The organism is Streptomyces sp. NBC_00239 (genome assembly GCF_036194065.1).
GTDB lineage: Bacteria > Actinomycetota > Actinomycetes > Streptomycetales > Streptomycetaceae > Streptomyces.
This window is the reverse complement of the sequence record NZ_CP108095.1, coordinates 3,549,364-3,664,706: the sequence shown is the minus strand read 5'-3', so window position 1 is coordinate 3,664,706 and position 115,343 is coordinate 3,549,364. Positions and strand designations below refer to the sequence as shown.

General features: G+C 72.1%; 102 protein-coding genes, 1 tRNA gene and 1 pseudogene (1 of these 104 running past the window's edge). 69 read left to right on the top strand and 35 right to left on the bottom strand.

From position 1 onward, the window contains the following. Positions 1-589 carry the 5' portion of a polymorphic toxin-type HINT domain-containing protein gene (locus OG764_RS16035; protein WP_328969091.1) on the bottom strand. It extends 3,530 nt beyond the left edge of the window, so 589 of the gene's 4,119 nt are visible here — the first part of the coding sequence; the start codon lies at positions 587-589; its stop codon lies beyond the left edge, outside the window. A gap of 325 nt (positions 590-914) precedes the next feature. On the opposite strand from OG764_RS16035, the gene OG764_RS16030 reads away from it, so the two are divergent. Together OG764_RS16030 and OG764_RS16025 are read left to right on the top strand one after the other, a co-directional pair. Beyond that, a complete protein-coding gene (locus OG764_RS16030; protein WP_328969090.1) occupies positions 915-1,418 on the top strand; it encodes a hypothetical protein in 504 nt (167 codons plus the stop codon). A gap of 95 nt (positions 1,419-1,513) precedes the next feature. Beyond that, positions 1,514-3,055, top strand: coding sequence for an FG-GAP-like repeat-containing protein (locus tag OG764_RS16025; RefSeq protein ID WP_328969089.1), 1,542 nt, complete (start codon positions 1,514-1,516; stop codon positions 3,053-3,055). A gap of 520 nt (positions 3,056-3,575) precedes the next feature. Here OG764_RS16025 and OG764_RS16020 read toward each other — a convergent pair. Then, positions 3,576-3,908, bottom strand: a complete 333-nt coding sequence (locus OG764_RS16020; protein WP_328969088.1) for a hypothetical protein — start codon at positions 3,906-3,908, stop codon at positions 3,576-3,578. Positions 3,909-4,250: 342 nt separating this feature from the next. Further along, positions 4,251-4,427 carry a helix-turn-helix transcriptional regulator gene (locus tag OG764_RS16015; RefSeq protein ID WP_443055945.1) on the bottom strand — a complete coding sequence of 59 codons (177 nt, stop codon included), beginning with the start codon at positions 4,425-4,427 and terminating at the stop codon, positions 4,251-4,253. Between the two features lie 456 nt (positions 4,428-4,883). Between OG764_RS16015 and OG764_RS16010 the strand changes: the two genes are divergently transcribed. After that, on the top strand, positions 4,884-5,201 hold the full coding sequence (locus tag OG764_RS16010) for a helix-turn-helix domain-containing protein (RefSeq protein WP_328969086.1): 318 nt from the start codon (positions 4,884-4,886) through the stop codon (positions 5,199-5,201). A 1-nt stretch (position 5,202) separates the two neighbouring features. Continuing rightward, entirely contained in the window at positions 5,203-6,519 is a 1,317-nt protein-coding gene (locus OG764_RS16005) for a tyrosine-type recombinase/integrase (protein WP_328973033.1), read from the top strand. Positions 6,520-6,586: 67 nt separating this feature from the next. Here the strand turns inward: OG764_RS16005 and OG764_RS16000 are convergent, their stop codons facing one another. After that, positions 6,587-7,171: a hypothetical protein gene (locus tag OG764_RS16000; RefSeq protein ID WP_328969085.1), complete on the bottom strand. Its 585-nt coding sequence runs from the start codon at positions 7,169-7,171 to the stop codon at positions 6,587-6,589. 126 nt (positions 7,172-7,297) lie between these two features. Between OG764_RS16000 and hemL the strand changes: the two genes are divergently transcribed. From hemL to OG764_RS15960, 8 genes are all read left to right on the top strand, one after another. Next, positions 7,298-8,623 carry a glutamate-1-semialdehyde 2,1-aminomutase gene (gene hemL, locus OG764_RS15995; protein ID WP_328969084.1) on the top strand — a complete coding sequence of 442 codons (1,326 nt, stop codon included), beginning with the start codon at positions 7,298-7,300 and terminating at the stop codon, positions 8,621-8,623. Beyond that, a complete protein-coding gene (locus OG764_RS15990) occupies positions 8,620-9,294 on the top strand; it encodes a histidine phosphatase family protein (protein ID WP_328969083.1) in 675 nt (224 codons plus the stop codon). Before hemL ends, OG764_RS15990 begins: the two co-directional genes overlap by 4 nt. A gap of 130 nt (positions 9,295-9,424) precedes the next feature. Further along, positions 9,425-10,669, top strand: coding sequence for a hypothetical protein (locus OG764_RS15985; RefSeq protein WP_328969082.1), 1,245 nt, complete (start codon positions 9,425-9,427; stop codon positions 10,667-10,669). 77 nt (positions 10,670-10,746) lie between these two features. Further along, complete coding sequence (locus tag OG764_RS15980) at positions 10,747-11,373, top strand: TlpA family protein disulfide reductase (protein ID WP_328969081.1); 627 nt, start codon at positions 10,747-10,749, stop codon at positions 11,371-11,373. Between the two features lie 40 nt (positions 11,374-11,413). Next, positions 11,414-12,136 carry a cytochrome c biogenesis CcdA family protein gene (locus tag OG764_RS15975; RefSeq protein WP_328973032.1) on the top strand — a complete coding sequence of 241 codons (723 nt, stop codon included), beginning with the start codon at positions 11,414-11,416 and terminating at the stop codon, positions 12,134-12,136. A gap of 18 nt (positions 12,137-12,154) precedes the next feature. Further along, on the top strand, positions 12,155-13,984 hold the full coding sequence (resB, locus tag OG764_RS15970) for a cytochrome c biogenesis protein ResB (RefSeq protein WP_443055944.1): 1,830 nt from the start codon (positions 12,155-12,157) through the stop codon (positions 13,982-13,984). Next, the gene (ccsB, locus tag OG764_RS15965) at positions 13,981-15,057 is read left to right on the top strand and encodes a c-type cytochrome biogenesis protein CcsB (protein WP_328969080.1); all 1,077 of its coding nucleotides are present in this window, start codon (positions 13,981-13,983) and stop codon (positions 15,055-15,057) included. Before resB ends, ccsB begins: the two co-directional genes overlap by 4 nt. Positions 15,058-15,126: 69 nt before the next feature. After that, positions 15,127-15,636 carry an SRPBCC domain-containing protein gene (locus OG764_RS15960; RefSeq protein WP_328969079.1) on the top strand — a complete coding sequence of 170 codons (510 nt, stop codon included), beginning with the start codon at positions 15,127-15,129 and terminating at the stop codon, positions 15,634-15,636. A gap of 67 nt (positions 15,637-15,703) precedes the next feature. Here the strand turns inward: OG764_RS15960 and OG764_RS15955 are convergent, their stop codons facing one another. Continuing rightward, positions 15,704-16,066 (bottom strand): PLD nuclease N-terminal domain-containing protein, encoded by a 363-nt coding sequence (locus OG764_RS15955; RefSeq protein ID WP_328969078.1) that lies wholly within the window; start codon positions 16,064-16,066, stop codon positions 15,704-15,706. Between the two features lie 100 nt (positions 16,067-16,166). On the opposite strand from OG764_RS15955, the gene OG764_RS15950 reads away from it, so the two are divergent. The 4 genes from OG764_RS15950 (at position 16,167) to OG764_RS15935 (ending at position 19,796) form a co-directional block, all read left to right on the top strand. Beyond that, positions 16,167-17,624 (top strand): menaquinone biosynthesis decarboxylase, encoded by a 1,458-nt coding sequence (locus tag OG764_RS15950; protein WP_328969077.1) that lies wholly within the window; start codon positions 16,167-16,169, stop codon positions 17,622-17,624. Further along, positions 17,621-18,124, top strand: a complete 504-nt coding sequence (locus OG764_RS15945) for a hypothetical protein (RefSeq protein ID WP_328969076.1) — start codon at positions 17,621-17,623, stop codon at positions 18,122-18,124. The genes OG764_RS15950 and OG764_RS15945 overlap by 4 nt, the downstream gene beginning before the upstream one ends. Continuing rightward, entirely contained in the window at positions 18,124-19,044 is a 921-nt protein-coding gene (gene mqnP, locus OG764_RS15940) for a menaquinone biosynthesis prenyltransferase MqnP (protein WP_443056222.1), read from the top strand. Before OG764_RS15945 ends, mqnP begins: the two co-directional genes overlap by 1 nt. Before the next feature lie 80 nt (positions 19,045-19,124). Further along, positions 19,125-19,796, top strand: coding sequence for a UbiX family flavin prenyltransferase (locus tag OG764_RS15935; protein ID WP_328969074.1), 672 nt, complete (start codon positions 19,125-19,127; stop codon positions 19,794-19,796). Here the strand turns inward: OG764_RS15935 and OG764_RS15930 are convergent. Further along, positions 19,793-19,924: a hypothetical protein gene (locus tag OG764_RS15930; protein ID WP_328973301.1), complete on the bottom strand. Its 132-nt coding sequence runs from the start codon at positions 19,922-19,924 to the stop codon at positions 19,793-19,795. The genes OG764_RS15935 and OG764_RS15930 overlap by 4 nt on opposite strands. 123 nt (positions 19,925-20,047) lie before the next feature. Here OG764_RS15930 and OG764_RS15925 point away from each other — a divergent pair, with 123 nt between their 5' ends. From OG764_RS15925 to OG764_RS15905, 5 genes are all read left to right on the top strand, one after another. Next, positions 20,048-20,503: an Lrp/AsnC family transcriptional regulator gene (locus tag OG764_RS15925; RefSeq protein ID WP_328969073.1), complete on the top strand. Its 456-nt coding sequence runs from the start codon at positions 20,048-20,050 to the stop codon at positions 20,501-20,503. A 49-nt stretch (positions 20,504-20,552) separates the two neighbouring features. After that, the gene (gene mqnE, locus OG764_RS15920; protein WP_328969072.1) at positions 20,553-21,716 is read left to right on the top strand and encodes an aminofutalosine synthase MqnE; all 1,164 of its coding nucleotides are present in this window, start codon (positions 20,553-20,555) and stop codon (positions 21,714-21,716) included. A gap of 198 nt (positions 21,717-21,914) precedes the next feature. Beyond that, entirely contained in the window at positions 21,915-22,439 is a 525-nt protein-coding gene (locus tag OG764_RS15915) for a GNAT family N-acetyltransferase (protein WP_328969071.1), read from the top strand. 139 nt (positions 22,440-22,578) lie between these two features. Beyond that, complete coding sequence (locus OG764_RS15910) at positions 22,579-22,890, top strand: DUF4229 domain-containing protein (RefSeq protein WP_443055943.1); 312 nt, start codon at positions 22,579-22,581, stop codon at positions 22,888-22,890. Positions 22,891-23,519: 629 nt separating this feature from the next. Next, entirely contained in the window at positions 23,520-24,857 is a 1,338-nt protein-coding gene (locus tag OG764_RS15905) for a dicarboxylate/amino acid:cation symporter (RefSeq protein WP_328973029.1), read from the top strand. 164 nt (positions 24,858-25,021) lie between these two features. Here the strand turns inward: OG764_RS15905 and OG764_RS15900 are convergent, their stop codons facing one another. Then, positions 25,022-25,492 carry a hypothetical protein gene (locus OG764_RS15900; RefSeq protein ID WP_328969070.1) on the bottom strand — a complete coding sequence of 157 codons (471 nt, stop codon included), beginning with the start codon at positions 25,490-25,492 and terminating at the stop codon, positions 25,022-25,024. Between the two features lie 560 nt (positions 25,493-26,052). On the opposite strand from OG764_RS15900, the gene OG764_RS15895 reads away from it, so the two are divergent. After that, complete coding sequence (locus tag OG764_RS15895) at positions 26,053-27,921, top strand: AMP-dependent synthetase/ligase (RefSeq protein ID WP_443056221.1); 1,869 nt, start codon at positions 26,053-26,055, stop codon at positions 27,919-27,921. Between the two features lie 482 nt (positions 27,922-28,403). Continuing rightward, the gene (locus tag OG764_RS15890; RefSeq protein WP_328969069.1) at positions 28,404-29,765 is read left to right on the top strand and encodes an alpha/beta hydrolase; all 1,362 of its coding nucleotides are present in this window, start codon (positions 28,404-28,406) and stop codon (positions 29,763-29,765) included. A 112-nt stretch (positions 29,766-29,877) separates the two neighbouring features. On the opposite strand, the gene OG764_RS15885 is transcribed toward OG764_RS15890, so the two are convergent. Together OG764_RS15885 and OG764_RS15880 are read right to left on the bottom strand one after the other, a co-directional pair. Further along, complete coding sequence (locus OG764_RS15885) at positions 29,878-31,074, bottom strand: lipase family protein (RefSeq protein ID WP_328969068.1); 1,197 nt, start codon at positions 31,072-31,074, stop codon at positions 29,878-29,880. 117 nt (positions 31,075-31,191) lie between these two features. Next, a complete protein-coding gene (locus OG764_RS15880; protein ID WP_328969067.1) occupies positions 31,192-32,277 on the bottom strand; it encodes an AraC family transcriptional regulator in 1,086 nt (361 codons plus the stop codon). A 131-nt stretch (positions 32,278-32,408) separates the two neighbouring features. Here OG764_RS15880 and OG764_RS15875 point away from each other — a divergent pair, with 131 nt between their 5' ends. The 4 genes from OG764_RS15875 (at position 32,409) to OG764_RS15860 (ending at position 39,529) form a co-directional block, all read left to right on the top strand. Then, on the top strand, positions 32,409-34,142 hold the full coding sequence (locus tag OG764_RS15875; RefSeq protein WP_328969066.1) for an AMP-dependent synthetase/ligase: 1,734 nt from the start codon (positions 32,409-32,411) through the stop codon (positions 34,140-34,142). A 730-nt stretch (positions 34,143-34,872) separates the two neighbouring features. Beyond that, complete coding sequence (locus tag OG764_RS15870) at positions 34,873-36,195, top strand: FG-GAP-like repeat-containing protein (protein WP_328969065.1); 1,323 nt, start codon at positions 34,873-34,875, stop codon at positions 36,193-36,195. 61 nt (positions 36,196-36,256) lie between these two features. Continuing rightward, a complete protein-coding gene (locus OG764_RS15865; protein WP_328969064.1) occupies positions 36,257-37,507 on the top strand; it encodes an FG-GAP-like repeat-containing protein in 1,251 nt (416 codons plus the stop codon). Between the two features lie 357 nt (positions 37,508-37,864). Then, the gene (locus OG764_RS15860; RefSeq protein WP_328969063.1) at positions 37,865-39,529 is read left to right on the top strand and encodes a lytic transglycosylase domain-containing protein; all 1,665 of its coding nucleotides are present in this window, start codon (positions 37,865-37,867) and stop codon (positions 39,527-39,529) included. A 254-nt stretch (positions 39,530-39,783) separates the two neighbouring features. On the opposite strand, the gene OG764_RS15855 is transcribed toward OG764_RS15860, so the two are convergent. Further along, positions 39,784-39,987, bottom strand: a complete 204-nt coding sequence (locus tag OG764_RS15855) for a cold-shock protein (protein WP_007265804.1) — start codon at positions 39,985-39,987, stop codon at positions 39,784-39,786. Positions 39,988-40,223: 236 nt separating this feature from the next. Between OG764_RS15855 and OG764_RS15850 the strand changes: the two genes are divergently transcribed. After that, the gene (locus OG764_RS15850; RefSeq protein ID WP_328969062.1) at positions 40,224-41,072 is read left to right on the top strand and encodes a menaquinone biosynthetic enzyme MqnA/MqnD family protein; all 849 of its coding nucleotides are present in this window, start codon (positions 40,224-40,226) and stop codon (positions 41,070-41,072) included. Here the strand turns inward: OG764_RS15850 and OG764_RS15845 are convergent. Next, the gene (locus tag OG764_RS15845; RefSeq protein WP_328969061.1) at positions 41,047-42,195 is read right to left on the bottom strand and encodes an alpha/beta hydrolase; all 1,149 of its coding nucleotides are present in this window, start codon (positions 42,193-42,195) and stop codon (positions 41,047-41,049) included. The two genes, OG764_RS15850 and OG764_RS15845, sit on opposite strands and share 26 nt — an antisense overlap. Before the next feature lie 101 nt (positions 42,196-42,296). On the opposite strand from OG764_RS15845, the gene OG764_RS15840 reads away from it, so the two are divergent. From OG764_RS15840 to OG764_RS15830, 3 genes are all read left to right on the top strand, one after another. Beyond that, positions 42,297-44,108 (top strand): protein kinase domain-containing protein, encoded by a 1,812-nt coding sequence (locus tag OG764_RS15840; protein WP_328969060.1) that lies wholly within the window; start codon positions 42,297-42,299, stop codon positions 44,106-44,108. Positions 44,109-44,211: 103 nt separating this feature from the next. Further along, entirely contained in the window at positions 44,212-45,411 is a 1,200-nt protein-coding gene (gene mqnC / locus OG764_RS15835; protein ID WP_328969059.1) for a cyclic dehypoxanthinyl futalosine synthase, read from the top strand. A gap of 7 nt (positions 45,412-45,418) precedes the next feature. Next, positions 45,419-46,081, top strand: coding sequence for an imidazolonepropionase-like domain-containing protein (locus OG764_RS15830; RefSeq protein WP_328969058.1), 663 nt, complete (start codon positions 45,419-45,421; stop codon positions 46,079-46,081). On the opposite strand, the gene OG764_RS15825 is transcribed toward OG764_RS15830, so the two are convergent. Together OG764_RS15825 and OG764_RS15820 are read right to left on the bottom strand one after the other, a co-directional pair. Next, positions 46,047-46,400, bottom strand: a complete 354-nt coding sequence (locus OG764_RS15825; RefSeq protein ID WP_328969057.1) for a response regulator transcription factor — start codon at positions 46,398-46,400, stop codon at positions 46,047-46,049. The genes OG764_RS15830 and OG764_RS15825 overlap by 35 nt on opposite strands. 59 nt (positions 46,401-46,459) lie before the next feature. Beyond that, on the bottom strand, positions 46,460-46,861 hold the full coding sequence (locus tag OG764_RS15820) for a hypothetical protein (protein WP_328969056.1): 402 nt from the start codon (positions 46,859-46,861) through the stop codon (positions 46,460-46,462). Positions 46,862-47,357: 496 nt separating this feature from the next. On the opposite strand from OG764_RS15820, the gene OG764_RS15815 reads away from it, so the two are divergent. Further along, a complete protein-coding gene (locus tag OG764_RS15815) occupies positions 47,358-48,074 on the top strand; it encodes a demethylmenaquinone methyltransferase (protein WP_328969055.1) in 717 nt (238 codons plus the stop codon). Between the two features lie 14 nt (positions 48,075-48,088). After that, the gene (locus OG764_RS15810; RefSeq protein ID WP_328969054.1) at positions 48,089-49,000 is read left to right on the top strand and encodes a glutaminase; all 912 of its coding nucleotides are present in this window, start codon (positions 48,089-48,091) and stop codon (positions 48,998-49,000) included. Positions 49,001-49,093: 93 nt separating this feature from the next. On the opposite strand, the gene OG764_RS15805 is transcribed toward OG764_RS15810, so the two are convergent. Continuing rightward, entirely contained in the window at positions 49,094-49,600 is a 507-nt protein-coding gene (locus OG764_RS15805) for a GNAT family N-acetyltransferase (RefSeq protein WP_328969053.1), read from the bottom strand. Positions 49,601-49,698: 98 nt separating this feature from the next. Here OG764_RS15805 and OG764_RS15800 point away from each other — a divergent pair, with 98 nt between their 5' ends. Beyond that, entirely contained in the window at positions 49,699-50,982 is a 1,284-nt protein-coding gene (locus tag OG764_RS15800; RefSeq protein WP_328969052.1) for a geranylgeranyl reductase family protein, read from the top strand. Between the two features lie 29 nt (positions 50,983-51,011). Here the strand turns inward: OG764_RS15800 and OG764_RS15795 are convergent, their stop codons facing one another. Genes OG764_RS15795 through OG764_RS15785 form a run of 3 tightly spaced genes read right to left on the bottom strand, consistent with a single transcriptional unit; the run spans position 51,012 to position 54,900 of the window. Then, positions 51,012-52,193 carry an ABC transporter permease gene (locus tag OG764_RS15795; protein WP_328973027.1) on the bottom strand — a complete coding sequence of 394 codons (1,182 nt, stop codon included), beginning with the start codon at positions 52,191-52,193 and terminating at the stop codon, positions 51,012-51,014. Positions 52,194-52,249: 56 nt separating this feature from the next. Beyond that, complete coding sequence (locus tag OG764_RS15790) at positions 52,250-52,990, bottom strand: ABC transporter ATP-binding protein (RefSeq protein ID WP_328969051.1); 741 nt, start codon at positions 52,988-52,990, stop codon at positions 52,250-52,252. After that, the gene (locus OG764_RS15785) at positions 52,987-54,900 is read right to left on the bottom strand and encodes a hypothetical protein (protein WP_328969050.1); all 1,914 of its coding nucleotides are present in this window, start codon (positions 54,898-54,900) and stop codon (positions 52,987-52,989) included. The genes OG764_RS15790 and OG764_RS15785 overlap by 4 nt, the downstream gene beginning before the upstream one ends. Before the next feature lie 166 nt (positions 54,901-55,066). On the opposite strand from OG764_RS15785, the gene OG764_RS15780 reads away from it, so the two are divergent. Next, complete coding sequence (locus OG764_RS15780) at positions 55,067-56,065, top strand: hypothetical protein (protein ID WP_328969049.1); 999 nt, start codon at positions 55,067-55,069, stop codon at positions 56,063-56,065. 283 nt (positions 56,066-56,348) lie between these two features. On the opposite strand, the gene OG764_RS15775 is transcribed toward OG764_RS15780, so the two are convergent. Beyond that, the gene (locus tag OG764_RS15775) at positions 56,349-57,218 is read right to left on the bottom strand and encodes a C40 family peptidase (protein WP_328969048.1); all 870 of its coding nucleotides are present in this window, start codon (positions 57,216-57,218) and stop codon (positions 56,349-56,351) included. Positions 57,219-58,076: 858 nt separating this feature from the next. Between OG764_RS15775 and OG764_RS15770 the strand changes: the two genes are divergently transcribed. The 14 genes from OG764_RS15770 to nuoN are packed head-to-tail and all read left to right on the top strand — an operon-like array spanning position 58,077 to position 73,979. After that, a complete protein-coding gene (locus OG764_RS15770; protein WP_003992243.1) occupies positions 58,077-58,436 on the top strand; it encodes an NADH-quinone oxidoreductase subunit A in 360 nt (119 codons plus the stop codon). A 13-nt stretch (positions 58,437-58,449) separates the two neighbouring features. After that, a complete protein-coding gene (locus tag OG764_RS15765) occupies positions 58,450-59,004 on the top strand; it encodes a NuoB/complex I 20 kDa subunit family protein (protein WP_328969047.1) in 555 nt (184 codons plus the stop codon). Continuing rightward, positions 59,001-59,720: an NADH-quinone oxidoreductase subunit C gene (locus OG764_RS15760; protein WP_328969046.1), complete on the top strand. Its 720-nt coding sequence runs from the start codon at positions 59,001-59,003 to the stop codon at positions 59,718-59,720. Before OG764_RS15765 ends, OG764_RS15760 begins: the two co-directional genes overlap by 4 nt. Continuing rightward, complete coding sequence (locus OG764_RS15755; protein WP_328969045.1) at positions 59,720-61,045, top strand: NADH-quinone oxidoreductase subunit D; 1,326 nt, start codon at positions 59,720-59,722, stop codon at positions 61,043-61,045. Before OG764_RS15760 ends, OG764_RS15755 begins: the two co-directional genes overlap by 1 nt. After that, positions 61,042-61,806 carry an NADH-quinone oxidoreductase subunit NuoE gene (gene nuoE / locus OG764_RS15750; protein ID WP_328969044.1) on the top strand — a complete coding sequence of 255 codons (765 nt, stop codon included), beginning with the start codon at positions 61,042-61,044 and terminating at the stop codon, positions 61,804-61,806. Before OG764_RS15755 ends, nuoE begins: the two co-directional genes overlap by 4 nt. After that, the gene (gene nuoF, locus OG764_RS15745; protein WP_328969043.1) at positions 61,806-63,191 is read left to right on the top strand and encodes an NADH-quinone oxidoreductase subunit NuoF; all 1,386 of its coding nucleotides are present in this window, start codon (positions 61,806-61,808) and stop codon (positions 63,189-63,191) included. Before nuoE ends, nuoF begins: the two co-directional genes overlap by 1 nt. Further along, positions 63,188-65,722, top strand: a complete 2,535-nt coding sequence (locus OG764_RS15740; RefSeq protein ID WP_328969042.1) for an NADH-quinone oxidoreductase subunit G — start codon at positions 63,188-63,190, stop codon at positions 65,720-65,722. The genes nuoF and OG764_RS15740 overlap by 4 nt, the downstream gene beginning before the upstream one ends. Beyond that, positions 65,719-67,098, top strand: coding sequence for an NADH-quinone oxidoreductase subunit NuoH (gene nuoH / locus OG764_RS15735; RefSeq protein ID WP_328969041.1), 1,380 nt, complete (start codon positions 65,719-65,721; stop codon positions 67,096-67,098). Before OG764_RS15740 ends, nuoH begins: the two co-directional genes overlap by 4 nt. Further along, a complete protein-coding gene (nuoI, locus tag OG764_RS15730) occupies positions 67,091-67,726 on the top strand; it encodes an NADH-quinone oxidoreductase subunit NuoI (RefSeq protein ID WP_328969040.1) in 636 nt (211 codons plus the stop codon). The genes nuoH and nuoI overlap by 8 nt, the downstream gene beginning before the upstream one ends. After that, positions 67,723-68,544: an NADH-quinone oxidoreductase subunit J gene (locus OG764_RS15725; RefSeq protein WP_328969039.1), complete on the top strand. Its 822-nt coding sequence runs from the start codon at positions 67,723-67,725 to the stop codon at positions 68,542-68,544. The genes nuoI and OG764_RS15725 overlap by 4 nt, the downstream gene beginning before the upstream one ends. Next, a complete protein-coding gene (gene nuoK, locus OG764_RS15720) occupies positions 68,541-68,840 on the top strand; it encodes an NADH-quinone oxidoreductase subunit NuoK (protein ID WP_328969038.1) in 300 nt (99 codons plus the stop codon). The genes OG764_RS15725 and nuoK (OG764_RS15720) overlap by 4 nt, the downstream gene beginning before the upstream one ends. A gap of 9 nt (positions 68,841-68,849) precedes the next feature. Further along, entirely contained in the window at positions 68,850-70,745 is a 1,896-nt protein-coding gene (gene nuoL, locus OG764_RS15715; RefSeq protein ID WP_328969037.1) for an NADH-quinone oxidoreductase subunit L, read from the top strand. Position 70,746: 1 nt separating this feature from the next. Further along, on the top strand, positions 70,747-72,321 hold the full coding sequence (locus tag OG764_RS15710; RefSeq protein ID WP_328969036.1) for an NADH-quinone oxidoreductase subunit M: 1,575 nt from the start codon (positions 70,747-70,749) through the stop codon (positions 72,319-72,321). Positions 72,322-72,344: 23 nt separating this feature from the next. Beyond that, positions 72,345-73,979, top strand: coding sequence for an NADH-quinone oxidoreductase subunit NuoN (gene nuoN, locus OG764_RS15705; protein WP_328973026.1), 1,635 nt, complete (start codon positions 72,345-72,347; stop codon positions 73,977-73,979). A 68-nt stretch (positions 73,980-74,047) separates the two neighbouring features. Here the strand turns inward: nuoN and OG764_RS15700 are convergent, their stop codons facing one another. Further along, complete coding sequence (locus OG764_RS15700) at positions 74,048-74,641, bottom strand: Uma2 family endonuclease (protein ID WP_328969035.1); 594 nt, start codon at positions 74,639-74,641, stop codon at positions 74,048-74,050. 172 nt (positions 74,642-74,813) lie between these two features. After that, positions 74,814-76,040 carry a fumarylacetoacetase gene (fahA, locus tag OG764_RS15695; protein ID WP_328969034.1) on the bottom strand — a complete coding sequence of 409 codons (1,227 nt, stop codon included), beginning with the start codon at positions 76,038-76,040 and terminating at the stop codon, positions 74,814-74,816. Between the two features lie 192 nt (positions 76,041-76,232). Between fahA and OG764_RS15690 the strand changes: the two genes are divergently transcribed. After that, positions 76,233-77,027: an HAD family hydrolase gene (locus OG764_RS15690; protein WP_328969033.1), complete on the top strand. Its 795-nt coding sequence runs from the start codon at positions 76,233-76,235 to the stop codon at positions 77,025-77,027. A gap of 70 nt (positions 77,028-77,097) precedes the next feature. Here OG764_RS15690 and OG764_RS15685 read toward each other — a convergent pair whose 3' ends face one another. Beyond that, positions 77,098-79,101, bottom strand: a complete 2,004-nt coding sequence (locus OG764_RS15685) for a CocE/NonD family hydrolase (protein ID WP_328969032.1) — start codon at positions 79,099-79,101, stop codon at positions 77,098-77,100. A gap of 28 nt (positions 79,102-79,129) precedes the next feature. Next, positions 79,130-80,647, bottom strand: coding sequence for a peptide MFS transporter (locus OG764_RS15680; protein WP_443056220.1), 1,518 nt, complete (start codon positions 80,645-80,647; stop codon positions 79,130-79,132). A 187-nt stretch (positions 80,648-80,834) separates the two neighbouring features. On the opposite strand from OG764_RS15680, the gene OG764_RS15675 reads away from it, so the two are divergent. The 4 genes from OG764_RS15675 to OG764_RS15660 all read left to right on the top strand — a co-directional run bounded on the left by OG764_RS15675 (position 80,835) and on the right by OG764_RS15660 (position 84,503). Beyond that, a complete protein-coding gene (locus tag OG764_RS15675) occupies positions 80,835-81,845 on the top strand; it encodes a polyprenyl synthetase family protein (protein ID WP_328969031.1) in 1,011 nt (336 codons plus the stop codon). A 672-nt stretch (positions 81,846-82,517) separates the two neighbouring features. After that, positions 82,518-83,789 (top strand): LolA family protein, encoded by a 1,272-nt coding sequence (locus tag OG764_RS15670; protein ID WP_328969030.1) that lies wholly within the window; start codon positions 82,518-82,520, stop codon positions 83,787-83,789. Between the two features lie 97 nt (positions 83,790-83,886). Next, a complete protein-coding gene (locus OG764_RS15665) occupies positions 83,887-84,090 on the top strand; it encodes a hypothetical protein (protein WP_328969029.1) in 204 nt (67 codons plus the stop codon). Next, positions 84,087-84,503: a hypothetical protein gene (locus OG764_RS15660; RefSeq protein WP_328969028.1), complete on the top strand. Its 417-nt coding sequence runs from the start codon at positions 84,087-84,089 to the stop codon at positions 84,501-84,503. Before OG764_RS15665 ends, OG764_RS15660 begins: the two co-directional genes overlap by 4 nt. Here OG764_RS15660 and OG764_RS15655 read toward each other — a convergent pair. The 3 genes from OG764_RS15655 to OG764_RS15645 all read right to left on the bottom strand — a co-directional run bounded on the left by OG764_RS15655 (position 84,500) and on the right by OG764_RS15645 (position 88,045). Beyond that, positions 84,500-85,816, bottom strand: a complete 1,317-nt coding sequence (locus OG764_RS15655; protein WP_328969027.1) for a M28 family metallopeptidase — start codon at positions 85,814-85,816, stop codon at positions 84,500-84,502. The two genes, OG764_RS15660 and OG764_RS15655, sit on opposite strands and share 4 nt — an antisense overlap. Positions 85,817-86,003: 187 nt before the next feature. Further along, positions 86,004-87,086 (bottom strand): EamA family transporter RarD, encoded by a 1,083-nt coding sequence (rarD, locus tag OG764_RS15650; RefSeq protein ID WP_328969026.1) that lies wholly within the window; start codon positions 87,084-87,086, stop codon positions 86,004-86,006. 92 nt (positions 87,087-87,178) lie between these two features. Next, complete coding sequence (locus OG764_RS15645; protein ID WP_328969025.1) at positions 87,179-88,045, bottom strand: SDR family oxidoreductase; 867 nt, start codon at positions 88,043-88,045, stop codon at positions 87,179-87,181. A 122-nt stretch (positions 88,046-88,167) separates the two neighbouring features. Here OG764_RS15645 and OG764_RS15640 point away from each other — a divergent pair. Then, a pseudogene (locus OG764_RS15640) lies at positions 88,168-88,497 on the top strand (winged helix-turn-helix transcriptional regulator); the annotation flags it as partial. 154 nt (positions 88,498-88,651) lie between these two features. Here OG764_RS15640 and OG764_RS15635 read toward each other — a convergent pair. From OG764_RS15635 to OG764_RS15615, 5 genes are all read right to left on the bottom strand, one after another. Next, a complete protein-coding gene (locus OG764_RS15635; protein WP_328969024.1) occupies positions 88,652-89,731 on the bottom strand; it encodes a 2-oxoacid:ferredoxin oxidoreductase subunit beta in 1,080 nt (359 codons plus the stop codon). After that, a complete protein-coding gene (locus OG764_RS15630) occupies positions 89,724-91,667 on the bottom strand; it encodes a 2-oxoacid:acceptor oxidoreductase subunit alpha (protein WP_328969023.1) in 1,944 nt (647 codons plus the stop codon). Before OG764_RS15630 ends, OG764_RS15635 begins: the two co-directional genes overlap by 8 nt. Positions 91,668-91,872: 205 nt before the next feature. Next, complete coding sequence (locus OG764_RS15625; protein WP_328973024.1) at positions 91,873-92,532, bottom strand: response regulator transcription factor; 660 nt, start codon at positions 92,530-92,532, stop codon at positions 91,873-91,875. Positions 92,533-92,907: 375 nt separating this feature from the next. Continuing rightward, positions 92,908-94,218: a sensor histidine kinase gene (locus tag OG764_RS15620; protein ID WP_328969022.1), complete on the bottom strand. Its 1,311-nt coding sequence runs from the start codon at positions 94,216-94,218 to the stop codon at positions 92,908-92,910. A gap of 571 nt (positions 94,219-94,789) precedes the next feature. Next, complete coding sequence (locus tag OG764_RS15615; protein ID WP_328969021.1) at positions 94,790-95,989, bottom strand: sensor histidine kinase; 1,200 nt, start codon at positions 95,987-95,989, stop codon at positions 94,790-94,792. A gap of 145 nt (positions 95,990-96,134) precedes the next feature. Here OG764_RS15615 and OG764_RS15610 point away from each other — a divergent pair, with 145 nt between their 5' ends. The 12 genes from OG764_RS15610 to OG764_RS15555 all read left to right on the top strand — a co-directional run bounded on the left by OG764_RS15610 (position 96,135) and on the right by OG764_RS15555 (position 108,056). After that, positions 96,135-96,545 carry an NADH-quinone oxidoreductase subunit A gene (locus OG764_RS15610; protein ID WP_328969020.1) on the top strand — a complete coding sequence of 137 codons (411 nt, stop codon included), beginning with the start codon at positions 96,135-96,137 and terminating at the stop codon, positions 96,543-96,545. Continuing rightward, on the top strand, positions 96,536-97,246 hold the full coding sequence (locus tag OG764_RS15605; RefSeq protein ID WP_328969019.1) for an NADH-quinone oxidoreductase subunit B: 711 nt from the start codon (positions 96,536-96,538) through the stop codon (positions 97,244-97,246). The genes OG764_RS15610 and OG764_RS15605 overlap by 10 nt, the downstream gene beginning before the upstream one ends. Further along, the gene (locus OG764_RS15600) at positions 97,243-98,823 is read left to right on the top strand and encodes an NADH-quinone oxidoreductase subunit C (RefSeq protein WP_328969018.1); all 1,581 of its coding nucleotides are present in this window, start codon (positions 97,243-97,245) and stop codon (positions 98,821-98,823) included. The genes OG764_RS15605 and OG764_RS15600 overlap by 4 nt, the downstream gene beginning before the upstream one ends. Next, the gene (locus tag OG764_RS15595) at positions 98,820-99,788 is read left to right on the top strand and encodes a complex I subunit 1/NuoH family protein (protein WP_328969017.1); all 969 of its coding nucleotides are present in this window, start codon (positions 98,820-98,822) and stop codon (positions 99,786-99,788) included. The genes OG764_RS15600 and OG764_RS15595 overlap by 4 nt, the downstream gene beginning before the upstream one ends. Further along, positions 99,785-100,522, top strand: a complete 738-nt coding sequence (locus OG764_RS15590) for a NuoI/complex I 23 kDa subunit family protein (protein WP_328973023.1) — start codon at positions 99,785-99,787, stop codon at positions 100,520-100,522. The genes OG764_RS15595 and OG764_RS15590 overlap by 4 nt, the downstream gene beginning before the upstream one ends. Continuing rightward, positions 100,519-101,097, top strand: a complete 579-nt coding sequence (locus tag OG764_RS15585; protein ID WP_328969016.1) for an NADH-quinone oxidoreductase subunit J family protein — start codon at positions 100,519-100,521, stop codon at positions 101,095-101,097. The genes OG764_RS15590 and OG764_RS15585 overlap by 4 nt, the downstream gene beginning before the upstream one ends. Continuing rightward, positions 101,097-101,477, top strand: a complete 381-nt coding sequence (gene nuoK, locus OG764_RS15580) for an NADH-quinone oxidoreductase subunit NuoK (RefSeq protein ID WP_328969015.1) — start codon at positions 101,097-101,099, stop codon at positions 101,475-101,477. Before OG764_RS15585 ends, nuoK (OG764_RS15580) begins: the two co-directional genes overlap by 1 nt. Continuing rightward, positions 101,474-103,363, top strand: a complete 1,890-nt coding sequence (locus OG764_RS15575; protein WP_328969014.1) for an NADH-quinone oxidoreductase subunit 5 family protein — start codon at positions 101,474-101,476, stop codon at positions 103,361-103,363. Before nuoK (OG764_RS15580) ends, OG764_RS15575 begins: the two co-directional genes overlap by 4 nt. 38 nt (positions 103,364-103,401) lie before the next feature. Further along, positions 103,402-104,991, top strand: a complete 1,590-nt coding sequence (locus OG764_RS15570; protein WP_443056219.1) for a complex I subunit 4 family protein — start codon at positions 103,402-103,404, stop codon at positions 104,989-104,991. After that, a complete protein-coding gene (locus tag OG764_RS15565; protein ID WP_328969012.1) occupies positions 104,988-106,559 on the top strand; it encodes an NADH-quinone oxidoreductase subunit N in 1,572 nt (523 codons plus the stop codon). Before OG764_RS15570 ends, OG764_RS15565 begins: the two co-directional genes overlap by 4 nt. A gap of 182 nt (positions 106,560-106,741) precedes the next feature. Next, positions 106,742-107,605, top strand: coding sequence for a zinc metalloprotease HtpX (htpX, locus tag OG764_RS15560; protein ID WP_328969011.1), 864 nt, complete (start codon positions 106,742-106,744; stop codon positions 107,603-107,605). Between the two features lie 58 nt (positions 107,606-107,663). Further along, positions 107,664-108,056 (top strand): YccF domain-containing protein, encoded by a 393-nt coding sequence (locus OG764_RS15555; RefSeq protein WP_328969010.1) that lies wholly within the window; start codon positions 107,664-107,666, stop codon positions 108,054-108,056. A gap of 132 nt (positions 108,057-108,188) precedes the next feature. On the opposite strand, the gene OG764_RS15550 is transcribed toward OG764_RS15555, so the two are convergent. The 3 genes from OG764_RS15550 to OG764_RS15540 form a co-directional block, all read right to left on the bottom strand. Then, a complete protein-coding gene (locus tag OG764_RS15550; protein WP_328969009.1) occupies positions 108,189-109,427 on the bottom strand; it encodes an APC family permease in 1,239 nt (412 codons plus the stop codon). A 206-nt stretch (positions 109,428-109,633) separates the two neighbouring features. Further along, on the bottom strand, positions 109,634-111,148 hold the full coding sequence (locus OG764_RS15545; protein ID WP_328969008.1) for a SulP family inorganic anion transporter: 1,515 nt from the start codon (positions 111,146-111,148) through the stop codon (positions 109,634-109,636). Between the two features lie 197 nt (positions 111,149-111,345). Next, positions 111,346-111,834 (bottom strand): YajQ family cyclic di-GMP-binding protein, encoded by a 489-nt coding sequence (locus OG764_RS15540; RefSeq protein ID WP_328969007.1) that lies wholly within the window; start codon positions 111,832-111,834, stop codon positions 111,346-111,348. Between the two features lie 202 nt (positions 111,835-112,036). On the opposite strand from OG764_RS15540, the gene OG764_RS15535 reads away from it, so the two are divergent. Both OG764_RS15535 and OG764_RS15530 read left to right on the top strand, forming a co-directional pair. Next, positions 112,037-112,118 (top strand) — tRNA-Tyr (locus tag OG764_RS15535). 174 nt (positions 112,119-112,292) lie between these two features. Then, positions 112,293-112,739 (top strand): DUF3574 domain-containing protein, encoded by a 447-nt coding sequence (locus OG764_RS15530; RefSeq protein WP_328969006.1) that lies wholly within the window; start codon positions 112,293-112,295, stop codon positions 112,737-112,739. Positions 112,740-112,896: 157 nt separating this feature from the next. Here OG764_RS15530 and OG764_RS15525 read toward each other — a convergent pair whose 3' ends face one another. Together OG764_RS15525 and OG764_RS15520 are read right to left on the bottom strand one after the other, a co-directional pair. Next, complete coding sequence (locus OG764_RS15525; protein WP_328969005.1) at positions 112,897-113,553, bottom strand: SDR family oxidoreductase; 657 nt, start codon at positions 113,551-113,553, stop codon at positions 112,897-112,899. Positions 113,554-113,596: 43 nt separating this feature from the next. Next, positions 113,597-114,877, bottom strand: coding sequence for an amidohydrolase family protein (locus OG764_RS15520; protein WP_328969004.1), 1,281 nt, complete (start codon positions 114,875-114,877; stop codon positions 113,597-113,599). Positions 114,878-115,343 lie beyond the last annotated feature (466 nt).

Sequence of the window (115,343 nt, the reverse complement as noted above, 5' to 3'; positions counted from 1 at the left end):
TCTCCACCCGATCATCGTCGGCCTGCGCCTCGTACTGCCCAGTCGCCAAGAACTCCTCGCGGTCAGCGAAGGTCCCTTCCAAGGCTGCCTTGGCAGCGTCGTGGACACCGGGGCTTCCCAAGGTCGCGAGCCTTGCGATCTCGACCTTGCGGTCCTCATCCAAGGGCTCTTCGTAACCGTCCAGGAGGAAGGCTTCGAGCTCCTGCGGGCTCTTGAACAGGGCCTCCTTGGCCGCTGCCCGCGTGGCCGGACCACTGGTTGAGGCGATGCGGGCCGCGTCGATCCGGTTGTCGTCGTACTGGACGGACTCGGCCTCGTCGAGGAACTGACGGATCGCGTCGTCTCCGCCGAGCAGCGCGTTCTCGGCAGCTGCCCTCAAGCCGGCGCCTGCGGTCTTCCAAATTTGGACGATCTGCTTGCGCGTGTCCGGGTCCAGTGCGTTCGGTGTCTCGGCCGCCGTCGCCGCCGGTGCACCCAGGAGGCCTGAGAAGAGCCCGGTGGCCAGCAGCAGGCTAACGGCATTGCGACCGAACTTGAATCTGTCGTGTGCTCCCGACCCGAGGGGCCGGGAAGATATGCGCCGTCTCATACGGCGGGATCCCCCTTGCGTCGTGAATACGACTCGGTCCGCCGAGCGCTGAAAAATTGAGTCAAGCGCGCTGCCGGCATAGGGCGGAGACGCCCATTCGCATGCTGATGGTCAGTCAAAGCATGAGGCGCGGACCGAGATCGAGTGATCCTACAACTACACCATCCCAGCGAAACCAAGCAGGTCGGGGCCACCTCCTGAGGCTGGTCCGGCTTGAGAGGCGGATCACAGAGGAAGCGGACATTCCGCATCGCTACCCATGATTAACTTCTGTGGCTTGCGAGGTCCTGACCAGACCTCTATTCCTGCCCCTGAAAGGCCAATTGTGTCTATCCTTCGCGCGCGGCAGGCTCTGCCCCTCGCACTGGCTTCGGTAATGGCGGTGGCGGCTACGGGGTTTGGCCTCGCCCACGCAGAGCCCCACGCGGCAGCGCCGGCGGCAGTTTCCGAGACGGAAATTCCCAGCCTGCTGGAAAACTTCTCCTACCCCGGTTCCGCGGCCATCAAGGCCGACTCGGGTATCACGCTCAAGCGTGGTGATGGCCGTATCAACCTCATTGCCTGCGAGGGTGTCGCGGACATCAAGATCATTTCGCGTACGGGTGACAAGACCTTTTGTTTCGACGTCAAGGCCAAGCCCGCCTATGTGACGCTCGAGCTGCCCGACGCCTACGGCATCACGACCGCGGCATACCCGGTGCGGACCACGATCAAGGCCGATGGTAAGACGGACGTCATCGAGGCCCCGGCCAACGATTTCACCGGCTACGGCGAGGCCGGCGCGAGCAGGGTCCGCTCGACCCTCATCGAGCTGCGCGTCCTGAACTGAGCTGGGCCCACGCCACCCGGCGCAGCGCGCTCCGTGATCATCATCCGACGTCTCGTCAGCTTGGGCGTCGTCCTGCCTTCATCCTAGGAACCACCATGTCCACTTCCCGTCCTCGCCTCACATGGACGGCAGCCGGTCTTACCGCAGCCCTGGCCACCAGCCTCCTGTGGACCGGCACCACCCAGTCTGCCCGGGCGACCGTCGGCACGACCGCCCCAGACATCTATGCGTTCACCGCCAAGCTCGTCATCGGCGAAGGCGACCCGGCGCGTGCGTGCTCCGGCGTACTCGTCGACCCGTTGTGGGTCCTTACGTCCAAGAGCTGCTTCGCCACCGACGCCACCGGCACTGTGGCCGCCGGCAAGCCGAAGCAGAAGACGACCATCACCGTCGGCCGCACCGACCTGTCCGCCACCGCCGGGCTCGTCACCGAAGCCGTCGAGCTTCTCCCCCGAGCCGAGCGCGACGTCGTCATGGTCAAGCTCGCCAAGCGCGCTTCGAACATCGACACCGTCGACATCGCAACCACCCCGCCCGAGGCGGGCGAGGAACTGCAGATGGCAGGATTCGGCCGCACGAAGACCGAGTGGACACCCAACAAGCTGCGGGTCAGTACGTTCACGGTGTCGGCTGCCTCCCCCACGACGCTCGCCGTCGCGCCCAAGACCACCGGCACCCTGTGCAAGGGAGACATGGGCGGTCCCGCACTCCGCGAACGCGGCGGCAACCTGGAGCTGGCCGGACTGCACACCCGTGCCTGGCAGGGCGGCTGCCTGGGTGAGACGGAGACCCGAACCGACGGCGTCTCCACCCGCACTGACGACATCGCCGACTGGATCCAGCAGATCCGCCTCAGCGACCTCGTACCGAACGTCAGCGACGTCATGACCAGCGCCGACTTCAACGGTGACGGCCGTGCCGACATCGCCGCCGTCACCAACGACGGCAACCTCCACGCCTTCCATGGCCGCACCGACCGCACCTTCGAGTACGGAAGGGCCCTGTGGAAGCAGGACGGAAGCTGGAAGAGCGTCAAGAAGCTCATCGGTGGTGACTTCAACGGCGACGGCCACGCCGACGTCGCCTCCGTCTGGTCCGACGGCAGCCTCCAGCTCTACGCAGGCCAGGCCTCTGGTTCGTTCGCCTCCGCCAAGCGCATGTGGCCGGACGGGACCGACTGGAGCGGCATGCTGGACATCACCCGCTTCAAGCCCGACAAGAGCAGCCGCGACGGGCTGATCACCATCTGGAACAACGGCGGCCTCTACGCCTACTCCGCAGCCCCCGACGGCACCCTCAGCGGCACTAAGCGCAACATGTGGCCGGACAACTCCTGGAAGGGCATGAAGCTCTTCACCGCCGCCGACTTCACTGGCGACCGCCTTGACGATGTCATCGGCCTCACCTCGAGCGGCACCCTCGCCCGGTACGACGGCAACGCCCAAGGAGGCCTCAACAAGGGCGTCTCCATCTGGCCCGACAACACCTGGGGCAAGATGCAGATCCACGCCGCGGACTTCGACGGCGACGGGAAAGCCGACATCCTCGGCCGCTGGGACAACGGCATGAACCTCTACCGAGGCGACGGCGCCGGCAAAATCGCTCCCGGCACCCCTGCCTGGCCCACCCTCCCCTAACCCCTAACCCCCGGGGCCGACCGCGGCGAGGGGCGCAGCATAGACAGGCCCGACGAGCGCTGCACAACACGGCCGTCGACAGTGGGCTGGACAAGGGCAACCCTGTCCAGCCCCCACACCCAACACAGCCAGGCCACCTGGCCTGAGACGAACAGCGCAGAGGGCCCGAGGCTGCGAGGGCGGTCGCTCCGGCCCGTCTGACGTCCATGTCCGCCCACCAGGCCGAGGTGGCGGGTGATCGGGCAAGCGGAGGGCGCGACGCAGCCTGAAAGGTCCAGACGACAAACAAAGCCCCAGGTCGCCGACCTGGGGCTTTGTCCGATTTCAGGAGCGTTGCCGAGTTCCACCGCCGTGGGCGACGTCAGATAGCCCTCCTGCTCCAGCCCGGGCATGGGGGCACCCAACCTGCACCTCGCGCAATGACCCGGGCGCACGAGCATCCGCCCGTGCGCCAGGTTGCCTCGCCGCGCCAGGCTGCGAAGACCTCATGCAGGGGCGCCGGCACGCAAGCACCTGGATCTCACTCATAGAGCACACCGGCCATCAGCCCGTCGACCTCAGGATTGGAAATCTTGGGGCCGGGCTGATTGGGCTTGTACGGCAGGACGTAGATGCAGACCTCGTAGCGCCGCCCCTTCTCTAGCGGCACGCCGATCTTCTGCTTCTTGATGAACCCTGCGGATCCAGTTGTCATGTTGTAGTACCCGATCGCGGGCGGGTCGGCGGGATAGAGAGCCTTGGAACCAGTCGCATCCTTCAGCCAGATCCAGACGTCCAGCCTCTGCGACGCGGCCGACCTCCACTGCGCGACCATGTAGAGCTCATCGCCACGCTGCTCCCAGCCGGGGCGCACCTCGACTCCTGGGATCGATGTCCATGGACGCCAAGAGCAGTTCGGGCAGGTTCGCACCTGAGGAGCCCGCGAGCTGGGTGGTGGCTGGAGCGGTTCATCGATTCCCGGGCGATCCCTATCGCTCGATCGCGCAGGGAGTGACGTGGGCGGGGGCGTGGACGAGTTTTCTTCCGCAGAAGGCGCCGTGCCCTTTCTGCCTTCCACGCCGATCGCGTTGTGGTGGGGCAGGACCAGCCCTGCCGCCACCGGGTCAATTGCTCAGGCTTGGGCGATGCGATGTGGAATCTTCGGCCCTCGGCGTTGGCCCGCCGGGGCCGCTTTGCTGTCCCGTGCTCGTCGGGATTAGGCGGTGAGGTCGTACGCCGCCTGGTTACGCAGCCATACGTCCACGTCCTGCCAGCGGTACCGAAGGCGGCGGCCGACCTTGTGGACGTTGGGACCGATTCCCCGGTACTTCCACTGGTACAGCGTCTTCACCGGTACATCGAGGTAGGAGGCGACCTCCTGGGGAGTGGCCATGGACTCCCGCCCGGCAGTGCCGGAGCGGTGGGAGGACGTGCGGGGCATAGGGCTCCAATTGCGGTTTCGGACGTCGGGCGTGGACAACACAGCCATGCCCCGGATGCAAAAGTCCAGTGGCATTCCGAGGACTTTGCATTCGCCTCGACGGGCGTCGAGTTCCGTAACAGTAGGTGCGGATCCCCGGTTGACTAAATAGCCCCTGGCGGTAGCTCTAGTTTCTCTAAATAGGGCTCAATTCCGACCCTGCTCGCGAGTGTGGGGTGCGTCACCCGATGCTCGCCCTTGGTGGGTCCTGCCTGCCGTGCAATCGCTATTAGTGCAGGTCAACGGCTTGAGGTGAAGGGATCTGAGGTGGTGCGTCTGGACTCTAGTAATGCTCAATAATTCCAACTGTTGAGGAGTTTGTGAGCTATCTATTGCCAGGTGTCGGAAATCGAGTTACGGCTATTCGTCATGGCAACTCGACCTGTAGAAATCGGCCCAGCGGGACTCCAAGTCGCCCGCACCATCGAACGAATACGACTCCTGCGCGGACTTTCCCAGCGGCAGCTCGCCGAGCGCTGCACCGCGTTGGGCAGGCCGCTGACGAACATCGCCGTCAGCCGCACCGAACGCGCGCGTCGGCGCTGCGACATCGACGACCTCGTCGTCATCGCTGCCGCCCTCGGGGTGTCGCCCACCGCCCTGCTGCCGGTGTGGAGCGAGCCGAACCCCGTCGCCCGCTCCGCCTCCTGGACCCTCGACCGCTTCCGGGAGGCCCTTCTTGGCTGACGTGTACGACCGCTGGCACAAGTCCCACCCCAAGCCTGGGGAGGCCGACTGCGCCGAGCACAGGAGCCGTACCAGGCCGATGGTGCCGACCGCCGACCATGGGATCGGCAAGCGCTGGCAGGTCCGCTACCGCGACCTCGACCAACAGCAGCGCAAGGAGAACTTCGAGACGAAGGCGGCGGCCGACAACCGGGCCGCCGAGGTCGACGTCGAACTGCGGCACGGCACCTACGTCGCTCCCAGCGCGACCAAGGAGACGCTCGCCAGTTACGCGCAGAAGTGGCTGGAAGCGAACTCCGCCGGCCCCACGACCGCCCTCCGGTACGAGGCCACGGTCCGCAACCACATCACCGCCCACCTCGGACGGCGCGAGCTGCGCTCGCTCAACCAGCCGTCCACCATCCAGGGCTGGATACGCAAGCTCCAGGACACGGACCTCGGAGCGTCGACCATCGAGGGGATCTTCGACGTCCTCTCCAGCATCCTCGGGGCGGCCGTGGACGACGGCCTGCTGCCCAAGAACCCCTGCAAGGCGAGCTCGGTCAAGCTCCCCACGGTGACCAAGAAGAAGGTCGTCCCGTGGACCCTGGAGCGGGTGCGCGCGGTGATCGCCGGCCTGCCGAAGCGCTTCCAGGGAGGTGGCAAGCTGGCCTTCGGCTGCGGCCTCCGCCAGGGCGAGGTCTTCGGCATCGCCGATACGGACATCGACTTCAAGGGCGGCTGGATCCACGTCAACCGCCAGGTGCGGATCGTGGGCACGAAGGCCGTGTTCGCTCTGCCCAAGGGCAACCGGATCCGCTCGGTGCCGCTGTCCGCGCAGCTCGCCGCAGCCTTGAAGGTCCACATGAAGGAGTTCTCGCCGACCGCGGTCACTTTGCCCTGGGGCAAGCCTGACGGTGAACCGAAGACGTTCCGGCTCCTCTTCGTGGACGAGAAGGGGCGGGCGTACAACCGCAGCGTCTTCAACCAGGGAGTCTGGAAGCTCGCCCTCGCCGCGGCCGGGGTCATCCCGCCCCGCGAGCGCGGTGCGAAGTACCTCCAGTCCGCCCCGGAGGACGGGATGCATGCCCTCCGGCACGCGTACGCGTCCGTCCTCTTGGACGCGGGGGAGAGCATCAAGGCGCTCTCGGAGTACCTCGGGCACTCGGACCCTGGCTTCACCCTGCGCACCTACACGCACCTGCTGCCGACAAGCGAGACGCGGACGCGTAAGGCGATCGACGCGGCCTTCACCGATGAAGGCGATGGCACCGAGGCGGAGGGCACACCCAGGGCGCGTTCCTCAGCCGTGTGCCCTCAATGTGCCCTGGCCGCCTGACGGGCGGCTTCCGGGCGCGGCCGGGCAGCCCCTGCGCAGGGCCGTCCGAGCATGACCAAAGACCAGGTCAGGGCCAGACCAGGCAGTACGGCTGGTGGCCGGCCTCGTGGAGGCGGATGGAGAAGTCCTGCCACTCGTGGAGCAGCTGGTAGACGTTGAAGGCGTCGCGGGGGCCGCCGCGGTCGGGGACCGTGGACCAGATGAAGGCGGCCGCGCCCACCGATTCCTCGGCGATGTCGCGCAGCGGGTCGACGACGGTCATGGGGAGCTTGACCACCGCGTAGTCGGGGTGCAGGACGACGAGCTCCAGCGGGGGGACCTTGTGGAGCGGTATGCCCTCGATGCCGGTCAGGACCATCGCGGCCACGGTTTCCGGCTTGATCTTGGTGAAGAGGCCGCCCATGCCGAGTTCGTCGCCGCCGAGTTCCTCGGGGCGCATGGAGATCGGGACGCGGGCCGCCGTGGCGCCGTCGGGCGCGCCGAAGTACTTGTACGTCACCCCCATGCCGCGGCCCCCATTCCTGCTCGTGGACGGTACCGCTGCCGCGTCGGTCGTCTTGCGCCGGTGCCTGCCGCGGCGGCCGCGGGCGCGCTCAGGACCCAGGCCGTCCAGCCCGTCGGTTCCCTCGCCCGGTCCGCCACCGCGTTGCATATCTCCACCCGACTGCTCTACCGGCCGCCCGGACCCCACCGCGCAGCCTGATCATCATGGCAGTGACCTCCCCCGCGGCACGACGGTGAAACACCTGTCCGCAAGACGGTCCGGGGCTCTGACACCATGGCTGGTGTGAGCTACCCATACCAGGCCCCAGTTTCGCAGACTCTTTTCGACCGGGCGGCAGTCGTGACCCCCGGCGGCGTGAACTCTCCCGTACGCGCGTTCCGCGCCGTGGGCGGAACGCCCCGGTTCATGGTGTCCGGTACCGGTCCGTACCTCACCGACGCCGACGGCCGCGAGTACGTCGACCTCGTCTGCTCGTGGGGGCCGATGATCCTCGGCCATTCCCATCCGCAGGTCATCGAGGCCGTCCAGGCGGCCGTCGCGCGCGGCACGTCGTTCGGTACGCCCGGTGAGGGCGAGGTCGCGCTCGCCGAGGAGATCGTCGCCCGGATCGAGCCGGTGGAGCAGGTGCGGCTGGTGTCGTCGGGCACCGAGGCCACGATGTCGGCGATCCGGCTGGCGCGCGGTTTCACGGGCCGGGCGAAGGTCGTGAAGTTCGCGGGCTGCTACCACGGGCACGTGGACGCGCTGCTGGCCGCGGCCGGCTCGGGCCTGGCGACGTTCGCGCTGCCGGACACCCCGGGTGTCACGGGCGCGCAGGCCGGCGACACCATCGTGCTGCCGTACAACGATCTGGAATCGGTGCGGGCCGCGTTCGCCGCGCACCCCGGCCAGATCGCCTGTGTGATCACGGAGGCGGCGCCCGGCAACATGGGCGTGGTCACGCCGGCGGCGGGCTTCAACCAGGGTCTGTCCGACCTGTGCCGCGAGGACGGCGCGCTGTACATCTCCGACGAGGTCATGACGGGTTTCCGCACCTCGCGCGCCGGCTGGTACGGCGTCGACGGGGTCAAGCCCGACCTGATGACCTTTGGCAAGGTCATGGGCGGCGGCTTCCCGGCTGCGGCCTTCGGCGGCCGCGCGGACGTCATGGGCCACCTGGCCCCGGTCGGCCCGGTCTACCAGGCGGGCACGCTCTCCGGTAACCCGGTGGCGACCGCGGCGGGCCTGGCGCAGCTGCGGCTGCTGGACGAGGCCGCGTACGTGAAGGTCGACGCGGTGTCGAAGGAGATCCAGGGCCTGGTCACGGGCGCGCTCGCCAAGGAGGGCGTGGCGCACCGGCTGCAGACCGCGTCCAACATGTTCTCGGTGTTCTTCACCGCGGACGAGGTGCGCAACTACGACGACGCGAAGAAGCAGGAGTCCTTCCGCTTCAACGCGTTCTTCCACTCGATGCTCGCGGACGGCGTGTACCTGCCGCCGTCGGCGTTCGAGTCCTGGTTCGTTTCCACTGCCCACGACGAGCGGGCGGTCGAGCGCATCGCGGCGGCGCTGCCGGCCGCGGCCCGCGCGGCCGCCGAGGCGACGGAGGCCACGGCATGAGCGAGATCACCGTTGTCCACCTGATGCGGCACGGCGAGGTGCACAACCCGGACGGCGTGCTCTACGGCCGCCGGGCCGGCTACCACCTGTCCGAGCTGGGCCGGCTGATGGCCGACCGGGTGGCCGAGCACCTGGAGGGCCGCGACATCACGTACGTCGTGGCGTCGCCGCTGGAGCGGGCGCAGGAGACCGCGGCGCCGGTGGCCAAGAGCCACGGGCTGGACCTGGCGACCGATTCGCGGCTGCTGGAGGCGGAGAACGTCTTCGAGGGCAAGACCTTCGGTGTCGGCGACGGCGCGCTGCGCAAGCCCGGCAACTGGAAGCACCTGACGAACCCGTTCCGTCCCTCGTGGGGCGAGCCGTACATCGAGCAGGTCGTGCGGATGACCGGCGCGCTGGAGGCGGCGCGGGACGCGGCGCGCGGTCACGAGGCGGTGGCGGTCAGCCATCAGCTGCCGATCTGGATCGTGCGGAGCTTCGCGGAGAAGCGCCGGCTGTGGCACGACCCGCGGCGCCGGCAGTGCACGCTGGCCTCGCTGACGTCGTTCACGTACGAGGGCGACCGGCTGGTGTCGGTCGGGTACAGCGAGCCGGCGCGGGACCTGGTGCCCTCGCACCTGCTGGCGGGTGCGAAGCCGGTGAAGGGGAAGTCGAAGGCGTTCGGCGCCTGATCGTTATCGGCCATCCCCAATAAACGCGTGCTGCGCGGGAACCACCGTGTCGGGTAGACCCCTCTTACCAATTGTCCGTTTATATGGACAGGGTGAGGGCTCGCGAACGACGGGGACGGGAACGGTGCACATGCGCGACTTCGGCGGGATAACCCGGAGGGGAGCACTCGGTCTGGGGCTCGGGGCGGCGGCCGCGGCGGGCATCGCGGGCTGTAGCTCGGGCGGTTCGTCCGGCGCCGGCAAGGGCGCCCTCGGTCCGATCAAGACCGGCTCCCCACGGCCGAGCGGCCCGGCCGCGAAGCCGATCGGCGACGGCTCCACCGCGGACACCGGCCCGCAGCCCCACCAGCCCGGGAAGCCGGTGCCGCTGCAGCCGGGGGAGACCCCGCCGCAGTTCGTCGTGTTCAGCTGGGACGGCGCGGGCGAGGTCGGCAACGGCCTCTTCCCGCGCTTCCTGAAGGTGGCCAAGGACCACGGCGCGGCCATGACGTTCTTCCTCTCGGGCATCTACCTGCTGCCCGAGTCGAAGAAGAACCTCTACCGGCCCCCGAACAACCGGGTCGGCGCGTCCGACATCGGCTACCTCAAGGACGAGAACGTCCGCCTCACCCTGCAGAACGTCCGGCAGGCGTGGCTCGACGGCCACGAGATAGGCACGCACTTCAACGGGCACTTCTGCGGGGGTTCCGGCTCGGTCGGCAACTGGAGCCAGGCCGACTGGCAGGACGAGATCGACCAGGCCAAGTCCTTCGTCAAGAACTGGCGCACGCACACCGGTTTCACCGACCTGGAGCCGCTGCCGTTCGACTACGACAAGGAACTGATCGGCGCCCGCACCCCGTGCCTGCTCGGCCGGGACGCGCTGCTGCCGACGGCGGAGAAGCTGGGCTGGCGCTACGACGCGAGCTCGCCGGGCGGGCTGCAGATGTGGCCGGCGAAGAAGGGCGCGATCTGGGACCTGCCGCTGCAGGGCCTGCCGTTCCCCGGCCACTCCTTCGAGGTGCTGTCCATGGACTACAACATCCTGGCCAACCAGTCGAAGAACGCCACCCGCGGCGTCCCGTCGAACTACCCGGCCTGGCGCCGGCAGGCCACCGGCGCCTACCTCAACGGCTTCAAGCGGGCGTACGAGTCGAACCGCGCGCCGCTGTTCATCGGCAACCACTTCGAGGAGTGGAACGGCGGGATCTACATGGATGCCGTCGAGGAAGCCCTCAAGGCCATGTCGGACAAAAAGGACGTACGCCTCGTATCCTTCCGGCAGTTCGTGGACTGGCTCGACGTCCAGGACCCGAAGGTCCTCGCCAGGCTCCGCGAACTGACCCCCGGCCAGTCCCCGGCCGGCGGCTGGAAATCCTACCTCTCGGCGGCCTGACCTCGCGGTACGGCCTCCTCCCGGAGTCCGCCGGGGGGTGCGCAAGATCCATAAAACGCCCATGCGAAACTTTTCACATGAGCCTTAGCAGCGCCCCCCGACGCAGCCGCTCGACCAGCGGCCGCGCACTCCTGCTGACCGCGGTGACGGCCGCGGGCGCCCTGACCCTGACGGCGTGCGGAGACACGGACGGCGGCGGCAGCACCTCCAACGGATCCGGCATCAACTTCGTGCGCGGCTCCGGCGGCGTCTACAACGTCGCCAAGGCGGACCGCAAGCCCGCCCCCAAGCTCGACGGCGCCACCGTCGACGGCGGCACCCTCGACGTCGCCGACCTCAAGGGCAAGGTCGTCGTCCTCAACGTCTGGGGCTCCTGGTGCGCCCCCTGCCGGGCCGAAGCCCCGCACTTCGCCACGGTGTCCAAGGACCTCAAGTCCAAGGGCGTCGAGTTCGTGGGCATCAACATCCGCAACACCACGCAGGCCGCCCAGGCCTTCGACGAGGAGTTCGGGATCCCCTACCGGAGCCTGCACGACCCGGACAGCAAGCTCCTGCTGCGCTTCCCCAAGGGCACCCTCAGCCTCCAGACCATCCCCTCGACGCTCGTACTCGACCGGGACGGAAAGATCGCCGCCCGCGCGCTCATCGGCCTCGGCGAGGACCAGCTGCGCAAGATGATCGAGCCCATCGCGGCGGAGAAGTGATCCGGTGCTGACCCTCGCCGTCGAGCCCAACGAGACGGTCATGAGCGGGGCCCTGATACTGGCCCTGCCCATCGCAGTCCTCGCCGGGCTCGTCTCCTTCTTCTCGCCCTGCGTCCTGCCGCTCGTCCCCGGCTACCTCTCCTACGTCACCGGCGTCGGCGGCTCCGACCTCGCCGAGGCCCGGCGCGGCCGGATGGTGGCCGGCGCGGGCCTGTTCGTCCTCGGCTTCACCGCCGTGTTCGTCTCCGGCGGCGCGCTCTTCGGCTTCTTCGGCCAGACCCTCCAAGAGCACCGGGAGATCATCTCCAGAGTGCTCGGCGGAGTCGTCATCCTGCTCGGACTCTTCTTCATGGGCCTCATCCCCGGCCTGACGATGCGAGAGTTCCGCTTCCACAAGAAGCCGACCGCAGGACTCCTCGGCGCCCCGGTCCTCGGGGTGCTCTTCGGCATAGGCTGGACCCCCTGCATGGGGCCCACCCTCGGCGCCGTGACCACCCTCGCGCTCGACCAGGCCAGCGCCGGCCGCGCGGCCGTGCTCACCACCGCGTACTGCCTCGGACTGGGTGTGCCGTTCGTGCTCACCGCCGTCGCCTTCCGCAAGGCGCTGGGCGCATTCGGGTGGGTCAAGAAGCACTACGCATGGGTGATGCGCATCGGCGGCGGCATGCTGATCCTCACCGGTCTGCTGCTCGTCACAGGTGTGTGGAACACCATCGTCAGCGAGATGCAGGTGTGGACCAACGGCTTCACGGTGGGGATCTGAGCGAATGAGTACGCGCGTATGAGCACGACCGACAACAAGAGCAGCGCCCCGGCCGCCGAGCCGGACGGGAACGACACCGGCGGCACGCGCCCCGGCGACGAGGCCGCCGCACTCGGCGAAGCCGGCGCCGCCATGTCCACCGCACCCCAGGAGGAGAGCGCGGCCGCCCCCGCGGTCGTCGGCGTCCTCGGCTGGATCCGCTGGACCTGGCACCAGCTCACCTCCATGCGGGTGGCTCTGATCCTCCTGCTGTTGCTCTCCCTCGGCTCCATCCCCGGCTCGCTCGTCCCGCAGACGAACGTCGACGAGCTGAAGGTGGCCGACTGGAAGCGCACCCACGCGTTCTGGGTGCCGCTCTTCGAGAAGCTCCAGCTCTTCGACGTCTACAGCTCGGTGTGGTTCTCCGCGATCTACATCCTGCTGTTCGTCTCCCTCATCGGCTGCATCGTGCCGCGCACCTGGAAGTTCGTCGGCCAGCTCCGCGGCCGCCCGGTGCGCACCCCCCGCCGCCTGGACCGGATGCCGGCCTACGCGACCTGGCGCACGCACACCGCCCCCGACGAGGTGCTCGGCGCCGCGCGCGAGATCCTGCGGGGCCGCCGCTTCCGGGTGGACGCCGACACCGACTCCGTCATCTCCGAGAAGGGCTACCTGCGCGAAGCCGGAAACCTCGTCTTCCACATCGCGCTCATCGTGATGCTGGTGGCGTTCGCGGCCGGCCAGCTGTACAAGTCCGAGGGCGGCAAGCTCGTCGTCCGCGGCACCGGCTTCTCCAACACGATGACGCAGTACGACGACTTCCGCGCCGGCAGCCTCTTCGACCGCGACGGCCTCGTCCCGTTCAGCTTCACGCTGGACCGCTTCGACGCGACGTACGAGCGCACCGGCCCGCAGAAGGGCACGCCCCGCACCTTCAAGGCGCACGTCACCTACAGCGAAGGCGCCTACGGCACCCCGACCAAGGCCGACATCGAGGTCAACAAGCCGCTCGACATCGACGGCTCGAAGGTCTACCTGCTCGGCCACGGGTACGCGCCGGTCCTCTCGGTGACCGACCCGCGCGGCAAGGTGATCTTCAAGGAGGCCGTGCCGCTGCTGCCCATGGACTCCAACATCACCTCGACCGGCGCGGTCAAGGTGACCGACGGCTACCGCGACAAGGACGGAAAGAAGGAGCAGCTCGGCTTCCAGGCCTTCTTCGTCCCGACCTTCGCCGGCGCCGGCAAGGGCCAGATGTTCTCCCAGTTCCCCGCCCTGGACTACCCGGTGCTCGCGCTCAACGCGTACCACGGCAGCCTCGGCATGGACTCCGGTCTGCCGCAGAACGTCTACCGGCTCGACAAGACCAAGATGAAGGAGTTCAAGGGCGCGGACGGCCAGCTGTTCAAGCAGCGGCTGCGGCCCGGCGAGACGATGACCCTGCCGGGCGGCGCGGGCACCGTGAAGTTCGAGGGCGTCGAGCGCTGGGCCACCTTCCAGATCTCCCACCAGCCCGCCAACGGACTCGCCCTCGCGGGCGCGGCCGCCGCCGTGCTGGGCCTGGCCGGCTCCCTCTTCATCCAGCGGCGCCGGGTGTGGGTCCGCGCCGTGACCGGTCCCGACGGCGCCACCGTCGTCGAGATGGCGGGTCTCGGCCGCAGCGAGTCCGCCAAGCTCCCCGAGGAGCTGGCCGACCTGGCCGCCGCGCTGAGCGGACGGGCGCCGATCGCACCGGACGCCGAGCCGGACCCGGCCGCCGAGCCCGAGCCGGACACCGAGCCCGAGCCCGCGTCCGACGAGGCACCCGCCGCGGCGGCTGCCCCCGCACCTGCCGAAAGCCCCGCCGAAGGAGAAGGAGAGCGCGGATGACCCCGCTCGCAGTCGCCGCCAACGAGAACCTGGCGCACATCAGCAATGTGCTGATCTATTCGTCGATGGCGGTCTACACGCTCGCCTTCTTCGCCCACATCGCCGAGTGGGTCTTCGGCAGCCGCAGCAAGGTCGGCCGCACCGCCGCCGCCCTCACCGGCGGCGCCAAGGCGCCCGCCGTCCAGGTCCGCACCAAGGCCGGGGGCACCGCTGTTCTCGACCGCCCGCAGGTCGTCACCCGCGCCGCGGCCGGCACCCGCGACCTGCCCGACGGCCCCGGCGCGGCCGGCGGCACCGAGAAGGGCGACCTCTACGGCCGGATCGCGGTCTCCCTGACCACCCTCGGCTTCCTGATCGAGGCCGTCGGCGTGGCCTGCCGCGCCCTGTCGGTGCAGCGCGCCCCCTGGGGCAACATGTACGAGTTCTCGATCACCTTCTCCACGGTGGCCGTCGGCGCGTACCTGGTACTGCTCGCCCTGAAGAAGAACGTCCGCTGGATGGGCCTGATCCTGGTCACCACCGTCCTGCTGGACCTCGGCGTCGCCACCACCTGGCTCTACACCGACAGCGACCAGCTGGTGCCCGCCCTGGACTCGTACTGGCTGTGGATCCATGTCTCCACCGCGATCATCTGCGGCGCGGTCTTCTACATCGGCGCCACCGGCACCGTCCTGTACCTGTTCCGCGACTCGTACGAGAGCCGCCTGGAGGAGGGCCGCACGCCGGGCCGCTTCTCCAAGTCGGTCATGGAGCGGCTGCCCTCGGCCGCCTCGCTCGACAAGTTCTCGTACCGCATCAACGCGGCCGTCTTCCCGCTGTGGACCTTCACGATCATCGCGGGTGCCATCTGGGCCGGCGACGCCTGGGGCCGCTACTGGGGCTGGGACCCCAAGGAGGTCTGGTCCTTCGTCACCTGGGTCGCGTACGCCTGCTACCTGCACGCCCGCGCGACGGCCGGCTGGAAGGGCCGCAAGGCCGCCTACCTGGCGCTCTTCGCCTTCGCCTGCTGGATCTGGAACTACTACGGCGTGAACATCCTGCTCAGCGGCAAGCACTCGTACGCCGGAGTCTGAGCCGCCCGACCGCACCCGCACCCCGGGCCTGCGGGTGCGCCGCGGCCCGGACGGAGTAACGCTGGTGGCATGACCGCATCGACGACCGCCGTGGGTCGTGTCACCAGCGAGCACCGGGGCCAAGGCCGCTTCCTGCTCCGCTTCGAGCTGCGGCTGCCGCACCCCTACGAGCCGGTCTGGGCGGCGCTCGCCACCGCCGAGGGACTGCGCGGCTGGCTGGCCGCCGCCGACCGGTTCGAACGCCGGATCGGCGGCCAGGTCGCCCTTCGCCTGCGCGGCACCGGCGCCCCCGTCCCGGGCCGGGTCACCGCCTGGGACGTGGAACACGTCGCCGAGTACACCCTCGCCGAGCACGGCCGGATCCGCTTCCTGCTGGAGCCCGCCGGGCCCGGGGCGACCGTGGTCCGCTTCACCAACGAACGCGACGGCACGGACGCCGACCGGCTCGACGCCCTCGCCGACTGGCACGACCACTTCGAGCGCCTCGCCCGGGCCCTCGACGGGCACCCCACGGACTGGGACGCGTGGACGGGGGAGCGCCGGGCCGAGCTGCGCGCCCACTACGCGGGCACGCCCTGAGACCTCGGACCCCTCGCGCGCCGGCCCGTGGGACCGCCGCGGTTCCGCTCTTCGGGGACCCCGCGGTTCAGCTCTTCGGGTCGTCCTTGTCCTTGTTCTCGTCGTTCTTGTCGTCCGCTTCCCGGTCCTTGCCGCCGTCGGCCCGCTCGTCGCGCAGGGACCGCAGGAACTCCGGGTTGTCGTCCGGCGCCACCCAGCGGGTCCGGCCGCCGCCCCCGAAGCCGCCGCCGTAGCCCCCGCCGCCCGCGGCGGCCCGCTTCTTGCCCGCGAACAGCCACACCACCGGGCCGACGATCGAGAACAGCAGGATGATGATCACCCACACCACCTTCGGCAGGTGCTTGACCTCTTCCTCGGGCGTGTGCAGACAGTCGATGAACGCGTAGATCGTCAGCGCGATGACCAGCAGGAAGGGCAGATAGCGCAGCACGGTGTGGGACCGACCCCCAGGCAGTGGGCGAGGCAAGGACGGGGGCCGCGGCGGCCCCCGGTGACCTCTCCAGGGTAGTGCGTGCCCGATACTTGGCCGCATGGCTTACGACGATCTCCGCTCGCTGCTCCGGGCTCTGGAGCGGGAGGGCGACCTCAAGCGCATCAAGGCCGAAGTCGACCCGTACCTGGAGGTCGGGGAGATCGTCGACAGAGTGAACAAGGCCGGCGGCCCGGCCCTGCTCTTCGAGAACGTCAAGGGCTCCGACATGCCTCTGGCGATGAACGTCTTCGGCACCGACCGGCGCCTCCTGAAGGCCCTCGGACTGAAGTCGTACGCCGAGATCAGCGAGAAGATCGGCGGGCTGCTCAAGCCGGAGCTGCCGCAGGGCTTCATCGGGGTCCGCGAGGCCTTCGGCAAGCTCGGCTCGATGGTCCACGTGCCGCCGAAGAAGGTGAAGGGCGACTCCGCCCCCGTCCAGGAGGTCGTCCTCACCGGCGACGACGTGGACCTCGACCGGCTGCCGGCGCTCTTCACCTGGCCCAAGGACGGCGGCTCCTTCTTCAACCTGGGCCTCACCCACACCAAGCATCCGGAGACCGGGGTCCGCAACCTCGGCCTCTACCGCCTCCAGCGCCACGACAAGCGCACCATCGGCATGCACTGGCAGATCCACAAGGACAGCCGCAACCACTACGCGGTCGCCGCCAAACGCGGCGAGCGGCTGCCGGTCGCGATCGCCTTCGGCTGCCCGCCGGCCGTCACGTACGCGTCGACCGCGCCGCTGCCCGGCGACATCGACGAGTACCTGTTCGCGGGCTTCGTCGCGGGCAAGCGGATCGAGATGGTCGACTGCAAGACCGTGCCGCTCCAGGTCCCGGCCAACGCCGAGGTCGTCATCGAGGGCTGGCTGGAGCCGGGCGAGACGCTCCCCGAAGGCCCCTTCGGCGACCACACCGGCTTCTACACCCCGCAGGAGCCCTTCCCGGCCCTGACCATCGACTGCGTCACCATGCGCAAGCGGCCGCTGATTCAGTCGATCGTGGTCGGCCGGCCGCCGACCGAGGACGGCCCGCTGGGCCGCGCGACGGAGCGTTTCTTCCTCCCGCTCCTCAAGATCATCGTGCCGGACATCGTGGACTACCACCTGCCCGAGTCGGGCGGCTTCCACAACTGCGCGATCGTCTCGATCGACAAGAAGTACCCCAAGCACGCGCAGAAGGTCATGCACGCCATCTGGGGCGCCCACATGATGTCGCTGACCAAGCTGATCATCGTGGTGGACGCCGACTGCGACGTGCACGACCTGCACGAGGTGTCGTGGCGGGCCCTGGGCAACACCGACTACGCCCGCGACCTGACCGTGGTCGAGGGCCCGGTGGACCACCTGGACCACGCCTCGTACCAGCAGTTCTGGGGCGGCAAGGCGGGCATCGACGCCACCAAGAAGCTCCCCGAGGAGGGCTACACCCGCGACGGCGGCTGGCCGGACATGGTGGAGTCGGACCCGGCTACGGCGGCCCTCGTGGACCGCCGCTGGAAGGAATACGGACTGTGAGCCCCACCGACGGCGGACCTGCCGACAGCGGCCCCGCCCTGTTCATCGGCACCGACAGCGGCTACGTCGCCCTGGTGCGCCCCGCGCTCGACCCGGCGGATCCGGAGCTCCGGGCCGCCGCCGCCGAGGCGGGCGTCAGCCCCGAGGAGTTCGCGGGACCCGGCGACGTCTGGGCCGTCCTCGTCGAGAGCGACGGCGAGGGCGACGGCTTTGAGCTGCCCGGCGTGCGCGACCGCGAGCCCGCGGACTTCGCGGAACAGCTGCGGGCCGAGCTGGCCGGCGCGGCAGGAGCGGACGCCCGGCCGTTCACCGTGGACGGCGGCAGCGTGCTGCGGCTGGACGCCCACCCCGCCGGGGCCGGCGCGTACCGCTTCACGGCGCACGTCACCCTGCCCGAGGCGGACGGCGACACCGCGGCCGAGCTGACCGTGGAGACGGGCCCGGTGCCCGCCGACGAGCTGCTGGCCGACCTCGACGACTTCCTCCGGAGCCTCGCATGATGACCACCGCCGACGGGGTCGTCGGGCCCGGCCCCGCGCCGCGCGCCGACAACAAGGTGCGGGCCTTCCTGCGGCTGGTGATGATCGAGCACTCGGTCTTCGCGCTGCCCTTCGCCTACATCGCGGCGCTGACCGCGATGTTCCAGCTGGACCGCGAGGTCCACTGGACGAAGCTGCTGCTGGTGACGGTGGCGATGGTGGGCCTGCGGACCTTCGCGATGGCCTGCAACCGGATCATCGACCGCGAGATCGACGCCCGCAATCCGCGTACCGCCTCCCGCGAGCTGGTCACCGGCGCGGTGTCGGTGCGCTCGGCGTGGACCGGTGCGGGTGTCGCCGTCGCCGTCTTCCTGGGGGCCGCGGCCTTGCTGAACCCGCTGTGCCTGGCGCTCGCGCCGGTCGCCGTGGTGCCGATGGTGGTCTACCCGTACGGGAAGCGGTTCACGAACTTCCCGCACGCGATCCTGGGGCTGGCCCAGGCGATGGGCCCGGTGGGCGCCTGGCTCGCGATCACCGGCGAGTGGTCCTGGGACGCGGTGGTCCTGGGCCTGGCGGTCGGCGTGTGGATCGGCGGCTTCGACCTGATCTTCGCCTGCCAGGACGTGCGGGCGGACCGCGCCGAGGGCGTCATGTCGGTGCCGGCCCGCTTCGGCGTCCCGGCCGCCCTGTGGGGGGCGCGCGCCTGCCACGCCGTCACGATGGCGCTGTTCGTCGGGTACGCGCTGGCCACCGACGCCGGTCCGCTGTTCTGGGTGGGCCTGCTGCTCGTCGCGGCAGCCTTCCTCTACGAGCACACGATCGTCACCCCGCACGACCTGTCCCGCCTGAACCGGGCGTTCTTCACGGTGAACGGTTTCATCGGGATGGCCCTGTTCGTCTTCGCGCTGGCCGACCTGGTGGTGCGGGGGCTGGGCCGGTAGCCCGATCGGGCGAGGGTCACACGGTCTGACGGGCACCCGCGTCAAGCTCCGGTCGAGGGTGGCCGGATACCCTCGGACCCATGACTGACGGCAAGCGGACCCCCTGGGTGGTCGGGGTGTCCGGGGCTTCCGGTACGCCGTACGCGGCGGCGGTGCTGCGCGGACTGCTGGCGGCCGGGGAGAGCGTCGACCTCGTGGTCAGCCGCGCCTCGCGGCTCACCCTGCTGGACGAGACCGGGATCGCCTTCCGGGACGCGCACTGGCGTGACGACCTGGCCCGGTGGCTGGCGCGCGGCGCCGACGGAACCGCCGACACCTTCCGCGACGTCCCGTTGGAGGACGTACGGCACTGGGCTGCGGGGGACCTCGCGGCCGGGCCGAGCAGTGGCTCGTACGCGGTGAAGGGGATGCTGATCGTGCCCGCTTCCACCGCGTGTGTGGCCGGGGTGGCGCTGGGGCTGTCGAAGGACCTGCTCCAGCGGGCGGCGAGCGTGATGCTCAAGGAGCGGCGCCGGCTGGTGGTCGCGGTGCGGGAGACCCCGCTGAACGGGCAGACGCTGAAGCATCTGGTGACGCTGGACGAGGCGGGCGCCGTGGTGCTGCCCGCCTCTCCGGCGTTCTACGCGGGGGCGACGCACATCCAGGATCTGGTGGACTTCGTCGCCGGGCGGGTGCTGGACGCGGCAGGGGTGCCGCACCGGCTGTACCGCCGTTGGGAGGGAGAGCTCGGTGGCTCCCGGCCTCGTGGTTAGCGCTTCTTGGCGCCGCGGGCGTGGACCTTGTCGGCACGCTTGGCGGCTGCGGGCTGGTGGGCACGGGATCGGTTGGCCAGCTCCTGCAGCTGTCGCATGTGAGCGTAGGCCATCTCGATCGTGTACACGGTGAACCACTCCTGAAAGATCGTCTTTGATCTGCTAAAAGATTCACAGGGTGTTGACCCTGTGCGCCTTAGATTCTATACGTAAACTTGCGAGATCGCTGAACAATGGAAGGCTCCAGGCATATGGACTCGGTGGACAGGCAGCTCATCCAGGCACTCAGGGAGAACGGGCGTGCGTCGTACGCCGAGCTCGGACGGCTCGTCGGCCTGTCCGGGCCGAGCGTGACCGACCGCATCAACCGGCTGGAGACGGCCGGTGTGATCACCGGCTACCGCGCGACGGTGGCCGCGGCCGAGCTCGGCCTCGGCGTCACCGCGCTGATCGGCATCTCCCTCTCCGACGCCGCGGACCACGAGGACGTGGCGCGGCGGCTGCGCGACCTCGCCGAGATCGAGGACTGCTGGTTCATCGCCGGCGACGACTCGTTCATGCTCAAGGTGCGCGCCAGTGACGTGGACGGCCTGGAGAAGATCATCCGCAAGCTGTCGGGGACCCGCGGCGTCTCGCGCACCCGGACCACCATCGTGCTCTCCACGAAGTGGGAGAACCGGGTCGGGGAACTTCCCGAAGAGGGCTGAGAGTACGGTGGGTCCGGGTTGCAGGACATCTAGAGGAGGCGACCGGCACATGGACGCTGGGCTCAAGCGCGAGCTGGAGGAGAAGGTCCGCTCCGGCGAGCGGCTGACGCGTGAGGACGGCATCGCCCTCTACGAGTCGGACGACCTGGCCTGGCTGGGCGGCCTCGCCCACGAGGTGCGCACGCGCAAGAACGGCGACGTCGTGCACTTCAACGTCAACCGCCACCTCAACATGACCAACGTGTGCACGGCGTCGTGCGCGTACTGCTCGTTCCAGCGCAAGCCGGGCGAGAAGGACGCGTACACGATGCGCATCGAGGAGGCCGTGCGCCTGGCCAAGACGATGGAGGGCGAGAACCTCACCGAGCTGCACATCGTCAACGGTCTGCACCCGAACCTGCCGTGGCGCTACTACCCGCGCTCGCTCAGCGAGCTGAAGAAGGCGCTGCCGAACGTCTCGCTGAAGGCGTTCACCGCCACCGAGATCCACCACTTCGAGACCATCTCGGGGCTCAGCGCGTCGGAGATCCTGGACGAGCTGATCGAGGCCGGCCTGGAGTCGCTGACCGGCGGCGGTGCCGAGATCTTCGACTGGGAGGTCCGCCAGCACATCGTGGACCACCGCACCCACTGGGAAGACTGGTCGCGCATCCACCGCCTCGCGCACGAGAAGGGGCTCAAGACCCCGGCGACGATGCTCTACGGGCACATCGAGGAGCCGCGCCACCGCGTGGACCACGTGCTGCGGCTGCGCGAGCTCCAGGACGAGACCGGCGGCTTCCAGGTCTTCATCCCGCTGCGGTACCAGCACGACTTCGTGGACATGAAGGACGGCAAGGTCCGCAACAAGCTCCAGGCGCGCACCACGATGGCGACGGGCGCCGAGGCGCTGAAGACCTTCGCGGTCTCGCGGCTGCTCTTCGACAACGTGCCGCACGTGAAGGTGTTCTGGGTGATGCACGGCGTGCAGACCGCCCAGCTCGCGCTCCAGCACGGCGCGGACGACATGGACGGCTCGGTCGTCGAGTACAAGATCACGCACGACGCGGACAACTACGGCACGCCGAACAAGCTGACGCGCGACGACCTGCTGGACCTGATCCGTGAGGCCGGCTTCCGCCCGGTCGAGCGGAACACCCGCTACGAGATCATCCGCGAGTACCCCGGGCCGGACGCCGCGCTGCGCGAGTCGCCGCAGCCGATGCGGCTCTGACCTGCCGCCGCGCCGGTCGTTCCGGTCGTTCCGGTCCTCCGGCGCGCGCCGGTCGTTCCGGTCCGGCCGCACCGTCGAAGCCCCGTTTCCCGTTCTCCGCTCCTGGTCTCCAGGGCGGGCGGGGACGGGGCTTCTTCGCGCCCCATTCACGTCTGGGGGCACTGGCGGAAAGTCGACGGTAATAGATAAACTCGCCCCATGACCCTTACGTTCACTCTCGATCCGGTGATGGACCCCGACCTGCGCGACGGGCTCGTCCGGGTGTGGACCGACGCCTCCAACGCCGGCGGAGCCATCGGCTTCGTACCGCCCGTCACCCCCGACGACATCCGGCCGGAACTCGCCCGGCACCTGGCCGAGATGGGCGCCGGCCGGACCCGGCTGGTCGTCGGGCGCGACGCGCGGGGAGGGGTGGCCGCCGCCGCGTTCCTCGTACCCAACCGGCACGCGCTGCAGCGGCACTGGGTCTGGGCGTTCACGGTCATGGTCGACCCGGCCCGCCAGGGCCGCGGCCACGGCCGCGACCTGATGGCCGCGCTCGCCGACGCCGCCCGCGCGATGCCCGGCATCGAGGCGATCCGGCTGGGCTGCCGCGGCGGCCACGGCCTGGAGCGCTTCTACGCGGCCTGCGGCTACAAGGAGGTCGGCCGGGTGCCGGGCGCGATCCGGGTGGGCCCGGGCGACGACCGCGACGACATCACCATGCTGCTGCCGCTGCACTGACCCGCCGGGCCGCCCGGCCCGCCATGCCCACCCGCGGTCTCGGGTCGGGCCGATGCCGTGCCCGCTTCACGGGGGCGGGGGCGCGCGTGCTTCACTGGACGGGCGGGACCGACGTACCAATGAAGAGAGAAGGCGTGCCGTGGCCCTCAAGGCGAGCGCAACCGTCCGCTACACGACCATGCGGCTGGGCATCTTCTTCGGATGCCTGATCGCCGTCCTCGGGCTGGTGCAGCTGGAAGTGCTGCCGGCCGCGATCGGCGACTCCAACTACATCTGGGTCGTCCTGCTGGCGCTCGTGCTCTCCGCCCCGCTCTCCTTCGTCCTCCTGCGCAAGCAGCGCGACGAGATGTCGGTGCAGATCAGCCCCGCGGTCGACGACTTCAAGGGCATGCTGGCCGGCAACCGCAACCAGGAGGACGACGCCGACGACGCGGCGCGCACCCGCTCCTGAGCCGCGTTCCGCCTCCTGGGCCGCGTTCCGCCTCCTGGGTCGGCCGCCCGCGTCGTACGCCCGCCCGCGTCCTTCGCCTGCCGGGCCGTCCCTGCTCCCTGAGTCGCCCTCCGCGCCGCACGGGTGCGTAAGGTTCATCACATCTCACACCGCCCCGATGTCGGACATACCGTCCGCCACCGGGGCGGCGGCGTTTCCGGGGCCGTTTTCCGGTGCCCCCGCACACCATCAGCCCAAAGTCAGACTTTGAGATTCTCAAAGGGAAAGTGTTAGCGTTTCAACATGTTGACCGCCGCCGCGCCCCGCCAAGCCAGGAGCACCCTGCTCGTGGCGCGCCTGCACGTCGACCTCTGCCGCCGTGTGTCCGCGGCCTGCTGCTGTCGCTGAAACCTCAGCCCCGCGCGAGTCTGAGTCCGGACCCGTTCCCTCCGCCGCAAGGCCGTATGGCCGAAAGGCCGTCTGGCCGTAAGGCCGTCCGACCGCAAGGCTGGATGGCCGTGAGGGTCGGACCGAAGCGACTCGGCAGCGGTCCCGGCCGGCCGGCCCCCGGCTGCCGCACCGCAAGAACGCCCCGCAGAACCCCCGTCCCCACCCCCGTGCGTCCACTCCGGAGTGTGTCCGTGTCCGCGATACCGAAGCCCGCAGCCCCCGAGGCGGCCCCCAAGGCCGGAGCCTCGTTCAAGTTCCCGTTCTGGGCCCAGATCGTCGCCGGCCTCGTGCTCGGCGTCCTCCTCGGCTGGCTCGCCCGCAGCCAGGACATCGGCTGGCTCTACACCACCCTCGAAAAGGTCGGCGACATCTTCGTCCAGCTGCTGAAGCTGGCCGTCGCCCCGCTCGTGTTCTTCGCGATCCTGGTGTCGATCACCAACCTCCGCAAGGTCAACAACGCCGCGCGGCTGGCCTCCCGCACGCTCCTGTGGTTCATGATCACTTCGCTGATCGCGGTGGGCATCGGCCTCGCCATCGGCCTGCTGACCGACCCGGGCGCGGGCACCGGCCTCACCCCGAAGGACGGCAAGACCCCGGAGCACACCGGCTCCTGGATCGACTTCCTCACCGGCATCGTCCCCTCGGACGTCATCACGCCCTTCACCGAGCTGAACGTCCTGCAGATCGTCTTCATGGCCGCCGTCGCCGGCATCGCCGCCCTCCAGCTCGGCGAGAAGGCCGCCCCGATCCTGACGCTGTCGGAGTCGGTGCTGGAGCTGCTGCAGAAGGCCCTGTGGTGGGTCATCCGCCTCGCCCCGATCGGCACCGTCGGCCTCATCGGCTACGCCATCGCCGACTACGGCTGGGACCTGATCGGCAAGTACGCGACCTTCACCGCGGACGTCTACATCGGCTGCGCGCTCGTGATGTTCGGCGTCTACCCGCTGCTGCTCGCCACCGTCGCCAAGGTCAGCCCGCTCCAGTTCTTCAAGGGCGCCTGGCCCGCCATCCAGCTGGCCTTCGTCTCCCGCTCCTCGGTCGGCACCATGCCCGTCACCCAGAAGGTCACCGAGCGCCTCGGCGTCCCGAAGGAGTACGCGTCCTTCGCCGTCCCGTTCGGCGCGACCACCAAGATGGACGGCTGCGCCGCGATCTACCCGGCGCTCGCCGCGATCTTCATCGCGCAGATCTTCGACGTCCCGCTGGGCGTCGGCGACTACCTGCTGATCGCCTTCGTCTCGGTCGTCGGCTCCGCCGCCACCGCGGGCCTGACGGGCGCCACGGTCATGCTGACGCTGACCCTGTCCACGCTGGGCCTCCCCCTGGAGGGCGTCGGCCTGCTCCTGGCCATCGACCCCATCCTGGACATGATGCGCACCGCCACCAACGTGGCCGGCCAGGCCCTCGTCCCGGTCGTCGTCGCCGCCCGCGAAGGCATCCTCGACAAGGAGGCCTACGCCACCGCCTCGGCCTCCCCGATCGACGAGCCCACGGCCGCCGACCCCGCCCCGAAGGCCGCGGTCCCGGCCACGGCCTGACCCGAGCGCCCGGCCCGGCCGCACTCCGACCGCCGGCCCGTTCCCCGAAGCCCCTCGCCCCCGTCCGGGCGGGGGGCTTCGGCCCGCCCGGCGCGCGCCTCACCGGCCGGCGCCCGCCGGCTCTCGACGACCGTCGTACCTCACGCCGTTCGGACCCGCCGGTCCTAGTCGCCGGAGAAACCGAAGATGCCCAGGTGGGTCGGTCTGCCTGCGGAATAGAGGACGACGTAGTAGCCGGTCCACCGCATCCGGCACTCGCCCAGCAGGCTCCGCTCGTACTCCTCGCCGCTCGCAGCTCCACGGGCCGCAGCGACGAGCCGCTCGTACTGCCCGACCGACGGGCGGTCCGTACCGAAGTGGTGCACCACGCGGCCGAGCGCCAGCGGGCGCAGGGTTCCGTAGTCGGCGGGGGCGAGGCGGGTCGGCGGGTCGTCCGTGGCGACGACCCTGTCGATGTCGAGGATCGTGTGGGTGCCCTCCGACGCCACGAGCTCGTCCTCGTACAGGTCCTCCAGGCTGCGGAAGCGGGCGCCGTCTCCGTACTCCTCCTGGAACACCCCGGCCCGCAAACGCGCCAAGGCCGCCTCGGCATCGCCGTCATACCCGACGACGTAGTCCCAACCGCTGGCCCCCATCGAGCCCCCTCCCCGAAGATGTGAACGGCCGAACGGTAGCGGTGGGCACCGACAGCACCCCCCCGCGCCCCCGCCCTCGCACCGGACCGCGACGGCTGCCGGGCCCGTCCCTCCGGCGCTCTGGTTCCGCAGGGGCTGCCGCCGTCGTCGCCTCAACCGACGCACGCCACCGGTGATCGAGGCAGTACGCGAGCTGGTACCCGCTTGTCCACGAGCGCGACCGGCACGTCTGAGGACCCGCCGGGGTCGTGGCCCCGGACGTGCGGACCGCATCCAACTCCCACGGGGGCGATCCGGTAAGGCCGCGAATCGGTCAGGTGTGGTGCCGTGGTGCGTGTGGTGCGTGTGGTGTGTGGTCGCCGTGGCCGGGGTGTTCGGGGTGTTCGGATTCCGTGCAAGGGGGTGGTCAGGCGGGGTTACCCGTGCGTAGATTACCGGCGGTAACTTGCTCTCGCGTGAGGAGAGGCCCCTTGTCGCACGATCAGAACGCCGCAGTTGCCGCAGGTGGCACATTCGCCGGAGCCGGCGCAGTCGCCGGACCGCCCCGGGCGGACGAGCCCGTGAAGCGGGTGCTGGGCGGGGTGGTGCGGGAGGTGTACGTGCCGCCGCTCGCGGTGGCGCCGGAGGAGGGGTCGCTCGGGGACATCCCGTACACCAACGCCGAACAGGCCCCCGGCGAGGTGGTGCTGTCCAGGAAGACCCCGGAAGGGGGCTGGGCCGACGTCACCGCAGCCGAGTTCGCCGCCGAGGTGACCGCCGTGGCGAAGGGCCTCATTGCGGAGGGCCTCCAGTGGGGCGACCGGATCGCGATCATGGCGCGTACGAGCTACGAGTGGACCCTGCTGGACTTCGCGAGCTGGGCGGCCGGTCTGATCACCGTACCCATCTACCCCACCTCCTCCGCGCTCCAGACCCGCTGGATCATCCACGACTCCGGGGCCGTGGCCTGCGCCGTCGAGGACACCGCGCAGGCCCGCATGATCAGCGGGGAGCGGACGCAGCTCCCCGGGCTGCTGCACCTGTGGGAGTTCGACACGGGGGCCGTGGACCGGCTCAAGCGGGCCGGCGAGCGGGTGCCGACCGCGGTGGTGACCGCGCGGCGGGCGCACACCGGCCCGCAGAGCGTGGCCACCGTCATCTACACGTCCGGGACGACCGGCCGCCCCAAGGGCTGCGTGCTCACCCACGCCAACTTCTTCGCCGAGGTCGACAACGCCATCGAGCTGCTGCACCCCGTCTTCAAGAGCGCGACCACCGAGCCCGCCGCCACCCTGCTCTTCCTGCCGCTCTCCCACGTGTTCGGCCGCATGGTCGCCGTCGGTTGCCTGCGCGCCCGCGTCCGGATCGGGCACGCGGCCAGCATCCAGACCGACGACCTGCTCCGCGACCTGGCGGGCTTCAAACCCACCTTCCTCCTCGCCATCCCGTACGTCCTGGAGAAGGTCTTCAACACCGGGCGCGCCACCGCCGAGAAGATGGGCCGAGCCTCCTCCTTCGACCGGGCCGCCCGCATCGCCCGGGCGTACGGCAGCGCCGTCGAGGCGCGCGAACACGGCACCGGCAAGGGGCCCGGACTCGCACTGCGGGCGGCCCGCGCGCTGTACGACCCGCTCGTCTACCGGCGGATCCGGGCCGCGCTCGGCGGCAAGGTCCGGTACGTGATCAGCGGCGGCTCGCCGCTGGGCCGCCGGCTCGCCGCCTTCTACGCGGGCGCCGGCATCGACGTGTTCGAGGGGTACGGGCTGACCGAGACCACCGCCGCCGCCACCGTCACCCCGCCGCTGCGGCCGCGCCTGGGAACCGTCGGCTGGCCGCTGCCCGGCACGGGCGTACGCATCGCCGACGACGGCGAGGTGCTGCTGCGCGGCGGAAACGTCTTCGGCGGCTACTGGGACGCGGCCCGCGGCGAGGTGGTGCCCGCGACCGGCCCCGACCAGTGGTTCGCCACCGGGGACATCGGGGAGCTCGACACCGACGGGTACCTGACGATCACCGGGCGCAAGAAGGACATCATCATCACGTCCGGCGGCAAGAACGTCGCCCCGGCCCCGCTGGAGGACTGGCTGCGCGCCCACCCGCTCGTCGGGCAGTGCCTCGTGGTCGGCGAGAACCGCCCGTACGTCACCGCGCTCATCACGCTGGAGCCCGACGGGCTGCGGCACTGGCGGCAGATGCACCGCAAACAGGAGGTACGGCTGGCCGAGCTGGTCCGCGACGAGGAGCTGCGGGCCGAACTCCAGCGGGCCGTGGACGAGGCGAACCAGCTGGTGTCCCGGCCCGAGTCGATCCGGCGGTTCGCGGTGCTCGCGACGGACTTCACCGAGGAGCGCGGGCATCTCACGCCGTCCCTGAAGCTTCGGCGCGCGGCCATCGCGCGGGATTTCGGGGCGGAGATCGAGGAGCTGTACCGGGGGGCCGGCGGGCGGTGAGGGGCCGCCGGCCGCCGGTCGCCTGCGGCGGGCGGTGAACGGGGGTGGCCGGGGGCTTCGGGGGGCGGGGTTTCGAGGGGCCGCCTATCGTGGGGCGGGGGCACATCGAGGAGGGTGCCGTGCACCGGTCCCGTTCCCGCGGCGTCGTCCTCTGCGCCGCCGCCGCCGTGCTGCTGGCCGCACCGACCCCCGGACTGCAACCCGCCGCCTTGTCCGCGCCCGGACTGCGACCCGCTGCCTTGTCGGTGCCCGGGGCGCTTTCAGCCTCGCCGGCGTTTGAGGCGCGGGTCCGGGCGGAGCCCGGTGCCCGGCGGAGCCGGGTTGCTCGGGGCTCCGCCCCAAACCCCGCGCCTCAAACGCCGGCGAGGCTGGATGGTGCCCCGATGTCCGCTGCAAGCGTTGGTGGGGCGGGGCTGGGGGTGGCCCCGGGGGGCGCCTCGAGGGGGATCGACTGGGGGGTGTGTGCGGGTGGGGGGCGGGGGATGGAGTGCGGGACGCTTGATGTGCCGCTCGACTACGCCGGCCAGGCGAAGGGCACGGTCCGCCTCGCCCTCGCCCGCATCCCCGCCACCGGCGGCCACCGCCTCGGCTCGCTCCTGCTGAACTTCGGCGGCCCCGGCGCCCCCGGCATCGACACGCTCGCCGCCTCCGCGAACGCGTTCGCCGACCTCGGCGAGGCCTACGACCTGGTGGTCTTCGACCCGCGAGGGATCGGCGGCAGCCAGCCCGTCAGCTGTGGCGGCGCGCTGTCCGCCGACGCGCCCGCGGGCGCCGACGCGGCGGCGCAGCTGGCGGCCCTGCGCGAAGTCGCCCGGCGTTGCGCGCAGCACTCCGGCCCGGTCTTCCCGTACATCGGCACCGTCAACGTGGCCCGGGACATGGACCGGATCCGGCAGGCGGTCGGCGACCGCAAGCTCAACTACCTCGGCTTCTCCTACGGCACCCGGCTCGGCGCGGTGTACGCCGCCCAGTTCCCGCAGCGCACCGGCCGGATGGTCCTCGACGGGGTGGACACCCTCACCGAACCGCTCGCCCAGCAGGCCCTCGTGTCGGCACAGGGCCAGCAGCAGGCCCTCGACAACTTCCTCACCTGGTGCGCCCACCAGCCCGGCTGCGTGTACGGCACCAACACCCGCACCGCGAAGGAGAAGGTCGCGGCCCTCGTCGCCCGCCTCGACCGGCAGCCGCTGGTCGGCGGGGACGGGTCGTACTTCACCGGGCAGGACGTCGTCGACGCCATCGCGCAGGCCCTGTACAGCCGCCACATGTGGCCGCCGCTGGCCCGCGGCCTCGGCATGGTGGAACGCGACGGCGACCCGGTCGGGCTGCTGGAGCTCGGCGGTCCGCTCACCCCGCCCGAGGACGACGGCCACGAGGGCAGCGGCAGACCCGTGCCCGCCGACAACGAGGAGGCGGCCCTGGCCGCCGTCAACTGCGCCGACGACCCGGACCGCGCCACGGACGACAAGGACCCGGCCGCCGTGGAGAAGGAGATCGACGGCCTGGCGGCGGAGTTCACGGCCGCGTCCCGGATCTTCGGGCCGCGCCAGCTGATGACCGTCCTGTCCTGCTACGGCCGCCCGCCCGGCACCGACTTCATCCGGAGGATCGACCGGCCGGGCGCCCCGGGGATGCTGCTGGTCGGCACCCGCGGCGACCCGGCGACCCCGTACCGCTGGACGCAGGAGACGGCCGCCCGGCTCGGTTCGGCGGTGGTGCTGGACTACAAGGGCGAGGGCCACGGCGCGTACCTGGCCTCGGCCTGCGTACGGGAACGGGTCGACGCGTTCCTGGTGGACGGTCGGCTGCCCGGCGGGACCCGCTCCTGCCCGGCCGACGAGTGACCCCGACGACCGCGGATCGCCCCCCGACCGGGCAGCAGGTCACACCGCCGGCAGCCGTACGGCGACGGCCGGGCGGCAGCGCACAGCAGCGCACCCAACCTGCCGTCAGCGCTCAGCAGTTGCCCGCGGCGGGCCGGCCCGCGAACCGGTCGGCCAGCCAGTCCGCCGCCGCCGACGTGTGCGTGATCACGCCGCTGACGTGCTCGCCCACCCAGATCGTCGACCAGTCCACGGCGGCGCCCCGCGCGCACCAGTCGGCGCGCAGCTGCCGCCCCACCGCGTACGGGATCAGCTCGTCGCCCAGCGCGTGGTACTGGTGCACGGGCGCGGCCGGCGCGGTCCGGCCGAGCTTCGACCGGTTCAGGCGGTCCCGCCAGTCGGGGCGCTCCAGCGGGTTCGTCGTGGTGAGGTCGGAGATCCGTTTGAAGGAGCCGACGGTCGCGTCGACCGCGACGCAGTTCTCCTTGAAGAAGCCGACCAGGGCCTTGCCCGCCGGGTTGAGGTAGGAGTCGAGGTCCAGCTCGGGGTAGGCGGCGTCCTGCCCGGCGGCCGCCATGAAGATCAGACCGGAGCCGTACGAGCCGTTGTTGAAGTCCGCGACCGCCAGCAGGTCGGCCGGGACCCCGCCGGTCGCGGTGCCCTTCACGTTCAGCTCGGGCGCGTACGAGCCCTGGAGTTCGGCGGCCCAGCTCGACGCCTGCCCGCCCTGCGAGTAGCCCATGATGCCCACCGGGCCGGCCGCCGACAGCCCGGTCCCCGGAAGCCGCTGGGCGGCGCGCGCCACGTCGAGCATGGCGCGCCCGGCGGACGGGCCGACCGTGTACGTGTGGACGCCGGGGGTGCCCAGGCCCTCGTAGTCGGTGACGGCCACGGCCCAGCCGCGCAGGGTCAGTTGCTGGATGAGGTTGGCCTCCATGGCCGTGCCGTTCGGCAGGTTGGCGCTCGGCGCGCAGGAATCGCCGAGGCCGACCGTGCCGACGGCGTACGTGACGAGGGGGCGCGGTCCGGTCCGGCCGTCCTGCGGGACGATCACGGTGCCCGACACCACGTTCGGCTTCCCGTCGGCCGTGGTCGAGCGGTAATGGACCTTCCAGGCCCGGGTGTTCGTCCACTGGCCGGGCAGCGGGTGGAAGGCGGAGGGCACGGAACTCACGATGTCGCCGGGCGCGCCGCCGGCGGTGGCGGAGGAGGCGTCGGAGCCAGTGGCGTCGGAAGCGGTGGCGTCGGAAGCGGTGGCGGTGCCGGCGGGCACCGCCGCCGACAGGGCCAGGGCGGCCACGGCGACGAGGGTCTTGCTGCGGATACGCATGGGGCGGCTCTCCCGAGGTACCGGTGGGGGTGTGGGGGTGTGGGGCGCCGGCCGGTGGGTGCGGCCGGTAGACAGAAGGTAGTGACCGGCCGGTGGGCGCGGCGCTGACCGCGCAGCTCAGCTTTCCTGGCCGCGGGGACCACACCGCGTCCGGTACGCACCCGGCGTGGTCCCCGTCCACCGCCGGAACGCCCGGTGGAAGGCGGTGTCCTCGGAGAAGCCCAGCCGGGCGGCGAGTTCCGCGATCGGCTCCCCGCCCTCCGCGAGCCCCGCGATCGCCGCGTCCCGCCGCACCTGGTCCTTGAGTTGCTGGTAGGAGGTCTCCTCCGCCCCGAGCCGGCGGCGCAGCGTCGCCGGGCTCACCGCGAGCCGCCCCGCGACCTCGCCGAGCGCCGGCAGCCGGGGCGAGGCCCGCAGCCCCTGCACCAGGGCCCGGCGCACCTGTTCGGCCACCGTCGTGCCGTACTCGGGCCGCGACAGCAGGTCGAAGGGGGCCCGCCGCAGCATCGCGTCGAGGGCGGCCTCGTCCCGTACGAGCGGTGCGGTCAGCCAGTGCGCGCCGAACGCGGCGCCCGTCCGCGGCTCCCCGAACCGCACCGGGCACCCGAAGAGCACCCCGTACTCGTCCTTGTGGGGCGGCGGCGGATAGGCGAAGGACGCGTAGGAGAGCGGGATGCGGTGCCCGATCAGCCAACTGCACAGCCGGTGCCAGATGATCAGCAGGCACTCGGCGAGGAACCGGTCCTCGTCGGCGGGCAGTTCGCCGCGGACCGTGAACCGGGCCTCCCCGCCCGCCGTGGCCGCCGCGCCCGCCGCGCCCGCCCCGCCCGCCGCGGCCCCCGGGTCTCCCGGGCCCGTGTCGAGCACCAGGTCGGGCCCGCCGGGGAAGAGCCGGTAGAAGGCACTGCCCCGCTCGATGGCCGCGCCCAGGTCCCGGCAGCCCAGCGAGGCGTAACACATCATCGCGAAGGTCCCCGGCCGGCTGGGCGCGCCGCCCAGCCCGAGGAACTCGTCCTGGGTGTTCCGGTACAGGGCCCGGAACAGCCGCGCGAACTGCGCCGGGGTGACCCGTGCCCGGTCGTCCCCCAGCAGCAGCGGCGGAATCTGCGCCTCCTGAAGGAGCGGCACGGTGTCCAGGCCGCTGCGGTGCGCGCCCGCGAGCACGGCCCGCACATGGTGCACGGTGATCGTCCGCCTCCCCATGCTCCGACGGTAGCCCCAATGAGCGCCAGGGTCAGCGGTGGTGACGCTTCCGGTCATGCCGTGCGGTGGGCCGCCCTGTCTAGCGTCGGGATACGCGGGCTCATCCCGCGGCGATCCCCGGGAGGCGAGCGATGGACGTACGGCCTTCGACCCTGGCGGTGTTCACGGCGTGGACGGCGCGCCGGCACGGCCCGCAGACGGCCCTGCGGTACCGGCGGGACGGCGCCTGGCAGACCCGTACGTACGAGGAACTGCACGAACGGGTACGGGCGGTGGGGTGTGCCCTGCTCGGCCTGGGCGTGGCCGCGGGCGAGCGGGTCGCGCTGCTCGCCGAGACCCGCCCGGAGTGGACGTACGCGCACTTCGGGGCGCTGGCGGCGGGCGCGGTGCTGGTGCCGGTGTATCCGACGGCGGGGGAGGAGGAGCTCGGCTGGGTGCTGGGCGACTCCGGGGCGGTGGTGGCGGTCTGCGACGACGCGGAGCAGGCGGGGCGGGTGGAGCGGCTGCGGGCGAGGCTGCCGCTGCTGCGGGAGGTGGTCCTGCTGGACGCCCTCACGGCGACGCCGGCCGGGTCGGGGCCGGTCGTCGGCGAACTCGGCGCGCGGGCCGCGGCCGTGGCGTCCGGAGCGGACGCGGCGATCGTCTACACCTCGGGCACCACCGGCCTGCCGAAGGGCTGCCGCCTCACCCACGGCAACCTGGGCGCGGTCCAGGACGCGACGCTTCCGCTGATCCGTGGGGGGCCGGGGGACTCGACGTACCTGTACCTGCCGCTGGCCCACCTGCTCGCCCAGCTGATCCAGTTCACCACTCTGCTGGAGGGCGGCGAGCTCTGCTACTTCGGCGGCCGGATCGAGGACGTGGTGGGCGAACTGGCCGAGGCCCGGCCCACGCACCTGCCGTCCGTGCCACGGCTGTTCGAGAAGGTGCACGCGGTGGTGCGGTCGCTGGCGGAGGCGCAGGACGGCGGGCGGGCGCGCTTCGAGGAGGCGGTACGGCTCGGGGTGCTCGCCGCCGAGGGCCGCCTGCCCGCCGCGGACCGGGAGGCGCACGCGGCGGCGGAGAAGTCGCTGTACGCGCCGGTCCGGGAGGCCTTCGGGGGCCGGCTGCGGTGGGCCCTCACCGGCGGGGCGCCGATCGACCCGGCCACCCTCGACTTCCTGCGGGCCTGCGGGATCGCCGTGTTCGAGGGGTACGGGATGACCGAGTCGGGCGGGGTGATCAGCCTCAACCACCCGGGCGCGGTCCGCCACGGCTCGGTGGGCCGGCCGGTCGCCGGCTGCGAGGTGCGGATCGCCGACGACGGGGAGGTGCTGGCCCGCGGGCCGATGGTGTTCCCCGGCTACCACGCCAACGAGGCGGCGACCGCGGAGGCGGTGGACGCGGCGGGGTGGCTGCACACGGGCGATCTGGGCGCGCTGGACGCGGACGGCTTCCTGCACGTCACGGGACGCAAGAAGGAACTCGTCATCACCTCCGCGGGCAAGAACCTGTCCCCGGCCGAGACGGAGTACGCCATCCAGCGGTCCCGGTACGTGGCACGGGCCGTCATGGTCGGCGACCGGCGGCCGTATCCGGTGGCGCTGATCACTCTGGACGCGGGGGAGATCGCGGACTGGGCGCGGCGGGAGGGGGTGGACGTGGGGGCCGACGCGGAGCGGTGTCCGCGGGTGCGGGAGCTGATCGGCGGGGTGGTGGCGGAGGCGAACGCGGTGGTGTCGCGGCCGGCGCGGATACGGGCCTTCCGGATACTGCCCGGCGAATTCACGGTCGCCGACGGCACCCTGACCCCCACCCTGAAACTCCGCCGCCACGCCATAGCGACCCGCTACGCCACGGAAATAGCCACCCTGTACACCCCCTGACCCCGCGCCCTTCCCGCCCGCCGGTGCGGGACCCAACCCCCGGCCTCGCCGGCGCCGCGGGGCGCAACCCCCAGCCTCGCCGGCCGCCGGGGCGCAACCTCCAGCCTTGTCGGCGCTGCGGGGTGCGACCTCCAGCCTCGCCGGCGCTGCGTGCGGCAAATCCCAGCCTCGCCGGCCGCCGGGGTGCGACCTCCAGCCTCGCCGGCCGCCGGGGTGCGACCTCCAGCCTCGCGGGCCGCCGGGGTGCGACCTCCAGCCTTGTCGGCGCTGCGGGGTGCGACCTCCAGCCTCGCGGGCGCTGCGTGCGGCAAATCCCAGCCTCGCCGGCGTTTGAGGCGCGGGGTTTGGGGCGGAGCCCCAACGAACAACCCGGCTCCGCCGGGCACCGGGCTCTGCCCGGACCCGCGCCTCAAACGCCGGCGAGGCTGGTAATGCGCCGGGCACCGGCGAGGCTGAGGGTGCGCCGGGTACTGGCGAGGCTGGTAATGCGCCGGGCACCGGCGAGGCTGAGGGTGCGCCGGGTACTGGCGAGGCTGGTAATGCGCCGGGCACTGGCGAGGCTGGGGGTGTGCCGGGCGCCGGCGAGGCCAGGGGCGTTGCGGGGTCAACGGGGCGTATGGGACGGCGGGGTCGGGCAGGAGGGGCGGGGGCCGCCGGGGGCGCAAGGGCGGCCGCTATGATCCGGCGAGCGTCCGACCTCACGTATCGCGCACACCCATGGGGGGACCCCGTGCGTACACCTTCCGTCTCCGCGCCCGCACCGCGCCGCACCCTGACGGCCCTCGCCACAGCCGCCCTCGCCGCCCTCGCCACCGCCGTCCTCTCGGCCCCCGCCCAGGCCGCCGTGGTCGGCGTCCCGACCCAGGCCCGGGCCGCCGCGCCCAGCGGCCCGGCCACCGCCCAGGCCGCCCCCGCGGCCCCCGCGGCCACCGGGTACGACCGCTGCACCTGGGGCAGCCTCTGCGTGTTCAGCGGGCCGGTGGGCCAGGGCGAGATGCTCGTCGTCAAGGGCGGCCGGCTCGACCTCGGGTCGTGGAACAACCGCATCAGCTCGTATGTGAACCACACCTCCCACCCGGTGTGCTTCCACCCCGAGCCGGGCCTCGCCCCCACCGGCGCCGTGCACTTCTACACCGGCCGCGGCTCCTTCGACGAGAGCGCCTCGCCCGAACTCGACAACGCCGTCAGCTCCCTCGACACGGGCCCCGAAGCCGACTGGTTCTGCGGCACGGAGGCGCGCCACCCCGTCTTCCAGTGGGAGGGGCAGCCCAAGCCGCGCCCGAAGCCGGTGCCCGCCGGCGGCGCCTTCGGCGACCTCGACGGCGACGGCTACGGCGACCTGCTGGCGCGCAACAAGTTCGGGCAGCTGTGGACCGCGCACGCCGACCCGGGCACCGCGCGCACCGCGCTCGTCGGCGGCGGCTGGAACTCCATGACCAAGCTGACCCGCCACGGCGACTTCACCTCGGACGGCCGCGAGGACCTGCTGGCCCGCGACACGGCCGGCGTGCTCTGGTGCTACCCCGGCAAGGGCAACGGCGCCTTCGGCACCCGCACCAGGGTCGGCGCCGGCTGGAACGCCATGCGCGACCTGGCCGCCGCGGGCGACCTGACCGGCGACGGCCGGGCCGACCTGCTGGCCGCCGACACCGACGGCACCCTGTGGACGTACCCCGGCAACGGCAAGGGCGCCTTCACCGCCCGCAAGAAGGTCGGCGGCGGCTGGAAGGCCTTCAACGAGCTGGTCGGCGCGGGCGACGTGAACTCCGACAAGCGGGCCGACCTGGTCGCCCGGGACACCGCCGGCCGGCTCTGGCTCTACCCGGGCAACGGCCGCGGTGCCTTCGGCGCCCGCGCGCTCATCGGCAGCGGCGGCTGGAGCGGCCTCACCGAACTCGCCGGCGCCGGCGACCTCACCGGGGACGGCCGCCCCGACCTGATCGCGCACGCCCCCAAGGACAACGGCATCCGCGTCTACCCGGTCGCCGCCGACGGCACCCTGAGGTCCCCGTACCTGCTCGCCGGCTCCCAGGACACCCACCTCGTCTTCTGAGCCCGCCCCGGCTCCCGCCAGAGCCCGCCCTGCCCCTCACTGTCGAATGGAGCCCCGGTTCATGTCCCGAACCGTCCGCCCGCGCGCCCTGGCGCGGCGCGCCCTCGGCGCCGCGGTCGCCCTGACCGCCACGCTGGCCACCCTCGTCACCGCCGCCCCGGCGGTCTCGGCCGCCGAGCCCTCCGACCGTTGTCCGGCGGGCAAGCTGTGCGTCTTCCAGTACCCCGACTACCAGGGCGCGATGAAGATCCTGTCGGCCGGCGCGCCCCGGCTCGGCGCCGACTGGAACGACAAGATCTCCTCGATCGTCAACAAGAGCGGCCTGTGGGCGACCTTCTACACGAAGCCCGACTACAACACCGACCCCGACTACGTGATCGTCTCGCCGTACAACGGGCCCATCGACCTCCACCGGTCCTTCGACGGCCGGTACGACAACGTGACCAGCTCCTACCGGGTCGCGACCACGGAGTACGAAGTCGTCCAGGGCGTCCCCTACATGTCCTGGTACACCTTCCCCGAGGTGCGCCGGCCCGACGCGCTGCCCGCCGCCGGGCAGTTCGGCGACATGGACAACGACCGCCGCCCGGACCTGATGGAGCGCGCCGACGACGGCCGGCTGTGGTTCCTGTCCGGCAACGGCGACGCGAACGGCGTCACCAAGGGCCGCCTGATCGGCGGCGGCTGGAACGCGATGACCCAGATCGTCCGGCACGGCGACCACAACTCCGACGGCCGCGAGGACGTGTTCGCCCGTGACCGGTCCGGCGTCCTGTGGTTCTACCCGGGCACCGGCACCGGCTCCCTCGGCGCGCGCGTGCGCATCGGCGCGGGCTGGAACGGCATGCGCGAGATCAGCGCGGCCGGCGACCTCACCGGCGACGGCCGCCGGGACCTGCTGGCCCGCGACACCGCCGGAGTGCTGTGGACGTACCCGGGCAACGGCAAGGGCGCCTTCACCGCCCGCCGGAAGGTCGGCGCCGGCTGGAACGTCATGAACCAGCTTGCCTCGCCCGGTGACATGACCGGCGACGGGAAGTCCGACCTGCTGGCCCGCGACGGGCAGCGCGCCCTGTGGCTCTACCCCGGCAACGGCAAGGGCGCCTTCGGCGCGCGCAAGAAGCTCCCGTACGCCTGGCCCGCCGACGAGCCGGTCATCGCCACCGGCGACGTGAACGGCGACGGGCACGCGGACTTCATGCGGCCGATCGGCTACCAGGTCTCCCTCTACCTCGGCAACGGCCGTGGCGGGATCAGCCGTCCGCAGCCGGACACCCTGTGGGACAGCGCGGAGCGCGTCCGCGTGTTCTGAGACACAGTGGCCTGAAACACAGGGGCCCGAAACGCGACGGCCGGCTCCCTCGAACGCCAAGTGCGTCCGGGCGAGCCGGCCGCCCGCATCCGGGCGGCGCAGGGGCCGTCAGCAGAGAGCGCCCTGGGGTGCAGAGCGGGGCCATCCGGTCATTCCGGACAACCTCAAGAGGCCCTGTGGGAAAGGGCATTGACCCGGCGCCCGAACAAGGGGTCCCATAACGAGGGGGGACGGCGAGTCGCCGCCTCGGACCTGATAAACAGTGGATATTCACGGCTCGACCGGCCTGGTCCGTCTTGGGGGGAACGCCGCACTGTGAAGCCTCTTCACCGTCATCTGGTCAACACTTCGCGCAAAGTGCTGTGCACCGCCGCGCTCGCGGCCAGCCTGACCACCGCTGCCGTCGTGGGCAACACGCCCACCGCCGACGCCGGCGAGTCCGAGCCGACCGGCGACAGCCCCCAGGCCCAGGACCGCGGCAACGCCCGCCTCGACCTGCCCGACCTGGTCGCCGACCCGCCGCCCGTACAGGGCGCGCCGGAGGGCTCCACCGGCATACCCGCCACCGCCCTCGACGCCTACCAGCGCGCCGCCAGCTCGGTCGCCGCCGCCCTGCCCGGCTGCCACCTGCCCTGGGAACTCCTCGCCGGCATCGGCCGCGTCGAGTCCGTGCACGCCTCCGGCTACGGGCTGAAGGCCGACGGCACCACCGAGAAGCCGATCCGCGGCCCCCGCCTCGACGGCAACGGCTTCGCGAAGATCCTCGACACCGACAAGGGTGCGTGGGACGCGGACACCGAGTTCGACCGCGCGGTCGGCCCGCTCCAGTTCATCCCGTCCACCTGGGCGCAGTGGGGCGCCGACGGCAACGGCGACGGCCAGCGCAACCCCAACAACATGTACGACGCGGCCCTCGGCGCCGGCCTGTACCTGTGCGCCGGCGACCGCGACCTGGCCCAGCCGGCCTTCCTCGACAAGGCCGTCCTGAGCTACAACAACTCGCGCGAGTACGTGAACACGGTGCTCGGCTGGATGCGCCAGTACCAGAAGGGCGGGGCCGCCCAGGTCCCGAACCCGCCGGCCGTCCCCGTCGTGCCGCCGACCACGCCGCCCGTCACGCCCACCCCGCCGGTCACCCCGACCCCGCCGGTCACGCCGCCGGTCACCCCTCCGGTCACCCCGCCGACCAAGCCCCCGACGAAGCCGAACCCGCCGGCGGCGACCGTCTCCGGCCTGGAACGGCTCGGCTCGGGCACCCTCAAGGCCGAGGCCGGCACCGTCTTCACCACGTCCCCGCAGGCCAAGGCCAAGCTGAGCAACGGCAAGCCGGCCGCCCGCGAGGTCGTCGTCTTCGAGATCGAGAACGACACCTCCGGCACGGTCTTCGCGGCCAGCGGCAAGACCCACGTGGTGGTGCGCACCGACGCCTCGGGCATCGCCACCGCGCCGGTCATCAAGGCGGGCGAGAAGGCGGGCGCGATGCCCGGAGTCTTCACCCTGCGCGCCACGCTCTACGGCACCCGCGAGTTCACCGTGAAGTTCGCCGGCACCGTGACGCCGAAGCCGGTCCTCACGGCGGACGCGCTGGAGCGGACCGGCGACACCAAGACGCCGGAGGCGGTCGCGGGCGGCAGCTTCGCCCGGCGCGTCGAGGTCCTGGCCAAGGCCAAGGGCAAGCCGGTCGCGGGCACCGCCGTCACGGCGACCATGGTCCGGCTGGACGCGAAGGGCGCCTGGGTGCCGGCCGAGACCGGCCCGTTCTTCAAGGACGAGGACGGCAAGGAGATCAGGACCCTGACGCTGGCGCCGTCCGGCGCCGACGGCCGGATCATCCTCCCGGAGATCTTCGCCTCGGACGTCGCGGGCACCTACCAGGTGCTGCTGACCACACCCGAGAAGGTCCAGCTCGTCGTCGACCTGGTGGTCAAGGAGAAGCCGGCCACGGAAGAGCCGACGACCGCGCCGAGCGACCCGGCCACCCCGGCGGACCCGGCCCGGCCCACCGGCCCGGCCAAGCCCTGACAGCCGAGTCCCGACCGTCAAGTCCTGAACGCGGCGGAGCCCCGCACCCCTCACCCGGGGTGCGGGGCTCCGCCATGTCCGCGGGCCCTGTCGGCGGGCCGCATTCGCGGACCCTTCCGCGCGCCGTTCCGCCGCGGAAACGGCGCACGAAAAGGCAGGAGCCCCGCCCCCGCTTGCGCGGAAGGGCAGGGCTCCTTGGGTACTGCACTTGAAGTACTACTTGCTTCCGACCGCGATCGGGTCGGCCCGGGCAACTAGGCCGGGGTGACGTTCTCCGCCTGCGGACCCTTCGGGCCCTGCGTGACGTCGAAGTTCACCTGCTGGTTCTCCTCGAGGGAGCGGAAGCCAGAGGCGTTGATCGCGGAGTAGTGAACGAAGACATCCGGGCCGCCGCCGTCCTGGGCGATGAAGCCGAAGCCCTTTTCAGCGTTGAACCACTTCACGGTTCCGGTAGCCATAAGCCCTCCTTGGGCCAAAGGGTTGCCCTGCTCCAGAACCTGCTGAGAAGTCTGAAAACTACAAAAGCCTGCGGGTTACATGCTCCGCAGGCTCTGTACTGCAAGGGAAACCAAACTGCAACTTGCGTGGAGCCTAGCACGCAGAGCACGGAGGAGACCAGAGGGAAAGATCACGTCACTCGGACGTTTGAGACCCTCGACGAGGCTGACGGCCGGCCGCGGGCTAGTCTCGCCATGTGGACGCCAATCGCAGCCGGCCCAGGGTCGGCCACATTCAGTTCCTGAACTGCCTGCCCCTGTACTGGGGCCTGGCCCGCACCGGCACCCTGCTGGACCTGGAGCTGACCAAGGACACCCCCGAGAAGCTCAGCGAGCGGCTCGTCCAGGGGGAGCTGGACATGGGTCCCATCACCCTCGTGGAGTTCCTGCGCAACGCGGACGACCTGGTCGCCTTCCCCGACCTGGCGGTCGGCTGCGACGGCCCGGTCATGTCCTGCGTGATCGTGTCCCAGCTGCCCCTGGAGCAGCTCGACCGGGCCCGGGTCGCACTCGGTTCCACCTCCCGCACGTCCGTCCGGCTCGCCCAGCTGCTCCTCGCCGAGCAGTACGGGGTGCGGCCCGAGTACTACACCTGCCCGCCCGACCTCGGGGTGATGATGCAGGAGGCCGACGCCGCCGTACTGATCGGCGACGCCGCCCTGCGGGCCTCCCTCCACGACGCCCCCCGGCTCGGGCTCACCGTCCACGACCTGGGGCTCATGTGGAAGGAGTGGACCGGACTGCCGTTCGTGTTCGCCGTCTGGGCGGCCCGCAAGGACTACCTCGCCCGCGAACCCGAGGTGGTCGGCAAGGTCCACGAGGCCTTCCTCGCCTCCCGCGACCTGTCCCTGGAAGAGGTCTCCAAGGTGGCCGAGCAGGCCGCCCGCTGGGAGTCCTTCGACGCGGACCTGCTGGAGCGCTACTTCCGCACCCTCGACTTCCGCTTCGGCCCGGAGCAGCTGGCCGGCGTCCGTGAGTTCGCCCGCCGCACCGGCGCCACGACGGGCTTCCCCTCGGACGTCAGGGTCGAGTTGCTGGGGCGGTAGCCGCCCAGGAGGGGCCGGCCGGCTCGCCTTCCGGCACGGGCCCCTGGAGGTGTTGCGAGAGCCACTCCATGGTGCCCTCGCCCATGCCCCGGATGTACGTCTTCGCGTTGTGGCTGCCGTCCGGAATGATCTGCAGGTGGGTTTTCACCGGACCTTTGCCGAAATCCCGGATGAAATTCCGGAGATTCGGCATTCCGCTTTCCCGGGTGCCGATCTGGAAGGCGAGATAGACGTCCGGGCCGCCGCGCTCGATGAGGGCCTCCGCGAGGTTCTCCGGATTGTTCGCCGCGCGTTCCTCCTCGTAGCCGTTCCACAGGGGCGAGTCGGGCAGGATGTCGGGCCCCGAGGCGATCACCGCCTTGAATTGGCCGGGGTGCTGCAGGACCGTCTTCAGCGCGGCGAATCCGCCCGACGAGGAGCCCATGAAGGCCCAGCCGTCGCGGGAGCGGAAGGTGCGGAAATTGGCCCGCGCGAAGTCGGGCACGTCCTCGGCGAGCCAGGTGCCCATCCGGGGCTGACCGGGGATGTCGCTGCCGTCGTAGAAGTACTTGGCGTCCGGGTTCAGCACCGGCATCACCACGATGAAGGGCAGCGAGGTGCCGTCCTGCGACCACTGGGCGATGCTGCTCTGCAGCTTCAGGCCGGCGCCCATCCAGTAGTTCTTGGGGTAGCCGTGGCCGCCGGGCAGGGCGATCAGCACCGGGAAGCCGCTCTTCGCGTACCGGGGCTCGAAGTACTGCCGCGGTGCCCACACCCAGACCTTGCCGGTGAACCCGGACTTGGGGCCCTCCAGCGTGGTCACGGCGATCGCCGTGCCGTCGTCGAGCGTGCTCTCCTGCGTGAACCGGGCCTTGGGGCCGGTCGGCAGCCGGGTCAGGCGCTCGGCACGCGACGGCGCCTCACCGGCGGACACGGACGTGGTGCGGGTGCCGGTGCCGGCCGCGGAGGCCGTCGGATCGCCGGTGGCGACCGCGTTCGGGGCGTCGAAGCTGACCGGATCGCCGGAACCGGAACAGCCGGTCAGCAGGGCGCCGAGCAGCGCGGCGGCGAGTGCGGTACCGAGGGCCGGGCGCCCGGCGGGTATGCGGGTGGAGCGGCGTGCGGGGGTGGTGCGGACGTTCATGCGGATCACCGTTGCACGGATTCGCCGCGTTTGCGTCACCGGCGTCCCCGAGACCGCTTAGGGTGCTGCACCGGCACGGGCGTACGACAGCAGGGGGAGCCATGCAGCCGCTCGAAGCGGGGGACCCGCAGACCATCGGGGCGTACCGGCTCCTCGGCAGGCTCGGCGCGGGCGGCATGGGGGCCGTCTACCTGGGGCGCAGCGCCGGCGGCCGGACCGTCGCGGTGAAGATCGTGCACCCGCACTTCGCCCGGGACGAGGAGTTCCGGGCCCGGTTCCGGCGGGAGGTCGCGGCGGCCCGCCGGGTCGGCGGCGCGTGGACGGCCCCGGTGCTGGACGCGGATCCGGAGGCGCCGGTGCCGTGGGTGGCCACCGGCTACGTGGCGGGCTCCTCGCTGGACCGGGCGCTGGCCGCGCACGGCCCGCTGCCGGAATCATCCGTACGGGCGATCGGCTGCGGGCTGGCCGAGGCCCTCGCGGCCGTGCACGCGCTGGGCCTGGTCCACCGGGACGTGAAGCCGTCGAACGTGATGCTCACCCTGGACGGGCCCCGGCTGATCGACTTCGGGATCGCGCGGGCCACCGACGGCACGGCCTCGCTGACCTCCACCGGTGTCTCGGTGGGCTCGCCCGGCTACATGGCCCCCGAGCAGATCCTCGGCAAGGGCACCACCGCGGCCGCCGACCTGTTCTCGCTGGGCGCGGTCCTCGTCTTCGCGGCGACCGGCGCCCCGCCCTTCACCGGGGACAACTCGGCGACCCTCCTCTACAAGGTCGTGCACGAGGAGCCGGAGGTCGGCCGGGCCCTGACCGGGGAGCTGCGCGAGCTGGTGCTCGCCTGCCTGGCGAAGAACCCGGCCGCCCGGCCCACCCCCGGCGAGCTGTCGGCCGCGCTGGCCCCTGCGGGCGCCGCCGCGCTCGTCCAGCCGGGCTGGCTGCCCGCGCCGCTGGTCGCCGACGTCTCGCGGGCGACGGTCCGGCTGCTGGACCTGGAACCGGCACAGGCCCCCGCCGACGCGTCCGGCCCGGTGCCGTTCGCCACGCCCTCGTACGGAGGCCGCGGCGAGGGCGGCGGCTTCGGCCCGCCGGACCCCTCGTACGGTCCGCCGGGCGGGGTCCTCCCGGGCCCGCGGGACGGCATGCCGGGCGGCGGCCCGGCGACGGCGGGATCCGACGGCGCGGGTACGCCCGTCCCCGGCTACGGCGGTCCGGCCACCGGCCCGGGGAGCGGCTCCGGCCCGGTCCCGGACCCGGGCTCCGGCACCGGTACGGCCGCCCCGGGCGCGGGGAGCGGGCTCAGCGTGACCGCGACCGCCGGGCGCCGGGTCAGCTGCACGGTCGCGCTCGCGGTCGCCGCGGCCGTCGTGGCCGTGACCGGCGGCGGCCTGTACGCCCTCGACCTGCTGCCCGGCCGATCGAAGGGCCATGCCCTCGCGGACGGCGGCAAGGCGTCGACCGCTCCGGGCGCCACGCCCCCGGCCGCCACCGACCCGACGGGCAGCCCCGCGACGGGCCGCCCCTCGCCGGGAGCGACCGCGGAGCAGGGCACCCGCCGGGACGTCCCCGAAGCCTTCCTCGGCACCTGGAAGGGCACCATCACCACCACCAACCTGAACGTGTCCAGCGAGATGGAACTCACCATCTCGGCGGGCCGGGTGGGGCAGACCGTGGCCCGCGACCGCTCCGTCCTGGAGCTCCTGGGCGCCGACTGCAGCGGGGAGTGGAAGCTCGTGTCGGCCACCGACAAGAGCCTGGTCCTGGACAGCAGCCGGACGACCAACCCGCACCCGGGCGTGTGCTCCGACGGCAGCAAGGCGGAACGGTTCACCCTGAACCCGGACGGCACCCTGCACTACGTGTCGGGCGACCGGGCCGCCGGAAAGCCCGTCGGGGACCTGACCCGCAGCCCCTGACGGCCGGGCCCCGGCCCTGGCGTAGGCTGGCTCGGGGTCCGCCCTTCGTGCCCCTCCCGCTCCTCCTCGTTCCTCCTCGACCTCCGCCGAAAGGTGAGCACCGGTGACCGACCAGGCCGCTCTCCAGTCCGTTCTCGACCGAGCCGCCGAGGGAGGCCGGATCTCCGCGGAGGAGGCGCTCGACCTCTACCGCCACGCGCCGCTGCACGCGCTGGGCCAGGCGGCCGACGCCGTGCGCCGCCGCCGGTACGCCGGCACCGAGCACATCGCGACGTACATCATCGAGCGGAACATCAACTACACGAACGTCTGCGTGACGGCGTGCAAGTTCTGCGCGTTCTACGCGGCCCCCAAGGACACCAAGAAGGGCTGGTCCCGCGGCCTCGACGACATCCTGCGCCGCTGCGCGGAGACCGTCGAGCTCGGCGGCACGCAGATCATGTTCCAGGGCGGCCACCACCCGGACTACGGCGTCGAGTACTACGAGGAGCACTTCTCCGCCATCAAGAAGGAGTTCCCGCAGCTGGTCATCCACTCCCTCGGCGCGTCCGAGGTCGAGCACATGGCCAGGATCTCGGGCGTGAGCGCCGAGGAGGCGATCCGCCGGATCCACGCCGCGGGCCTCGACTCCTTCGCGGGCGCCGGCGCCGAACTTCTGCCGGAGCGCCCCCGCAAGGCCATCGCCCCGCTGAAGGAGTCCGGCGAGCGCTGGCTGGAGATCATGGAGATCGCCCACAACCTGGGCGTGGAGTCCACCTCCACCATGCTGATGGGCACCGGCGAGACCAACGCCGAGCGGATCGAGCACATCGCGATGATCCGTGACGTGCAGGACCGGACGGGTGGCTTCCGGGCCTTCATCCCGTACACGTACCAGCCCGAGAACAACCACCTCAAGGGCCGCACCCAGGCGACGATCTTCGAGTACCTGCGGATGATCGCGATCGCCCGGCTCTTCCTCGACAACATCGCGCACATCCAGGGCTCCTGGCTGACCGTCGGCAAGGAGGCCGGCCAGCTCTCCCTGCACTACGGCGCCGACGACCTCGGCTCGATCATGCTGGAGGAGAACGTCGTCTCCTCGGCCGGTGCCAAGCACCGCTCGAACCGCCAGGAGATCATGGACCTGATCCGCAAGGCGGACCGCGTCCCGGCCCAGCGCGCGACCACGTACGAGCACCTCGTCGTGCACGACGACCCGGCGAACGACCCGGTCGACGAGCGCGTGGTCTCGCACATCTCCTCGACCGCGATCGAGGGCGGCACCGCCCACCCGGAGCTGAAGCTCCTCGACGCCCGCTGAGCCGGCGTTGCTGACGCTGCACACCGCCCCCCTGCTGCTGCCGGTCGGTTCCGCGCCGCTGCCGGACGGGGCGGTGCTCGTCGAGCACGACCGGATCGCCGCGATCGGCCCCCGCGCCGCACTGGAGGCAGAACACCCCAGGGCCCGGGTCCGCGCCTGGCCGGGCGTGCTCACCCCGGGCCTGCGCCAGCGGCACGCGCAGTGGCTGCTGACGAGCTGCTACCACCCCGACCCGCGGGAGGCCGACCGGCTCGGCACCGAGCCGCTGCACGGCGAGGCGCTGGCCGCCCACGGCTTGACCGCGGCCGAGCTGGACGTGCCCCGCCGGGCCGGCAGCGTGCGCCGCGGGCTCCAGCAGATGCTGCGGTACGGCACCACCGCGGTCGCCGTCGTGCCCGGGGACCCGCTCCTCGCCGCGCCGGTGGCCCGCTCCGGCCTGGAGACCGTCCCGGTGCCCGACGCGCCGCCCGTCCCGGACCCGCTGCCGTCCCTCGACCCGCTGGCCGGCGCGCGCGACCTCGCCGACGTGGTGCTGCGGCCGCTCGCGGTGGGCGCCCGCGCCGACTTCGCCGTCTTCGACGTGCCGGACGAGGCGGCGCTGGCGGCCCGCGGCGCGGCCGGCTGCGTGGCCACGGTCATCGCGGGACGGCTGCTCCACCGCAGACGCTGACCTCGCCGGACCCGGCCGGTGCGGTCCCGGCGGGTGCCGGCCCGGCCGGAGTGGCGGTGTGGTGGACGGCGAGCAGGCAGGCCTGCAGCCGGGACACCCCGCCCAGCTTGGCGCGGATGTTCGCCACGTGGAACTTCGCGGTCCGCACGGTCAGATGGAGGTGCGCGGCGAGCTGCGCGTTGGTCGGCCCGGTGTGCAGGCAGCGGAACACCGACAGCTCCTGATCGGTCAGCCGCGGTATCCCGGCCAGGGCCCGGTGCAGGCGGTCGGCGTCGAGCGTGCCGGGAGCCCAGGTGCACGGTAAGCAGGGACGCTCCACGGAATCCCCCCGGGTTGGCAGCTGGTGCTGGGCGCGAGTGACCGGCAGCGTATCCCGGCTCACGGCTCCAGGTAGGCGGAGGTGATCGTATTGCGGTACAGGGTGCTGGCGTTGCCGCGGTATCCGGCGGGCAGGAACCCGACGTATCCGCCGCGGTAGGCCTCGGTGTACACGGACCACTCGGCGGTGTCCCGGTTCAGGTACGACTCGGTGTAGTCGTTGGTGGTGTGCTGGGCGCACGCCAGGCTGCCCTTGAAGTAGTTGTCGCGGAAGTTCGCGTCCGCGGTGTACATGTCGAAGACGGCGCCGCCCTGGTTCTGCAGGCAGAACAGCCCGAACTCGCCGGGGTCGAGGATGCCGTCCTTGTCGACGGCGGCGGTCGCGGACGAGACGCCGGTGGTGAGGGCGGCGGCCAGTGCGAGGGCGGTGGCGAGGGCGCGGAGACACGTTCTGTTCATCATGCGCGTGCCTTTCCGTGGGGGATGTCCGGGCCGCCGAAGAGTTGACCACGCCGCCCCCCACCACACCACTGTCCTTCAGGCCAGTTCCCGCCCTGCCCCCTCGGGGGCGCCTCCAGCCCCTCCTGCGTTTGACCCCGCGCACCCTCCCCTCCGGCGTTTGACCCCGCGCACCATTCAGCCCCTCCGGCGTTTGAGGAGCGGGTCCGGGCGGAGCCCGGTGCCCGGCGGAGCCGGGTTGCAGTCTTGGGGCTCCGCCCCAAACCCCGCGCCTCAAACGCCGGCGAGGCTGGGAATTGCGCCCCAGGGCACCGGCGAGGCTGGAATTGCCGCACGCAGCGCCGACAAGGCTGGGTGTTGCGCCCCAGGGCGCCGGCGAGGGGGGAGGTTGCCTGTCAGGGGTGGGGGGTGGGGGTGCCAGAATGGGGGGGTACACACCGCGTCGTGCGGGCGGGGCTTGCGCCGCCTCCGCACCCGACACCTGCGAGGCCGAACGCCAGTGACCCGCGCATCCCTGGACAAGCAGCCCCACGAGGTCGCCTCGATGTTCGACGGAGTCGCGGCCAACTACGACGTCACCAACGACGTGCTCTCCCTCGGCCAGGCCCGCCTCTGGCGCAAGGAGGTCGCCCGCGCGGTCGACGCCCGCCCCGGCCAGAAGGTGCTCGACCTGGCCGCCGGCACCGCGACCTCCTCGCTGCCGTTCGCCGCGACCGGCGCGTACGTCGTGCCCTGCGACTTCTCCCTCGGCATGCTCGCCGAGGGCAAGAAGCGGCACCCCTACCTGCCGCTGACCGCCGGGGACGCCACGAAGCTGCCGTTCAAGGACGGCGTGTTCGACACCGTCACGATCTCCTTCGGCCTGCGCAACGTCCAGGAGACCGAGGGCGCGCTGCGCGAGCTGTACCGGGTGACCAAGCCCGGCGGCAAGGTCGTCATCTGCGAGTTCTCGCAGCCCACCTGGGCGCCGTTCCGGACCGTGTACACCGAGTACCTGATGCGCGCCCTGCCGCCGGTGGCGCGGGCCGTGTCCTCCAACCCGGACGCGTACGTCTACCTCGCCGAGTCCATCCGCGAGTGGCCCGGCCAGGCCGAACTGGCCTCGCTGCTGGGCAAGGCCGGCTGGTCCGGCGTCGCGTGGCGCAACCTGACCGGCGGCATCGTCGCCCTGCACCGCGGTTTCAAGCCGGGCGCCCCGGCCGAGCCCGCCGCGTAGACGTCCGTACCCCCGTGGACTACCAGGCCGTACTGGAGCAGATCGCCGAGGACGTCGCCCCGCTGGTCGGCACCGGCACCCCGGCCGAGTACATCCCGGCGCTCGCCGGAGTCGACCCGGGCCGCTTCGGCATGGCCATCGCCGACCTCGACGGGAACGTCCACGGGGTGGGCGACTGGCAGGTGCCGTTCTCCGCCCAGTCGATCACCAAGGTGTTCACGCTCGCGCTGGTCCTGGCGCACGGCGGCGACAGCCTGTGGGACCGGGTGGGCCGCGAGCCCTCCGGCAATCCGTTCAACTCCCTGGTGCAGCTGGAGTACGAGAACGGCATCCCGCGCAATCCGTTCATCAACGCGGGCGCGCTGGTGGTCACCGACCGCCTGCAGACGTGGACCGGCGACGCGAGCAGCGAGCTGCTGGAGTTCCTGCGCCGCGAGAGCGGCAACCCGGAACTGGCCTTCAACGCCGAGGTCGCCGAGTCCGAGGCCGCGCACGGCGACCGCAACGCCGCCCTCGCCCACTTCATGGCCGCGTACGGCAACATCACCGGCCCGGTGCCCGCCCTCCTCGACCACTACTTCTGGCAGTGCTCCATCGAGACGAGCTGCGCCGACCTGGCCCTCGCCGCGCGCTTCCTGGCCCGGCACGGCCTGCTCGCCGACGGCTCCCGGCTGCTGACCCGCAGCGAGGCCAAGCAGGTCAACGCGGTCATGCTGACCTGCGGCACGTACGACGCGGCCGGCGATTTCGCGTACCGGGTGGGCCTGCCCGGCAAGAGCGGGGTGGGCGGCGGGATCGTCGCGGTCGTGCCCGGGCGCTGCACGCTGTGCGTGTGGAGCCCCGGGCTCGACGAGCGCGGCAACTCGGTGGCGGGGGTGGCGGCCTTGGACCGGTTCACCACCCTGACCGGGCTGTCCGTCTTCTGACCGTCCGCGGGTCCTCCCGCCGCCCTCCGCCGGGTTTGCCGCGCCCCTCCGCCGGACCTCGTGCGGTCCTCCTGCGGCCCTCGGCTCCGGCGGCTAGTCGAAGCTGATGCCGTAGCGGTGGCCGGTGGTGCCCGAGCCCAGGGTGAAGGTCTCCTCCAGCTCCATGCCGAGCCGCTGCGTCACCGCGATCGAGCGGGTGTTGCGGGCGTCCACCATCGCGACCACTCTCGGTATCCCGGCGGCCCGCACCCGCTCCAGGGTCTCGCGGGCCGCGGCCGTCACGTACCCCTTGCCCCAGTACGGGCGGGCCAGCCGCCAGCCGATCTCGATCTCGCCCACCGGGCCCCAGTCGCGCGGCCAGGGCTGGGCGCCGGTGAAGCCGATGACCTCGCCGTGTTCGTCGAGGACCGTCCAGAAACAGACGCCGAGCTGGGCGTCGTGCATGCGCTGGCGTGCGGTCAGCTCCTCGTACACCGACAGCTCGGCGGGCACCCCGCCCTGGAATTCCATGACCTCGGGATCGGCGAAGACGCGGTGCCAGGCGTACGCGTCCTCTTCGGTCGGGACGCGGAGACTGACGGTGGGGTACTGCTCGCTCATCGGTACAGCCCTTCGGGATCGTGATCACTCATCGCTGCATAGACTGCCCATGTCCTGTGCATTAGGCACCCCCTATCGAGTCTTCGGGAGATCCCGCAGTGACCGAGCTCCTCTCCGAACACACCGCGGATGTGATCGTCGTCGGAGCCGGGCCCGCCGGCTCGACGACCGCGTACTACCTGGCGAAGGCCGGACTCGACGTCCTGCTGCTGGAGAAGACGGCCTTCCCGCGCGAGAAGGTCTGCGGCGACGGCCTGACCCCGCGCGCCACCAAGCAGCTCGTGGCGATGGGCATCGACGTCTCCGAAGAGGCCGGCTGGCTGCGCAACAAGGGCCTGCGGATCATCGGCGGCGGGGTGCGGCTCGAACTCGACTGGCCGGACCTGGCCTCGTACCCGGACTACGGACTCGTCCGCAAGCGCGACGACTTCGACGAGACGCTGGCCCGGCAGGCGCAGAAGGCGGGCGCCCGCCTGTACGAGCGCTGCAACGTCGGCGAGCCGGTCCGCGACCCTCGCACCGGGCACATCACCGGCGTCCAGGCCAAGCTCGGCGAGGAGAAGAAGGCCGTCACCTTCCACGCCCCGCTGGTGGTCGCCGCCGACGGCAACTCCTCCCGGCTGTCGCTGGCCATGGGCCTGCACCGGCGCGAGGACCGCCCGATGGGCGTCGCCGTCCGCACGTACTTCGAGTCGCCGCGCCACGACGACGACTACCTGGAGTCCTGGCTGGAACTGTGGGACCGGCGCGGCGCCCAGGACCGGCTGCTGCCCGGCTACGGCTGGATCTTCGGCATGGGCGACGGCACGTCCAACGTCGGCCTCGGCATCCTGAACTCCTCCTCCGCCTTCCGCGAGCTCGACTGGCGCGAGGTCCTCAAGGCGTGGTGCGCGTCCATGCCGCAGGACTGGGGCTACACCCCCGAGAACATGACCCAGCCGATCCGCGGCGCGGCCCTGCCGATGGCCTTCAACCGGCAGCCGCACTACACCAAGGGCCTGCTGCTCGTCGGCGACGCGGGCGGCCTGGTCAACCCGTTCAACGGCGAGGGCATCGCCTACGCGATGGAATCCGGCCAGATCGCGGCCGAGGTCATCGTCCAGGCGCACGCCCGGGCCACCCCCGCCCAGCGCGAACTGGCCCTGCACAACTACCCGAAGGTCCTCAAGGAGACCTACGGCGGCTACTACACACTGGGCCGCGCCTTCGTGAAGCTCATCGGCAACCCGAAGGTCATGAAGATCGCCACCCAGCGCGGCCTGACGCACCCGCTGCTGATGAAGTTCACCCTGAAGATGCTCGCCAACCTCACCGACCCGACGGGCGGCGACGCGATGGACCGCATCATCAACGGCCTCAGCAAGGTGGCCCCCAAGGCCTGACGCCCGACCGCCCGCACCCTCCGCCGCGGTCAGCGGCGGAGGGCCCGGGCCGGGGGGACGGTGGCGGCGCGCCAGGCCGGGTAGAGACCGGCGAGTGCGCCCGTCAGCAGGCCGGCCAAGGGGGCCGCGGCAACCGTGCCCGGGTGCAGGACCGGGGTCCAGTCGCGCACGACCGCCACCGCGGTCACCGTCAACACCCCCAGCGAGGTGCCGACCAGCCCGCCCAGCGCCCCCAGCAGCGCCGACTCCGTGAGGAACTGGGCGGCGACGTGCCGCCCCCGGGCGCCCAGCGCGCGGCGCAGCCCGATCTCGCCGGTCCGCTCCAGCACCGCCACCAGGGTGGTGTTGGCGATCCCGGCCGCGCCGATCACCAGACAGATCCCGGCGAGCAGCAGGAACAGCACGCCCAGGTCCGAACCCACCCCGGTCCGCAGCCGCTTGGGGTCGGGCGGCGGCAGCGCCCGCAGGTGCTCCGGATGGTCGGGGCGCAGCGCGAGCGGCGCGAGGGCGGCGATCTGGCGGGCGGCGCCGGGCTCGGTCGAGATCAGCATCCGCGCCGCGCCGGGCGGGGGCGGCCCCCACAGTTCGGCCGCGGTGGCCCGCGGTACGAGGGCGGCGAGCAGGTTCTCCGGCTGCCGTGCCAGGTCGTCGAGGACGCCCGCCACGGTGAACGGCTCTCCGCCGATCCGTACGGCGGGCCGGGTCGCCAGCGTGGTGATGCCGAGGCGGGCCGCGGCCCCGCTGCCGAGGACGACGACCCGCTGCCGGGTGCGTTCCGCGAACTCGTCGTACAGGCGGCCCTGTCGGAGCCGCGGGACCATGGCCCGGAGCGCCTCCGGGGAGGCCGCCACCACGCCGGTGCCGCTTCCGGTCCCCGGGCCCGGCTCCGGCCGTGCGTCCGACGCCGGGCCGGCGCCGATGCCGGTGGAGACGCCGGGGGCCGGGCGCACCGCCCAGTGCACGCCCGCGTGCCGGATGCCCGCGAGGGCCCGGATCCGGCGCTCGGCGTCGGCGGGGAAGCCGGACGGGGCGAACTCGTCCTGCTGCGCGGCCACGTCCTCGACCGTCACCTCGGTCGCGGTCAGCACGCTGAACCGGCCGTCGATCCGCGCGGAGAGCGTCGCGGTAAGGCCGAGCACGGCCACGAAACTGCCGACGCCGAGCACGGTGCCGAGCGCGGTGAGCGCGGCCCGGCCGGGGCGCCGCAGCATGCCGGCGAGCGCCTCGGACAGGGCGTCCCGTACGGACAGCCTGGTCGGCGGCAGGTTCACCGGGCGGGTCTCCGGCCCGTGGACGCGCCCGTGTCCTCGTGCAGCCGGCCGTCCCGGATGGTCACCGTACGGCCGCCGCGGGCCGCGACCTCCGGGTCATGGGTGATCACCAGTACGGTCATCCCGGCCGCGTGCAGGCCGTCCAGCAGCGTCAGGACGGCGGCGGCGCTCGCCGAGTCGAGGTTGCCGGTCGGCTCGTCGCACAACAGCAGTGAAGGGCTGCCGACCAGCGCGCGGGCCACGGCCACGCGCTGGCGCTCGCCGCCGGACAGTTCGGCGGGCGGGGCGTGCGTGCGGTGGCCGAGACCGACCCGGGTGAGGGCGGTACGGGCACGGGCGAGGCGTTCGGCGGGCGGGACGCCGGTGTAGAGCAGCGCGAGGCCGACGTTCTCCAGGGCGCTGCGGTGCGGCAGCAGGTGGAACGACTGGAAGACGAAGCCGATGCGGCGGCCGCGCAGGGCGGCGCGCTCGCGTTCGCGCAGCGAGCCGGTGTCGATGCCGTCGAGGAGGTAGCGGCCCCGGGTGGGCGCGTCCAGCAGCCCGGCCAGGTTGAGGAACGTGGACTTCCCGGACCCGGACGGGCCGACCACGGTGAGGAACTCGCCCCGTCTCACCGTCAGGTCGCAGCCGGTGAGCGCCTCGACGGGGGGCGGGCCGGGGTAGGTGAACCCCACGCCGCGGAACTCCACGACGGCCGGCCCGCCCCGGCCGTCGGCGCGACCCGGCGCCCCGCTCATCCGCCACCCGCGTTCGCCGTCCCGGCGGTGCCCGTCACGACGCGGGTGCCTTCGGCCAGGGAGCCGGAGCGGACCGGTACCACCTCCACGTACCCGTCCCCGGTGGTGCCCGTACGGACTTCCACGCGGCGCCGGGTGCCGGAGGGGGTGACGGCGGTGACCGCGGTGCGGCCGTCGGCCCCCGCCGACACCGCGGTGACGGGCACGACCAGCGCGGCGCCGTCGGTGGACGCGGACTCTACGGTCAGGCGGACGTCCTGCCCGGCGAAGCCGGCGGGCAGCGGCCGCTCCGGCCGCACCAGCATCCGGTAGCCGGACGCGGCCGGGCCGGCGGGGGCGGCCCCGGCGCGGTCGGCGCCGCCGTCACCGGCGCCCGTGTCCGGGCCGGCCACGACGGTGCGCTCGGCGGCGACGAGCAGCACCTTCGCGCGGACGTCCCGGCCGAGCACCTCGGACGAGACCAGCACCGGCAGCCCGGCGCGCAGCAGCCGCCGGCGGTCCTCCGCGAGCCAGGCCTCCACGAGGAGTTCGCCCGCGGAGACGGTCAGTACGGGGCCGTCGACGGGGGAGCCGACGCGGGCGGCCACGGTCCCGACCCGGGCCGGGAAGGAGCGCAGGAACACCGCCTCGGCGGCGGGCAGCATCGGGCCGGCGGCGGCCTCGGCCGCGGCGAGGCGGGCCCGGGCGTCGGTGAGGGACAGGCGGGCGCGGAGCACTGCGCGGGCGGGTGTGCCCGCGGCGGCGTCCGGTGCCGCTTTGCCGCGCGGCGCGTCCCCGACCCCCGGCGCCTCCCCGACGCCGCCGGTGGTCGAGGCAGCCCTCAGCCCTTCAGCCTGGCCGGGGTTGGATACGGGCCCGGCGGCCACCCCCGGCCTCGCCCCGCCGGCGCTTGCAGCGGGCGCTGGGGCACGATCCAGCCTCGCCCCGCCGATGCTCACGGCGTGCGCGGGGGCAATTTCCTGCCTCGTCCCGCCGGCGCTCGCAGCGGACGTTGGGGCACTATCCAGCCTCGCCGGCGTTTGAGGCGCGGGGTTTGGGGCGGAGCCCCAAGCAACCCGGCTCCGCCGGGCACCGGGCTCCGCCCGGACCCGCGCCTCAAACGCCGGCGAGGCTGAACGTGCCGCCAGGTCAGCCGGCGAGGCTGATAGGGCCCCGGGCATCGGTGAGGCTGAGGTTGGCGCCTTGGACGCCGGCGAGGCTGAACGTGCCGCCAGGTCAGCCGGCGAGGCTGGAAGGGCCCCGGGCATCGGTGAGGCTGACCGGTTGGGGGGCGGCGGGGGCGGATTTTCGGGGGGTTGGGGGCGGGCGGCGTCCAGGGCGTCTTCCAGGGCCCACTGCGCGGAGCGGACGGCCTCGCGGGCGGCCCGTACCGCTTCCCCGCCGTCGGCGACGGCAGGCGCCACCGGGTAGCCGAGCGCCCGGTACAGGGCGGCCAGGGCCGCCTTCGTGCCGGGGCCGAAGACGCCCGGCCGGTCGTCACCGACACCGTGGCCGAGTTCGCGCAGCGCCCGCTGGAGCTGGCCGACGTCCGCCCCCTCCGCGCCGGGCCGCAGGTCCCGGTAGACCGGCAGGGCGCCGTGCAGGGCGATCACCGGCCGCCCGGAGACCTCCGCCAGCACCCGCCCGGCCCGTACCGGGTCGCCGGGCCGCAGCGGCAGCCGGGTCACGACGGCCGCGCCGCCCGCCCCCGGCCCGGCGGGCTGCGGGGCGACCGCCACGCTCTGGTCGGCGACGACCGTCCCGCGCATCACCACCGTCTCGGCCAGCACCCGCCGTTCGACCGTGGCGAGCAGCGCGTCCTGCGCGGGCGGCCCCGCGTCGGCCGCCAGTTGCGCGGGTGAGGTCACCAGGGCGGTGGCCAGGAGCCCGCCCACCGTCATCAGCGCGGCCCCGGCAACCACACCGAGCACGACGCGTCTCCCGCGCGTGAGCGCATCCATCGGCATGAACGCGCATCCTAGGAACCGATTTCCGGACCGAACAAGTGATCTGTCAGCCAGGCCGGTTGTCTACTTGTGCGCCCAACGGCGGGGCCGTTGACTCCGGTTCCCAGTCCCCGACCGTGAGGAACGCGAAGTGGAACCACGTCACCCCCGGCTCCGGACCGCCGCCGCACGCACCGCGGCGGTCCTCCTCGCGGTGCTCGCGGCGGGCTGCGGCGGCGACGGCGGGGGAGCGGGCCGGGCGGTCGCGGAGCCCGCCCTCGGCGTGGTCGCCGCGGACCCGCCCACCGCCTCGCTGGCCCTGCCGCTGGACGCGTACGCCGACTCGGACGACGAGGCGGCCCGGCTGACGGCGGCCCAGCAGCGGCTGACGGTCCGCTGCATGGCCCGCTACGGCTTCGCGTACGAGCCGCCGCCCGTGCCCGTACCCGCCGGGGCCGGCGGCGGCCGCGCCGACCGGCACCGCTGGCTGTACGGGATCGCCGATGCCGGCCACGCCGCCGCGTACGGCTACGACAAGGACGCCGGCCGCCCCCGGCCGCCGCGCCCGCCCGCGCCGGCGCTGAGCGACAGCGCCCGTACCGTCCTGTACGGGGAACGCCCCGGCGCGCAGGGCCAGGGGCAGGGCGGGCGGCAGGCGCCGGACCCGCGGACCGAGGAGGAGGCCGCGGCGGTGGACAGCGGCCTCACCGTCGGCGGCCGCAGGGTGCCGCCCGGCGGTTGCCTGCGGGAGGGCTACCGGAAGCTGTACGCGCCGACGAAGGACAGCGTCGACCTGCTCTTCCCGTTCGGGCTGGCCTCGGAGGCGCACACCCGGGCGCAGCGGGACTCGCGGGTGGCGGCGGCCCTCGCCAAGTGGTCGGCGTGCCTGGCCCGGTCCGGGTACCGGGGCGTCGGCAGCCCGTACGAGGTGAGCGCGCGGCTCGGGCTGGACGCGGATCCGGGCGGTGCCAGGGCGGTCGCGGTCGCCACCCGGGACGTCGCCTGCAAGCGGGAGGTCAACCTGGTGGGCATCTGGGCGGCGGTGGAGACGGCGTACCAGCAGCGGCTGGTGGAGGAGCAGGCCGAGACGCTGGCCGCGTACCGCACGCAGCGCGAGGCCCGCTTCCGCCTGGCGGCCCGGCTGGGCTGAGACCCGTAGGCCGCCGGCCTGGAGACGGCATGCGGCCTTGCCGACACCCCGTGGGGCAACCCCAGCCTCACCGAGGCCCCGGGGGCGAAGACAGCCTCGCCGGCGTTTGAGGAGCGGGTCCGGGCGGAGCCCGGTGCCCGGCGGAGCCGGGTTGCTTGGGGCTCCGCCCCAAACCCCGCGCCTCGAACGCCGGCGAGGCTGAACGTGCCCTCGGCACCTACTCAAACGCCGGCGAGGCTGAACGTGCCGCCGGCACCTACTCGAACGCCGGTCAGGCGAAAGGTCAGAGAACGCGGACGGCGCCCGAGGGGCGGTCCCAGTTCATGGAGCGCTTGACGACGCCCGTGCCGGAGTTCTGCGCGCCGACGAACTCGCCGCCGCCGACGTAGATCGCGACGTGGTAGGCGCTGCCCTTGCCGCCCCAGAACAGGATGTCGCCGGGCTGGAGGTTGCTCAGCGAGACCGAGGTGCCGGCCATCGACTGGTCCTGGGAGACGCGCGGCAGGGAGACGTTGACCTGGCGGAACGCGGTCTGCACGAGGCCGGAGCAGTCGTACGCGTACGGGCCGGTGGCGCCGGGGACGTAGGCCTTGCCGACCTGGGCCAGGGCGAAGTTGACGATGCGCGCGGCAGAGCTGCTCGCGGCGCGGGAGCTGCTGGCGCTGCCGGAGTCGCTGCGCGAGGCGTCGTCGGCGGAGGACGACGAGCCGCCGCCGTTGCCGAGGGTGGTGCGCGCGGCGCTGCGGGAGGCGCGCTCGGCGGCTTCCTTGCGGTCGGCCACGGCCAGGGCCTCGGCCTTGGCGGCCTGCTGCTCGGCTTCGGCCTTCTCCTCGGCGACGACCTTCGCCTTCTTGGCGGTGGCGGCCGCGGACTTCTCGGCGGTCTTCTCCAGGGCGGCGAGCTCGGTGTCGAGCGCGCGGGCCTGGGCGGCGTCGGCGGACTGCGTGACGGCGGAGGAGACGTCGGCGGCCAGGTCCAGGTTCAGGACCGGCATCTCGATCGTCTCGGTCACAGGCTCGGACGGCGCGGCGCTCGCCGGCCCGGCCATCGCCAGGGTGCTGAGGACGCCACCGGCAACTCCGGCGCGGACCGCGAGCTTCGAGGCGCTGCGGCGGGGCTTCCGGTGGCTGGGTATGTGAGCGGTAAGGGACATGGAACAACCGCTATCAGGGCGTTGTGGTCCCCTTCAAGAAACGTGGTCTGCGCCACAGTTGTGTCCAACTGGCCTGAACCGGACGTTCCGCGAGTCTTATTGACGCCGTAACGGGCGAATCGGACACCCTCTCACAAGCCTGTGATCATGGGGTTTCCGCAATAAGTCCGAATTGACCTGACGCCTATCATCCGGGTGGGTCGATGGCCAAGCCCTCTTTCGTCTGCGCGAATTGGACGTGGCGCAGGTCACAGGAACGTCACAAGGACTGGACGGTTCCGCCGTCCGCGGCCCTTCTCGCGGGGACTCCGCCCCCGCACCCTCTCGGAGCGCCTGCCCCGGACCCCGCGCCCCAATCGCCGGCGAGGTCGATTCCACCCCCGGACGGCTCGTGAACGTGCGCACGCACTCCGGGGTGCGGGGAGCTCCCGCGCGACCCCGTCCGCTCGCGTCCACCCCCGTACTCGACCCGTCCCCCGGTCGGGGGATGGCTTTTGCCCATACCACCTGCCTGCCCGTGTCGCCAATTTGCGTGCAGGCACCACGATTTGATAGTGCGATGCGGCTTCGACCTGCGGCAACACCCCCGGATGTCACCTTTGGTGATCATGTGGGTGCTTCACGTATGAAGATCACCGCTCATCTGACTTCATGATCGTTCGTCAGGTGGTGGAGATCACAAAGTCGTTGTCGTTACCCGTGTCGCAGATCACAGAGGGACAGGCATAGGATGCGGGGCAGTCCGGCTTGTGAACTGCCTCACATGCGGCCTCGAACCTGGGGGCGATCTTCGCGAGGCGGGGCATGCGCCCGGAGATGCGGTCCAACGGTCAAGGACGACTGGAAGGAGCGAGGAGCGTGAATGCCTACGCGCCCATCCTCGTGCTCGGCGCCCTCGGGGCAGGGTTTGCGATCTTTTCCGTGGTCATGGCCACGCTAATCGGTCCAAAACGGTATAACCGGGCCAAGCTTGAGGCGTACGAGTGCGGTATCGAACCCACCCCCACGCCCGCCGGCGGTGGTCGCTTCCCGATCAAGTACTACCTGACGGCGATGCTCTTCATCGTCTTCGACATCGAGATCGTCTTCCTCTATCCCTGGGCCGTCACCTTCGACGCCCTGGGGATCTTCGGGCTCGTCGAGATGCTGCTCTTCGTGCTCACCGTCTTCGTTGCCTACGCGTACGTGTGGCGGCGCGGCGGCCTGGAATGGGACTGAGGGGCTGAATTCCATGGGACTCGAAGAGAAGCTGCCGAGCGGCTTCGTACTGACCACCGTCGAACAGGCCGCCGGCTGGGTGCGCAAGGCCTCGGTCTTCCCGGCCACCTTCGGCCTCGCCTGCTGCGCCATCGAGATGATGACCACGGGCGCGGGCCGGTACGACCTGGCCCGCTTCGGCATGGAGGTCTTCCGCGGCTCGCCGCGGCAGGCCGACCTGATGATCGTGGCCGGCCGGGTCAGCCAGAAGATGGCGCCGGTGCTGCGGCAGGTCTACGACCAGATGCCCGAACCCAAGTGGGTCATCTCCATGGGGGTCTGCGCCTCCTCGGGCGGCATGTTCAACAACTACGCGATCGTCCAGGGCGTCGACCACATCGTGCCGGTCGACATCTACCTGCCGGGCTGTCCGCCCCGCCCCGAGATGCTGATGGACGCGATCATCAAGCTCCACCACAAGATCCAGAACTCCAAGCTCGGCGTGAACCGGGAAGAAGCGGCCCGCGAGGCGGAGGAGGCGGCCCTCAAGGCGCTCCCCCTCATCGAGATGAAGGGGCTCCTGCGGTGACCGACTCCCCGGAAGAAGCACAGAGCAACGTCCCCGCCCCGCGCACGGACCCGGGCCCGGAGGTCATCGGCGTCCGCAAGGGCATGTTCGGCGCCGCGAACGGCGGCGACACCAGCGGCTACGGCGGCCTGGTGCGGACCGTGGCCCTGCCCGGTGCGACCTCCCGCCCGTACGGTTCGTACTTCGACGAGGTCGCCGACGAACTCGAAGGCGCACTCGAAGAACAGGGCCTGGTCCCCGAGAACGCCATCGAGAAGACGGTCGTCGACCGCGGCGAAGTCACCTTCCACATCGCGCGCGAGCACCTGGTCCAGGTCGCCCGCACCCTGCGCGACGACCCGGCGCTGCGCTTCGAGCTCTGCACCGGCGTCTCCGGCGTGCACTTCCCCGGAGACAAGGGCCGCGAGCTGCACGCCGTCTACCACCTGCGCTCGCTCACCCACGGCCGGCTGATCCGGCTTGAGGTGACCGCCCCGGACAGCGACCCGCACGTGCCGTCCCTCGTCGCGGTCTATCCGACCAACGACTGGCACGAGCGCGAGACCTACGACTTCTTCGGACTGGTCTTCGACGGCCACCCGGCCCTCACCCGGATCATGATGCCGGACGACTGGCCGGGCCACCCGCAGCGCAAGGACTACCCGCTCGGCGGCATCCCCGTCGAGTACAAGGGTGCCCAGATCCCGGCTCCCGACCAGCGGAGGTCGTACAGCTGATGTCCACGTCACACCACTCCTCCGCGCGCGACACGACCGAAGGCCCCGTCTACACCGTCACCGGCGGCGACTGGGACGAGATCGTGCGGTCCGCGGTCAAGGCCGACGACGAACGGATCGTCGTCAACATGGGCCCGCAGCACCCCTCCACCCACGGAGTGCTCCGCCTGATCCTGGAGATCGACGGCGAGACCGTCACCGAGGCCCGCTGCGGAATCGGTTACCTCCACACCGGAATCGAGAAGAACCTCGAATTCCGCAACTGGACGCAGGGCACCACCTTCGTCACGCGCATGGACTACCTGACGCCGTTCTTCAACGAGGCCGCCTACTGCCTCGGCGTGGAGAAGCTGCTCGGCATCACCGACCAGATCCCGGACCGGGCCACGGTCATCCGGGTGCTGCTGATGGAGCTCAACCGGCTCTCCTCGCACCTGGTGTGCATCGCCACCGGCGGCATGGAACTCGGCGCCACCACGATCATGATCTACGGCTTCCGCGATCGTGAACTGATCCTCGACGTCTTCGAGCTGATCACCGGTCTGCGCATGAACCACGCGTTCATCCGCCCCGGCGGCCTCGCCCAGGACCTGCCCCCGGGCGCCGTGGACCAGCTCCGCGACTTCGTGAAGACCATGAAGAAGAACCTGCCGGAGTACGACAAGCTCGCCACCGGCAACCCCATCTTCAAGGCCCGCATGCAGGACGTCGGCTACCTCGACCTCACCGGGTGCATGGCGCTGGGCGCCACCGGCCCGATCCTGCGCTCCGCCGGCCTGCCGCACGACCTGCGCAAGAGCGACCCGTACTGCGGCTACGACACGTACGAGTTCGACGTGCCGACCGCCGACAGCTGCGACTCGTACGGGCGGTTCCTGATCCGCCTGGAGGAGATGCGCCAGTCGCTGCGGATCGTCGAGCAGTGCCTGGAGCGGCTGGAGCCCGGCCCGGTCATGGTCGCCGACAAGAAGATCGCCTGGCCGGCGCAGCTCGCCCTGGGCCCCGACGGCCTCGGCAACTCGCTCGACCACATCAAGAACATCATGGGCACCTCCATGGAGGCCCTCATCCACCACTTCAAGCTGGTGACCGAGGGTTTCCGGGTCCCGGCCGGCCAGGCGTACGCGGCCGTCGAATCCCCCAAGGGCGAACTCGGCGTCCACGTCGTCTCCGACGGCGGCACCCGCCCCTACCGGGTCCACTTCCGCGACCCGTCCTTCACCAACCTCCAGGCCATGGCCGCGATGTGCGAGGGCGGCCAGGTCGCCGACGTCATCGTCGCCGTCGCCTCCATCGACCCCGTGATGGGAGGCGTCGACCGATGAGCGACGGAACCCCGACCACCCTGGGCATGCCCGCGCTGCCCGCCCCCGACTTCCCGGCCGACGTACGGGAACGGCTCGCGGCGGACGCGCGCGAGGTCATCGCCCGCTACCCCGACAGCCGCTCCGCGCTGCTGCCGCTGCTCCACCTCGTGCAGTCCGAGGAAGGGCACGTCTCGCGCACCGGCATCCGGTTCTGCGCCGAGGTGCTGGGCCTGACCACCGCCGAGGTCACCGCCGTCGCGACCTTCTACACGATGTACCGGCGCAAGCCCTCCGGCGACTACCAGGTCGGGGTCTGCACCAACACGCTGTGCGCGGTCATGGGCGGCGACGCCATCTTCGACGAGCTCAAGCAGCACCTCGGCGTCGGCAACAACGAGACGACCGAGGACGGCAAGGTCACGCTGGAGCACATCGAGTGCAACGCGGCCTGCGACTTCGCCCCCGTGGTGATGGTCAACTGGGAGTTCTTCGACAACCAGACCCCCCAGTCCGCGAAGGCACTCGTGGACGACCTGCGGGCGGGCCGCCCCGTCGAGCCGACCCGCGGCGCGCCCCTGTGTACGTACAAGGAGACCGCCCGGATCCTCGCCGGCTTCCCCGACGAGCGCGAGGGCGCCGTCGAGGCGAGCGGCGGCGCCGGACCCGCCTCCCTGGTGGGCCTGCGGATCGCCCGCGGCGAGTCCCCGCACACGACGATCGTCCACCCGCGCGGCGAGTCCGCCACGAGCGGCGCTGACGGCACCGAGGAGGGGGAGTGATGACGGTGACCGCGGAGGACAACCACGGCGGCACCTCCCGGCCCGAGGCCGGGAGCAGCCCGGAGAAGCTGCTGGCACCCGTGCTGTCGGCCTTCTGGGACGACCCGCAGTCCTGGACCCTGGAGACCTACCGCCGGCACGGCGGGTACGAGGGCCTGCGCAAGGCGCTGGCGATGAGCCCGGACGACCTCATCGCCTACGTCAAGGACTCGGGCCTGCGGGGCCGCGGCGGCGCCGGCTTCCCCACCGGAATGAAGTGGCAGTTCATCCCGCAGGGCGACGGCAAGCCGCACTACCTCGTCGTCAACGCGGACGAGTCGGAGCCGGGAACCTGCAAGGACATCCCCCTCCTCTTCGCCAACCCGCACTCCCTCATCGAGGGAATGGTCATCGCCTGCTACGCGATCCGGTCCGAGCACGCCTTCATCTACCTGCGCGGCGAGGTCGTGCCGGTGCTGCGGCGCCTGCACGAAGCGGTGCGCGAGGCGTACGCGGCCGGCTTCCTCGGCGAGGACATCCTCGGGAGCGGGCTGAAGCTCGAACTGACGGTGCACGCCGGCGCGGGCGCCTACATCTGCGGCGAGGAGACGGCGCTCCTCGACTCCCTCGAAGGCCGGCGCGGTCAGCCCCGGCTGCGTCCCCCCTTCCCCGCGGTGGAAGGCCTCTACGCCTGCCCCACCGTGGTGAACAACGTGGAGTCCATCGCGTCGGTTCCCGCGATCCTCCACCGGGGCAAGGACTGGTTCAAGTCGATGGGCACCGAGAAGTCCCCGGGCTTCACGCTGTACTCGCTCAGCGGCCACGTCGCCAGCCCCGGCCAGTTCGAGGCACCGCTCGGCATCACGCTCCGCCAGCTCCTCGACATGAGCGGCGGGATGCGGCCGGGCCACCGGCTGAAGTTCTGGACCCCCGGCGGCTCCTCCACCCCCATGTTCACCGACGAGCACCTCGACGTGCCCCTCGACTACGAAGGGGTCGGCGCGGCCGGCTCGATGCTCGGCACCAAGGCCCTGCAGTGCTTCGACGAGACCACCTGCGTGGTCCGCGCCGTCACCCGCTGGACCGAGTTCTACGCCCACGAGTCCTGCGGCAAGTGCACCCCCTGCCGGGAAGGCACGTACTGGCTCGTCCAGCTGCTGCGCGACATCGAGGCCGGCAAGGGCGTCATGTCCGACCTCGACAAGCTGAACGACATCGCCGACAACATCAACGGCAAGTCCTTCTGTGCCCTGGGCGACGGCGCCGCCAGCCCGATCTTCTCCTCGCTCAAGTACTTCCGCGAGGAGTACGAGCAGCACATCACCGGCAAGGGCTGCCCCTTCGACCCGGCCAAGTCGACCCTGTGGGCCGACGGCCCCGCCACGAACGCGGAGGTGAACGCATGACCGTCACCACGAATGCACCCTCCGGGGGCGGCGAGGCCGCGGTCCCGCCGGAGAACACCGTCTCCCTGACCATCGACGGCATCCAGCTCTCGGTACCCAAGGGAACCCTGGTCATCCGGGCCGCCGAGCAACTCGGCATCGAGATCCCCCGGTTCTGCGACCACCCCCTCCTCTCCCCGGCCGGCGCCTGCCGCCAGTGCATCGTCGAGGTGGAGGGCCAGCGCAAGCCGATGGCCTCCTGCACCATCACCTGCACCGACGGCATGGTGGTCAAGACCCAGCTCACCTCGCCGGTCGCCGACAAGGCCCAGCGCGGCGTGATGGAACTCCTCCTCATCAACCACCCGCTGGACTGCCCGGTCTGCGACAAGGGCGGCGAGTGCCCGCTCCAGAACCAGGCCATGTCGCACGGCAACGCCGACTCCCGTTTCGAGGGCAGGAAGCGCACGTACGAGAAGCCCGTGCCGATCTCCACCCAGGTGCTGCTCGACCGCGAGCGGTGCGTGCTGTGCGCGCGCTGCACCCGCTTCTCCAACGAGATCGCCGGCGACCCGATGATCGAGCTGCTCGAACGCGGCGCGCTCCAGCAGGTCGGCACCGGCGAGGGCGACCCCTTCGAGTCGTACTTCTCCGGGAACACCATCCAGATCTGCCCGGTCGGCGCCCTCACCTCGGCCGCCTACCGGTTCCGCTCCCGCCCCTTCGACCTGGTCTCCTCCCCGAGCGTGTGCGAGCACTGCGCGGGCGGCTGCGCCACCCGCACCGACCACCGCCGCGGCAAGGTCATGCGGCGCCTGGCGGCCGAGGACCCCGAGGTCAACGAAGAGTGGGTGTGCGACAAGGGGCGGTTCGGCTTCCGCTACGCCCAGCGCCCCGACCGGCTCACCACCCCGCTGGTGCGCGGCGCCGACGGCGTCCTGGCGCCCGCGAGCTGGCCGGAGGCGCTCGCCGCCGCCGCCCGCGGACTCGCCGCCTCGCACGGCCGGGCCGCGGTCCTCACCGGCGGCCGCCTGACCGTCGAGGACTCCTACGCCTACGCCAAGTTCGCGCGGGTCGTCCTCGGCACCAACGACATCGACTTCCGGGCCCGCGTGCACAGCGCGGAGGAGGCCGACTTCCTGGCCGCCACCGTCGCCGGCCGCGGCCGCGACCTCTCCGGCACGGGCGTCACGTACGCCTCGCTGGAGCAGGCACCGGCCGTCCTGCTCGCCGGCATCGAGGCCGAGGAGGAGGCGCCCGGCGTCTTCCTGCGGCTGCGCAAGGCCCACCGCAAGCACAAGCAGCGGACCTTCGCTCTCGCGCCGTTCGCGACCCGCGGCCTCGAAAAGGCGGGCGGCACCCTGCTGCCCGCCGCGCCCGGCACCGAACCCGAGTGGTTCGACGCCCTGGCCTCCCGCACCGGCCTCGAAATCGGCGGCCACGCGGCCGCCGAGGCACTGCGCGCCGAAGGCGCCGTCATCGTCGTCGGCGAGCGGCTCGCCGCCGTGCCCGGCGCGCTGACCGCCGCCGTCCGCACCGCCGCCGCCACCGGCGCCCGCCTGGTGTGGATCCCGCGCCGGGCCGGCGAGCGGGGCGCCGTCGAAGCGGGCGCGCTGCCCTCGCTGCTGCCCGGCGCCCGCCCCGCCACCGACCCGCGGGCCCGCGACGAGGTCGCCGCGGCCTGGGGCCTGGACGAACTCCCGCACCGCTACGGCCGCGACACCGGCCAGATCGTCGGAGCCGCCGCGACCGGCGAACTCGGCGCGCTGGTCGTCGCCGGCGTGGAGCCCGCCGACCTGCCCGACCCGGCACGCGCCCGCACCGCCCTCGACGAGGCGTTCGTGGTCTCGCTGGAGCTGCGGCCCGGCGAGGTCACCGACCGGGCCGACGTGGTCCTGCCGGTCGCCGCGGTCGCCGAGAAGGCCGGCGCGTTCATCAACTGGGAGGGCAGGGTCCGGCCGTTCGAGGCCGCGCTCAAACCCGAGCAGATGACCCGGCGGCTCGCCCCGGCCGACGCCCGCGTGCTGCACATGCTCGCGGACGCCGTCGCCGAGGAGACCGGCGTACCGGCGCGCCGGCTCGGCCTGCCCGACGTGCACGCCGTACGCGCCGAGATCGACCGGCTCGGCAGCTGGGCCGGCGAACGGGCCGCCGAACAGCGCACCGACACCGTGCCGCTGCCCCGGCCCGCCGCGGGCGAGGCGGTGCTCGCCGGCCACCGGATGCTCCTCGACCAGGGCCTGCTCCAGCAGGGCGACGACGCGCTGGCCGGCACCCGGCACCTGGCGTGCGCCCGGCTGTCGGCGGCCACGGCCGCCGAGACCGGCGTCAAGCACGGCGACGTCCTCGCGGTCACCGGCCCCGCCGGATCCGTGGAACTCCCGCTGCTGGTCACGCAGATGCCCGACCGGGTGGTCTGGCTCCCGCTGAACTCGACGGGCGGCGGGGTCCTCTCGGACACGGGCGCCCGCCCCGGCTCCCTGGTCCGCATCGGCCCGGCGACCCCGCCGGCCGCCGACGGCGGCGACACGACGCAGGAGGTGCGCGCGTGAACGCAGTACCGAGTGACTTCGTACGGCTCGCCGCGGAGGACCTCTCCCTGTTCGGCCGCGACGTGTGGTGGCTCGTCCTGATCAAGGCGGTCTTCTGCTTCGCCTTCCTCATGGTGACCGTGCTCTTCTCCATCGTGTGGGAGCGCAAGGTCGTCGCCTGGATGCAGCTGCGCATCGGCCCGAACCGGCACGGCCCCTGGGGCCTGCTCCAGTCGCTCGCCGACGGCGTCAAGCTGATGCTGAAGGAAGACGTCATCGTCAAGCGGGCCGACAAGGTCATCTACGTGCTGGCGCCGATCATCGCCGCCATCCCGGCCTTCATGGCGATCGCGGTGATCCCCTTCGGCCCGTCCGGCAACGAGGTCTCGATCTTCGGCCAGCGCACCACGATGCAGCTCACCGACCTGCCGATCGCGATGCTGTACGTCCTCGCGGTGGCCTCGGTCGGGATCTACGGCATCGTCCTGGCCGGCTGGTCCTCCGGCTCCACGTACCCGCTGCTCGGCGGACTGCGGTCCTGCGCGCAGATGATCTCGTACGAGATCGCGATGGGCGCGGCCTTCGCGTCGGTGTTCCTCTACTCCGGGTCGATGTCGACCTCGAAGATCGTCGAGGCGCAGGCGGACCGCTGGTTCATCGTCCTGCTGCCGGTGTCCTTCATCATCTACGTCGTCACGATGATCGGCGAGACGAACCGGGCGCCGTTCGACATGCCGGAGTCCGAGGGCGACCTGGTCGGCGGCTTCAACACCGAGTACTCGTCCATCAAGTTCGCGATGTTCATGCTCGCCGAGTACGTCAACATGGTCACCGTCTCGGCGGTCTCCGTCACCCTCTTCCTGGGCGGCTGGCGGGCCCCGTACCCGGTCAGCACCTTCTGGGAGGGCGCCAACCACGGCTGGTGGCCGATGCTGTGGTTCGTCCTCAAGGTGCAGCTGCTCCTCTTCTTCTTCATCTGGCTGCGCGGCACCCTTCCCCGGGTCCGCTACGACCAGCTGATGAAGCTCGGCTGGAAGGTCCTCATCCCGGTCTCCGTGGTGTGGCTGATGCTCGTCGCGAGCGTCCGCGCGCTGCGCAACGAGAACTACGACTTCCAGCAGATCGTGCTCTACGTCGGCGGCGCCGTGATCGCCATCCTGCTGCTGTCCTTCGTCGCCGACGTGTTCCGCGACCGCCGGTCCAAGGCGGCCGGCGCCGGACAGGCCGCCCCGGAGGCCGGGTTCGACCCGATGGCGGGCGGCTTCCCCGTCCCGCCGCTGCCCGGCCAGACCCTTCCGCCGGTACCGCGCCGACGGCCCCGCCACGAGCGGGAGCTGATTGTCAGTGGCGGCACCAATACTGACAGTGACCGAGAGGAGGGTGCCGGCAATGTCTGAGGACAAGTGGCAGAACCCGGTCGCCGGCTTCGGCGTGACCTTCAAGGCCATGTTCAAGAAGCGGCTCACCGAGCAGTACCCGGAGCAGGAGAAGACCACTGCCCCGCGCTTCCACGGACGGCACCAGCTCAACCGCCACCCCGACGGCCTGGAGAAGTGCATCGGCTGCGAGCTGTGCGCCTGGGCCTGTCCCGCCGACGCGATCTACGTGGAGGGCGCGGACAACACGGAGGAGGAGCGCTACTCCCCGGGCGAGCGGTACGGCCGCGTCTACCAGATCAACTACGCCCGCTGCATCCTGTGCGGGCTGTGCATCGAGGCCTGCCCGACCCGGGCGCTCACGATGACCAACGAGTTCGAACTGGCCGACTCCAGCCGCGAATCGCTCATCTACACCAAGGAGCAGCTGCTCGCCGGCCTCACCGAGGACATGGTCGAGACCCCGCACTCCATCTTCCCGGGCATGGACGACCAGGACTACTACCGCGGACTGGTCACCGGGGCGGCTCCCGGCACGGTCCGCCAGGTGGCCGTCTCCCAGGGCGAGACCCCCGGATCCGGTGCGGCCGGATCCGGTACGGCCGAGCCCGCGGTGGCCGCGAACGGCGCCGAGGGGGTGGGCGCGTGAGCACCGTCGCCGCCGCCTCGCTCACCTCGACGGGCGAGGCCGTCCAGTTCTGGGTGCTGGGCGTCACCGCCGTCATCGGGGCGCTCTGCACGATCCTGATGAAGCGGGCCGTGCACAGCGCGCTGTGCCTGGCCGGGACGATGGTCATCCTGGCCGTCTTCTACCTCGCCAACGGCGCGTACTTCCTCGGCGTGGTCCAGGTCGTCGTCTACACCGGCGCGATCATGATGCTGTTCCTCTTCGTGGTCATGCTGGTCGGCGTCACCGCGGCGGACTCCCTGACGGAGACGCTCAAGGGACAGCGCTGGCTGGCCGCCGCCTGCGGGCTCGGCTTCGGCATCCTGCTGATCGCCGGCATCGGCAACGCGGGCCTGAAGTCCTTCAACGGGCTGGGCCGGGTCAACTCCGGCGGCCACGTCGAGGCGCTGGCCCAGCTCATCTTCACCAAGTACGTCTTCGCCTTCGAGATCACCGGCGCGCTGCTCATCACGGCGGCCGTCGGCGCGATGGTGCTGACGCACAAGGAGCGCACGGAGCGCGCCGCCACCCAGCGCGAGCTGGCCGAGCGGCGGGTCCGCGACGGCGTCCAGCTGCCGCCGCTGCCCGCCCCCGGCGTCTACGCCCGGCACAACGCGGTGGACGTCGCCGGCCTGCTGCCGGACGGCACCCCGTCCGACCTGACCGTCAGCAAGACGCTGCGGGACCGGGGCCAGATCCGCGACGTGTCCCCGCAGGCGATGGACGACCTCAAGGCGCTGGACCAGCGCTCGGCGGAACGGCTCGGGCGCGACCTCGGCCGTGAGGAGGCGGCGAAGTGAATCCGGTCAACTACCTCTACCTGGCCGCCCTGCTGTTCACCATCGGCGCGTCCGGGGTCCTGATCCGGCGGAATGCGATCGTCCTGTTCATGTGCGTGGAGCTGATGCTCAACGCCTGCAACCTCGCGCTCGTGACCTTCTCCCGCATGCACGGCAACCTCGACGGCCAGATCATCGCCTTCTTCACGATGGTCGTGGCCGCCGCGGAGGTCGTGGTGGGCCTCGCGATCATCGTGTCGCTGTTCCGTACCCGCCACTCGGCCTCGGTCGACGACGCCAGCCTGATGAAGCTGTAAGGGGTCGCTGTGGAGAACCTGATCGCGCTGCTCGTCGCGGCGCCACTGCTCGGAGCGGCGGTGCTGCTCTGCGGCGGCCGGCGTCTCGACAAGACCGGCCACTGGCTCGGCACCCTGCTCTCGGGCGCGTCGTTCGCCGTCGGACTGGTGCTGTTCGCCGACATGCTGGGCCGGGACGCGGACGACCGCGCCGTGCACCAGTACCTGTTCAGCTGGATCCCGGTGGAGGGCTTCCAGGCGGACCTCGCCTTCCAGCTCGACCAGCTGTCCATGACGTTCGTCCTGCTGATCTCAGGGGTGGGCACGCTCATCCACCTGTACTCGATCGGGTACATGGAGCACGACGAGCGCCGCCGCCGCTTCTTCGGCTACCTGAACCTGTTCCTCGCGGCGATGCTGCTCCTCGTCATCGCCGACAACTACCTGCTGCTGTACGTCGGCTGGGAGGGCGTGGGCCTCGCCTCGTACCTGCTCATCGGCTTCTGGCAGCACAAGCCCAGCGCGGCCACCGCCGCCAAGAAGGCCTTCCTGGTCAACCGGGTCGGCGACATGGGCCTGTCGATCGCGATCATGCTGATGTTCACCACGTTCGGGACCTTCGCCTTCGGGCCGGTGCTGGGCGCGGCGGACGAGGCCGGCGAGGGCACGCTGACGGCCATCGGCCTGATGCTGCTGCTGGCCGCGTGCGGCAAGTCGGCCCAGGTGCCGCTGCAGTCCTGGCTCGGCGACGCGATGGAGGGCCCGACCCCGGTCTCGGCCCTGATCCACGCGGCGACGATGGTGACCGCGGGCGTGTACCTGATCGTCCGCTCGGGCGCGATCTTCAACGGGGCACCGGACGCGCAGACCGCGGTGGTCGTGGTCGGCGCGGTCACGCTGCTCTTCGGTGCGATCGTCGGTTGCGCGAAGGACGACATCAAGAAGGCCCTCGCGGGCTCCACGATGTCGCAGATCGGCTACATGATCCTGGCGGCGGGCCTCGGCCCGATCGGCTACGTGTTCGCGATCATGCACCTGGTGACCCACGGCTTCTTCAAGGCCGGGCTCTTCCTCGGCGCGGGCTCCGTCATGCACGGGATGAACGACGAGGTCGACATGCGCAAGTACGGCGCCCTGCGCTCGTACATGCCGGTCACCTTCGTCACCTTCGGCCTCGGCTACCTCGCCATCATCGGCTTCCCGGGCCTGTCGGGCTTCTTCTCCAAGGACAAGATCATCGAGGCGGCCTTCGCGAAGGGCGGCACCGAGGGCTGGATCCTCGGCGGCGCGGCCCTGCTGGGCGCGGCCATCACCGCGTTCTACATGACCCGCGTGATGCTGATGACCTTCTTCGGCGAGAAGCGCTGGCAGAACGACGCGGACGGCAACCAGCCGCACCCGCACGAGTCCCCGAAGACCATGACCGTCCCGATGATCGTGCTGGCCTTCGGATCGGTCTTCGCCGGCGGCTTCTTCAGCATCGGCGACCGGTTCCTGCACTGGCTGGAGCCCGTCACCGGGTACAGCCACGGGAACCCGCCGGTGAGCGCGCTCACGGTGACCCTGGCCACCATGGTGGTCCTGGTCCTCGGCGTGGCCGTGGCCTGGTCGATGTACGGCCGCAAGCCGGTCCCGGTGACCGCGCCGCGCGGGTCGGTCCTCACCCGGGCGGCCCGCCGGGACCTGTTCCAGGACGACTTCAACCACGTCGTGCTGGTGCGCGGCGGCGAGCACCTGACCCGCTCGCTCGTCTACGTGGACCACACGGTGGTCGACGGAGTGGTCAACGGCACGGCCGCCTCGGTCGGCGGACTCTCCGGCCGGCTCCGCAAGCTGCAGAACGGCTACGCCCGCAGCTACGCGGTCTCGATGTTCGGGGGCACGGCGATCCTCATCGCCGCGACCCTGCTGATGAGGGCGGTGTGAAATGAGTTTCCCGCTTCTGACGGCGACGGCCGCGCTGCCCGCGGCCGGAGCGATCCTGACGGCGGCCGTACCGGCCGCCCGCCGGACCGCCGCCAAGTGGCTCGCGCTGTTCTTCTCGCTGGCCACGCTCGCACTCGCGGTCGTCGTGGCCGTCCGCTTCGAACCGGGCGGCGACCGCTACCAGCTCACCGAGTCGCACTCCTGGATCAAGGACTTCGGCGTCCGGTATGAACTGGGCGTCGACGGCATCGGGGTGGCGCTGATCGCGCTGACCGCGCTGCTGATCCCGTTCGTCATCGCTGCCGGCTGGCACGACGCCGACCCGCTGGAGACGTCCAGCTCCCGCTGGCGGCCGACGCAGGGCTTCTTCGCCCTGATCCTGATGGTCGAGGCGATGGTGATCATCTCCTTCGCCGCCACCGACGTCTTCGTCTTCTACATCTTCTTCGAAGCCATGCTGATCCCGATGTACTTCCTCATCGGGGGCTTCGGCGACCGGGCTCACGCGGGCTCCGACGAGAACGCGGCCGCGCAGCGCTCGTACGCGGCGGTCAAGTTCCTCCTCTACAACCTGGCCGGCGGCCTCATCATGCTGGCCGCCGTCATCGGGCTGTACGTGGTCGCCGGGAGCTTCTCGCTCCAGGACATCACCGCGGCCCGCGCCGCCGGCACCCTCGACATCGCGACCAACACCGAACGCCTGCTGTTCCTCGGCTTCTTCTTCGCCTTCGCGGTGAAGGCCCCGCTGTGGCCGCTGCACACCTGGCTGCCCAACGCGATGGGCGAGGCCACCGCACCGGTGGCCGTGCTCATCACCGCGGTGGTCGACAAGGTCGGCACGTTCGCGATGCTCCGCTTCTGCCTGGGCCTGTTCCCCGAGGCCAGCAAGTGGGCCACCCCGGTGGTCCTGGTCCTGGCCCTGATCAGCATCGTCTACGGCGCGCTGCTCGCGGTCGGCCAGCGGGACATCAAGCGGCTGGTGGCCTACGCCTCCATCTCGCACTTCGGCTTCATCATCCTGGGCATCTTCGCGATGACCTCCCAGGGCCAGTCCGGCGCGACCCTCTACATGGTCAACCACGGACTGAGCACCGCCGCCCTGATGCTGGTCGCCGGTTTCCTGATCTCGCGGCGCGGCTCGCGGCTCATCGCCGACTACGGCGGCGTGCAGAAGGTGGCCCCGGTCCTCGCCGGCACCTTCCTGATCGGCGGCCTCGCCACCCTGTCGCTGCCCGGCCTCGCCCCGTTCGTCAGCGAGTTCCTGGTCCTGGTCGGCACCTTCGCCCGGTACCCGGTGGCCGGCATCGTCGCCACCCTCGGCATCGTCCTCGCCGCGCTCTACACGCTGGTGCTCTACCAGCGCACGATGACCGGCCCCGTCAAGGACGAGTCGATCGGCTCGATGCCCGACCTGAAGCTGCGCGAAGTGCTGGTCGTCGCACCGCTGATCGCGCTCCTGATCGGCCTGGGCGTCTACCCCAAGCCGCTCACCGAGATCGTCAACCCGGCCGTCGAGCACACGATGTCCGATGTCAAGCAGCATGACCCCGAGCCCGAGGTGGAGGCGGCGAAGTGAGCACCGTGACTGCTGTCCAACACATGACGGGCCTCTGGTCGGCCGCTGCCGACCCGATCGAGCGGATCCCGGCCCCGCACATCGAATACGCCCAGCTCTCACCCACGCTGATCGTGATCGGCGCGGCGATCCTGGGCGTCCTCGTCGAGGCCTTCGTACCGCGCAGGTCCCGCTACCACGTCCAGGTGTTCCTGACGGTCGCCGCCCTCGCCTCGGCCTTCGCGGCCGTGGTGGGGCTGGCCGCCGGCGGGTACGGCTCCACCAAGGCGCACATCGCCGCGATGGGCGCCGTCGCCGTGGACGGCCCGGCGCTCTTCCTCCAGGGCGTCATCATCCTGGCGTCCGTGGTCGCCGTGTTCACCTTCGCCGAGCGCCGGCTCGACCCGGCGGCGCACGGCAACCGGGTCGACTCCTTCGCCGCCCAGGCGGCCTCCGTCCCGGGCAGTGACAGCGAGAAGGCCGCGGTCAAGGCGGGCTTCACCACCACCGAGGTGTTCCCGCTCGCCCTGTTCGCGGTCGCCGGCATGCTGATCTTCCCGGCGGCCAACGACCTGCTGACCCTGTTCGTCGCGCTGGAGGTCTTCTCCCTCCCGCTGTACCTGCTCTGCGCCGTCGCCCGCCGCCAGCGGCTGATGTCGCAGGAGGCCGCGGTGAAGTACTTCCTGCTCGGCGCGTTCTCCTCGGCCTTCCTCCTCTTCGGAATCGCGCTGCTCTACGGGTACGCGGGCTCGGTCTCGTACGCGCGCATCGCCGACGTGGTCGACGGCACGGTCACGAACATCGACCCGGCGCTGGCCACCACCATGGGCAACGACGCGCTGCTGCTGATCGGCAGCGCGCTGATCCTGATGGGCCTGCTCTTCAAGGTCGGCGCGGTGCCGTTCCACATGTGGACCCCGGACGTGTACCAGGGCGCGCCCACCCCGGTCACCGGCTTCATGGCCGCCGCCACCAAGGTCGCCGCGTTCGGCGCGCTGCTGCGGCTGCTGTACGTGGTGCTGCCCGGGCTGCGCTGGGACTGGCGGCCGGTCATGTGGGGCGTCGCCATCGTCACCATGCTGGCCGGTGCGGTCATCGCCGTCACCCAGACCGACGTCAAGCGGCTGCTCGCCTACTCCTCCATCGCGCACGCCGGTTTCATCCTGGCCGGTGTGATCGCCACCTCCGAGGAGGGCGTGTCGTCGGTGCTGTTCTACCTCGCCGCGTACTCCTTCGTGACGATCGGCGCGTTCGCAGTGGTCACGCTGGTGCGCGACGCGGGCGGCGAGGCCACGCACCTGTCCAAGTGGGCGGGGCTGGGCCGGCGTTCGCCGCTCACCGCGGCGGTCTTCGCGGTCTTCCTGCTGGCCTTCGCCGGCATCCCGCTGACCTCGGGCTTCGCGGGCAAGTTCGCGGTGTTCAAGGCCGCGGCGGAAGGCGGCGCGGGCGCACTGGTCGTGGTCGGTGTCATCTCGTCCGCGATCGCCGCGTTCTTCTACATCCGGGTGATCGTCCTGATGTTCTTCAGCGAGCCGAAGGCGGACGGCCCGACCGTGACCGTCCCCTCGCCGCTGACCATGACGACCATCGCGATCGGCGTCGCGGTCACGGTGGTGCTCGGTGTGGCGCCGCAGTACTTCCTGGACCTGGCGGGTCAGGCGAGCACCTTCGCCCGCTGACCGCTTTCATCCACGCCGAAGGGCCCGGCCCCTGTTGTTCGGGGAGCCGGGCCCTTCGGCGTGTGTGGCTACTGCGGCCGACCGCGCTTCGCGGTGATGTCGTCGAGGTCGAGGTCGATCGGGAAGGGCACGGAGACCTTCAGGCGGTCGTGGAAGATCCCGGTGGCGACGTAGACGCCGGTGGTCGGTTCGAGCTCGAAGACGTAGACGACTGCCCGGCCGCCCGAGTTCTCGACCCGCCAGTAGTGGGGGATCTTGGCCCGGGCGTACTTCAGCGGCTTGGTCTCGCGGTCGCGGTCGACGGACTCGGCGGAGACCACTTCGATCGCCAACTGGACGGTCTGGGCCGGGACCCGTGTCTGATCGAGGTCCAGGTCGTCCTCGTCAGGAATGACGATCACGTCCGGCTCGGGCCGGTTGCGGCGGTCGATGTCGATGGTGAACTCCCGGAGCACCTCCAGCCCCTCCGGTGCGAGGGAGCGGAGCTGCCACTCGAAGAAACCCACCGCGCGCAGGTGGAATCGGGTCTGTGGACTCACGAAGACGAGGCTCCCGTCGATCAGCTCCGTATGCGGAGGCAGGTTCGGAAGCGTGTCCAGGTCGTCAGCGGTCCAGCCGCCCTCCGGGGGGATCGGCCAGTGGTACTGGGGATCGACGCTCATAGGTGGTGCTCCCATGCCACGGAGTCTCGCGGGTGTGTCCAGCGTATCGCCGGGAATCGCCCGCACCTCGCCCGCATGTGTGAATGGCATATGCGCGTTCCCGTGTGAGGGAGCGGCCCTTCCGGCTCGCTCGCCCGGAGGCGGGCGGGCCGGAAGGGCCGGAAGACCGGTGTCAGCCGACCGCCGGGGTGATGGTGCCCGTGACCTCGCCGAGGCCGATGCGGGTGCCGTCCGGGCCCGGGGCCCAGGCGGTCATGGTCACCGTGTCGCCGTCCTCCAGGAAGGTGCGCTTGCCGTCGGCCAGCTCGATCGCGTCCCGGCCGTTCCAGGTCAGCTCCAGCAGCGAGCCGCGCTGGCCCGTCTCGGGGCCGCTCACGGTGCCCGAGCCGTAGACGTCGCCGGTGCGCAGCGAGGCGCCGTTGACGGTCATGTGCGCCAGCTGCTGGGCCGCGGTCCAGTACATGGTCTCGAACGGCGGGGTCGCGACCTCCTCGCCGTTGATCGCCACGGAGATCCGTACGTCGAAGCCGCCGGGGCGGGCGTCGGCGTCGTCGAGGTAGGGCAGCAGCGGGAAGTCGCGCGCGGGCGGGGTCACCCGGGCCGCGTCCAGGGCCTCCAGCGGGGTCACCCACGCGGACACCGACGTCGAGAAGGACTTGCCGAGGAAGGGGCCCAGGGGCACGTACTCCCAGGCCTGGATGTCGCGGGCGGACCAGTCGTTGAGGAGGAACAGTCCGAAGACGTGGTCCTCGAAGGCGTCCAGCGGCACCGGGCGGCCCAGCTCGGAGGGGGTGCCGACGACGAAGCCGACCTCGGCCTCGATGTCGAGCTTGATGCTGGGGCCGAAGACCGGGGCCGGGTCCGCGGGCGTCTTGCGCTGCCCGGAGGGGCGTACGACGTCGGTGCCCGAGACCACGAGGGTGCCGGCGCGGCCGTGGTAGCCGATCGGCAGGTGCTTCCAGTTCGGGGTGAGGGCGTCGCCGTCCGGCCGGAACATCTTCCCGACGTTGGTGGCGTGGTACTCGCTCGCGTAGAAGTCGACGTAGTCGGCGACCTCGTACGGCAGGTGCATGACCGCCGCGTCGAGGGGCACCAGCAGCGGCTCGACGGCGGCGCGGTGGGCCGGGTCGGTCACCCAGGCGGTGAGCTCGGCGCGCACCGCGGTCCACACCGGGCGTCCGGCGGCGAGCAGCGGGTTGAGGGAGGGCTCGGCGAGCAGCGCGGCGTGCGGGGAGCCGAGGGCGGCCGCGGCGGCGCCCGCGTCGAGCACGTGGCCGCCGATCCGCACCCCGATGCGCCGGCGCTGCGGCTCGTCCGCGGTGGTGAACACGCCGTAGGGGAGGTTGTGCGGCCCGAACGGGTCGCCCTCGGGGAGGTCGAGGGGGCTCTGCTGGGGCATGGGGTGCTGCCTCGCTTCCATGGTGTCCGCGGTGGTCTCCGCGCTTGCGGGGCGCCGGATCCCGGGTGTCCCGGCGATTCCTGTGCGAGACCATAGGTTACGTGGCCGGCGGGGCGCACGGGAGGCCGGATTCGCGCCCTATTTATAGGACTTGTACCGACGGATCCTGATCTCCGTCCGTATCCTTGGCGCGTGTCATACGCCTTGATCGCCACCGACCTCGACGGCACCCTGCTCCGCGCCGGAGACACCGTCTCACCCCGCTCGTACGAGGCGCTCGCGCGGGCGCGCGCTACGGGCGCACAGCACATCGTGGTCACCGGCCGGCCCGTCCCGCAGGTCCGCCACGTGCTCGACGGCCTCGGGTACACCGGCCTCGCGGTCTGCGCGCAGGGCGCGCAGGTCTACGACGCGGCGGCCGACCGGATGCTGCACTCCGTGCCGATGGACCGGGAGCTCGCCGAGGTGGCCCTCGGGAAGATCGAGGCGGAGATCGGCGAGGTGTACGCGGCCGTCAACCGCGAGGGCATCGACGCGGAGATGCTGATAGGGCCCGGCTACCGGATGTGGCACCCGCACCTGCCGACGGTCCGGGTGCCCCGGCGCGCCGACCTGTGGTCGGCCTCCATCAACAAGGTGCTGCTCCAGCACCCGCGGCTCGACGACGACGAACTGACCCGGGTGGCGCGCGCGGTGGTCGGCGACCTGGTGAACGTGACGATGGCGGGCGAGCACACGGTGGAGCTCCAGCCGCCCGGCATCGACAAGGCCAGCGGGCTGGCCATCGCGGCGGCCGAGCTGGGCCTGCCCGCCGCCGCCACGATCGCCTTCGGCGACATGCCCAACGACATCCCGATGTTCGCCTGGGCGGCCCACGGGGTGGCGATGGCGAACGCGCACGACGAGCTGAAGGCGGTCGCGGACGAGATCACCCTCTCGAACGAGCAGGACGGCATCGCGACCGTCCTGGAACGCCTCTACGGCTAGTGGGGCCGGAGCGGGAAGCCCCGCCCCGGCCGCGTCAGCCCACGCCCGTGTCGGCCCGCCCGCGCCCGCGTCAGCCCGCCTCGCGGGGGATCCGGCGCTCCCAGGTGCGGTGGAAGACGACCTCCTCGCCGTCCCGGCAGACCAGCTCGTTCGAGGTGAGGAACGCCCCCTCGTCGCAGCCGATCTCCGAACGGGTCTCGATCCGCGTGTCCCAGCCCAGGTCCGGCCGGTGCAGCCGGATCCGCCACTCGGACCGGGTCCGCGCCGACAGCGGGTCGGCCTCCTGGATCGTGTAGGTCTCCAGCGCGTCCTCGGAGAACTCCAGCCCGTCCGGGTAGACCCGGGTGCCGCCGTACCGGGGGTCGACCTCCAGCCGCCACACCCCGCGCGCCACGTCCCGTACGACCAGCCGTTCGGGGCGCGGCTCGTCCAGGGTCTCCGGGAAGGACACGCCCAGCGGTGCGGACTGCTCGGGCGGCTCGAAAGGGGTGCCGGGTCCGGGGCCGGCCGCCGGATCGCGCACCGGCAGGTCCAGGGAGCTGCCGGCCGGGTCCACGGTCCAGCCGGCCTCGGAGCCGGGCCGCGGCCAGATCCACGGCCAGTACGCGGAGGACAGCGCGAGCCGGATCCGGTGGCCGGGCGGGAAGGCGTGCCCGATGCCGTTGAGCTCGAAGGAGACGTCCTGGACGGCGCCGGGCGGCCAGGACCGCGCCCGGTCGCGGCCCTCCCGGGCGGACAGGTTGAGCGCGCCACGGGTGACGAGCGTGGACGACCCGTCGGGGGCGACGTCGCAGAGCCGGGCGATCACCTGGCCGTGCGGCACGTCCATCCGCAGCCGGACCGTCACCCGGGGCCGTCCCAGCACCTCCACCGGGGCGTCCGTGACCGGGAACTCGAAACACGCCGACCTGGCGTCCTCCTCGCGCTGGTCGGGCGGCAGGTCGGCGTCGTTGCCGAAGGGGAAGAAGCGGCCCGCGTCCACCCCGGTGTGCTGCGGCGAGGCGACGACGACGGGCGGGCCCTGGAGCGCGTACCGGACCGGGGTGACCGCGGGGGAGGGCCAGGCGTCGTCGCCGACCCAGCGGCCGGGCAGCTCGGCGTAGCTGGTCGCGGGCGGGTGCGGGTCGCTGATCCAGGACCGCAGCAGCGGCTCGGCCAGCACCCCGGTGTCCTCGCCCTTCAGCCAGTGGTCCCACCAGCGCAGGGTCTCCTGGAGGAAGCCGATCGCCGGGCCCGGCGGCAGCCCGCGGTCCGGGTACTGGTGCGACCAGGGGCCGATCAGCCCGCGCACCCGGTCCTTCGGCAGGTGCTCGACCAGCCGCAGGACGGTGTCCCGGTACGGGTCGTGCCAGCCGCCCACGGCCAGCACCGCGGCGCCGATCGCGGCGTAGTCCTCGCAGACGCTGCCGTGCTTCCAGTAGGCGTCGCGGGTCTGGTGGGCCAGCCAGGTGTCGACGAGCGGCTCGACGGCGTCCAGCCGCGCCAGCCACTGCTCCCGCCAGCCGTCGCCGACGTGGCGCGGGTCCGGCGGCCGGGCCGCGAAGGCCAGCATCGTCGCCGCCCACGCGTGCATGTCGACGGCCAGCACCGACCCGCCCATGTAGTGCACGTCGTTGTCGTAGCGGTCGTCGGTGGAGCAGACCGTCACGACGGCCTTCAGCGGCTCGGGGGCCAGGGCGGCGATCTGGAGGGAGTTGAAGCCGCCCCAGGAGATGCCGAACATGCCGACGGAGCCCGTGCACCAGGGCTGCGCCGCCAGCCACTCCACGACCGCGACGCCGTCGGCGAGTTCCCGGGCGTCGTACTCGTCGCCGGGGCGGCCTTCGCTGTTGCCGTGCCCGCGCACGTCGACGCGCACGGAGGCGTAGCCGTGGCCGGCGTACCAGGGGTGGCGCTGCGCGTCGCGGGGCGCGGTCCAGTCGGTCAGCCGGTACGGCAGGTACTCCAGCAGCGCGGGAACGGGTTCGTCCGTCAGCGGCCGCCAGATCCGCGCGTACAGCCGGGCCCCGTCGGGCATGGGGATGCGGACGTCGTCGTGGGTGGTCTCGTACGGGAACGCGGTACGGATGATCATCGTCGGCGCCTTGTCGGTGGACGGGTCCTCAGTGGACGGGGTGCATCGTGCGCCGCAGCCACGGCGCGAGGGCGATGACGGCCAGGCCGGCGGCGATCGCGATGGCGCCGTTGACGCCGAAGTAGGCGGGCGTGGAGACCTCGCCGTAGAGCTTCACGACCTGGGCCTGGATGCCGTTCGCGAGGGCCAGCGAGAGGAACCACAGGGCCATGGTCTGGCTGCCGAAGGCCTTGGGCGCCAGCTTGGTCGTCGCCGACATGCCCGAGGTCTCCAGCAGGATGTCGCCGAGGCCGAGCAGCAGGTACGAGCCGACGATCCACCAGGCCGCCATCGTGTACGAGTCGTCGGGGTGCCCCGAGGTGGGCAGGACCATCAGCAGGAACGACAGGCCGCCGAGGATCACGCCGATGGCGATCTTGTTGGAGGCGTGCGGCTGGCGCGGGCCCATCCGCGCCCAGACGGCCGCGACCACCGGGGCGAGCGCCACCTCGAACGCGCCGAGCGCGGAGGCGTACCAGCTCGCCGGGAAGTCGAAGCCGAGGATCGTGGTCCGGGCGTTCGTCGAGGCGAGCAGCATCATCGTCGAGTACGCCTGGAAGAGGATGAAGTTGAAGGCGACGGAGGCGAGGAAGAGCACCACGTACGGGCGCAGCCGGCCGCGCTCCTCGGGAGTCACCCGGGGGCTGCGGAACATCACCGTGAAGTACGCGACCGGGGCGATCACCGAGACGAGGGTGAGCACGTCCACGAACCGGTCCATGGTCAGCCAGCCGGCGGCGGCCAGCAGCCCGCACAGCACCGCGAGGGCCAGCAGCCCGCCGACGATCAGCCGGACGGCGCGCCGCATGGCGTCCGGGGCGAGCGCGAACTCGGCGGAGTGCTTGCGCCCGGCGAGGTGGCGGCGGCCGGCCACGTACTGGACCAGGCCGGCCGTCATGCCGACGGCGGCCGCGGAGAAGCCCCAGTGCCAGCCCTTGTGGTCGCCGAGCCAGCCGGTGATCAGCGGGCCCGCGAAGGCGCCGATGTTGATGCCCATGTAGTAGAGGGCGAAGCCGGCGTCCCGGCGGTCGTCGTCGGTGCGGTACAGCTTGCCGACCATGGTGGCGACGTTGGGCTTGAGCAGGCCGGTGCCGGCGCTGATCAGGCCGAGGCCGGCCCAGGTGGCGGCGGCGCTCGGCACGGCCATCGTGTAGTGGCCGCAGGCGATCAGGACGCCGCCCCAGAGGACGGCGCGGTACGAGCCGAGGATCCGGTCGGCGAGCCAGCCGCCGGCGACGGACACGAGGTAGACCATGGTTCCGTAGGCCGCCGCTACGGAGGCCGCGGTTCCGGGAGACATCCCCAGCCCGCCGTGTGCGACGGTGTCCGCGAAGTAGAGGACGAGGATGGCCTGCATGCCGAGGAACGAGAACCGCTCCCAGACCTCCAGCCCGGAGAGGGTCGCCAGGCCCCGGGGGTGCCCGAGGAAGGCGTGGTCGTCGGCCGCCGGCGGCTGGTCCGCCGCCGGATCCGGCTCCGGTTCACCGGGCTGTAGGTCGGTCGTAATTCTGGACAAAACTCTCTCTCCCGTATTTATGGGCTGCCCATGAACATACCGGGGCTGTTCGGGCATTGCGCGGGAGGTGGCGCCCGGGTGCTCTCGGTGATCGAAAATGGACCGGATACGCTGCCTTGAGTGATGGCAGCGACACATCGACAATCCGTGTGATCGTCAGCAGACAGGAGTACCCCTCGTGACCGTCGTCGGGCCGTTCGGACTGAGCGTGCGGGACCAGGCTCTTGAGACCGATGTCCAGGCCGGACTGGCCGCCGTCGAGGAGGGTCTGCTCGAAGCCACCAAGAGCGAGGTCCCCTTCATCACGGAGGCGGCCCAGCACCTGATCCGCGCCGGCGGCAAGCGCTTCCGGCCGCTGCTGGTGATGCTCGCGGCCCGGTTCGGCGACCCGTACGCGCCCAGGATCGTGCCCTCCGCCGTCGTGGTGGAGCTCACGCACCTGGCGACGCTGTACCACGACGACGTCATGGACGAGGCCGACGTGCGGCGCGGGGTGCCCAGCGCCAACACCCGCTGGGGCAACTCCGTCGCCGTCCTGACCGGCGACTTCCTCTTCGCGCGCGCCTCGCACATCCTGGCCGACCTCGGCCCGGAGGCCGTCCGCATCCAGGCCGAGGCCTTCGAACGGCTCGTCACCGGCCAGATCCTGGAGACCGCCGGCCCGCGCGACGGTCGCGACCCGGTCGAGCACTACCTCGACGTGATGGCGGGCAAGACCGGCTCCCTGGTCGCCGTCTCCTGCCGGTTCGGCGCGATGATGGCCGGCGCCGACGAGGGCGTCGTCGACGTCCTCACCCAGTACGGCGAGCGGCTCGGCGTCGCCTTCCAGCTGGCCGACGACGTCCTGGACATCGCCTCCGACTCGCACGAGTCCGGCAAGACCCCCGGCACCGACCTGCGCGAGGGCATCCCCACGCTGCCGGTGCTGCGGCTGCGCGAGATCGCGGAGCGGGACGGCCGGGCCGAGGACCTCGAACTCCTCGAACTCCTCGACGGGGACCTGACCGACGATGCGCGGCACGCGGAGGCGCTGGCGCGGCTGCGGGTGCATCCGGCGCTGGACATGGCCCGGCGGGACACGGTCCGCTATGCGCAGGAGGCGCGTGCTGCGCTGGCCCCGCTCCCCGAGTGCTTCGCCAAGTCCGCGCTCGTGGAACTCTGCGACGCCGTAGTCCACCGAGCCGGCTGAACCCCCCCCGCCCGACCGGCTGCCCCCCGGCTCCGCCGTCTGACCCTGCGCCACCTTCAGCCTCGCCGGCTGACCTGGCGCCGCCTTCAGCCTCGCCGGCTGCCCGGGTGACAACTCCCAGCCTCGCCGGCTGGCCGAGGGGCAACTCCCAGCCTCGCCGTCTGACCCTGCGCCACCTTCAGCCTCGCCGGCTGACCTGGCGCCGCCTTCAGCTTCGCCGGCTGCCCGGGTGGCAACTCCCAGCCTCGCCGGCTGGCCGAGGGGCAACTCCCAGCCTCGCCGGCGTTTGAGGCGCGGGTCCGGGCGGAGCCCGGTGCCCGGCGGAGCCGGGTTGCTCTTGGGGCTCCGCCTCAAACCCCGCGCCTCAAACGCCGGCGAGGCTGAAGATGGCCCGCTCGGGCTGAGGTTCGCCTCAAGGGCCGGCGAGGCCCGGGGTGGGCCTTTGGGGGTGGGGTTTCCCCTACGGGATGGGGGAGCTGGGGGTGTTGGTTGTCATCCCTGCGTAGTACGCGGAGTTGATTCCGCGGTCTGACGCTTTGCCGCGCCCGATTTGGTCAGATGGAACCACACCATCCCCACCACATCGGGTGAAGCAGGCGGCGCGGGGTGGACGTGCACACGCACACGTACATACGGGCAGGCGCCGCCGTACACAGAGGTAGGGCAGCAGACATGGCACCGAACGACGCACAGACTCCGGTCGACGGCCCCGAAGCGGTCGCAGACCTCCGCGCGGGCCGCCGCAAGGCAGCACGGTACGTCGTACCGATCGCGGTCGCGGGTGTGGCCGCGGCGACCATCGCGGCCGTCCCGGCCCTGGCCAACGCCGGCGGCCCCGACCTCCCCAAGGTCACCGCGCAGCAGCTCATCGAGAAGATCGCCGCCTCGGACGTGGAGCAGCTGTCGGGCACCGCGAAGATCAGCACGGACCTGGGCCTGCCGTCCCTGGCGGGCGGTCTGCTCGGCGGCCTGGGCGGCGGGTCGGGCGCCGGCGGCTCCGGCTCCGCGAGCCCCGAGCAGAAGCTCACCGAGCTGGCCACCGGCACCCACACCATCCGGGTCGCGGCCGACGGCCCGGACCGCCAGAAGCTCACCTTCCTGGACGGCAAGGACCAGTACAGCCTCGTCCACAACGGCCGCGACGTGTGGGGCTGGGACAGCAAGTCGAACCAGGTCTTCCACGAGCGCCAGGACGGCGCCCCGGAACACCGGGCGGAGAAGAAGACCGCCGACCGGATGCCGGGCACCCCGCAGCAGCTCGCCCAGGAGGTGCTGAAGGCCGCCGGCACGACCACCACCGTGAGCGTCGGCGACACCGCGCAGGTGGCCGGCCGGGACGCCTACCAGCTGGTCCTGACGCCCAAGCAGAGCGGCTCCACCGTCGGCTCCGTACAGATCGCGGTGGACGCGAAGAACGGCGTGCCGCTGCGCTTCCGGCTGCTGTCGTCCGGCGGCGGCAAGCCGATCGTGGACGCGGGCTTCACCAAGGTCGACTTCGGCAAGCCGGCCGCGGACACCTTCGCCTTCACCCCGCCCAAGGGCGCCGAGGTGACCGAGGGCGGCGAGGAGGGCGACGGCGCCGGCCACGAGGAGTGGACGGGCCCGGGCATGCTCGACTCCCTGCCGGGCCTGGGCGGCATCGCCGGCGGCGCGGCCGGCGAGGGCCCCAAGGACGTGAAGGTCCTCGGCGAGGGCTGGGCGTCCGTCGCGCGGATCCAGGTGCCGGGCGGCAAGGGCCTGAACGCGGTCGAGGAGAGCAAGGACGTCCCCAAGGAGGCCCAGCAGTTCCTGGACGCGCTCGGCGACAAGGTCTCCGGGAAGTTCGGCGAGGGCCGGGTCTTCTCGACCCGCCTGGTCAACGCGCTGATCACGGACGACGGCACCGTCTACGTCGGCGCCGTCACCAAGGACGCACTCGTGAAGGCGGCCGACTCCGCCAAGTGACCCGGCGCGGCGCGGGGGTGGCCCGGGGCAGTGTGTCCCCGGCCACCCCGGCGCCGTTCCGGTCCTGCGTACAGCGCGCCCGCTGTACGGTGACGTCATGTCGAGACACGTCACCATCCGCCTGGACGAAGAGTTCCACGACCGCCTCAAGGCGCGTGCGGCGGCGCTGGGGACGACCGTCACCGCGCTGATCACCGAGGTCACCGAGCGCGAACTTGACGAGGACCGGCGCAGTTTCCTCACCGGTGTCGAGGAGTTCGCGGACCACTGGGGCTACTTCCAGGAGCGGTTCGGGAATTGAAGATCACCATGGAGTGGGCCTGGACCGCTCTGGCCCACCATCTGCCCTCCGACCCGGCCGTCTGGGACCCCTCCGGGGTCGAGGCGGCGGTCGCCCGGCACCAGAGTGACCTGGTGCTCGTGCCCGAACAGCCCGCCCCCGACACGGCCTGGCGGGCCGCCGCGTTCCTGCACACGCTCGCGGTGTGCCCTGCGCTGGCCTCGCCGATGAACGAGTTCTACGCGGCCGCGGCCACCCGCTCGTACCTGCGGGTGGCCGGGGCCCGTACGCTTCCTTCGCCCGAGGACCTCGGCGACCTCGTCGAGGCCGCGAAGCTCGGCCGGGCCGACATCGCGGCGGTGGCCGAGGAGCTGCGCGCCCGCATCCGCGAACCGCTGTCCCCGGCCCCGCCGCCGTCCGACCGGCCGGACTAGAAGGTGATCTTCCAGCTGTTGATGTAGCCGACGTCCTGTCCGGCCAGGTCCTTCACCTGGAGTTTCCAGACGCCGTTGGCGACCTCGCTGGAGGCGTTCACGGTGTACGACTGGACGAGGTTGTCGGCGCTGCCGCCGGTGCGGTTGTGCAGGGTGTAGACGGTGCCGTCGGGGGCGACCAGGTCGACCTTCAGGTCACCGATGTAGGTGTGGACGATGTTGACGTCCACCTTGGTGGTGGCGGGCGCGTTGCCCGTGACGCCGGAGGCCGTGATCGGCGAGGTGACGGCCGCTCCCGGGGAGTCCGGGATGTTCACGTCCGCGGTGTTCTCGAAGGACGGGCCGGGCGGGACCGGAGTGCTCGCACCCAGGTTCCAGATCGCGTACGCGACGGCGTCGCTGTTGCGGTCCAGGGCGGTGTCGTTGATGTTCGTCGTGGTGTCGCACGACGAGTGGTAGCACCGGTCGAAGGCCTGGCCGGAGGTGCCGCCCCACTTCTGGGCCTGCGCCGCGGTCTTGGCGTTGCTCGCGCCCGTGAACAGACCGCCGACGGGTATGCCCACGTTCTTGAAGGAGGCGTGGTCGGAGCGGCCGTCGCCCTCCGTCTCGATCTCGGTGGGTACGCCGAGGCCCGAGAAGTACGTCTTGAACGTCTGCTCGATGGTGGGGTCGTCGTCGTAGACGAAGTAGCCCGGGTTCGGCGAGCCGATCATGTCGAAGTTCAGGTAGCCGGAGACCTTCGCGCGCTCGGCGGCCGGCAGGTTGTTCACGTAGTACTTCGAGCCGATCAGGCCCAGCTCCTCCGCGCCCCACCAGCCGAAGCGCAGGTGCTTGGTGGGCTGCAGCCCGGCCCGGGAGACGGCCAGCGCGGTCTCCAGGACGGCCGCGGAACCGGAGCCGTTGTCGTTGATGCCGGCGCCGGAGCTCACCGAGTCCAGGTGGGAGCCGGCCATCAGCACCGAGTTCGGGTCGCCGCCCGGCCAGTCGGCGATGAGGTTGTAGCCGGTGGCGCCGCTGGAGGTGAAGGTCTGCAGGGTCGTCGTGTACCCGGCCGCGTCCAGCTTGGCCTTCACGTAGTCGATCGACGCCTTGTAGCCGGTGCGGCCGTGGGCGCGGTTGCCGCCGTTGTTCGTGGCGATCGTCTGGAGCTGCGTCAGGTGTGCCTTGACGTTGGCCAGCGGGATGTCGGGCGGGGTGGGGGCGGCGGTCGCCGCGGCGGGGGCGGCGAGTGCGCCGGGGGCGGTCGAGGCGACGAGACCGGCAACCGCGAGTGCGGCGGCAGCGGCCAGACGCCCGGAAACGGAGAAGCTCATGTGGGGGCTCCGGGATTCCGTACGGGGATGGGAACGGAACGTGCGGGGATAGAGCGTCTGTGCGAGCCCGATGTTCAGCGAGAGTGTGACACCCCGTCAAGAGCGGAATCCGGTCAGCCTTGTTCGTCAAACGGACAGTCGCCCGCACCCCTGGGGGTGCGGGCGACTGCTGGGGTATATGGGGTGGTTACGCGGGTTCCCGGGCGGCGGACACGGAGGTCCCGCTTCCGGGTGCGGCGACACCCGTCGACGCGGTTTCGGCCACGGCTTGAGTCGCGGTTCCGGCGGCGGCTTCGCCCGTGACGGCTCCGGTGGCTGTGGCTGCGGTGGCCCCGGCCCCGGCGGTGTCCGCCGTTCGGGCCGCGAGGGCGGCGGCCGCCGCGCGGTTCCGCCGGGCCGTGCGCAGGGCGTCCCAGGTGAGCAGTACCAGCGCGGCCCAGACCAGGCCGAAGCCCGCCCACCGCTCCGGCGGCATCGCCTCGTGGAAGTAGACGACGCCCAGGGCGAACTGGAAGACCGGGGCGAGGTACTGGAGCAGGCCCAGCGTGGACAGCGGCACCCGGATCGCGGCCGCCCCGAAGCAGACCAGCGGCACGGCCGTGACGATGCCGGTCGCGGCGAGCAGGGCCAGGTGCCCGCCGCCCTGGCTGGTGAAGGTGGACTCGCCGGTGGAGCCCAGCCACAGCAGGTAGCCCAGGGCGGGCAGGAACTGGACGGCGGTCTCGGCGGCCAGCGATTCCACGCCGCCGATGTTGATCTTCTTCTTGATCAGGCCGTACGTGGCGAACGAGAAGGCCAGGACCAGCGAGATCCACGGCGGCCGGCCGTATCCGACGGCGAGCACGAGCACCGCCGCGAAGCCGATGCCGACCGCGGTCCACTGGGCGGGCCGCAGTCGTTCGCCGAGGATCAGGACGCCCATCGCGATGGTGACCAGCGGGTTGATGAAGTAGCCGAGGGAGGCCTCGACCACCTGGCCCGCGTTGACCGCCCAGATGTACACGCCCCAGTTGACGGTGATCACGGAGGCCGCGACCGCGGTCAGGGCGAGCTTGCGGGGCTGGCGCAGCAGGTCGCGTATCCACCCCCAGCGCCGCATCACCAGCAGGGCGACGGCGACGAAGCCGAGCGACCACACCATCCGGTGGGCGAGGATCTCGATCGCGCCGGACGGCTTGAGCAGTGGCCAGAACAGGGGGACCAGCCCCCACATTCCGTACGCGCCGAATCCGTAGAGCAAACCTGCCCGCTGCTCGCTGCCTGACTTCACGGGCCCTCCTGGACGACTTCAAGCCAACCTGACGACCGTAGCGCCGCGAAGGCCCTTCTGTCATGCCCAAAGTAGCGAGATGCTCATGACACTCAGAGGGCCGCCGCGGTGAGTGCCTCGTCGATCGCGTCCGTGACCGGGGTCGTCGGGCGGCCGATCAGCCGGGACAGGTCCCCGCTGGTGCCGGCGAGCCGCCCGCGCGCGATCGCGGCGTCCACGTCGACGAGGATCGCGGCCATCGGCTCGGGGACCCCGACACCGGTCAGGACCGACAGGTGCGCGTCGGCCGACACGTTCGCGTACGAGACCTCCCGGCCGGAGCGGGCCGCGACCTCGGCCGCGTACTCCGCCAGGCTCCAGGCGGTGTCACCGCTGAGTTCGTACGCCCGGCCCAGGTGGCCCTCGCCGGTCAGCACCGCGGCCGCGGCGGCCGCGTAGTCGGCGCGGGCCGCGGAGGCGATCCGGCCCTCGCCGGCGCTGCCCACCACCGCGCCGTGCGCCAGCACCGGGCCCAGCTGGGCCGTGTAGTTCTCGTGGTACCAGCCGTTGCGCAGGAAGGTGTGGGGCAGGCCCGAGTCGAGGACCGCCCGCTCGGTGGCCCGGTGCTCGGCGGCCAGCTCGAAGTCGGCCTCGGGGCCGCCGAGGATCCCGGTGTACGCGAGCTGGGCCACCCCGGCCGCCTTCGCGGCCTCGATCACGGCGGTGTGCTGGGGGATCCGCCGGCCGACCTCGCTGCCGGAGATCAGCAGCACCCGGTCGCCGGCCCGGAAGGCGCCGGCGAGGGCGGCCGGGTCGCCGTAGTCGGCCACCCGCAGCTCCACGCCCTGCGCGGCCAGGTCCGCGGCCTTCTTCTCGTCGCGTACGACCGCGGCGATGCCGGCGGCGGGGACGGTGGCCAGCAGCTCCCGGATGACGAGGCGGCCGAGGGCTCCGGTGGCTCCGGTGACGACGATGCTCATGGTTGTCTCCCGTGTCGAGGGCGTGTTCTCGTGGTGGGCACCACCCTACGGAGAGCGCTATCCATTCGTAAGTACCCACTTTGAAGTAAGGTACTGGTGTGGAAGTAAGTGTGAAGGCCCCGATGTGCCCCTCGCGCGGCGTGCTCGAACACGTCACCAGCCGCTGGGGCGTGCTGGTGCTGGCCGCGCTCTTCGAGCGCTCGTACCGCTTCAGCGAGCTGCGCCGCGAGGTCGGCGGGGTCAGCGAGAAGATGCTGGCCCAGACCCTCCGCACGCTGGAGCGCGACGGCTTCGTGCTGCGCGACGCCAAGCCGGTGATCCCGCCCCGGGTGGACTACTCGCTCACCGCCATGGGCCGGGAGGCCGCCGAGCAGGTCTGGGCGCTGGCCCGCTGGACCGAGCACCGCACCGCCGACGTGCAGCGGGCCCGGGCGGCGTACGACGGGGTCCGGACGGCACCCGGCGAGGCCGTGACACCGGACGGCGGGGCCGGGACGGCGAAGGGCGAGGCCGTGACACCGGACGGCGGGGCCGGGACGGCACGCGGCCAGGCCCGGACCTCCTGAGGGAGATCCGGGCCTCGTGCGCCGTGCGGGCGGTGCGGCGTCAGCCGACGACCGTCCACGTGTCGTTGCCGGTGAGGAGCCGGCTCAGGTCGCCCTTGCCGTTCTGCTCGATGGCGGTGTCCAGCTGGTCCGACATCTGCGTGTCGTAGACGGCCCGCTCCACGCTGCGGAACACACCGATCGGCGTGTGGTGCAGGGTGTCCGGGTCGGCCAGCCGGGACAAGGCGAACGCGGTGGTCGGGCTGGCCGTGTGCGCGTCGTGGACCAGGATCCGCGACTCGTTCTCCGGGGTCACCTCGACGACCTGGAGGTCGCCGGTGGCCGGGTCCCGCACCACACCCTTGTGCAGGTCCACGCCGAAGCGGATCGGCTGCCCGTGCTCCAGCCGGATCACGGCCTCCTGCGCCTGCTCGTTGTCCTTGAGGACCTCGAACGCGCCGTCGTTGAAGATGTTGCAGTTCTGGTAGATCTCGACCAGCGCCGTGCCGTTGTGGTCGGCGGCGGCGCGCAGCACCTCGGTGAGGTGCTTGCGGTCGGAGTCCACGGTCCGGGCCACGAAGGAGGCCTCGGCGCCGATCGCGAGGGACACCGGGTTGAAGGGCGCGTCCAGCGAGCCCATCGGGGAGGACTTGGTGAGCTTGCCGACCTCGGAGGTCGGCGAGTACTGGCCCTTGGTCAGACCGTAGATCCGGTTGTTGAACAGCAGGATCTTGAGGTTGACGTTCCGGCGCAGGGCGTGGATCAGGTGGTTGCCGCCGATGGACAGCGCGTCGCCGTCACCGGTGACCACCCACACGCTCAGGTCCCGGCGCGAGGACGCGAGGCCCGTCGCGATGGCCGGGGCGCGGCCGTGGATCGAGTGCATCCCGTACGTGTTCATGTAGTACGGGAAACGCGACGAGCAGCCGATGCCCGAGACGAAGACGATGTTCTCCTTCGCCAGGCCCAGCTCGGGCATGAAGCCCTGGACCGCGGCGAGCACCGCGTAGTCGCCGCAGCCCGGGCACCAGCGGACTTCCTGGTCGGACTTGAAGTCCTTCATCGACTGCTTGGCCTCGGCCTTGGGCACGAGGGAGAGCAGGGAGTGGTGGGAGGCGGGTTCCGCCGTCGTCTCAGACATCGATGGCCTCCTTGAGAACCGTCGCGAGCTGCTCCGCCTTGAACGGCATTCCGTTGACCTGGTTGTACGACTGCGCGTCGACCAGGTACTTCGCCCTGATCAGGGTGGCGAGCTGGCCGAGGTTCATCTCCGGAACCACTACCTTGTCGTAACGCTTCAGGACCTCGCCCAGATTCCGGGGGAACGGGTTGAGGTGGCGCAGGTGGGCCTGCGCGATGGGGGCCCCGGCGAGCCGCAGCCGGCGCACGGCCGCCGTGATCGGGCCGTACGTGGAGCCCCAGCCGATGACCAGGGTCCGGGCGTTGTCGGGGTCGTCGACCTCGACGTCCGGGACGTCGATGCCGTCGATCTTGGCCTGCCGGGTGCGGACCATGAACTCGTGGTTGGCCGGGTCGTAGGAGATGTTGCCCGTGCCGTCCTGCTTCTCGATGCCGCCGATCCGGTGCTCCAGGCCCGGAGTGCCCGGCACCGCCCAGGGGCGGGCCAGGGTCTGCGGGTCCCGCTTGTACGGCCAGAAGACCTCGGTGCCGTCCGCGAGCTCGTGGTTCGGGCCGGTCGCGAACTGGACCCGCAGGTCGGGCAGGTCGTCCAGGTCCGGGATCCGCCACGGCTCGGAGCCGTTGGCGAGGTAGCCGTCGGACAGCAGGAAGACCGGCGTCCGGTAGGTCAGCGCGATCCGGGCCGCGTCCAGCGCCGCGTCGAAGCAGTCGCCGGGCGTCTTCGGGGCGACCACCGGGACCGGGGCCTCGCCGTTGCGCCCGTACATGGCCTGCAGCAGGTCGGCCTGCTCTGTCTTGGTCGGCAGACCGGTGGACGGGCCGCCGCGCTGGATGTCCACGATCAGCAGCGGCAGCTCCAGGGAGACCGCCAGGCCGATGGCCTCCGACTTCAGCGCCACGCCGGGGCCGGAGGTGGTGGTCACCGCGAGGGAGCCGCCGAAGGCGGCGCCGAGCGCCGCGCCGATGCCCGCGATCTCGTCCTCGGCCTGGAAGGTGCGCACGCCGAAGTTCTTGTGCTTCGACAGCTCGTGCAGGATGTCCGAGGCCGGGGTGATCGGGTAGGAGCCCAGGTAGAGCGGCAGGTCGGCCTGACGGCCGGCCGCGATCAGGCCGTAGGACAGGGCCAGGTTCCCGGAGATGTTGCGGTACGTGCCGGTGGGGAACGCCTTGGTCGCGGGGGCGACCTCGTACGAGACCGCGAAGTCCTCGGTGGTCTCGCCGAAGTTCCAGCCCGCGCGGAAGGCCGCGACGTTCGCCTCGGCGATCTCGGGCTTCTTCGCGAACTTCGCCCGCAGGAACTTCTCGGTGCCCTCGGTCGGCCGGTGGTACATCCAGCTGAGCAGGCCCAGCGCGAACATGTTCTTGCTGCGCTCGGCCTCCTTGCGGGACAGCCCGAAGTCCTTCAGGGCCTCGACCGTCAGCGTGGTCAGCGGCACCGGGTGGACGTTGTACGCCTCCAGCGAGCCGTCTTCCAGCGGGGAGGTCTCGTAGCCCACCTTGGCCATCGGCCGCTTGGTGAACTCGTCGGTGTTGACGATGATCTCCGCGCCGCGCGGCACGTCGGCGATGTTCGCCTTCAGCGCGGCCGGGTTCATGGCGACCAGCACGTTCGGGGCGTCACCCGGAGTGAGGATGTCGTGGTCGGCGAAGTGCAGCTGGAAGGAGGAAACGCCCGGCAGCGTGCCGGCGGGCGCACGGATCTCGGCGGGGAAGTTCGGCAGCGTCGAGAGGTCGTTCCCGAACGACGCGGTCTCCGAGGTGAAGCGGTCACCGGTGAGCTGCATGCCGTCACCGGAGTCACCCGCGAAACGGATGATCACGCGGTCGAGGCGGCGGACTTCCTTCTCGCCGGAGGCCGCGGGCGTCCGCTGCTCGCCGACGACAGCCCCTGCTGCCCCGCCGGCCTGCTCGGCCGGGCTACTGACCTGGCTGGTCACTGAACTGGACCTCCTTCGAGGCGACGGCGTCCCAAGGCCAACCCTACGTCGGTAAGGGTGTCCTTCCCCGGGTCGCTCATTTTCTGGACCGCACTTTGAGACCTCGCGGCCCCCGGGTGCGGCTTGCCCTGGCGGTGGATTCTGCGCCACTCCGGTCAGCCGCCGGCAGCCCTCCGGCGCCGATATCTGACAGGGTGTCAGGTGTCTAGGAATTCAGATAGGTGAGCACGGCCAGCACACGCCGGTGATCCCCGTCACTGGGCGACAGGCCGAGCTTCATGAAGATGTTGCTCACGTGCTTCTCGACCGCTCCGTCGCTCACGACCAGCTGCTTCGCGACCGCGGAATTCGTACGGCCCTCGGCCATCAGGCCCAGCACCTCGCGCTCGCGGGGGGTCAGACCCGCGAGTACGTCCTGCTTGCGGCTGCGGCCCAGCAGCTGGGCCACGACCTCCGGGTCGAGCGCCGTGCCGCCCCGCGCCACGCGGACCACGGCGTCGACGAACTCGCGCACGTCGGCCACCCGGTCCTTGAGGAGGTAGCCCACCCCGGTGCTGGACCCTGCCAGCAGCTCGGTGGCGTACTGCTCCTCCACGTACTGCGACAGCACGAGCACGCCTATGCCGGGGTGCGTGGCGCGCAGCCGCACCGCTGCCCGCACCCCCTCGTCGGTGTGCGTGGGGGGCATCCGGACATCGGCCACCACCACGTCCGGCAGCGCGCCGTCCGCGGCCAGCCCGTCGATCGTCTTGATCAGCGCGTCGGCATCGCCGACGCCGGCGACGACGTCGTGCCCCCGGTCGGTCAGCAGCCGGGTCAGGCCATCACGGAGCAGCACCGAATCTTCGGCGATGACCACCCGCACCCTGTCGTCCACGATTTCGCGCCCCGCATTCGCTCGTTCTTACCTGGCAGAGCAAAGCATCCCAGTCTCGAGGCGGGACGGAGCGCAGATCGACCCACCGGGTGGGCGGAGTCCGGTCGGGGGTAGCGAATTCGCAGGTCAGAGGGGTTGTGGGGGTGCGCGTCGGAGCCCGGATCCGGGGTCGGATCCGGGCTCACGGACGGGCGTGTGAACGGGGCCGGACGCGGAGGCGCCCGGTCCGCACATGGCGGGGAAGTGACGGTCCGGGGCGGAAGGGCGGGGTCCGCACCTGCGGGGGCCGGTACGCGTCCGCACGCGCAGGCGCCGAGTCCGTAACGGTGCGGCGGAGTGCCGGTCCCGGCCGCAGGGGCGGGCTCAGCCGCGCCAGGGGAGCTCGGCGGTCACCCGGGTGCCGCCGGCCTCAGGCGACTCCACCACCAGCACCCCGTCCACCGCGCCGATCCGCTCCGCCAGCCCCGACAGCCCGCTGCCCGCCCCGGCCGCCGCACCCCCGCGCCCGTCGTCGGCGACCTGGATCAGCAGCCGGTCGGCCGCCCGCCACACCTCGATGCTCGCGGTGCGGGCCCGCGCGTGCTTGCTGATGTTCTGGAGCAGCTCGGAGACGGTGAAGTACGCGATCCCCTCGATCGCCGGAGCGGGCCGCACCGGCAGGTCCACCGAGACGCGCACCCCGCCCGGCACCGTGCACCGGGACGCCACCGCGGACAGCGCGGCGTCCAGTCCGCGGTCGGTCAGAACGGCCGGGTGGATGCCGCGGGCCAGGTCGCGCAGCTCCTGGAGGGCGATCTTCACCTCGCCGTGCGCCTCGTCGACCATCCGCGCCGCGGCCTGCGGGTCCTCCGCGAGCTTCTCCTTCGCCAGGCCCAGGTCCATGGCGAGGGCGACCAGCCGGGCCTGCGCGCCGTCGTGCAGGTCGCGTTCGATGCGGCGCAGGTCGGCGGCGGCGGTGTCCACGACCACGCCCCGGTCCGACTCCAGCTCGGTCACACGGGTCGCCAGCCGGGACGGCCCGAGCAGCCCGCGGATCAGCGCCCGGTCCACCCCCGCGAAGCCGCGTACCAGCCACGGCGTGACCAGGGTGAACCCCAGGCCGATCAACGAGGTCAGGGCGATCCGGGCGGGGGAGTCGAGGTAGAAGCTGTAGTCGCCGTTCTGGAACAGCTGGAGTCCCGGCTGGTCCGTGAAGGTCGGGAACACCCAGTGCCAGAGCGGGTACAACAGCAGCGCCCAGCCGTAGACCATGAAGACCAGGGCGACCGTGAACGTGAACACCGCCCACGGGAAGTGGATCACCGCGTAGAGCATGTGCCGCCACGAGGCGCCGCTCTTGAGCATCGCGCCCATCCAGCCGAACGCACCGCCCTTGCGGGCCCGCACCGGCTCCGGCGGCTCCACCTCGGTCCGCAGCAGCGCCCGCGCCCGGGCCCGCTCGACCGACCCGAACCCGCGGCACATCGCCAGCCCCGCGGCGAGCACCGGGATCCCCAGGAAGGTGACCAGCAGCCCCGCTCCGGCGCTGAGCGCGACGATCGCGAGCGAGAAGTACACGACGCTCAGTGGCAGGCCGAGCATCAGGTGCCCGAACTCCCGCCAGGTCCGTGCCTCGACCGGGGCGCGGAGCGCCGCGGGGAGCCGGTGGAGGGCCCCGCCCTTGTTGCTGTCCATGAGTCCGCCCGTCCGTCCGTGCGTCTGATCTGCCCGGTCCGCTTGGTCTGCTTGATCTGCCGTTTCCTGCCTGCACCAAGCCTCGCCGCCGGCACCCTTCCGGGGCCATGGAGCACGTCGGTGTCCCGATCGGGGGTTATCCCCACCCTGGGGACGGCGTGTGCGGCGCGCCTTCGGCCTGAGCGAGCCACTGCCGGCCCCGCCGGCGTTTGAGGCCCGGCCTCGGGCGGCGCCCGTCCCGGCCTCACCGGCGTTTGAAGCGGGGCACTGGGGCGACTTCCAGCCTCGCCGGCGTTTGAGGCGCGGGGTTTGGGGCGGAGCCCCAACGACCAACCCGGCTGACGCCGGGCACCGGGCTCCGCCCGGACCCGCGCCTCAAACGCCGGCGAGGCTGACGTCCGGAAAGGGGTCGCGGGCCTCGGCCCCGTACCGGTCAGGGGCGCGACTCCGTACGGGTCGGGGGCGTGACCCCCTACGGGTCAGGGGCGCGACCCCGTACGGCTCAGGCGCGCGACCCCGTACGGCTCAGGCGCGCGACCCCGTACGGCTCAGGCGCGCGACCCCGTACGGCTCAGGCGCGCACCGCAGGGCGGTCGCGCCACGGCAGCTCCGCCGTGACCACGGTGCCGCCGCCCTCGGGAGAGTCGACGAAGAAGACGCCGTCCACCGCACCCAGCCGTTCCGCGAGGCCGGCCAGCCCGGACCCGCGGTCCGTCCGCGCGCCCCCGCGCCCGTCGTCCGACACCCTGATCAGCACCCGCGGCCCGGCCCGCCACACCTCGACGCTCGCGGTGCCGGCCCGCGCGTGCTTGCTGATGTTCTGGAGCAGCTCGGAGACGGTGAAGTACGCGATCCCCTCGATCGCCTCCGCCGGCCGCGCCGGCAGGTCCACCGAGACGCGCACCCCGCCCGGCACCGTGCACCGCGAGGCCACCGCGGACAGCGCGGCGTCCAGTCCGCGGTCGGTGAGCACGGCCGGGTGGATGCCGCGGGCCAGGTCGCGCAGCTCCTGGAGGGCGATCTTCACCTCGCCGTGCGCCTCGTCGACCATCCGCGCCGCCGCGTCCGGGTCCTCCAGCAGCTTCTCCTTGGCCATGCCCAGCCCCATCGCGAGTGCGACCAGCCGGGCCTGCGCGCCGTCGTGCAGGTCGCGTTCGATGCGGCGCAGGTCGGCGGCGGCGGTGTCCACGACCACGCCCCGGTCCGACTCCAGCTCCGCGATGCGCCGTTCCAGCTCGTCCGACGGCGAGAGCAGCCCGCGCACCATCGCCCGGTCCAGCTGCGTCATCCCCCGCATCACGTACGGCAGCACCGGCCAGGCGACGAACACCCCGCAGGTCACCACCGCGAAGCAGAGCACGCCCCAGGGCAGCCGGATCGCGTCGTACAGCACGGTCCGCCAGGCCACCGGGTCCTTCAGGCTCGTCCACAGCCAGGGGAGGAGGCCCGCGAAACCCCCGCGCGCCGGGATAGGCGTCGGCTCGTCGACGCGGACGCCGAGCAGTACGCGGGCCCGCGCCCGTTCGAGCTTGCCCAGCTGCCGTGACCCGAGCAGACCGAATGCGAGCAGGGGCAGACCGACTGCGGTCACGGACAGCGCGCCCGCGACGCCAATCATGACAACTACGTAAACAAATCCGATGATCGTCATTGGAAGGTTGGTCAAGAGGTACGTCATCTCGCGCACCGTCGCCGCGGCGAACACGGGTCGTACGGGCGGCAGCCGGTCGTCGCTGCGGGAGTCGTCGGGGACGAGGATGGTCGCGGTCATGCGGGACAGCCTGCCGTGTCCTGCGCGGCTCGTGCCATGGGGTGGCCAGGGGACGGTGAACGGGGGATAACCCCACCCCGTGTGAGGCAGGCCCTAGACTCCCGTCCGTAACGATCGTGGACAGGGCAGGGAGCGAGGAGCGGACGTGCCGGACGACCCGACGGTTTCGACCGTGACGGTGCTCGCAGCCGAATATTTCCGGAGCTATTCGGTCGTCGGCGTACTCGCCGTGATCGGCGTGCTCTTCGTCGCCGTGGCGTTCGGCGCCGGCCGGCTGCTGCGGCCGATGGTGCCGACCCCCGAGAAGCTGCTGACGTACGAATGCGGTGTGGACCCCGTCGGCGAGGGCTGGGCGCACACCCAGGTCCGCTACTACGTCTACGCGTTCCTCTACGTCATCTTCGCCGTGGACTCGATCTTCCTGTTCCCGTGGGCGACCGTGTTCGCCGCCGCCGGATACGGCGCCACGACCCTGGTGGAGATGTTCATCTTCCTGGGCTTCCTGGCCGTCGGCCTGCTCTACGCATGGAAGAAGGGCGTCCTCGAATGGACGTGACACCGGAACTGCTGCCCGAGCCCAAGAGGCTGGGAGTGCTCTCCCGCCTCGCCCCGGAGCCGATGAAAGTGGTCCTCAACTGGGGCCGCCGCTACAGCCTGTGGGTCTTCAACTTCGGGCTCGCCTGCTGCGCGATCGAGTTCATCGCGGCTTCCATGGCCCGGCACGACTTCATCCGCCTCGGCGTGATCCCGTTCGCGCCCGGTCCCCGGCAGGCCGACCTGATGATCGTGTCCGGCACGGTCACGGACAAGATGGCACCCGCCGTGAAGCGGCTCTACGAGCAGATGCCCGAGCCGAAATACGTGATTTCCTTCGGCGCCTGCTCCAACTGCGGCGGCCCGTACTGGGACTCGTATTCCGTCACGAAGGGCGTGGACCAGATCATTCCGGTCGACGTCTACGTACCCGGCTGCCCGCCCCGCCCGGAGGCCCTGCTCCAGGGAATTCTCAAGCTCCAGGAGAAGATCGCCCGAGAGTCGCTCGAAGAGCGCTACAGCTCGGCAACTCCTTCCGTCGCCGCCCTGACCAGCGGCCTGGTCACCCCGCCGCCCCCGCCGGGCGGCTCTGCAGGGTCGGCTGCACCGGCCGGGTCCGCCGGTTCGGCAGAGCCGTCCGCGGCGGCCGCCGAAGCCGCGCCGTCCGCCGACGACGACCAGGCGCCGTCCGCCGGCGACACCCCGGGGGAGAACCGGCCGTGAACCAGTACGACGAACTCCCCGGCAACGTCACCGAGATCTTCGGAGTCGAGGCGACCGCCGAGTCCGCCTACGACCTGCTGACCGTCGACGTGCCCGTCGGCAGCTGGATCGCCGCGCTCGAAATCGCCCGCGACAAGCTGGGCTGCACCTACTTCGACTGGCTGAGCGCGGTCGACGAACCGGGCACCGGCTTCCGGGTGTGCGCGCACGTCGCCGCCCTGGAAGGCGGCCGCGTCCGCCGCCTGCTGCTCCGTACGACCGTCCCGCACTCCGCCCCCTCGCTGCCGACCGCCATCCCCGTCTACGCGGGCGCGGCCTGGCACGAGCGCGAGACGTACGAGATGTTCGGCGTCACCTTCACCGACCACCCGAACCTGGTCCCGCTGCTGCTCCCCGAGAACTTCGAAGGGCACCCGCTGCGCAAGGACTTCGTCCTCGCGGCGCGCGTGGCCAAGGCGTGGCCGGGCGCGAAGGAGCCGGGCGAGGGCGCGGACCACGGCGGCCCGAAGCGCCGCCAGATGCTGCCGCCGGGCGTCCCGGACCCCAACGACTGGGGTCCGATGAAGGGCCAGCTCCCGCCGGCCCCGGCCCGCCCGGCCCGCACCCCGCGCGCCGCGGGCGACGCCCCGGCCCGCCGTACCCCGCGCGCCGCCGCCGAGGGCGCCCCGGCCGCCGAGGGCGCCCCGGCCGCCGAGGGCGCCCCGGCCGCCGAGGGCGCCCCGGCCGCCGAGGGCGCCCCCGCCCGTACCCCGCGCGCGGCCGCCGCCGAGGGCACCCCGCCCCGCCGCACCCCGCGCGCCGCAGCCGCCGAAGGCACGCCCGGCGCCACCGCGGCCGAAGGCACCACCACGGCCGAGGGCGCTCCCGCGCGCCGTTCCCGCACCACCGCGGACGGCTCCGCCAGCCAGGCGGCCCCGGCCACGGAATCCGCCGCAGCCACGGAATCCGCCGCGGCCACGGAATCCGGCCCGGCCACGGAATCCGCCCCGGGCACGGAATCCGGCCCGTCGACGGAAGCGGCTCCGTCCGTTCCGACGACCCCGGACGCGGCGGGGGCCCCGGCGACGCCCGCGGCCCGTCCGCCGCGGCGCAGCCGCTCGGCCGCGGACGGCTCGGCCAGCCAGGCCGCCCCGGCTCCGGCCGCGCAGCCCGCCCGCCCGGCTCCCCGCAGCGCGGACGCCCCCTGGCACCACGCCCGCCCCGCCTACGACGCCCCCACCCCGGCCGAGGCCACCGAACCGGCCCCGCCCCCGGCGGCCGAAGCGGCCCCGGCCGCGGAACGACCGGCCCCGGCGGCGCCCGCCGCCGAAACCGCCTCGCCCGCCGCGCCCGCGGCGGAGCCCGAGGCCGAGCCCGCCGTCGAACCGGCCTCGCCCGCCGAGACCGAGCCCGCGCCCGGACAGGACGAGGCGGCAGCCGCCCCCGAGACCTCCGCGCCCCGCCGCCCGAAGGCGGCCCCGGCGGCCCCGGCGGACGCCGACTCGGACACCGGCACCGACTCGGACACCGGCACCGACTCGGACACCGGCACCGGCACCGACCCCCACCCCGAACCCGACACCGGAGGCACCGCGTGAACGACGTCCTCGACGTCGCGCTGCGACTCATCGTCGTCTTCGTGGTCTTCCTTGTGCTGCCCCTCGTCATCGGGCAGACCGAACACAAGGTCATGGCCCACATGCAGGGCCGCCTCGGCCCCATGTACGCAGGCGGCTTCCACGGCTGGGCCCAGCTCGTCGCCGACGGCGTGAAGTTCGCGCAGAAGGAAGACATCGTCCCGGCCAACGCCGACCGGCGGATCTTCCAGCTCGCGCCCGCCGTCGCGCTGCTGCCCTACCTCCTGGTCCTCCTCGTCATCCCGATCGGCCCCGGCGAGGGCGCCGTCGGCGAGGTCGTCGACGCGGGCGTGTTCTTCGCGCTCGCCGTGATGGGCGTCGGAGTCCTCGGCAGCCTCATGGCCGGCTGGGCCTCCGCCAACAAGTTCTCCCTGCTCGGCGGCCTGCGCACGGCCGCCCAGCTGCTCGCGTACGAGCTGCCCATGCTGCTCGCCGCCGCCTCCGTCGCCATGGCCGCCGGGACCGTGTCCCTCCCCGGCATCGTCGAGGCGTTCGAATGGTGGTGGCTGCCCTGGCAGATCGTCGGCGCCCTGGTCTTCTTCACCGCGGGCCTCGCCGAACTCCAGCGTCCGCCCTTCGACATGCCGGTCGCCGACTCGGAGATCATCTTCGGCGCGTACACCGAGTACACCGGCCTGCGCTTCGCGCTGTTCCTGCTCGCCGAGTACGCCGGCATCGTCATCCTCTGCGGCCTGACCACCGTCCTGTTCCTCGGCGGTTGGCACGGCCCCTTCGGCGGCGACGGCCTCGGCTGGGTCTGGACCCTCCTGAAGGTCGCGATCCTCGCCTTCGGCGTGATCTGGCTGCGGGTGACCTACCCCCGCCTGCGCGAGGACCAGCTCCAGAAGCTCGCCTGGACCACACTCATCCCGCTCGCGCTCGCTCAGATCGCGCTCACCGGCATCGTGAAGGTGGCGATCGGATAATGCCCATCCCCGGATCCGGCCTGGCCAAGGGCCTCGCCGTCACGCTGCGGACGATGACCAAGAGGTCGCACACCGCCCAGTACCCCGACGTCCAGCCCGAACTGCCGCCGCGCAGCCGCGGCGTCATCGGACTGTTCGAGGAGAACTGCACGGTCTGCATGCTGTGCGCGCGCGAGTGCCCCGACTGGTGCATCTACATCGACTCCCACAAGGAGACGGTGCCGGCGGCCGCACCCGGCGGCCGCGAGCGCAGCCGCAACGTCCTCGACCGGTTCGCCATCGACTTCTCCCTCTGCATGTACTGCGGCATCTGCATCGAGGTGTGTCCCTTCGACGCCCTCTTCTGGTCGCCGGAGTTCGAGTACGCGGAGACGGACATCCTCGAACTCACCCACGAGCGCGACAAGCTGCGCGAGTGGATGTGGACGGTCCCGGCGCCGCCCGCCCTCGACCCGGCCGCCGAGGAGCCCAAGGAGATCGCAGCCGCCCGCAAGACCGCCGAGAAGCTGGAGGCCGCCGCCGCGGCCGCGGCCGCCGCGGCAGCAGTCCAGCCGGAAGCCCGGCCGGAAGCCCGGCCGGAAGCCCAGCGGGAAGCCCAGCCGGGATCCCGGCCGGAGGCCTCACCCGGGACCACCCGGGCCGCGACCCCGGCCGAGCCCCAAGCCGAGACCCCGCCCGCGAGCCCGCCCGAGAGCCCGTCCGGCTCCGCCCCGGAGGGAGGTGCCGACCGATGAGCGCGTTCACCCTCGCCGCCACCGCCGGCCCCGGTTTCCTCTCCCCGACCGGTGTCGAGATCGCCTTCGTCCTCGTCGGCATCGCCACCCTCGGCGCCGCCCTGGTCACCGTCACCACCAAGCAGCTGGTCCACGCGGCCCTCTGGCTGGTCATGGCCCTCGGCGGCATCGCCGTCGAGTACGTCCTCCTGACCGCGGAGTTCATCGCCTGGGTCCAGGTACTGATCTACGTCGGTTCCGTGGTCGTCCTCCTCCTCTTCGGCCTGATGCTCACCAAGGCGCCCATCGGCCGGTCCCCGGACGCCGACTCGGGCAACCGCCCGGCCGCCCTCGCCGTGGCCCTGCCCGCCGCGGGCGCGCTCGTCTGGGTGGTCGTCGACGCCTTCCGCACCACCTGGATCGACCTCGACGGGCCCGCCCAGGGCAGCACCAAGGTCACCGGCGAGATCCTGTTCCGCCACTGGGTCCTGCCCTTCGAGGCGCTGAGCGTCCTGCTGTTGGCGGCGCTCGTCGGCGCGATCGTCCTGTCCCGCAAGAGCCCGGCCACCGACGGCTCCGGTAAGGAGCAGCGCTGATGCACCTCGCCTACCCCGCCGTCCTCGCGGCCCTCCTCTTCTGCACCGGCCTCTACGGAGTGCTCGCCCGCCGCAACGCCATCCTGGTGCTGATGTCCGTCGAGCTGATGCTCAACGCCGTCAACCTCAACCTGGTGGCCTTCGACGTCTGGCTCCGCGACACCCTGCACGCCGGCCAGGCCCTCACCCTCTTCACCATCGCCATCGCCGCCGCCGAAATCGGCATCGGCATGGCGATCGTGCTGATGGTGTACCGCAACCGCGGCACCGCCGACATCGACCGGCTGCGCGACACCGCCGAGAGCCACGAGCCCGCCCCGACCACCGAGACCGCCCAGCCCGTCGGCGAGGTCGACCGCGCCACCGGAGCCGCCGCGTGACCACCACGACCCTCGCCGTCCTCGTCCCCGTCCTGCCGTTCCTGGGCGCGGTGACCGGACTGCTGCTCGGCCGCAAGGCCCCCGGCTACGTGCGCCCGCTCGCCGTGCTGCCCACCCTGGCGGCCGCAGTCCTGGCCGTCCTCGTCGCCGCCCGCCAAGGCGGCGGCAAGGCGATCGACGCCGCGACCGAGCTGACCCCGACCGGCTCGGTGCCGATCGAGCTCTCCCTCCACCTCGACGGCTTCGCCGTCCTCGTGGCGGTCCTCGTCGGCATCGTCGCCACCTGCGTCCAGCTGTACTCCACGGCGTACCTCCGCGAGGACCCGCGCTACTCCTCGTACGCGGCCCTGGTGTCCCTCTTCACCGCCGCCATGCTGCTCGTCGTCTACTCCGGCGACCTGATGGTGCTGCTGGTCGGCTGGGAGATCATGGGCATCTGCTCGTACTTCCTGGTCGGCCACTACTGGGAGACCGAGGCGGCCCGCGCCGCCTCCCTCAAGGCCTTCCTGGTCACCAAGCTCGGCGACGTGCCCTTCCTCTTCGGCATGTTCGCGCTCGCCGTGGACGCCGGCTCCTTCCAGATCACCAAGATCCTGGGCGCCGTGGCCTCGGGCGGCCTCGACCACCCGACCCTGATCGCCCTCCTGCTGCTGGCCGGCGTCGCGGGCAAGTCCGCGCAGTTCCCGCTGCACACCTGGCTCCCGGACGCCATGGCGGGCCCCACCCCGGTCTCCGCGCTGATCCACGCCGCGACGATGGTCGCCGCCGGCGTCTACTTCATCGCCCGCCTCCTCCCGGTCTTCGCGGCCTCCCAGGCCGCACTCGTGGTCATGGCCGTCATGGCGGCCGTGACGATGGTCGGTTCGGCGCTGGCCGCCCTCGCCCAGGACGACATCAAGCGCGTCCTCGCCTACTCCACGGTCGGCCAGCTCGGCTACATGACCGGCGCGCTGGCCGTCGGCGACCGCGGCGCCGCCGTCTTCCACCTCCTGTCCCACGGCTTCTTCAAGGCGCTGCTCTTCCTCGGCGCCGGCGTGATCATCCACGCCGCGGGGACGAACTCCCTGGCCGCCATGTCCCGCATGGACGGCCTGGCCAAGCGCGTCCCCGACGTCTTCTGGACGATGACGATCGCGCTGCTCGCCCTCGCCGCCCTGCCGCCCTTCGCCGGCTTCTTCTCCAAGGAAGCCGTCCTCGTCGCCGCCGAGCAGACGGCCGTCGGCCACTCGGACATCGCCCCCTCGGCGGCCGGCTGGACCGTCCTCGTCGCCGGCGTCCTCACCGCCCTGCTGACCGCCGCCTACGCCACCCGCCTGTGGCTGCTGGCCTTCCGCGGCCGCGGCGAACAGGCCCCCGACCACGGCCGCCAGCCCTTCGCCATGACCGGCGTGCTGTGGCTGCTCGCCGTGCCGACCGTCGGCTTCGGCCTCACCGCCGGGCTGCTCCCCGACTGGTTCGACGGCCACGAGCTGAGCCCGACCCTGCTCACCTCCGTGCTCGGCACGGGCGCCGCGGTACTCGGAGCGGTGCTCACGTACGGCATGTGGCAGCGCGCCGCCGCCCTCGCGACCACCGCCCCCGACCCCGGCCGCGCCCTGCTCGGACCGCTCCACCCCCACGCGGCCGCCGGATTCCACCTCGACGCCGTCTACGCCGCGCTGTTCGTACGCCCCGTAGAGGCCGCCGCGACACTCGTCCGCTTCCTCGACCGCGAGGTCGTCGACACGTACGTACGCGGCGCCGGCGCCGGACCCCGGCTGCTCGGCACCCTCGTCCGCCGGTCCCAGACCGGCAACGTGCAGACCTACCTGAGCGCCCTGCTCGCGGGTTCCGTGGTCCTCGCGGTCGCCGCCGCCGTCCTTGCCAACGTCAACGCCGGATCGTGAGCCGTGAGTCAGCCGTGATTGATATCAGCGCATCCGTGATGCAGTTCCTTCTGGCGTTCATCGTGGCGGCCCCTCTGCTCGGCGCCGCCGCGGCCCTCCTCCCGGCCCCGCCCGGACTCAAGGGCCGTGGCCCCGAGCAGGCCGTCCTGCGCCACGGCGTCACCGTCACCGGCGCGATCCTCGCCGCCGCGGTGGTCCTGGCCCTCGGCTTCGACCACGACGCCCCGTCCCGCTTCCAGGCGACGACGGACATCAGCTGGATCCAGGCGCTGAACGTCCGGATCCACCTCGGCATCGACGGCATCTCGCTCCCCCTCCTCCTGATGACCGCGCTGCTGTTCTTCCTCTGCGCGCTCTACAGCTACTTCAAGCTCCCCGCAGGCCCGTCCCCCAAGGCCTTCGTCGCGCTGCTCCTGGTCCTGGAGTCCGGCACCCTCGCGACCTTCGCCGTCCTCGACCTGCTGCTCTTCTTCCTCGCCTTCGAGATGGTCCTCATCCCGATGTACTTCCTCATCGCCCGCTGGGGCGGTGACCAGCGGCGCGCCGCCGCCTGGAAGTTCATCCTCTACACGCTGCTCGGCTCCGTGGTCATGCTGCTCGGCCTGCTGCTCATCGGCCTGAGCGCGGGCACGTTCGACATGGTGGCACTCGCCACCGACAACGGCCGCGGACTGAGCCACAGCACCCAGGTCCTGGCGGTCCTCGCCATCGGCATCGGACTCGCCGTCAAGACCCCGATGTGGCCCCTGCACAGCTGGCTCCCCGCGGCCCACACCGCCGCCCCGACCGTCGGCTCGGTCCTCCTCGCCGGCGTGCTCCTCAAGATGGGCACGTACGGGTTCGTGCGGATCCTGCTGCCCGTCACCCCCGACGGCATGCACACCTTCGCCCCCTACCTCGGCGCCTTCGCCGCGGTCGGGATCGTCTACGGGTCCCTGGCCTGCCTCGCGCTGGCCCGCAAGGGCGCCAAGGGCGACCTCAAGCGCCTCATCGCGTACTCGTCCGTCGGCCACATGGGCTTCGTACTGCTCGGCATCGCGACGATGACCCCCACCGGCGTCAACGGCGCGCTGTTCGCCAACATCGGCCACGGCCTGATCACCGGCCTCCTCTTCTTCCTGGTCGGCGCGCTCAAGGACCGCTACGGCACCAGCGACCTCGACACCCTCGCCGGGGCCACCGGCGCCGCCCTCTACGGCCGCGCCCCCCGTCTCGGCGCCCTGCTCGCGTTCGCCGCCGTCGCCTCCCTCGGACTGCCCGGCCTCGCCGGGTTCTGGGGCGAGATGCTCGCCCTGTTCGGCGCGTTCGACCCGGCCGACGGCCTCAGCCGGCCCGCGTTCCTGACGTACATGGTGATCGGCGGCATCGGCACCCTGCTGACCGCCGCGTACCTCCTCGTCGTCGTCCGCCGGGTCTGCATGGGCGAGCACCTCGCGGCCGACCCCGAAGCCCACCCCGAGGCGAAGCCGGACGACCTGCCGGCGCCCCTCGCCGACGTCCACGGCTACGAATTCGCCGCCTGGACCCCGCTCGTCGCCCTCACCGTCCTCGCCGGCCTGTGGCCCGCGGTCCTCCTCGGCCTCACCGACCCGGCCGTCCAGAAGCTCCTCGCAGGAGGCAACTCATGACGGCCCAGCTCCCCCTGGCCGCCGACCTGGTCCAGTCCGTCGACTGGACGGCCATCGCCCCGCCGCTGACCGCCGCCGTCGTCGGCCTCCTCGTGCTGGTCGCCGACCTGTTCCTGCCCGACCGGAACAAGCACCTCCTCGGCTGGATCTCCATCGCCGGCCTCGCCGCCGCGACCCTCGCCCTGCTGCCCCTGCGGGCGGGCGACCGCACCACCTTCTGCCTGACCACCGACCCGGCCGCCTGCAGCTACGCCGCCGACCACTTCGCGCTGGTCATCCAGTTCCTGGTGCTCGCGGGCGCACTGCTGACCGCCCTGCTGTCCGTGTCCGCGGCCCGCGACGGCGAGCTGCCCGCCGGCGAGTTCTGGTTCCTGCTGCTCTCGGCGACCGCCGGCGCCGGCCTGCTGGCCGCCGCCCGCGACCTCGCCACCCTCGTCGTGGCCCTCGAAGTCGCCTCGCTGCCCGCGTTCGCCCTCGTCGGCATGCGCCGCGGCGACCGGATGTCCTCCGAGGCGGCCCTCAAGTTCTTCCTGTCCTCCGTCACCGCCACGGCCGTCTCGCTGCTCGGCGTCAGCTTCGTCTACGCCGCCACCGGCAGCCTGTACCTGAACCGCATCGCGGACGGCCTGGAGGAGGTGCCCGGGCAGCTCGACACCCTCGCCATGGCGGGCGTCGCCCTGACCCTCGTCGGCTTCGCCTTCAAGACGGCCGCCGTCCCCTTCCACTTCTGGGTGCCGGACACCTACGTCGGAGCGCCGCTGCCCATCGCCGCGTACCTGTCGGTGATCGGCAAGGCCGTCGGCTTCACCGGCCTGATCCTCGTCACGGTGCTCGCCTTCCCCGCGTACTCCGACATCTGGGGCCCCGCGCTGGCGGTCATCGCGGCCCTGACGATGACCCTCGGCAACGCCGCGGCCCTGCGCCAGGCACCCGGCCGCGAGCACAGCGCCGTACGGCTGCTCGCCTGGTCCTCGGTCGGCCAGGCCGGCTACCTGCTGGTGCCGATCGCCGCCGCCGCGTACTCCGGCCGCGACCAGATCGGCGCGACCGTCGCGTACGCGCTCATGTACGCGGCCGTGAACCTCGGCGCGTTCGCCGTCGCCGCCCTCGTCGCCCGCAGCGCCCCGCTCAACCGGATCGCCGACTACCGCGGGCTCTACCACCGCAGCCCGTTCGCGGCCCTGTCGCTGGCCTTCTTCCTGCTCTGCCTGGCCGGCCTGCCGCCCGGCATCGTCGGCCTGTTCGCCAAGGTCGCCGTCTTCCGCTCCGCCGTCGACGCCGGGCTGGGCTGGCTCGCCGTGGTCATGGCCGTGAACGTCGTCATGGCCCTCTACTACTACCTCCAGTGGACGGCCGTGCTCTTCCGCGCCCCGCAGGAGGACGGGGCCGGCGAAGCCGCACCGGTTCCCGCCGCTTCCGCTCCCGCCGGTCCCGTTCCCGCCGTCCGCCCGGCGGTGCCGCTGCCGGTCACCGTCGCGATCGGCCTCACGGCCGCCGTGGCCGTGGTCCTGTCCGGCGCCCCGCAGCTGGTGCTCCGCTTCGCCGACGGCAGCCTGTTCCCGCAGTAGCACCGGCGCCCCGTACGGGCCGTGTCGCCCGTACGGAGCAACGCCCGCCCGCCGCCCCGCGCGGCCCCCGGGCGGCAGCAGGGAACCCCTGGTCCTCGCCTGGCGTTGACCGGAAAGGGAGGGTCCACTGGACCGTAGACCCTCTCCAGGGTTCCCCTGCTGCACCATTTGGAGGGCGTACCGTGCACCGCCGGCACAACGGGCTGAAGACCGCCGTACTCCTCGGCGGTCTGTCCGCACTCATCATCTTCATCGGAAGCTTCTTCGGGCGCGGAGGCCTGATCGTCGCGCTCGTCGTGGCGCTCGGGACGACTGCGTACGCCTACTGGAACAGCGACAAGCTGGCCCTGCGCGCCATGCGGGCCCGCCCGGTCAGCGAGTTCGAGGCCCCCGAGCTCTACCGCATGGTGCGCGAGCTCTCGACGTCCGCGCGCCAGCCCATGCCCCGCCTCTACATCTCCCCGACGGAGGCGCCGAACGCCTTCGCCACCGGTCGCAATCCGCGCAACGCCGCCGTCTGCTGCACCGACGGCATCCTGCGCATCCTCGACGAACGCGAACTGCGCGGCGTCATCGGCCACGAGCTGAGCCACGTCTACAACCGGGACATCCTCATCTCCTCGGTCGCCGGCGCCCTCGCCTCGGTGGTCATGTTCCTGGTCAACTTCGCCTGGCTGATCCCGGTCGGGCGGTCCAGCGACGACGAGGGCCCCGGCCTCCTCGGCATGCTCCTGATCATGATCCTGGGCCCGGTGGCCGCCTCGATCATCCAGCTGGCCGTCAGCCGCTCCCGGGAGTACGAGGCGGACGCCTCCGGAGCCCAGCTCACCGGCGACCCGCTCGCCCTGGCCAGCGCCCTGCGCAAGCTCGACGCGGGCACCAAAGCGCTCCCGCTGCCCCCCGAACCACGGCTGGAAACCGCGAGCCACCTCATGATCGCGAACCCCTTCCGCCCCGGACAGGGACTCTCCCGGATGTTCTCGACCCACCCGCCGATGGCCGAGCGGATCGCCCGGCTCGAAGAGATGGCGGGCCGTCACCCGTAAGGCCTCACCCGTAGGGCCCCTCAGCTCCGTCACCGCCGCCACCAGTGAAGATGGACCGATGAAGACAATCCTGAATGTCATATGGCTCGTGCTCAGCGGCTTCTGGCTGTTCCTCGGCTACTGCCTCGCGGGCCTGATCCTCTGCATCACCGTCATCGGAATCCCGTTCGGCATCGCGGCGTTCCGCATCGCCGTGTACGCGCTCTGGCCGTTCGGCTACACCACCGTCGAGCGCCGCGACGCGGGCGCGCCCTCGTGCGTCGGCAACGTGCTCTGGCTGGTGCTGGCGGGCTGGTGGCTGGCCCTGGGCCACATCGTCACCGGCATCGCCCTGTGCATCACGATCATCGGCATCCCGTTCGGCATCGCAAACTTCAAGATGATCCCGATCTCCCTGCTCCCGCTGGGCCGCGAAATCGTCCCGACGGACGCCCCGTTCGCCTCGCGCTGACCCGCCGACCCGGCGCCGGCCGCCGAATCCCCGGCGCCGGCCCCCGGTTCGACAGCCCGGGACCCAGCAAATCGGCAGCGCCGGACCCAACAATTGGCAGGTCAGGCCCGTTGTCCGTGGGGTGACCCGGCCTCAGGTCCCGCGTCCGACCCGCCGCACACCGAAGACGACCACCCCGAGCCCCACCACCGACGCGCCCGCGAGCACCGACGCGACCGGCAGCGCACACGCCAGCAGCACACAGCCGGACAGCCCGACCGCCGCCACGGCGCGCACCGTGACAGCCGAATCGAGAGCCCACGCGGAAGCGTTCGCGATCGCGTAGTACACCAGCACGCCGAAGGACGAGAAACCGATCGCGCCGCGCACGTCCACGGTGGCCGCGAGCACGGCCACCACCCCGCCCACGGCGAGCTCCGCACGGTGCGGCACCCCGAACCGCGGGTGTACGGCGGACAGCGCGCGGGGGAGGTGCCCGTCGCGCGCCATGGCCAGGGCGGTCCGCGACACCCCGAGGATCAGCGAGAGCAGCGCACCGAGGGCGGCGAGCGCCGCACCGATGCGCACCACCGGCACCAGCCCCGGCAGCCCGGCCGCCCGTACGGCGTCGGCCAGCGGGGCCGCGGCCCCGGCCAGTCCGCCGGGGCCCAGCACCGACAGCGCCGCGACCGCCACCGCGGCGTACACCGCCAGGGCGATACCGAGCGCCAGCGGCACGGCCCGCGGGATCGTCCGCTGCGGATCCCGCACCTCCTCGCCCAGCGTGGTGATCCGGGCGTACCCCGCGAACGCGAAGAAGAGCAGGCCCGCGCCCTGCAACAGGCCGCTCCAGCCGGCCTCCCCGAGACCCGCGGAGAGCCGGTCCGGATCCGCCGCCGCCGAGGTCAGGCACCCCGTCACGACCGCGGCCAGCACGGCCAGCACCGCCGCCACGATCACCCGCGTCAGACGGGCGGACTTCTGTACGCCCCCGTAGTTCACGGCCGTCAGGGCGACCACCGCCGCCACCGCCACGGCGTGCGCCCGCCCCGGCCACAGGTACGCGCCCACCGTCAGCGCCATCGCCGCACACGAGGCCGTCTTGCCGACCACGAAGCTCCACCCGGCCAGGTACCCCCAGAACGGCCCCAGCTGCTCGCGCCCGTACACGTACGTGCCACCGGAGGCGGGGTGCCGCACGGCCAGCCGCGCGGACGAGGAGGCGTTGCAGTAGGCCACGACGGCGGCCAGGGCCAATGCCGGAAGCAGCGCCGGGCCCGCCGCACGCGCCGCGGGCCCCAGCGCGGCGAAGATGCCCGCGCCCACCATGGAACCCAGCCCGATCACCACCGCATCGGACACGCCCAGCGACCGCCGCAACTCCTGCACCATGGGGTGGACCCTAGCCAGTGCTGTGACGGCAAGGTTCACCGGATTGCGCCCCTCCCCCCAGCGACCGCCGGGAGGTGCCCCCAGGTACGGCACCTCGCTGCGTTGTCGGACCGCGCGAGTACGTCGAGTACGAGCTGCGGCCCGCCGCCTCGCGACGCACCGCACCGGACGCCCGCCCACCCCGGCGAACCGTTCCGGTCGCAGCACTAGCCCGGCTCGGGCGACGCCTCCCGCCCGGCCATCAGGTCCCCCTCGACGGGTCCCGTGGGCCCCACGGCGCCCGCGGACCCCGCCCCGGCCCGTTCGAGCGCGCCGTGCCGCCGCTCCCACGCGTCCAGCGCCGTCAGGCACGCGTGGTCCAGATGCCGCAGCCCGCTCAGATCCAGGTGCACCGGCCGGCCGGGCGGCAACGCCTCCAGCGCGTCGAGGAGCTTCGGCAGCCGCAGGAAGGTCGCGTTCCCCAGCACCCGCACCCGCAGCACCCCGCCGTCCGGGTCCGGCTCGACGGCCGTCTCGATGTGCACGTGCGAGGTCTCCCACGCCGACTTGGCCACGGCCAGCCCCAGGCCCACCAGCACCCCGTCGAAGAGGTTCGTGGTCACGATGGCGGAGGCCGTCACCACCAGCACCACCGCCTCGCCGCGGTGCGAGCGCCACAGCGCGACCACGGCCCGCGCCGGGAGCAGCTTCCAGCCGGCGTGCAGCAGCACCCCGGCCAGCGCGGCGAGCGGCACCACCCCCAGGGCCTGCGGCACCAGCACCGCGAAGAGCAGCAGCCACAGCCCGTGCAGCACCCGTGAGGCCCGGGTCCGGGCCCCGGCCTCCACATTGGCGGCGCTGCGCACGATGACGGCGGTCATCGGCAGCGCGCCGAGCAGCCCGCACAGCGTGTTCCCGGCGCCCTGCGCGACGAGTTCGCGGTCGTAGTCGGTGCGCGGGCCGTCGTGCAGCCGGTCCACGGCCGCCGCGCTGAACAGGGTCTCCGCGGAGGCGATGAGTGCCAGCGCGAGGACGGTCGCGGGTACGCCGGGGGACCACAGCTCGGCCAGCTCGGCCGGCCCGGGCGGGGACACCGCCGCCAGCACCCCGGTGACCTCGACCTTCGCGACCGGCAGGGCGAACAGTGCGCTGACCGTCGTGGCCGCCGCCACCCCGACCAGGGCGCCCGGCACGGCGCGGGCCGTCGGCGGCAGCCGCCGCCACGCGGCCGTCACGGCGATGGTGCCCACGCCCAGCGCCACGGCCGCCCATTCCAGCTGCCCGCCCAGCCGCGCCAGCCCGGCCAGCTTGTCCAGGGTCGCGCCGGGCGCGGACACGTCACCCAGCGCGTACAGCTGGCCGGAGATCAGGACCAGGCCGATCCCCGCCAGCATGCCCTGTACGACGGCCACCGAGATCGCCCGGAACCACCGCCCGAGCCGCAGCACGCCCATGCCCACCTGGAGCAGCCCGGCCGCGCACACGAGCACGCCCAGAGCCCGCACCCCGTACGCCTGCACGGCCTCGTAGACGAGCACCGTGAGGCCGGCGGCGGGCCCGCTGACCTGGAGGGAACTTCCCCGGAACCAGCCGGTGACCAGCCCGCCCACCACCCCCGTGACCAGCCCCAGCTCGGCCGGCACACCGGAGGCGACGGCCACCCCGACACACAGCGGCAGCGCGACGAGCGCGACGACCACAGACGCCCCGAAGTCGTCTCGCAGATTGCCTGCCCCAGACATGTGAAACCCCCTGCCCACGCGGTGACGTTCGTCACCCAGCGTGGTGGGCGCACGGGCCCGGCCCCAAGGGCCCACAGGGGGTGGATCACGGATCACACGCCGCACGCACGCCGCGTACGGCCGTCCCGCGCCGAGGGCGTACCCGGGGGGCGCGAAACAGGCGTCCGCACGCGGCCGGGCGGCGGCGCCGGCAGTGCCTAGCGGTAGTTCACGAACTGGATCGCGAAGTCCAGGTCCTTGCCCTTGAGGAGCGCCTGGACGGCCTGCAGGTCGTCGCGGCTCTTGGAGCTCACGCGGAGCTCGTCGCCCTGCACCTGGGCCTTGACGCCCTTGGGGCCCTCGTCGCGGATGATCTTGGCGACCTTCTTGGCGTTCTCCTGGGAGATGCCCTCCTCGATCGAGGCGAAGATCTTGTACTCCTTGCCGGAGAGCTGCGGCTCGCCGGCGTCGAGCGCCTTCAGGGAGATGCCGCGCTTGACCAGCTTGGTCTCGAAGACGTCGAGGATGGCCTTGACCCGCTCCTCGCCGCTGGCCTCCATGAGGATCTTGTCGCCCGACCAGGCGATCGTGGCGCCGGTGCCCTTGAAGTCGTAGCGCTGCGAGAGTTCCTTGGCGGTCTGGTTGAGGGCGTTGTCGACCTCCTGCCGCTCGACCTTCGAGACGATGTCGAAACTGGAGTCGGCCATGTCCTGTGGCTCCTTGATGTCGGCTGCGATTGCTCAAAGGGGTGCGGACCGGAGCTGCCCGGACCACTCCGCAAAGCCTAGCCACCGCCACTGCCCGAAGCGCTGATCAATCCGGTGGCGAAGCACCCCCGAGCATCAGGTATCGTTTACGTCGTTGCCACGGAACACCGCGAAAGCGGCCGACCAAAGCAACACATCCCATGGCGGTGTGCCCGAGTGGCCAATGGGAACGGACTGTAAATCCGTCGGCTCTGCCTACCCAGGTTCGAATCCTGGCGCCGCCACACGATGTGAGGCCCCCGTCCACTGCGGAAACGCAGTGGACGGGGGCCTCTTCGTCGTCCCCGTCGCGCCCCCCGGCCGGGCTCCGCGGCGGGTGGCCCGGCGCGCGCCCGGGTGGCCGTGGGCGGAGTGCCGGTGGGGCCGTGCCGGTAGGCCGGGCGGGTCGTTGTCCGGGCATGATGCGACTTTCCCAGCCGCGTGCGCTGCTGGCCGGCGGGGCCCTCGTGGCCGCGCTGGCGACCGCCGTGCCCGCCGCCCACGCCACGCTCCAGGACCAGCCCGCCGCGCGCGGGACCGCGTACGTCGAGACCCGGCTGTTCTTCGGGACCGCACGGCCGGACGGGGGACCGGAGGTGACGGACCGGCAGTTCATGCGTTTCGTCGACCGCATGGTGACGCCCTCGTTCCCCGAGGGCCTCACCGTCCAGGAGGGGCGCGGCCAGTGGCGCGACCGCAGCGGCGCCATCGAGCGGGAGCGCTCGTACGTCCTCGTGCTGCTGTACCCGGAGAAGGACGCCGAGGCCCGCGACTCCCGGATCGAGCGGATCCGCGCCAGTTACGTGAAGCAGTACGCGCAGGAGTCCGTCGGCCGCGCCGACGACGCTATGTACGCGGAGTTCTGACGGCCCCTGAGACCGGCTGGGCGGCCCTTCAGGGCCCGTTCGGCACGGCGGGCGTGCGGCCGGCGCCCCGGCGCGGTGCGGGCGGGGCGCGCCTCGGTGGCCGGGCGGTCGGCGGCCGGTCGGTCGGCGGCCGGGCGGTCGAGGGGCCGGGCGGGGCTCAGTTCCCCGCCACGTCCTTGACCGCCACGCCCGCCGGAGTCGAACCGGAGACCAGCTCCAGGGTGAGGCCCGCCGTGGCCGGGGTGTCGATCAGCTCCGCCAGCACCAGCGCGACGTCGTCGCGGCTGACCGGCCCGCGGTCCGTGGAGGCCTCCAGCCGGACCAGGCCGGTGCCCGGTTCGTCGTTCAGCGCGCCGGGCCGCAGGATCGTCCACTCCAGCCCCAGCCGGGTCCGTACGTGCGCGTCGGCCTCGCCCTTGGCCCGCAGGTACGCGTCGAAGACCTCGTCGCCCGCCCGGTCGGGGTCCGCGCCCATCGAGGACACCATCACGAAGCGGCGCACGCGCGCCCGTTCCGCCGCGTCGGCGAACAGCACGCCCGCCCCGCGGTCCACCGTGTCCTTCCGGGCGTAACCGCTGCCCGGGCCCGCGCCGGCCGCGAACACGGCCACGTGCGCGCCCTGCAGGATCCCCGCGACGTGCTCGACGGACGCCGTCTCCAGGTCGCACAGGACCGGTTCGGCCCCCGCCTCCCGAAGGTCGTTGCCCTGCGCGGGATCACGGATGATCCCCGCGACCTCGTACCCGCGCGCGGCGAGCAACCGCTCCAGCCGCAGCGCGATCTGACCGTGACCACCAGCAATGACGATGCGCATGACCCGACCGTACGTCGCGCCGGGCGCCGCTGCCCGCAAACGCTCAGGGACCTGGCTCCATCCGGCCCTGCCGGGGCAGGTCGAGGGCGACCGCGACCGCCGAATCGCAGTACTCGCGCACGGCACTCGTCCGGGCCACCACCCGCCCGCGGTGGATCACGATCCGGCTGTACCCCAGCGACAGCACCCCGGAGATCCGGTCGCCGCGGACCGCGAGCAGCTCGGCGGGACAGCCCGCCTCCACCCGGACCCGCGGCAGCCCCATCGCCTCCCGCGCGGCCGAACCGACCGTCTCGTAGGCTTCCGCGGCCCGCAGCCCGCCCTGCGAGGCCAGCAGGTACGCGGCCTCCAGGGGGTCCCCGCGCCCGACCGGGTTCCCCGCGTCGCGCAGCGCGCCGCTGCCCGCCGCGACCCGTACGCCGGCCGAGCGGAGCAGCCGGACCGGAGCGGTGCGCAGCCCGCGCCGCTCCAGGGCCGCGCAGTCGCCCTGCGGCAGGCAGACCACGGTCACCCCGGCGGCGGCCAGTTGGTCGGCGGCCCGGGTCGCGACGCTCAGCGGCAGCCGGGACAGTCCGCCGCACGGCCCGATGGTCACCCCCGGCCGCACCCCGCGGGCCATCGCCGCCAGCCCTGCCAGCCGGGCCGGATCGTCACCGTCCGTGTGCAGATCCACGGGACAGCCGTGTTCCGCGGCGAGCTCCAGAACGGCCTGCGCGTAGCCGTGGGGGTCCGGGTCGAGGTCGGGGCAGCCGCCGACGACCGCCGCGCCCATCTTGAGCGCGTCCCGGAGCATCGCCCGCCCGTCCGCGCCCGCCCGTCCGGTCAGCAGCCGGGGCACCGCGACGGCGGTCAGGTCGGTCAGCCCGAACAGCGAGCGCCGGGCCTGCAGCACCGCCTCCAGAGGCCGGAGCCCGTGCGCGTCGCCGATCCGCACGTGCGAGCGGACCGCCGTCGCGCCGTGGCCGAGCTGCAGCAGGGCGGCCTCGGTGGCCCGCCGCTGGACCTCCTCGGGGGCGTACGAGACCGGGCCCTCGATGTCGGCGGTCAGGGCGGTGTCCCCGTGGGCGTGCGGCTCGGCGGGGGCGGGCAGCAGCAGGTAGCCGCTGAGGTCCACCCGGGACGCGGTGGGGGCCGCCAGGCTGCCCGCGGCGCCGACGGCCTCGATCCGGCCGCCACTGAGCCGTACGTCGACGGTGCGGCCGTCGGTGAGCCGGGGGCCGGCGAGCAGCAGGGTGGTGGCCGGCTCGGCGGGCACGCCGGAACCTGCGCCCTCGCCGCCGCTGCGCGGGGAGTGGGGCGGCTGCTGCGGGTGACTGTCGGGCATCGCGCTCCTGCGGGGCTCGGCGTTCCTGGCGACGTCGGCGGCGGGGGGTGCTGCGCGGATGGCGGGCGCGGCCCAAGATCACACAGCGTGACCCGAGCCTAGGGCGCGCCGGGTCCCCGATCGCGGAGGAGGGCAATAGTCGTACCGGTGTGGTGCCCCGGCGGGCCGGGGTGCGGAGGGGCTCGCGGAGCGACCCTCGGGCAGCCTTCGGGCGACCCCCGATGGTGCCGCGGAAGGGCCGCGGACGGACCCGCTCAGGGGGCTTTCGGGACAGGTTCCGCCGCGATCCGGTTGAGGCTTCTGCGGGGGTTTCGCCGGCGTGCGGAACGCCCCTCCGGGGACCTCGTGGCGGCGGTCCCGGGGGAGCTCCGGGAGGGGCCGGCGGCGCCTCGCCGAAGGCCCGTCAAGGGCCCGCCGGGAGACCGCAGAGGGGCTGGTGAGCGGCCTGGTGAGGGGGGTTCGGAAG

Coding starts and splice junctions, on each gene's coding strand:
- OG764_RS16025 (WP_328969089.1), top strand. CDS start 1,514: ATGTCCACTTCCCGTCCTCGCCTCACATGGACGGCAGCCGGTCTTACC.
- OG764_RS16015 (WP_443055945.1), bottom strand. CDS start 4,427: ATGGCCACTCCCCAGGAGGTCGCCTCCTACCTCGATGTACCGGTGAAG.
- OG764_RS16010 (WP_328969086.1), top strand. CDS start 4,884: ATGGCAACTCGACCTGTAGAAATCGGCCCAGCGGGACTCCAAGTCGCC.
- OG764_RS16000 (WP_328969085.1), bottom strand. CDS start 7,171: ATGCAACGCGGTGGCGGACCGGGCGAGGGAACCGACGGGCTGGACGGC.
- hemL (WP_328969084.1), top strand. CDS start 7,298: ATGGCTGGTGTGAGCTACCCATACCAGGCCCCAGTTTCGCAGACTCTT.
- OG764_RS15990 (WP_328969083.1), top strand. CDS start 8,620: ATGAGCGAGATCACCGTTGTCCACCTGATGCGGCACGGCGAGGTGCAC.
- OG764_RS15985 (WP_328969082.1), top strand. CDS start 9,425: ATGCGCGACTTCGGCGGGATAACCCGGAGGGGAGCACTCGGTCTGGGG.
- OG764_RS15980 (WP_328969081.1), top strand. CDS start 10,747: ATGAGCCTTAGCAGCGCCCCCCGACGCAGCCGCTCGACCAGCGGCCGC.
- OG764_RS15975 (WP_328973032.1), top strand. CDS start 11,414: ATGAGCGGGGCCCTGATACTGGCCCTGCCCATCGCAGTCCTCGCCGGG.
- resB (WP_443055944.1), top strand. CDS start 12,155: ATGAGCACGACCGACAACAAGAGCAGCGCCCCGGCCGCCGAGCCGGAC.
- ccsB (WP_328969080.1), top strand. CDS start 13,981: ATGACCCCGCTCGCAGTCGCCGCCAACGAGAACCTGGCGCACATCAGC.
- OG764_RS15960 (WP_328969079.1), top strand. CDS start 15,127: ATGACCGCATCGACGACCGCCGTGGGTCGTGTCACCAGCGAGCACCGG.
- OG764_RS15950 (WP_328969077.1), top strand. CDS start 16,167: ATGGCTTACGACGATCTCCGCTCGCTGCTCCGGGCTCTGGAGCGGGAG.
- mqnP (WP_443056222.1), top strand. CDS start 18,124: ATGACCACCGCCGACGGGGTCGTCGGGCCCGGCCCCGCGCCGCGCGCC.
- OG764_RS15935 (WP_328969074.1), top strand. CDS start 19,125: ATGACTGACGGCAAGCGGACCCCCTGGGTGGTCGGGGTGTCCGGGGCT.
- OG764_RS15925 (WP_328969073.1), top strand. CDS start 20,048: ATGGACTCGGTGGACAGGCAGCTCATCCAGGCACTCAGGGAGAACGGG.
- mqnE (WP_328969072.1), top strand. CDS start 20,553: ATGGACGCTGGGCTCAAGCGCGAGCTGGAGGAGAAGGTCCGCTCCGGC.
- OG764_RS15915 (WP_328969071.1), top strand. CDS start 21,915: ATGACCCTTACGTTCACTCTCGATCCGGTGATGGACCCCGACCTGCGC.
- OG764_RS15900 (WP_328969070.1), bottom strand. CDS start 25,492: ATGGGGGCCAGCGGTTGGGACTACGTCGTCGGGTATGACGGCGATGCC.
- OG764_RS15890 (WP_328969069.1), top strand. CDS start 28,404: ATGGAGTGCGGGACGCTTGATGTGCCGCTCGACTACGCCGGCCAGGCG.
- OG764_RS15885 (WP_328969068.1), bottom strand. CDS start 31,074: ATGCGTATCCGCAGCAAGACCCTCGTCGCCGTGGCCGCCCTGGCCCTG.
- OG764_RS15880 (WP_328969067.1), bottom strand. CDS start 32,277: ATGGGGAGGCGGACGATCACCGTGCACCATGTGCGGGCCGTGCTCGCG.
- OG764_RS15875 (WP_328969066.1), top strand. CDS start 32,409: ATGGACGTACGGCCTTCGACCCTGGCGGTGTTCACGGCGTGGACGGCG.
- OG764_RS15865 (WP_328969064.1), top strand. CDS start 36,257: ATGTCCCGAACCGTCCGCCCGCGCGCCCTGGCGCGGCGCGCCCTCGGC.
- OG764_RS15855 (WP_007265804.1), bottom strand. CDS start 39,987: ATGGCTACCGGAACCGTGAAGTGGTTCAACGCTGAAAAGGGCTTCGGC.
- OG764_RS15845 (WP_328969061.1), bottom strand. CDS start 42,195: ATGAACGTCCGCACCACCCCCGCACGCCGCTCCACCCGCATACCCGCC.
- OG764_RS15840 (WP_328969060.1), top strand. CDS start 42,297: ATGCAGCCGCTCGAAGCGGGGGACCCGCAGACCATCGGGGCGTACCGG.
- OG764_RS15820 (WP_328969056.1), bottom strand. CDS start 46,861: ATGATGAACAGAACGTGTCTCCGCGCCCTCGCCACCGCCCTCGCACTG.
- OG764_RS15805 (WP_328969053.1), bottom strand. CDS start 49,600: ATGAGCGAGCAGTACCCCACCGTCAGTCTCCGCGTCCCGACCGAAGAG.
- OG764_RS15795 (WP_328973027.1), bottom strand. CDS start 52,193: ATGCTGCGGCGCCCCGGCCGGGCCGCGCTCACCGCGCTCGGCACCGTG.
- OG764_RS15790 (WP_328969051.1), bottom strand. CDS start 52,990: ATGAGCGGGGCGCCGGGTCGCGCCGACGGCCGGGGCGGGCCGGCCGTC.
- OG764_RS15775 (WP_328969048.1), bottom strand. CDS start 57,218: ATGTCCCTTACCGCTCACATACCCAGCCACCGGAAGCCCCGCCGCAGC.
- OG764_RS15765 (WP_328969047.1), top strand. CDS start 58,450: ATGGGACTCGAAGAGAAGCTGCCGAGCGGCTTCGTACTGACCACCGTC.
- OG764_RS15755 (WP_328969045.1), top strand. CDS start 59,720: ATGTCCACGTCACACCACTCCTCCGCGCGCGACACGACCGAAGGCCCC.
- nuoE (WP_328969044.1), top strand. CDS start 61,042: ATGAGCGACGGAACCCCGACCACCCTGGGCATGCCCGCGCTGCCCGCC.
- nuoF (WP_328969043.1), top strand. CDS start 61,806: ATGACGGTGACCGCGGAGGACAACCACGGCGGCACCTCCCGGCCCGAG.
- OG764_RS15740 (WP_328969042.1), top strand. CDS start 63,188: ATGACCGTCACCACGAATGCACCCTCCGGGGGCGGCGAGGCCGCGGTC.
- nuoI (WP_328969040.1), top strand. CDS start 67,091: ATGTCTGAGGACAAGTGGCAGAACCCGGTCGCCGGCTTCGGCGTGACC.
- OG764_RS15710 (WP_328969036.1), top strand. CDS start 70,747: ATGAGTTTCCCGCTTCTGACGGCGACGGCCGCGCTGCCCGCGGCCGGA.
- nuoN (WP_328973026.1), top strand. CDS start 72,345: ATGACGGGCCTCTGGTCGGCCGCTGCCGACCCGATCGAGCGGATCCCG.
- OG764_RS15700 (WP_328969035.1), bottom strand. CDS start 74,641: ATGAGCGTCGATCCCCAGTACCACTGGCCGATCCCCCCGGAGGGCGGC.
- fahA (WP_328969034.1), bottom strand. CDS start 76,040: ATGCCCCAGCAGAGCCCCCTCGACCTCCCCGAGGGCGACCCGTTCGGG.
- OG764_RS15685 (WP_328969032.1), bottom strand. CDS start 79,101: ATGATCATCCGTACCGCGTTCCCGTACGAGACCACCCACGACGACGTC.
- OG764_RS15670 (WP_328969030.1), top strand. CDS start 82,518: ATGGCACCGAACGACGCACAGACTCCGGTCGACGGCCCCGAAGCGGTC.
- OG764_RS15665 (WP_328969029.1), top strand. CDS start 83,887: ATGTCGAGACACGTCACCATCCGCCTGGACGAAGAGTTCCACGACCGC.
- OG764_RS15655 (WP_328969027.1), bottom strand. CDS start 85,816: ATGAGCTTCTCCGTTTCCGGGCGTCTGGCCGCTGCCGCCGCACTCGCG.
- OG764_RS15645 (WP_328969025.1), bottom strand. CDS start 88,045: ATGAGCATCGTCGTCACCGGAGCCACCGGAGCCCTCGGCCGCCTCGTC.
- OG764_RS15635 (WP_328969024.1), bottom strand. CDS start 89,731: ATGTCTGAGACGACGGCGGAACCCGCCTCCCACCACTCCCTGCTCTCC.
- OG764_RS15620 (WP_328969022.1), bottom strand. CDS start 94,218: ATGGACAGCAACAAGGGCGGGGCCCTCCACCGGCTCCCCGCGGCGCTC.
- OG764_RS15615 (WP_328969021.1), bottom strand. CDS start 95,989: ATGACCGCGACCATCCTCGTCCCCGACGACTCCCGCAGCGACGACCGG.
- OG764_RS15605 (WP_328969019.1), top strand. CDS start 96,536: ATGGACGTGACACCGGAACTGCTGCCCGAGCCCAAGAGGCTGGGAGTG.
- OG764_RS15585 (WP_328969016.1), top strand. CDS start 100,519: ATGAGCGCGTTCACCCTCGCCGCCACCGCCGGCCCCGGTTTCCTCTCC.
- nuoK (WP_328969015.1), top strand. CDS start 101,097: ATGCACCTCGCCTACCCCGCCGTCCTCGCGGCCCTCCTCTTCTGCACC.
- OG764_RS15570 (WP_443056219.1), top strand. CDS start 103,402: ATGCAGTTCCTTCTGGCGTTCATCGTGGCGGCCCCTCTGCTCGGCGCC.
- OG764_RS15565 (WP_328969012.1), top strand. CDS start 104,988: ATGACGGCCCAGCTCCCCCTGGCCGCCGACCTGGTCCAGTCCGTCGAC.
- OG764_RS15555 (WP_328969010.1), top strand. CDS start 107,664: ATGAAGACAATCCTGAATGTCATATGGCTCGTGCTCAGCGGCTTCTGG.
- OG764_RS15550 (WP_328969009.1), bottom strand. CDS start 109,427: ATGGTGCAGGAGTTGCGGCGGTCGCTGGGCGTGTCCGATGCGGTGGTG.
- OG764_RS15545 (WP_328969008.1), bottom strand. CDS start 111,148: ATGTCTGGGGCAGGCAATCTGCGAGACGACTTCGGGGCGTCTGTGGTC.
- OG764_RS15540 (WP_328969007.1), bottom strand. CDS start 111,834: ATGGCCGACTCCAGTTTCGACATCGTCTCGAAGGTCGAGCGGCAGGAG.
- OG764_RS15530 (WP_328969006.1), top strand. CDS start 112,293: ATGATGCGACTTTCCCAGCCGCGTGCGCTGCTGGCCGGCGGGGCCCTC.
- OG764_RS15525 (WP_328969005.1), bottom strand. CDS start 113,553: ATGCGCATCGTCATTGCTGGTGGTCACGGTCAGATCGCGCTGCGGCTG.
- OG764_RS15520 (WP_328969004.1), bottom strand. CDS start 114,877: ATGCCCGACAGTCACCCGCAGCAGCCGCCCCACTCCCCGCGCAGCGGC.